The 111,745-nt window shown below is 62.8% G+C and carries 123 protein-coding genes and 1 pseudogene (2 of these 124 cut by a window edge); 69 read left to right on the plus strand and 55 right to left on the minus strand.

Annotation, left to right across the window (positions count from 1 at the left end):
• Positions 1-766, minus strand: the start of a protein-coding gene (locus K5H97_RS25710) for an acyl-CoA dehydrogenase family protein (RefSeq protein ID WP_028690410.1). The gene continues 887 nt to the left of window position 1, outside the view; 766 of the gene's 1,653 nt are visible here — the first part of the coding sequence; its start codon is at positions 764-766; its stop codon lies beyond the left edge, outside the window.
• Between the two features lie 138 nt (positions 767-904).
• Positions 905-2,896, minus strand: coding sequence for a sensor histidine kinase (locus K5H97_RS25715; protein WP_028690409.1), 1,992 nt, complete (start codon positions 2,894-2,896; stop codon positions 905-907).
• 265 nt (positions 2,897-3,161) lie between these two features.
• Here K5H97_RS25715 and K5H97_RS25720 point away from each other — a divergent pair, with 265 nt between their 5' ends.
• The 8 genes from K5H97_RS25720 to lnt all read left to right on the plus strand — a co-directional run bounded on the left by K5H97_RS25720 (position 3,162) and on the right by lnt (position 10,676).
• Complete coding sequence (locus K5H97_RS25720; RefSeq protein WP_028690408.1) at positions 3,162-3,959, plus strand: hydroxymethylpyrimidine/phosphomethylpyrimidine kinase; 798 nt, start codon at positions 3,162-3,164, stop codon at positions 3,957-3,959.
• 14 nt (positions 3,960-3,973) lie between these two features.
• Complete coding sequence (gene thiE / locus K5H97_RS25725; protein WP_028690407.1) at positions 3,974-4,597, plus strand: thiamine phosphate synthase; 624 nt, start codon at positions 3,974-3,976, stop codon at positions 4,595-4,597.
• A gap of 17 nt (positions 4,598-4,614) precedes the next feature.
• Positions 4,615-5,898, plus strand: a complete 1,284-nt coding sequence (gene hemL / locus K5H97_RS25730) for a glutamate-1-semialdehyde 2,1-aminomutase (protein ID WP_028690406.1) — start codon at positions 4,615-4,617, stop codon at positions 5,896-5,898.
• Between the two features lie 196 nt (positions 5,899-6,094).
• A complete protein-coding gene (locus K5H97_RS25735) occupies positions 6,095-6,640 on the plus strand; it encodes a tetratricopeptide repeat protein (protein ID WP_028690405.1) in 546 nt (181 codons plus the stop codon).
• A gap of 179 nt (positions 6,641-6,819) precedes the next feature.
• A complete protein-coding gene (locus K5H97_RS25740; protein WP_028690404.1) occupies positions 6,820-7,818 on the plus strand; it encodes a PhoH family protein in 999 nt (332 codons plus the stop codon).
• Complete coding sequence (gene ybeY, locus K5H97_RS25745) at positions 7,811-8,284, plus strand: rRNA maturation RNase YbeY (RefSeq protein WP_028690403.1); 474 nt, start codon at positions 7,811-7,813, stop codon at positions 8,282-8,284. The genes K5H97_RS25740 and ybeY overlap by 8 nt, the downstream gene beginning before the upstream one ends.
• Before the next feature lie 26 nt (positions 8,285-8,310).
• On the plus strand, positions 8,311-9,150 hold the full coding sequence (locus tag K5H97_RS25750; RefSeq protein ID WP_028690402.1) for an HlyC/CorC family transporter: 840 nt from the start codon (positions 8,311-8,313) through the stop codon (positions 9,148-9,150).
• Positions 9,151-9,158: 8 nt separating this feature from the next.
• On the plus strand, positions 9,159-10,676 hold the full coding sequence (lnt, locus tag K5H97_RS25755; RefSeq protein WP_028690401.1) for an apolipoprotein N-acyltransferase: 1,518 nt from the start codon (positions 9,159-9,161) through the stop codon (positions 10,674-10,676).
• A gap of 145 nt (positions 10,677-10,821) precedes the next feature.
• Here lnt and K5H97_RS25760 read toward each other — a convergent pair whose 3' ends face one another.
• Both K5H97_RS25760 and K5H97_RS25765 read right to left on the minus strand, forming a co-directional pair.
• A complete protein-coding gene (locus K5H97_RS25760; RefSeq protein ID WP_028690400.1) occupies positions 10,822-11,583 on the minus strand; it encodes a YdcF family protein in 762 nt (253 codons plus the stop codon).
• A 126-nt stretch (positions 11,584-11,709) separates the two neighbouring features.
• On the minus strand, positions 11,710-12,024 hold the full coding sequence (locus tag K5H97_RS25765; RefSeq protein WP_028690399.1) for a hypothetical protein: 315 nt from the start codon (positions 12,022-12,024) through the stop codon (positions 11,710-11,712).
• Between the two features lie 240 nt (positions 12,025-12,264).
• Between K5H97_RS25765 and leuS the strand changes: the two genes are divergently transcribed.
• The 5 genes from leuS to K5H97_RS25790 all read left to right on the plus strand — a co-directional run bounded on the left by leuS (position 12,265) and on the right by K5H97_RS25790 (position 18,256).
• Positions 12,265-14,871, plus strand: coding sequence for a leucine--tRNA ligase (leuS, locus tag K5H97_RS25770; RefSeq protein ID WP_028690398.1), 2,607 nt, complete (start codon positions 12,265-12,267; stop codon positions 14,869-14,871).
• A gap of 62 nt (positions 14,872-14,933) precedes the next feature.
• The gene (locus K5H97_RS25775; RefSeq protein ID WP_028690397.1) at positions 14,934-15,539 is read left to right on the plus strand and encodes an LPS-assembly lipoprotein LptE; all 606 of its coding nucleotides are present in this window, start codon (positions 14,934-14,936) and stop codon (positions 15,537-15,539) included.
• Positions 15,540-15,576: 37 nt separating this feature from the next.
• On the plus strand, positions 15,577-16,614 hold the full coding sequence (holA, locus tag K5H97_RS25780; protein WP_028690396.1) for a DNA polymerase III subunit delta: 1,038 nt from the start codon (positions 15,577-15,579) through the stop codon (positions 16,612-16,614).
• Positions 16,615-16,716: 102 nt separating this feature from the next.
• Entirely contained in the window at positions 16,717-16,881 is a 165-nt protein-coding gene (gene arfA, locus K5H97_RS25785; RefSeq protein WP_028690395.1) for an alternative ribosome rescue factor ArfA, read from the plus strand.
• Positions 16,882-16,942: 61 nt separating this feature from the next.
• Positions 16,943-18,256, plus strand: coding sequence for a lytic murein transglycosylase (locus K5H97_RS25790; RefSeq protein WP_028690394.1), 1,314 nt, complete (start codon positions 16,943-16,945; stop codon positions 18,254-18,256).
• Positions 18,257-18,328: 72 nt separating this feature from the next.
• On the opposite strand, the gene K5H97_RS25795 is transcribed toward K5H97_RS25790, so the two are convergent.
• The 13 genes from K5H97_RS25795 to K5H97_RS25855 form a co-directional block, all read right to left on the minus strand.
• Entirely contained in the window at positions 18,329-19,267 is a 939-nt protein-coding gene (locus tag K5H97_RS25795; protein WP_028690393.1) for a S66 peptidase family protein, read from the minus strand.
• A 102-nt stretch (positions 19,268-19,369) separates the two neighbouring features.
• Positions 19,370-20,386 (minus strand): lipoyl synthase, encoded by a 1,017-nt coding sequence (gene lipA / locus K5H97_RS25800; RefSeq protein WP_028690392.1) that lies wholly within the window; start codon positions 20,384-20,386, stop codon positions 19,370-19,372.
• A gap of 2 nt (positions 20,387-20,388) precedes the next feature.
• On the minus strand, positions 20,389-21,036 hold the full coding sequence (lipB, locus tag K5H97_RS25805; protein ID WP_028690391.1) for a lipoyl(octanoyl) transferase LipB: 648 nt from the start codon (positions 21,034-21,036) through the stop codon (positions 20,389-20,391).
• Positions 21,036-21,311 (minus strand): DUF493 domain-containing protein, encoded by a 276-nt coding sequence (locus K5H97_RS25810; RefSeq protein ID WP_011535839.1) that lies wholly within the window; start codon positions 21,309-21,311, stop codon positions 21,036-21,038. Before K5H97_RS25810 ends, lipB begins: the two co-directional genes overlap by 1 nt.
• 73 nt (positions 21,312-21,384) lie before the next feature.
• Positions 21,385-22,545 carry a D-alanyl-D-alanine carboxypeptidase family protein gene (locus K5H97_RS25815; RefSeq protein WP_028690390.1) on the minus strand — a complete coding sequence of 387 codons (1,161 nt, stop codon included), beginning with the start codon at positions 22,543-22,545 and terminating at the stop codon, positions 21,385-21,387.
• Between the two features lie 265 nt (positions 22,546-22,810).
• Positions 22,811-23,809 carry a septal ring lytic transglycosylase RlpA family protein gene (locus K5H97_RS25820; RefSeq protein WP_028690389.1) on the minus strand — a complete coding sequence of 333 codons (999 nt, stop codon included), beginning with the start codon at positions 23,807-23,809 and terminating at the stop codon, positions 22,811-22,813.
• A complete protein-coding gene (gene mltB, locus K5H97_RS25825) occupies positions 23,810-24,820 on the minus strand; it encodes a lytic murein transglycosylase B (RefSeq protein WP_028690388.1) in 1,011 nt (336 codons plus the stop codon).
• Between the two features lie 17 nt (positions 24,821-24,837).
• Positions 24,838-25,941: a rod shape-determining protein RodA gene (rodA, locus tag K5H97_RS25830; protein ID WP_051555660.1), complete on the minus strand. Its 1,104-nt coding sequence runs from the start codon at positions 25,939-25,941 to the stop codon at positions 24,838-24,840.
• Between the two features lie 38 nt (positions 25,942-25,979).
• The gene (gene mrdA, locus K5H97_RS25835) at positions 25,980-27,878 is read right to left on the minus strand and encodes a penicillin-binding protein 2 (protein ID WP_028690386.1); all 1,899 of its coding nucleotides are present in this window, start codon (positions 27,876-27,878) and stop codon (positions 25,980-25,982) included.
• Positions 27,879-27,895: 17 nt separating this feature from the next.
• A complete protein-coding gene (gene rlmH / locus K5H97_RS25840; RefSeq protein ID WP_023631106.1) occupies positions 27,896-28,363 on the minus strand; it encodes a 23S rRNA (pseudouridine(1915)-N(3))-methyltransferase RlmH in 468 nt (155 codons plus the stop codon).
• A 9-nt stretch (positions 28,364-28,372) separates the two neighbouring features.
• Positions 28,373-28,792, minus strand: a complete 420-nt coding sequence (rsfS, locus tag K5H97_RS25845) for a ribosome silencing factor (RefSeq protein WP_028690385.1) — start codon at positions 28,790-28,792, stop codon at positions 28,373-28,375.
• A 44-nt stretch (positions 28,793-28,836) separates the two neighbouring features.
• The gene (nadD, locus tag K5H97_RS25850) at positions 28,837-29,496 is read right to left on the minus strand and encodes a nicotinate-nucleotide adenylyltransferase (protein ID WP_028690384.1); all 660 of its coding nucleotides are present in this window, start codon (positions 29,494-29,496) and stop codon (positions 28,837-28,839) included.
• 1 nt (position 29,497) lies between these two features.
• Entirely contained in the window at positions 29,498-30,769 is a 1,272-nt protein-coding gene (locus K5H97_RS25855; RefSeq protein WP_028690383.1) for a glutamate-5-semialdehyde dehydrogenase, read from the minus strand.
• 295 nt (positions 30,770-31,064) lie between these two features.
• On the opposite strand from K5H97_RS25855, the gene K5H97_RS25860 reads away from it, so the two are divergent.
• Together K5H97_RS25860 and K5H97_RS25865 are read left to right on the plus strand one after the other, a co-directional pair.
• Positions 31,065-31,757, plus strand: coding sequence for a DNA-3-methyladenine glycosylase (locus K5H97_RS25860; protein WP_028690382.1), 693 nt, complete (start codon positions 31,065-31,067; stop codon positions 31,755-31,757).
• A gap of 3 nt (positions 31,758-31,760) precedes the next feature.
• On the plus strand, positions 31,761-33,077 hold the full coding sequence (locus tag K5H97_RS25865; RefSeq protein ID WP_028690381.1) for a bifunctional DedA family/phosphatase PAP2 family protein: 1,317 nt from the start codon (positions 31,761-31,763) through the stop codon (positions 33,075-33,077).
• A 35-nt stretch (positions 33,078-33,112) separates the two neighbouring features.
• On the opposite strand, the gene K5H97_RS25870 is transcribed toward K5H97_RS25865, so the two are convergent.
• From K5H97_RS25870 to K5H97_RS25880, 3 genes are read right to left on the minus strand one after another with little or no spacing between them, the layout of a single operon-like run.
• Positions 33,113-33,703 (minus strand): LON peptidase substrate-binding domain-containing protein, encoded by a 591-nt coding sequence (locus K5H97_RS25870; protein WP_028690380.1) that lies wholly within the window; start codon positions 33,701-33,703, stop codon positions 33,113-33,115.
• A 9-nt stretch (positions 33,704-33,712) separates the two neighbouring features.
• Positions 33,713-34,429: an LrgB family protein gene (locus K5H97_RS25875; protein WP_028690379.1), complete on the minus strand. Its 717-nt coding sequence runs from the start codon at positions 34,427-34,429 to the stop codon at positions 33,713-33,715.
• Positions 34,426-34,788, minus strand: a complete 363-nt coding sequence (locus K5H97_RS25880) for a CidA/LrgA family protein (protein ID WP_028690378.1) — start codon at positions 34,786-34,788, stop codon at positions 34,426-34,428. Before K5H97_RS25880 ends, K5H97_RS25875 begins: the two co-directional genes overlap by 4 nt.
• Before the next feature lie 151 nt (positions 34,789-34,939).
• Here K5H97_RS25880 and K5H97_RS25885 point away from each other — a divergent pair, with 151 nt between their 5' ends.
• The 3 genes from K5H97_RS25885 (at position 34,940) to K5H97_RS25895 (ending at position 37,889) form a co-directional block, all read left to right on the plus strand.
• Positions 34,940-35,395: a MaoC family dehydratase gene (locus tag K5H97_RS25885; protein WP_028690377.1), complete on the plus strand. Its 456-nt coding sequence runs from the start codon at positions 34,940-34,942 to the stop codon at positions 35,393-35,395.
• Between the two features lie 88 nt (positions 35,396-35,483).
• A complete protein-coding gene (locus K5H97_RS25890; protein WP_028690376.1) occupies positions 35,484-37,217 on the plus strand; it encodes a C13 family peptidase in 1,734 nt (577 codons plus the stop codon).
• A gap of 27 nt (positions 37,218-37,244) precedes the next feature.
• Positions 37,245-37,889 carry an oxidoreductase gene (locus K5H97_RS25895; protein WP_028690375.1) on the plus strand — a complete coding sequence of 215 codons (645 nt, stop codon included), beginning with the start codon at positions 37,245-37,247 and terminating at the stop codon, positions 37,887-37,889.
• Positions 37,890-37,953: 64 nt separating this feature from the next.
• On the opposite strand, the gene K5H97_RS25900 is transcribed toward K5H97_RS25895, so the two are convergent.
• From K5H97_RS25900 to K5H97_RS25915, 4 genes are all read right to left on the minus strand, one after another.
• On the minus strand, positions 37,954-38,241 hold the full coding sequence (locus K5H97_RS25900) for a YceK/YidQ family lipoprotein (RefSeq protein ID WP_028690374.1): 288 nt from the start codon (positions 38,239-38,241) through the stop codon (positions 37,954-37,956).
• Positions 38,238-38,867: a flavin prenyltransferase UbiX gene (gene ubiX / locus K5H97_RS25905; RefSeq protein WP_028690373.1), complete on the minus strand. Its 630-nt coding sequence runs from the start codon at positions 38,865-38,867 to the stop codon at positions 38,238-38,240. The genes K5H97_RS25900 and ubiX overlap by 4 nt, the downstream gene beginning before the upstream one ends.
• Entirely contained in the window at positions 38,864-40,213 is a 1,350-nt protein-coding gene (gene mpl, locus K5H97_RS25910; RefSeq protein WP_028690372.1) for a UDP-N-acetylmuramate:L-alanyl-gamma-D-glutamyl-meso-diaminopimelate ligase, read from the minus strand. The genes ubiX and mpl overlap by 4 nt, the downstream gene beginning before the upstream one ends.
• Positions 40,214-40,279: 66 nt before the next feature.
• Positions 40,280-42,244, minus strand: coding sequence for a sigma-54-dependent Fis family transcriptional regulator (locus K5H97_RS25915; protein WP_028690371.1), 1,965 nt, complete (start codon positions 42,242-42,244; stop codon positions 40,280-40,282).
• A 267-nt stretch (positions 42,245-42,511) separates the two neighbouring features.
• On the opposite strand from K5H97_RS25915, the gene exaC reads away from it, so the two are divergent.
• The 3 genes from exaC to K5H97_RS25930 all read left to right on the plus strand — a co-directional run bounded on the left by exaC (position 42,512) and on the right by K5H97_RS25930 (position 47,106).
• Positions 42,512-44,032 carry an acetaldehyde dehydrogenase ExaC gene (gene exaC / locus K5H97_RS25920; RefSeq protein WP_028690370.1) on the plus strand — a complete coding sequence of 507 codons (1,521 nt, stop codon included), beginning with the start codon at positions 42,512-42,514 and terminating at the stop codon, positions 44,030-44,032.
• 181 nt (positions 44,033-44,213) lie between these two features.
• Positions 44,214-45,662, plus strand: coding sequence for an ethanolamine permease (gene eat, locus K5H97_RS25925; protein WP_028690369.1), 1,449 nt, complete (start codon positions 44,214-44,216; stop codon positions 45,660-45,662).
• Between the two features lie 49 nt (positions 45,663-45,711).
• The gene (locus K5H97_RS25930) at positions 45,712-47,106 is read left to right on the plus strand and encodes an ethanolamine ammonia-lyase subunit EutB (protein ID WP_028690368.1); all 1,395 of its coding nucleotides are present in this window, start codon (positions 45,712-45,714) and stop codon (positions 47,104-47,106) included.
• 127 nt (positions 47,107-47,233) lie between these two features.
• Here the strand turns inward: K5H97_RS25930 and K5H97_RS25935 are convergent, their stop codons facing one another.
• The 13 genes from K5H97_RS25935 to K5H97_RS25995 form a co-directional block, all read right to left on the minus strand.
• Positions 47,234-47,566, minus strand: coding sequence for a Mor transcription activator family protein (locus K5H97_RS25935; protein WP_169740499.1), 333 nt, complete (start codon positions 47,564-47,566; stop codon positions 47,234-47,236).
• A 29-nt stretch (positions 47,567-47,595) separates the two neighbouring features.
• Positions 47,596-48,045: a gp16 family protein gene (locus K5H97_RS25940; protein ID WP_028690366.1), complete on the minus strand. Its 450-nt coding sequence runs from the start codon at positions 48,043-48,045 to the stop codon at positions 47,596-47,598.
• The gene (locus tag K5H97_RS25945; RefSeq protein WP_028690365.1) at positions 48,042-48,263 is read right to left on the minus strand and encodes a hypothetical protein; all 222 of its coding nucleotides are present in this window, start codon (positions 48,261-48,263) and stop codon (positions 48,042-48,044) included. Before K5H97_RS25945 ends, K5H97_RS25940 begins: the two co-directional genes overlap by 4 nt.
• A 2-nt stretch (positions 48,264-48,265) precedes the next feature.
• Positions 48,266-48,670, minus strand: a complete 405-nt coding sequence (locus K5H97_RS25950; protein WP_028690364.1) for a host nuclease inhibitor protein — start codon at positions 48,668-48,670, stop codon at positions 48,266-48,268.
• Position 48,671: 1 nt separating this feature from the next.
• Positions 48,672-49,307, minus strand: a complete 636-nt coding sequence (locus K5H97_RS25955; protein ID WP_036985996.1) for a DUF3164 family protein — start codon at positions 49,305-49,307, stop codon at positions 48,672-48,674.
• A 153-nt stretch (positions 49,308-49,460) separates the two neighbouring features.
• Positions 49,461-49,745, minus strand: a complete 285-nt coding sequence (locus tag K5H97_RS25960) for a hypothetical protein (protein ID WP_036985994.1) — start codon at positions 49,743-49,745, stop codon at positions 49,461-49,463.
• Positions 49,742-50,056 (minus strand): hypothetical protein, encoded by a 315-nt coding sequence (locus K5H97_RS25965; RefSeq protein ID WP_051555655.1) that lies wholly within the window; start codon positions 50,054-50,056, stop codon positions 49,742-49,744. The genes K5H97_RS25960 and K5H97_RS25965 overlap by 4 nt, the downstream gene beginning before the upstream one ends.
• A 1-nt stretch (position 50,057) precedes the next feature.
• Entirely contained in the window at positions 50,058-51,239 is a 1,182-nt protein-coding gene (locus K5H97_RS25970) for an ExeA family protein (protein WP_028690361.1), read from the minus strand.
• On the minus strand, positions 51,239-52,996 hold the full coding sequence (locus K5H97_RS25975) for a DDE-type integrase/transposase/recombinase (protein ID WP_028690360.1): 1,758 nt from the start codon (positions 52,994-52,996) through the stop codon (positions 51,239-51,241). The genes K5H97_RS25970 and K5H97_RS25975 overlap by 1 nt, the downstream gene beginning before the upstream one ends.
• A gap of 3 nt (positions 52,997-52,999) precedes the next feature.
• Positions 53,000-53,971, minus strand: coding sequence for a hypothetical protein (locus K5H97_RS25980; RefSeq protein ID WP_028690359.1), 972 nt, complete (start codon positions 53,969-53,971; stop codon positions 53,000-53,002).
• A 15-nt stretch (positions 53,972-53,986) separates the two neighbouring features.
• Positions 53,987-54,304: an IclR family transcriptional regulator gene (locus tag K5H97_RS25985; protein WP_028690358.1), complete on the minus strand. Its 318-nt coding sequence runs from the start codon at positions 54,302-54,304 to the stop codon at positions 53,987-53,989.
• A complete protein-coding gene (locus K5H97_RS25990) occupies positions 54,301-54,780 on the minus strand; it encodes a hypothetical protein (RefSeq protein WP_028690357.1) in 480 nt (159 codons plus the stop codon). The genes K5H97_RS25985 and K5H97_RS25990 overlap by 4 nt, the downstream gene beginning before the upstream one ends.
• Before the next feature lie 337 nt (positions 54,781-55,117).
• Positions 55,118-55,342, minus strand: a complete 225-nt coding sequence (locus K5H97_RS25995) for a DNA-binding protein (RefSeq protein ID WP_028690356.1) — start codon at positions 55,340-55,342, stop codon at positions 55,118-55,120.
• Between the two features lie 120 nt (positions 55,343-55,462).
• Here K5H97_RS25995 and K5H97_RS26000 point away from each other — a divergent pair, with 120 nt between their 5' ends.
• From K5H97_RS26000 to K5H97_RS26130, 27 genes are all read left to right on the plus strand, one after another.
• On the plus strand, positions 55,463-55,894 hold the full coding sequence (locus tag K5H97_RS26000; RefSeq protein ID WP_028690355.1) for a transcriptional regulator: 432 nt from the start codon (positions 55,463-55,465) through the stop codon (positions 55,892-55,894).
• A gap of 3 nt (positions 55,895-55,897) precedes the next feature.
• Positions 55,898-56,374: a hypothetical protein gene (locus tag K5H97_RS26005; protein WP_028690354.1), complete on the plus strand. Its 477-nt coding sequence runs from the start codon at positions 55,898-55,900 to the stop codon at positions 56,372-56,374.
• A 127-nt stretch (positions 56,375-56,501) separates the two neighbouring features.
• Positions 56,502-56,918: a hypothetical protein gene (locus tag K5H97_RS26010; protein WP_028690353.1), complete on the plus strand. Its 417-nt coding sequence runs from the start codon at positions 56,502-56,504 to the stop codon at positions 56,916-56,918.
• Between the two features lie 176 nt (positions 56,919-57,094).
• Positions 57,095-57,640 (plus strand): hypothetical protein, encoded by a 546-nt coding sequence (locus K5H97_RS26015; protein ID WP_248691145.1) that lies wholly within the window; start codon positions 57,095-57,097, stop codon positions 57,638-57,640.
• Between the two features lie 105 nt (positions 57,641-57,745).
• Complete coding sequence (locus tag K5H97_RS26020) at positions 57,746-58,213, plus strand: hypothetical protein (protein ID WP_028690351.1); 468 nt, start codon at positions 57,746-57,748, stop codon at positions 58,211-58,213.
• Positions 58,210-58,434, plus strand: a complete 225-nt coding sequence (locus K5H97_RS26025; protein ID WP_028690350.1) for a DUF7940 domain-containing protein — start codon at positions 58,210-58,212, stop codon at positions 58,432-58,434. Before K5H97_RS26020 ends, K5H97_RS26025 begins: the two co-directional genes overlap by 4 nt.
• 174 nt (positions 58,435-58,608) lie before the next feature.
• Complete coding sequence (locus K5H97_RS26030; RefSeq protein ID WP_028690349.1) at positions 58,609-59,214, plus strand: hypothetical protein; 606 nt, start codon at positions 58,609-58,611, stop codon at positions 59,212-59,214.
• Positions 59,215-59,220: 6 nt separating this feature from the next.
• Positions 59,221-59,439, plus strand: coding sequence for a TraR/DksA C4-type zinc finger protein (locus K5H97_RS26035; RefSeq protein ID WP_028690348.1), 219 nt, complete (start codon positions 59,221-59,223; stop codon positions 59,437-59,439).
• Positions 59,436-59,729: a DUF2730 family protein gene (locus K5H97_RS26040; protein WP_028690347.1), complete on the plus strand. Its 294-nt coding sequence runs from the start codon at positions 59,436-59,438 to the stop codon at positions 59,727-59,729. Before K5H97_RS26035 ends, K5H97_RS26040 begins: the two co-directional genes overlap by 4 nt.
• Positions 59,726-60,019 (plus strand): VpaChn25_0724 family phage protein, encoded by a 294-nt coding sequence (locus K5H97_RS26045; RefSeq protein ID WP_028690346.1) that lies wholly within the window; start codon positions 59,726-59,728, stop codon positions 60,017-60,019. The genes K5H97_RS26040 and K5H97_RS26045 overlap by 4 nt, the downstream gene beginning before the upstream one ends.
• 1 nt (position 60,020) lies before the next feature.
• Positions 60,021-60,572 (plus strand): phage protein Gp27 family protein, encoded by a 552-nt coding sequence (locus K5H97_RS26050; RefSeq protein WP_028690345.1) that lies wholly within the window; start codon positions 60,021-60,023, stop codon positions 60,570-60,572.
• Entirely contained in the window at positions 60,569-62,188 is a 1,620-nt protein-coding gene (locus K5H97_RS26055; RefSeq protein WP_028690344.1) for a hypothetical protein, read from the plus strand. Before K5H97_RS26050 ends, K5H97_RS26055 begins: the two co-directional genes overlap by 4 nt.
• The gene (locus K5H97_RS26060; protein ID WP_028690343.1) at positions 62,185-63,684 is read left to right on the plus strand and encodes a phage portal protein family protein; all 1,500 of its coding nucleotides are present in this window, start codon (positions 62,185-62,187) and stop codon (positions 63,682-63,684) included. Before K5H97_RS26055 ends, K5H97_RS26060 begins: the two co-directional genes overlap by 4 nt.
• A gap of 2 nt (positions 63,685-63,686) precedes the next feature.
• Positions 63,687-64,511: a phage head morphogenesis protein gene (locus tag K5H97_RS26065; RefSeq protein ID WP_248691144.1), complete on the plus strand. Its 825-nt coding sequence runs from the start codon at positions 63,687-63,689 to the stop codon at positions 64,509-64,511.
• The gene (locus tag K5H97_RS26070) at positions 64,508-64,990 is read left to right on the plus strand and encodes a phage virion morphogenesis protein (RefSeq protein ID WP_028690341.1); all 483 of its coding nucleotides are present in this window, start codon (positions 64,508-64,510) and stop codon (positions 64,988-64,990) included. The genes K5H97_RS26065 and K5H97_RS26070 overlap by 4 nt, the downstream gene beginning before the upstream one ends.
• A gap of 113 nt (positions 64,991-65,103) precedes the next feature.
• The gene (locus tag K5H97_RS26075) at positions 65,104-65,535 is read left to right on the plus strand and encodes a hypothetical protein (RefSeq protein ID WP_051555654.1); all 432 of its coding nucleotides are present in this window, start codon (positions 65,104-65,106) and stop codon (positions 65,533-65,535) included.
• Between the two features lie 176 nt (positions 65,536-65,711).
• A complete protein-coding gene (locus tag K5H97_RS26080; RefSeq protein ID WP_248691143.1) occupies positions 65,712-66,767 on the plus strand; it encodes a peptidase in 1,056 nt (351 codons plus the stop codon).
• Between the two features lie 15 nt (positions 66,768-66,782).
• Positions 66,783-67,706 carry a major capsid protein gene (locus tag K5H97_RS26085; protein ID WP_028690339.1) on the plus strand — a complete coding sequence of 308 codons (924 nt, stop codon included), beginning with the start codon at positions 66,783-66,785 and terminating at the stop codon, positions 67,704-67,706.
• Positions 67,707-67,714: 8 nt separating this feature from the next.
• Positions 67,715-68,044 (plus strand): hypothetical protein, encoded by a 330-nt coding sequence (locus tag K5H97_RS26090; RefSeq protein WP_028690338.1) that lies wholly within the window; start codon positions 67,715-67,717, stop codon positions 68,042-68,044.
• The gene (locus tag K5H97_RS26095; protein WP_028690337.1) at positions 68,041-68,373 is read left to right on the plus strand and encodes a DUF2190 family protein; all 333 of its coding nucleotides are present in this window, start codon (positions 68,041-68,043) and stop codon (positions 68,371-68,373) included. Before K5H97_RS26090 ends, K5H97_RS26095 begins: the two co-directional genes overlap by 4 nt.
• Before the next feature lie 2 nt (positions 68,374-68,375).
• Complete coding sequence (locus tag K5H97_RS26100; protein WP_028690336.1) at positions 68,376-68,810, plus strand: gp436 family protein; 435 nt, start codon at positions 68,376-68,378, stop codon at positions 68,808-68,810.
• Positions 68,807-69,286 (plus strand): Gp37 family protein, encoded by a 480-nt coding sequence (locus tag K5H97_RS26105; protein ID WP_028690335.1) that lies wholly within the window; start codon positions 68,807-68,809, stop codon positions 69,284-69,286. Before K5H97_RS26100 ends, K5H97_RS26105 begins: the two co-directional genes overlap by 4 nt.
• Positions 69,283-69,501 (plus strand): hypothetical protein, encoded by a 219-nt coding sequence (locus K5H97_RS26110; RefSeq protein WP_028690334.1) that lies wholly within the window; start codon positions 69,283-69,285, stop codon positions 69,499-69,501. Before K5H97_RS26105 ends, K5H97_RS26110 begins: the two co-directional genes overlap by 4 nt.
• Positions 69,498-70,925, plus strand: coding sequence for a phage tail sheath subtilisin-like domain-containing protein (locus K5H97_RS26115; protein WP_028690333.1), 1,428 nt, complete (start codon positions 69,498-69,500; stop codon positions 70,923-70,925). Before K5H97_RS26110 ends, K5H97_RS26115 begins: the two co-directional genes overlap by 4 nt.
• A complete protein-coding gene (locus K5H97_RS26120; RefSeq protein WP_028690332.1) occupies positions 70,925-71,449 on the plus strand; it encodes a phage major tail tube protein in 525 nt (174 codons plus the stop codon). Before K5H97_RS26115 ends, K5H97_RS26120 begins: the two co-directional genes overlap by 1 nt.
• Before the next feature lie 119 nt (positions 71,450-71,568).
• Complete coding sequence (locus tag K5H97_RS26125; RefSeq protein WP_028690331.1) at positions 71,569-72,147, plus strand: hypothetical protein; 579 nt, start codon at positions 71,569-71,571, stop codon at positions 72,145-72,147.
• 116 nt (positions 72,148-72,263) lie between these two features.
• Positions 72,264-72,605 carry a phage tail assembly protein gene (locus tag K5H97_RS26130; protein WP_028690330.1) on the plus strand — a complete coding sequence of 114 codons (342 nt, stop codon included), beginning with the start codon at positions 72,264-72,266 and terminating at the stop codon, positions 72,603-72,605.
• Positions 72,606-72,640: 35 nt separating this feature from the next.
• Here K5H97_RS26130 and K5H97_RS26135 read toward each other — a convergent pair whose 3' ends face one another.
• Entirely contained in the window at positions 72,641-72,901 is a 261-nt protein-coding gene (locus K5H97_RS26135) for a hypothetical protein (protein ID WP_028690329.1), read from the minus strand.
• Between the two features lie 19 nt (positions 72,902-72,920).
• Here K5H97_RS26135 and K5H97_RS26140 point away from each other — a divergent pair, with 19 nt between their 5' ends.
• Genes K5H97_RS26140 through K5H97_RS26160 form a run of 5 tightly spaced genes read left to right on the plus strand, consistent with a single transcriptional unit; the run spans position 72,921 to position 78,235 of the window.
• Complete coding sequence (locus K5H97_RS26140) at positions 72,921-75,512, plus strand: phage tail tape measure protein (RefSeq protein WP_028690328.1); 2,592 nt, start codon at positions 72,921-72,923, stop codon at positions 75,510-75,512.
• A complete protein-coding gene (locus K5H97_RS26145; RefSeq protein ID WP_028690327.1) occupies positions 75,512-76,396 on the plus strand; it encodes a phage tail protein in 885 nt (294 codons plus the stop codon). Before K5H97_RS26140 ends, K5H97_RS26145 begins: the two co-directional genes overlap by 1 nt.
• Positions 76,396-76,602: a tail protein X gene (locus tag K5H97_RS26150; protein WP_028690326.1), complete on the plus strand. Its 207-nt coding sequence runs from the start codon at positions 76,396-76,398 to the stop codon at positions 76,600-76,602. Before K5H97_RS26145 ends, K5H97_RS26150 begins: the two co-directional genes overlap by 1 nt.
• Positions 76,590-77,702, plus strand: coding sequence for a phage late control D family protein (locus tag K5H97_RS26155; RefSeq protein WP_028690325.1), 1,113 nt, complete (start codon positions 76,590-76,592; stop codon positions 77,700-77,702). The genes K5H97_RS26150 and K5H97_RS26155 overlap by 13 nt, the downstream gene beginning before the upstream one ends.
• On the plus strand, positions 77,702-78,235 hold the full coding sequence (locus tag K5H97_RS26160) for a phage baseplate assembly protein V (RefSeq protein ID WP_028690324.1): 534 nt from the start codon (positions 77,702-77,704) through the stop codon (positions 78,233-78,235). The genes K5H97_RS26155 and K5H97_RS26160 overlap by 1 nt, the downstream gene beginning before the upstream one ends.
• A 1-nt stretch (position 78,236) precedes the next feature.
• Here K5H97_RS26160 and K5H97_RS26165 read toward each other — a convergent pair whose 3' ends face one another.
• Positions 78,237-78,908: a DUF4145 domain-containing protein gene (locus K5H97_RS26165; RefSeq protein WP_081791558.1), complete on the minus strand. Its 672-nt coding sequence runs from the start codon at positions 78,906-78,908 to the stop codon at positions 78,237-78,239.
• A 104-nt stretch (positions 78,909-79,012) separates the two neighbouring features.
• Here K5H97_RS26165 and K5H97_RS26170 point away from each other — a divergent pair, with 104 nt between their 5' ends.
• The 11 genes from K5H97_RS26170 (at position 79,013) to K5H97_RS26220 (ending at position 87,241) form a co-directional block, all read left to right on the plus strand.
• A complete protein-coding gene (locus K5H97_RS26170) occupies positions 79,013-79,381 on the plus strand; it encodes a GPW/gp25 family protein (protein WP_028690322.1) in 369 nt (122 codons plus the stop codon).
• A complete protein-coding gene (locus K5H97_RS26175; RefSeq protein ID WP_028690321.1) occupies positions 79,374-80,495 on the plus strand; it encodes a baseplate assembly protein in 1,122 nt (373 codons plus the stop codon). Before K5H97_RS26170 ends, K5H97_RS26175 begins: the two co-directional genes overlap by 8 nt.
• Positions 80,488-81,069 (plus strand): phage tail protein, encoded by a 582-nt coding sequence (locus tag K5H97_RS26180; protein ID WP_028690320.1) that lies wholly within the window; start codon positions 80,488-80,490, stop codon positions 81,067-81,069. The genes K5H97_RS26175 and K5H97_RS26180 overlap by 8 nt, the downstream gene beginning before the upstream one ends.
• Positions 81,070-81,072: 3 nt before the next feature.
• The gene (locus K5H97_RS26185; protein WP_051555652.1) at positions 81,073-82,005 is read left to right on the plus strand and encodes a gp53-like domain-containing protein; all 933 of its coding nucleotides are present in this window, start codon (positions 81,073-81,075) and stop codon (positions 82,003-82,005) included.
• A gap of 12 nt (positions 82,006-82,017) precedes the next feature.
• Complete coding sequence (locus K5H97_RS26190) at positions 82,018-82,455, plus strand: phage tail assembly chaperone (protein WP_028690319.1); 438 nt, start codon at positions 82,018-82,020, stop codon at positions 82,453-82,455.
• A gap of 127 nt (positions 82,456-82,582) precedes the next feature.
• Positions 82,583-83,401 (plus strand): ethanolamine ammonia-lyase subunit EutC, encoded by an 819-nt coding sequence (eutC, locus tag K5H97_RS26195; protein ID WP_028690318.1) that lies wholly within the window; start codon positions 82,583-82,585, stop codon positions 83,399-83,401.
• Positions 83,402-83,508: 107 nt separating this feature from the next.
• Positions 83,509-83,967 carry a GNAT family N-acetyltransferase gene (locus K5H97_RS26200; protein ID WP_028690317.1) on the plus strand — a complete coding sequence of 153 codons (459 nt, stop codon included), beginning with the start codon at positions 83,509-83,511 and terminating at the stop codon, positions 83,965-83,967.
• Between the two features lie 289 nt (positions 83,968-84,256).
• Positions 84,257-84,904, plus strand: coding sequence for a DedA family protein (locus K5H97_RS26205; RefSeq protein WP_028690316.1), 648 nt, complete (start codon positions 84,257-84,259; stop codon positions 84,902-84,904).
• 7 nt (positions 84,905-84,911) lie between these two features.
• Complete coding sequence (locus tag K5H97_RS26210) at positions 84,912-85,727, plus strand: M90 family metallopeptidase (RefSeq protein ID WP_028690315.1); 816 nt, start codon at positions 84,912-84,914, stop codon at positions 85,725-85,727.
• Positions 85,728-85,819: 92 nt separating this feature from the next.
• Entirely contained in the window at positions 85,820-86,347 is a 528-nt protein-coding gene (gene ppa, locus K5H97_RS26215; RefSeq protein ID WP_028690314.1) for an inorganic diphosphatase, read from the plus strand.
• Between the two features lie 195 nt (positions 86,348-86,542).
• Positions 86,543-87,241, plus strand: coding sequence for a LexA family transcriptional regulator (locus K5H97_RS26220; protein ID WP_028690313.1), 699 nt, complete (start codon positions 86,543-86,545; stop codon positions 87,239-87,241).
• A 381-nt stretch (positions 87,242-87,622) separates the two neighbouring features.
• On the opposite strand, the pseudogene K5H97_RS26225 reads toward K5H97_RS26220, so the two are convergent.
• From K5H97_RS26225 to K5H97_RS26300, 16 genes and pseudogenes are all read right to left on the minus strand, one after another.
• A pseudogene (locus tag K5H97_RS26225) lies at positions 87,623-88,240 on the minus strand (TetR/AcrR family transcriptional regulator); the annotation flags it as partial.
• Between the two features lie 128 nt (positions 88,241-88,368).
• On the minus strand, positions 88,369-89,061 hold the full coding sequence (locus tag K5H97_RS26230) for a glutathione S-transferase family protein (RefSeq protein ID WP_028690312.1): 693 nt from the start codon (positions 89,059-89,061) through the stop codon (positions 88,369-88,371).
• A gap of 33 nt (positions 89,062-89,094) precedes the next feature.
• Positions 89,095-91,386, minus strand: coding sequence for an efflux RND transporter permease subunit (locus tag K5H97_RS26235; protein ID WP_162175255.1), 2,292 nt, complete (start codon positions 91,384-91,386; stop codon positions 89,095-89,097).
• A 51-nt stretch (positions 91,387-91,437) separates the two neighbouring features.
• On the minus strand, positions 91,438-91,872 hold the full coding sequence (locus K5H97_RS26240) for an MAPEG family protein (RefSeq protein WP_028690310.1): 435 nt from the start codon (positions 91,870-91,872) through the stop codon (positions 91,438-91,440).
• 102 nt (positions 91,873-91,974) lie between these two features.
• Positions 91,975-93,117, minus strand: a complete 1,143-nt coding sequence (locus K5H97_RS26245) for a cupin-like domain-containing protein (protein ID WP_028690309.1) — start codon at positions 93,115-93,117, stop codon at positions 91,975-91,977.
• Positions 93,118-93,139: 22 nt separating this feature from the next.
• On the minus strand, positions 93,140-94,270 hold the full coding sequence (locus tag K5H97_RS26250) for an N-acyl amino acid synthase FeeM domain-containing protein (protein WP_155952674.1): 1,131 nt from the start codon (positions 94,268-94,270) through the stop codon (positions 93,140-93,142).
• A gap of 107 nt (positions 94,271-94,377) precedes the next feature.
• Complete coding sequence (locus K5H97_RS26255; RefSeq protein WP_028690307.1) at positions 94,378-95,661, minus strand: cation:proton antiporter; 1,284 nt, start codon at positions 95,659-95,661, stop codon at positions 94,378-94,380.
• 6 nt (positions 95,662-95,667) lie between these two features.
• The gene (locus K5H97_RS26260; protein WP_051555651.1) at positions 95,668-96,624 is read right to left on the minus strand and encodes a bile acid:sodium symporter family protein; all 957 of its coding nucleotides are present in this window, start codon (positions 96,622-96,624) and stop codon (positions 95,668-95,670) included.
• On the minus strand, positions 96,612-97,451 hold the full coding sequence (locus tag K5H97_RS26265) for a dienelactone hydrolase family protein (RefSeq protein WP_028690306.1): 840 nt from the start codon (positions 97,449-97,451) through the stop codon (positions 96,612-96,614). Before K5H97_RS26265 ends, K5H97_RS26260 begins: the two co-directional genes overlap by 13 nt.
• A 111-nt stretch (positions 97,452-97,562) precedes the next feature.
• Positions 97,563-98,672: an adenine nucleotide alpha hydrolase family protein gene (locus K5H97_RS26270; RefSeq protein WP_051555650.1), complete on the minus strand. Its 1,110-nt coding sequence runs from the start codon at positions 98,670-98,672 to the stop codon at positions 97,563-97,565.
• A gap of 53 nt (positions 98,673-98,725) precedes the next feature.
• Positions 98,726-99,502, minus strand: a complete 777-nt coding sequence (locus tag K5H97_RS26275; protein ID WP_028690305.1) for a hypothetical protein — start codon at positions 99,500-99,502, stop codon at positions 98,726-98,728.
• 158 nt (positions 99,503-99,660) lie between these two features.
• Positions 99,661-100,989: a DUF1302 family protein gene (locus K5H97_RS26280; protein WP_155952673.1), complete on the minus strand. Its 1,329-nt coding sequence runs from the start codon at positions 100,987-100,989 to the stop codon at positions 99,661-99,663.
• On the minus strand, positions 100,989-101,828 hold the full coding sequence (locus tag K5H97_RS26285; RefSeq protein WP_028690303.1) for an outer membrane lipoprotein-sorting protein: 840 nt from the start codon (positions 101,826-101,828) through the stop codon (positions 100,989-100,991). Before K5H97_RS26285 ends, K5H97_RS26280 begins: the two co-directional genes overlap by 1 nt.
• Positions 101,825-103,078 carry a beta-eliminating lyase-related protein gene (locus tag K5H97_RS26290; RefSeq protein ID WP_028690302.1) on the minus strand — a complete coding sequence of 418 codons (1,254 nt, stop codon included), beginning with the start codon at positions 103,076-103,078 and terminating at the stop codon, positions 101,825-101,827. Before K5H97_RS26290 ends, K5H97_RS26285 begins: the two co-directional genes overlap by 4 nt.
• Positions 103,075-103,881, minus strand: coding sequence for a ThiF family adenylyltransferase (locus K5H97_RS26295; RefSeq protein WP_051555649.1), 807 nt, complete (start codon positions 103,879-103,881; stop codon positions 103,075-103,077). The genes K5H97_RS26290 and K5H97_RS26295 overlap by 4 nt, the downstream gene beginning before the upstream one ends.
• Before the next feature lie 965 nt (positions 103,882-104,846).
• On the minus strand, positions 104,847-107,777 hold the full coding sequence (locus K5H97_RS26300; RefSeq protein ID WP_169740498.1) for a TonB-dependent receptor: 2,931 nt from the start codon (positions 107,775-107,777) through the stop codon (positions 104,847-104,849).
• Positions 107,778-107,947: 170 nt separating this feature from the next.
• Here K5H97_RS26300 and K5H97_RS26305 point away from each other — a divergent pair, with 170 nt between their 5' ends.
• The 5 genes from K5H97_RS26305 to K5H97_RS26325 form a co-directional block, all read left to right on the plus strand.
• On the plus strand, positions 107,948-108,487 hold the full coding sequence (locus tag K5H97_RS26305) for a sigma-70 family RNA polymerase sigma factor (protein ID WP_028690300.1): 540 nt from the start codon (positions 107,948-107,950) through the stop codon (positions 108,485-108,487).
• Complete coding sequence (locus K5H97_RS26310; protein WP_028690299.1) at positions 108,480-109,412, plus strand: FecR family protein; 933 nt, start codon at positions 108,480-108,482, stop codon at positions 109,410-109,412. Before K5H97_RS26305 ends, K5H97_RS26310 begins: the two co-directional genes overlap by 8 nt.
• A gap of 116 nt (positions 109,413-109,528) precedes the next feature.
• Positions 109,529-110,221, plus strand: coding sequence for a response regulator transcription factor (locus K5H97_RS26315; protein WP_028690298.1), 693 nt, complete (start codon positions 109,529-109,531; stop codon positions 110,219-110,221).
• Positions 110,221-111,558, plus strand: a complete 1,338-nt coding sequence (locus K5H97_RS26320; RefSeq protein WP_028690297.1) for a HAMP domain-containing sensor histidine kinase — start codon at positions 110,221-110,223, stop codon at positions 111,556-111,558. Before K5H97_RS26315 ends, K5H97_RS26320 begins: the two co-directional genes overlap by 1 nt.
• Before the next feature lie 83 nt (positions 111,559-111,641).
• Positions 111,642-111,745, plus strand: the start of a protein-coding gene (locus tag K5H97_RS26325; protein WP_028690296.1) for a TonB-dependent siderophore receptor. Its footprint extends 2,125 nt past the window's final position; only the first 104 of its 2,229 coding nucleotides appear in the window; it begins with the start codon at positions 111,642-111,644; the stop codon falls past the right edge of the window.

Below are 111,745 nucleotides of genomic sequence, written 5' to 3' on the forward strand. Positions count from 1 at the left end.
GGTTGCGGTTGTCGTCGGGCCGGTGGCGCGGCAGCAGGAAGCAGCTCAGGCCCTTTTCGGTCTGGGCCAGGGTGAGGAAGGCGTCGCACATGGGCGCCGAACAGAACCACTTGTGCCCCACCAGCTCATAGGGCTGGCCCGGGCCGGGCGTGCCCACCGGGTAGGCGCGGGTGGTGTTGGCGCGAACATCGGTGCCGCCCTGTTTCTCGGTCATGGCCATGCCGATGGTGACACCGGCCTTGTGCCGGTCGCCGACGTTGCGCGGGTCGTATTCACGGGCCAGGACTTTCGGCAGCCAGTAGCCGGCAAGCTCGGGTTGCAAGCGCAGGGCCGGCACGGCGGCGAAGGTCATGGTCAGCGGACAGCCGGTACCGGCTTCGGCCTGGCTGTGCAGGTAGGTCATCGAGGCCCGCGCCACATGGGCGCCGTCCCTTGGCTCGGCCCAGGGTAGCGAGGGCAGGCCGTGCTCGACGGCGGTGCGCATCAGCTGATGATAGGCGGGATGAAACTCCACCAGGTCGATACGGTGGCCATAGCGGTCATGGCTGCTGAACTCGGGTTTGTGGGCATTGGCCAGGAAACCCGCAGCCATCAGCGGACCACCGGCCAGGGCGCCGTAGGCGTCGATCCGCGATTCGGCCCAGCCGGCGCCGAACCGGCGCGACCACTCCTGCAGGGGCTGATCGAGGCGATACAGGTTGGCGCCGTCCAGGGACGGCGGCTGGTTGGTGACTTCGTGGGTTTCAGCGAACTGGTGCAGGTTCATCGGCGGCCTCCTGGATCCGGTCATGCCTGGATAACCCAGTGAAGCACCGCAGGCCCTCGAGTCAAAGTGACAAAACGGACTACATGGGGGCGCTTCGCGCCCTCAAACCCTGCGCAGTCCCTGTAACCAACGGACTCGTCAGAAGCGCTCCATCCCCGAAACGGCACGCGTCGGCGGTATCTGCACCTGCGCCACCGCGAGGGCCAGGGTCAGCTCGAAGCGGCTGCCCAGCCCCGGCGTCGACTCATGGGACAGCTGCGCACCGATCAACTCGCCCAGTTGCCGGCAGATCGACAGGCCGATGCCCAGCCCGCCGTAACTCCGGGTCATCGAGCCGTCCACCTGCGAAAAGCGCTGGTACAGCACCGCCTGGTCCAGGTCGTCGAAGCCGATGCCGCTGTCGCTGACCGTGAGGCTCAGGACCAAGCTGTCCGGCCCGGTGCGCCGGCCACGGGCCTGCACGGTGACACCGCCCTGATGGGTGAACTTCAGCCCGTTATCCACCAGGCAGGCGAGGCAGCGGGCGAGCTTCTGCGCATCGCCGACCAGGCTGTCGGGCAGGTCGGCGGGGATGTCCAGGCTCAGGTACAGGCCCTTGGCCAGCGCCTGGCTGGCATAGCCGGCGCGCAGTTCCTGGAGCAGGCGTCGCAGGCTGAACGCCATGCCCTGGTTGCGCAGGCGCCCGGCCTGCAGTTCGGTGAGGATCAGGATGTCGTCAACCATCGCCATCATGTCCTGGGCGGAACCTGTGGCGGTGCGATGGTACTGGGCCTGCTCGGCGCTCATGGGCAAGGTATGCAGCAGCTCCAGCGATCCAATCACGCCGTTCATCGGCGTGCGCAGTTCATGGGTCACGGTGGCCAGGAACTCGTCCTTGAGCCGGTTGCTACGCGCCAGTTGCAGGTTCAGTTGTTCCAGGGTGCGCCCGGTCTCGCGCAGGGTCTGTGCCTGCTGCTCGCGCAGGCTGTTGATGCGGTCGGCCAGGGCCAGCGACAGCAGCGCTACCTCCAGTGCCGAGCCGAGCTGGCTGGCGTACATGGTAATGAACACGTTGGGCAGGTAGCCCAACACCATCAGGGTGTTGACCAACCCGCCAACGAGGAAGGCGGTCCAGGCGATGATGAACCAGCGCGCCACGCGCAAACCGCGCCACCAGGCATAGAGCCCGGCGCTGAAGATACCGACGGTGAACAGCAGCGCCAACACCGTGGCCATGCGCAGCGCCACACCGTAGCGCAAGCTCACTGCCAGCACCATGACCAGCGCGCCGCCGGCCATCAACCCCTTGAGCAGGCGGTCGAAGCCCCGGCTGAGGCTGCCAAGTTGCAGGAAGTGGCGGGCGAACTGGCAGCCGAACAGCCCGGCGGCACCGATGAACAACGGAGTGGCGGCGTTGGCCCACCACGGGCTGTCGGGCCAGAAATAGGCGATGCCAGCGCCGTTGACCGACACCTGGTAGAGACCGAACGAAGCGATATAAAGGATGTAGTACAGGTAGCTGACATCACGCACGCTGAGGTAGATGAACAGGTTGTACACCAGCATCACCAGCAGCACGCCGTAAATCATGCCCAGCACGTAAAGGCGTGTGGGCTGGTCTTCCAGGTAGGCCTCGGCCGACCACAAAGTCAGCGGCGCCTGGATCGAGCCCTGGCTGTGCAGGCGCAGGTAGGCGGTGGTCGCCTGGCCGGGCTGCAGCGGCAATTCGAACAGGTAGTTGTTCTGGCGAATCTCCCGGCTGGCATAGGGCAGCGCGTCACCGGTGCGCCGGGCCAGGCGATAGGTGCCCTGAGCATCCGGCAGGTAGAGTTCCAGGTGATCCAGCGGCGGATAGGCGAGTTCCAGCAGCCACTGGCGTGGCGCAGCCGAAGGGGCGGCGGCATAGGCAAGATCGACCCGCAGCCAGAACACCGACGTGGAGTAGCCCGCATTGAGCACGTCGTCCTGATGCGCCTGGAAGCGCCCGGCGAACGCCGCGGAACTGACCTGGGCGATGCTGGCGCTGCCATCGTGGTCTTCATAGACCTGCATGTACCGACCCAGCGGCAGGCGTCCGGTGGCGTCGTCGAATTCGACCGCTCCGGCCAGCACGGGCAAGCAGCCCAGAAGCACAATCAGCAAATAGCGCATACAGCCCCAGCATGGCCTGTCCGGTCGCGTCGCGGTTGCCTCCCATCCCTTTGAGACGACGTGATCCAGCAGAACCCATTTATCGAGTTATCCGAGCACTCTAGCATAGCCTCCAGCACTGGCAATGAGCCACCCAGATTTTGAACGCAGAGGCTCTAGAATGCATATTTCAGAATATACAGCCAGGCCAAACTGACCACATGATCAGCAATTCTCTCGCCGCGAGCGAACCGCAGAAAAAGGTTTGGTGATAAGCTCGCCGACCATGAATACCTACAGCTCCCGCCCCGTTGTCCTCTGTCTCTCCGGCCACGACCCCAGTGGTGGCGCCGGGCTGCAGGCAGATATCGAAGCCCTGATCGCCCAGGGCTGTCACGCCGCGCCCGCCGTGACAGCCCTGACCGTGCAGGATACCGTCAACGTTTCCGACTTCCGCGTGCTCGACCGCGAGTGGGTCTTGGCCCAGGCCAACGCCGTGCTGGCCGATTCCACGGTGGCCGCGGTGAAGCTGGGCATGCTCGGCTCGATCGAGATGGTCGACACCGTCGCCGAACTGCTCGGCGCCCATCCGCACCTGCCACTGGTCTGCGACCCGGTGCTGCGCGCCGGCGGCGGCGGTCGCCTGGGCAAGGACGAGGTCGGCTACGCGCTGCGCGAACGCCTGCTGCCGCTGGCCACCATTGCCACGCCGAACCTGCCGGAGGCGCGTATCCTGGCGGAACTGCCTGAAGGCACCGCGGACGAATGCGCCGAAAAGCTGCTGCCGTTCTGTAGACACCTGCTGATCACCGGCGGTCACGGCGACGAAGTGGAAATTCACAACCGCCTGTATAGCCGCGACGACCAGCAGCACACCTGGACTTGCCAGCGCCTGCCTGGCAGCTACCACGGCTCGGGCTGCACCCTGGCCAGCGCCCTGGCCGGCCGCCTGGCCCTGGGCGAAAATTTGACCAGCGCCGTGCGCAGCGCCCTGGACTACACCTGGCGGACCCTGCGCGACGCCGAACAACTGGGCAAGGGCCAGTACGTGCCGCGCCGCCTGCCCCTGGATTTCTGTTCCTGACTCGAGGCTACCCGATGACGCTCCGCGGTCTGTATGCCATCACCGACAGCCAGCTGCTCGCCGGCCGTTTTCTGAGCCATGTCGAGGCAGCACTCGAAGGCGGTGTCTGCCTGCTGCAGTACCGCGACAAGAGCGAAGACGCCGGACGTCGCCTGCGCGAAGCTGAAGCGCTGACCAAGCTTTGCGAACGCTACGGCACTCAGTTGATCATCAACGACGACGCCGAACTGGCCGCGCGCCTGGGCGTCGGCGTGCACCTGGGCCAGACCGACGGCCCGCTCACCCCGGCACGCGCCCTGCTCGGCCGCCAGGCGATCATCGGCTCGACCTGCCACGCCAGCCTCGACCTCGCGCAGCAGGCCGCCAGCGAAGGCGCCAGCTATGTCGCCTTCGGTCGCTTTTTCAATTCCGTCACCAAACCGGGCGCGCCCGCCGCCAGCGTCGAACTGCTGGAACAAGCCCGCGCCCAGGTCAAGCTGCCGATCGCCGTCATCGGCGGCATCACCCTCGACAACGCCGCCCCGCTGGTCGCCCATGGCGCCGACCTGCTGGCGGTGATCCACGGCCTGTTCGGTGCCGACAGCGCGCAGGAAGTCACCCGCCGCGCCCGCGCCTTCAACGCCCTGTTCGTTTCCTGATTTCGAGAGAAGACTCCATGTCCCGTTCCGAAGCCCTGTTCGCCCAAGCCCAGAAACACATCCCCGGCGGCGTCAACTCGCCGGTGCGCGCCTTCAAGAGCGTCGGCGGCACCCCGTTGTTCTTCAAGCACGCCGAAGGCGCCTACGTCATCGACGAGGACGACAAGCGTTATGTCGACTATGTCGGTTCCTGGGGCCCGATGATTCTCGGCCACGGCCACCCCGACGTGCTGGATGCCGTGCGCAGACAACTCGAGCACGGCCTGTCCTACGGCGCGCCGACCGCCATGGAAACCGAGATGGCCGACCTGGTCTGCTCGATCGTGCCGTCGATGGAGATGGTGCGCATGGTCAGCTCCGGCACCGAGGCGACCATGAGCGCCATCCGCCTGGCCCGTGGCTACACCGGCCGCGACGCCATCATCAAGTTCGAGGGCTGCTACCACGGTCACTCCGACAGCCTGCTGGTCAAGGCCGGTTCCGGCCTGCTGACCCAAGGCGTGCCAAGCTCGGCCGGGGTGCCGGCGGACTTCGCCAAGCACACCCTGACCCTGCCGTTCAACGACATCGCCGCCGTCGAGAAGACCCTGGCCGACGTCGGCCAGAGCGTCGCCTGCATCATCGTCGAGCCCGTGGCCGGCAACATGAACTGCGTCCCCCCGGCGCCGGGCTTCCTCGAAGGCCTGCGTACGCTGTGCGACCAGCATGGCGTGGTACTGATCTTCGATGAAGTGATGACCGGCTTCCGTGTGTCGCTGGGTGGCGCCCAGGGCCACTACGGCATCACCCCGGACCTGTCGACCTTCGGCAAGATCGTCGGCGGCGGCATGCCGGTCGGCTGCTTCGGCGGCAAGCGTGAAATCATGGGTTGCATCGCCCCGCTGGGTCCGGTCTACCAGGCCGGCACCCTGTCGGGCAACCCGCTGGCGATGGCCGCGGGCCTGACCACCCTGAAGCTGATCAGCCGCCCGGGCTTCCATGACGAGCTGAGCGCCTTCACCAGCCGCATGCTCGATGGCCTGCAACAACGCGCCGATGCCGCCGGCATCCCATTCGTCACCACCCAGGCGGGCGCCATGTTCGGCCTGTACTTCAGCGGTGCCGACGACATCGTCACCTTCGACGACGTGATGGCAAGCGATGCCGAGCGTTTCAAGCGTTTCTTCCACCTGATGCTCGACGGCGGCGTGTACCTGGCGCCAAGCGCCTTCGAGGCGGGCTTCACCTCCATCGCCCATGGCGACAAGGAACTGCAGATCACCCTGGACGCCGCCGAAAAGGCCTTCGCTGCCCTGAAGTAAATAGCTGCCCCCCTTTGTGGGAGCTGCCTTGCCGCTCCCGCAAAGGTCAGTACCATCAATAAATCCCCATGCGCAATCAGTTGGCTCCCTCAACCCAGTAGAAATCTGAGTAAAACTTTGTAAGGTAGGCGCTGCTTATCCCATAATGTGCCACCAGAGACATTGGCCGTAGCTTTGCAGAGGTAAGTCGATCCCCATGAACCGCACCGGCCGCGCCCTGACCCTGGGCTGCCTGTTGCTTCTTCAGCCTCTGCTGACCTTGGCGGAGGGCGGAAACTCGTTGCTGATTCCAACGACGGGCCGCTGCACGCTCGATACCGCACCCGAAGACCTGCAGAACGCCCTGAAGGCCTGCGAGCAGACGGCGGAATCCGGGGATGCCGAAGCGCAGTACGAGCTGGGCGAGTTCTACTACAGCGGCACGCCGCGCCATCTCGACAAGGCGCTCAAGTGGTTCGAAAAGGCCTCGCTGCAGGGCCAGGGCCAGGCCCAGTACCGCCTGGGCTCGATGTTCTTCCATGGCGAAGGGGTCAAGGCCAATAACGTGCAGGCCTACATCCTGCTCAAGATCGCCGCGGTCAACGGCGCCGAAGACGCCCTGGACATGGCCGACGAAGTTACCGAGCAGATGCCCCGCGACGAGCTCGAGCACGCCACCCAGGTGCTCGGCCAGATCTTCCGCAAATACCTGCTGGAACTGCAGAACGCCGAAGGTCGCACGCCTTTCTCGCCCCTGCCCTGAGCCGCCCCGGCCCCTGCACGGCCCACCGGCATCACCGTTTCGTCAACTTGCCCTGCCATGATCGGCACGCGGATCGGAAGCGTCGCACCGACCCTTGATCGTTTCAGTGCTTTCGCCACTGCCACTCAAGGGTTATTCTTGAGTTCACATTCATTGCCGTCGAGCGGCTAAAAACGACCTTGAACGCACCCATACAACCCCATCGTTTCATCCTCGAACCCTTCGAGGCCCATCGTTTCGCCAACCTGTGCGGCCAGTTCGACGAGCACCTGCGCCTGATCGAACAACGCCTGGCCATCGAGATCCGCAACCGCGGCAATCAATTCGAACTGATTGGCGAACCCAAGACCACCTTCGCCGCCGAACAGTTGCTGCGCCGCCTCTATCGCGAGGCCAAGGCCACCGACCTGTCGCCGGAAACGGTCCATCTCTATCTCCAGGAGTCGACGGTCGAGACCCTCGAGAACCCGGCGGTCAACGAAGTCAGCGTTTCGCTGCGCACGCGCAAGGGCAACATCCGTCCGCGCGGCGTCAACCAGCAACGCTACGTCAAAGAGATCCTGGCCAACGACATCAACTTCGGCATTGGCCCGGCCGGTACCGGCAAGACCTACCTGGCCGTGGCCTGCGCGGTCGATGCGCTGGAGCGCGAACAGGTGCGCCGCATCCTGCTGGTGCGCCCGGCGGTCGAGGCCGGCGAAAAGCTCGGCTTCCTGCCCGGCGATCTCGCCCAGAAGATCGACCCGTACCTGCGCCCTCTCTACGACGCGCTCTACGAAATGCTCGGCTTCGAGCACGTGGCCAAGCTCATCGAGCGCCAGGTGATCGAGATCGCGCCATTGGCCTACATGCGCGGCCGTACCCTGAACAACAGCTTCATCATCCTCGACGAGAGCCAGAACACTACCCTCGAGCAGATGAAGATGTTCCTCACCCGCATCGGCTTCGGCTCGACCGCGGTGATCACCGGCGACATCACCCAGGTCGACCTGCCCCGCGGCACCAAGTCGGGTCTGGCCCATGTGATCGAGGTGCTCAAGGACGTCCCGGGTATCAGCTTCACCCATTTCCAGCCCAAGGACGTGGTACGCCACCCGTTGGTGCAGCGTATCGTCGAAGCCTACGACCGCTTCGACGCCCGTCAGGCCAAGCCCGAGGCACCCGGCAAAGATGCTTGAACTCGACCTGCAACGGGCCACGGACGCCGCTACCCCCGATGACGCCGCCTTGCGCCGCTGGTGCGAACTTGCCCTGCGCCAGCGCAGCGCCGACTCGGAAATGACCATTCGCCTGGTCGACGAAGCCGAAGGCCGCGAGCTGAACCACACCTATCGGCACAAGGACTACGCAACCAACGTGCTGTCCTTCCCCGCCGACGTGCCCGACGAGCTGCTCGACATCCCGCTGCTGGGCGACCTGGTGATCTGCGTGCCGGTGGTCGAGCGCGAGGCCGCCGAACAGGGCAAGTCCCTGGAGGCGCACTGGGCGCACCTGGTCATCCACGGCTGCCTGCACCTGCTCGGCTACGACCACATCGAAGAGGATGAAGCCGAGGAAATGGAAGCGTTGGAACGGCAATTGCTGGCGGAACTGGGTCATCCGGACCCTTACGCCGACGACGAAACCGAAACAATCACACACTGATACTGCAAGGATCACGAGTAACCGCCATGAGCGAAGACCGATCGAGCAACGGGCAGAAGTCCTGGCTGGGTAAACTGACCCAGGCTTTTGCCCATGAGCCGAAAAACCGCCAGGAGCTCCTCGAGCTGCTGCGCGAAGCCCATCAGAACAAGCTGCTCGACAGCGAAGCGCTGACCATCGTCGAAGGCGCCATTCAGGTCGCCGACCTGCAGGTGCGCGACATCATGGTGCCGCGCTCGCAGATGATCAGCATCAAGGCCAGCCAGTCGCCGCGCGAGTTCCTGCCGGCGGTGATCGACGCCGCGCACTCGCGCTACCCGGTGATCGGCGAGAGCCATGACGATGTGCTCGGCATCCTGCTCGCCAAGGACCTGCTGCCGCTGATCCTCAAGGAGAACGGCGACAGCTTCAACATCAAGGACCTGCTGCGCCCGGCCACCTTCGTGCCCGAGTCCAAGCGTCTGAACGTGCTGCTGCGCGAGTTCCGCGCCAACCACAACCACATGGCCATCGTCATCGACGAGTACGGCGGCGTGGCGGGCCTGGTGACCATCGAGGACGTGCTCGAGCAGATCGTCGGTGATATCGAGGACGAGCACGATGTCGAGGAAGACAGCTACATCAAGCCGCTGCCCAGCGGCGACTTCCTGGTCAAGGCGCTGACGCCGATCGAGAACTTCAACGGGTTCTTCGACAGCGAATTCTCCGATGACGAGTTCGACACCGTCGGCGGTTTGGTGATGAGCGCTTTCGGCCATCTGCCCAAGCGCAATGAAACCACCGAGATCGGCGGCTACCGCTTCCGTATTCTCAACGCAGACAGCCGGCGGGTACACCTGCTGCGCCTGACCCCGATCAACCGTTAAGGACGAAAATGCGCTGGATCACCCGCCCCGGCTGGCCCGGTAACCTGCTGGCCATGGCGGCCGGCGCTTCCACCCTGCTGGCCCTGGCACCGTTCGACGTCTGGCCACTGGCCATCCTCTCCATCGCCCTGTTCTACGCCGGCCTGCGCGAACTGACGCCGCGCCAGGCCTTGGGCCGTGGCTGGTGCTTCGGCTTCGGCCTCTACGGCGCCGGCACCTGGTGGATCTACGTCAGCATGAACACCTACGGGGGCGCCTCGCCACTGCTGGCGATCGCCCTGCTGCTGGCGTTCTTCGCCTGCCTGGCGTTCTTCTTTGCCTTGCCCGCCTGGCTCTGGGCGCGCTGGCTGCGCCGCGACGAGGCGCCACTGGCCGATGCCCTGTGCTTCGCCGCCCTGTGGTTGCTGCAGGAGGCCTTCCGTGGCTGGTTCCTCACCGGCTTTCCCTGGCTGTACGCTGGCTACAGCCAGCTCGACGGTCCACTCGCCGGCCTCGCCCCGTTGGGCGGCGTCTGGCTGGTGTCCTTCGTCCTGGCCTTGAGCGCCGCCTTGCTGTGCAACCTGTACCGCCTGCGTGAACGCCGTTCGTTCCTGGCGGTCGGCGCGGTGTTGCTGGTGGCGCCGTGGATCCTCGGCCTGGCCCTCAAGGACCATGCCTGGACCGAGCCGGTGGGCGATCCGCTGAAGGTCGCCGCCCTGCAGGGCAATGTCGAGCAAGACTTGAAATGGGACCCGGCACACATCAATGCGCAACTGGCGCTGTACCGCGACATGAGCTTCAGCTCGAAACCCGTCGACCTGCTGGTCTGGCCGGAAACCGCCGTGCCGGTGCTCAAGGACCAGGCCCAGGGCTACATCGACATGATGGGCAGCTTTGCCGCCGAACGGCACTCGGCGCTGATCACCGGGGTACCGGTGCGGCAGATGGTCCACCATCAGCGCCGCTACTTCAACGGCGTCACCGTGACCGGCGAAGGCGACGGCACCTACCTCAAGCAGAAGCTGGTGCCGTTCGGTGAGTACGTGCCACTGCAGGACATGCTGCGCGGCCTGATCGAGTTCTTCAACCTGCCGATGTCGGACTTCGCCCGCGGCCCCGAGGACCAGCCCCTGCTGCAGGCCAAGGGTTACCAGGTCGCCCCGTACATCTGCTACGAAGTGGTCTATCCCGAGTTCGCCGCCAGCCTTGCCGCACGCAGCGACCTGTTGCTGACCATCAGCAACGACACCTGGTTCGGTACATCGATCGGCCCGCTGCAGCACCTACAGATGGCCCAGATGCGTGCCTTGGAGGCCGGTCGCTGGATGATCCGCGCCACCAACAACGGCGTGACGGCACTGATCGACCCGTTCGGCAGGATCACCGCGCAAATCCCGCAGTTCCAGCGGGGCGTGCTGTACGGCGAAGTGGTGCCGATGCAACAGCTGACGCCCTACCTGCAATGGCGCTCGTGGCCGCTGGCGATCGTCTGCGTGCTATTGCTGGGTTGGGCGCTGCTGGCCGGGCGGATTGCCAAGACAGTCTGATCGACACCCCCCTGTAGGAGCGGCCTTGTGTCGCGAAAGGGCTGCGAAGCAGCCCCAGCGGTCTTTGCGTCGACAATGAGATCCTGGGGCCGCCTTGCGGCCCTTTCGCGACACAACGCCGCTCAGAGGGTGTGTACGCTGGACATCAGTAGAACAACCGATACCCCAGCAACCCCACCGCCTCGTTCAGCAACTGCCCGCTCTGCCACATGGCCCGGCTTTCCGGCAGCAACCCGGCGAACGGTCGCGCATGATCGCGCCCGAGGAAGCCCACCGGCGCCGACACCACCTCGAACCCGGCCCGCTCGAAGCTCCAGCGCGAACGCTGCATGTGCCAGGCCTGGGTCACCACCACCACGCGCCTGATGCCCAGTGGCTGCAACACCTTGGCGCTGAACTCGGCGTTTTCCCAAGTGGTGCGGCTAGCCTCCTCCTTCCAGGTGACCTTCACAGCAAAGTCGGCCAGCAGCCGGTCAGCCATCAGCTGAGCTTCACTGGGCGGCGTGCCATAGTGCAAGCCACCGCTGGTCAGCACCGGCAACCTCGAGGCCTTGGCCAGCTGGGCGGCATAGCGCATGCGCTCCAGCGCGATGTAGGTCGGCTGGTCGGTGCCTTCCCACGCTGGATCACCGCGCTCGCGCCCGGCCCCCAGGATCACGATGGCATCGGCCCTGGTCGCCAGACTCGACCATTCATCGGCCCTCAACGCTGGCTCTGTTTCAAGAGCCCGGGCAACCTGCTCGACAGTCAACGGCAGGCTCATCAACCACAAGCCCCCCAAGCCCAGGGCAAAACAGGCCGCCGCCAGACGCGGACGGCGACGGCGCCACCACCAGGCAGCCAGCAACAGCAGGAACAGGATGCCGGGCGGCATCAGCCATTGTTTGATGAAAAAGCGCAGCGGCATCACACACCTCCATGGAAGGCGTGCAGCCTAAGAGGATCGGCACCGGGCCTCAAGGGCAACCGGCGCCGATCGATGCATGCATTGCGTAAAACCGGCGCGTCGATCCGCGCCTGCAACCCTGAACGGCTATCGGAACGGCAACGTCCTGGAGCTGGCTGGAGCGCCGGAGCGCTTGCGGTCCTTGAGCCAGACGATCCTGGCCGAGGAAGGCTCCGGTTGCGGGTAGGCACCGGCACTGGCAAAACGGCTCTCCGGAAGGGTTTCCAGATAGGCCTTGATGACCTCGAACTCGGCATGACTCAGGCCACGCAACTCCAGTTCGGCAGGCATCTCGTCGCGCAATCGCACCGAGGTCCTGGCCACTTCCAGTGCCAGGCCAAGGCGGTCGATCAGGCGTTCATATAGCTCCGGCTTGTTTGCGGTTAGTTGCGACTCTCCCATCCGTTCACCTCATTGAAGGTAAGAATATCTCCCCCCACAGATGAGCTTAGCGTCACTCGCAAAAGCGACCGGGCGCCGCGACCAACGGCCCGGGCGACGGGCAATGCAATCAGGGTTTCCCACGACGCGCGGCGCTCATGTATGCTACGGCGTTCACTCTCATAAGATACCGGAGTGCCGGACGCAGCGAGGTCGAGCTGCCTGGAACATGTCTCTTATTCCTCTCAATACAAAGTAGCCATGCACGAACAATACACGCCCCGTGATGTAGAAGCCGCCGCCCAGAATGCCTGGGACGAGCAACAATCGTTCGCTGTCACCGAACAGCCAGGCAAAGACACGTACTACTGCCTATCGATGTTCCCGTACCCGAGCGGCAAGCTACACATGGGCCACGTGCGCAACTACACCATCGGTGACGTGATCGCCCGCTACCAGCGCATGCTGGGCAAGAACGTCCTGCAACCGATGGGCTGGGACGCTTTCGGCATGCCGGCGGAAAACGCCGCGATGAAGAACAACGTCGCCCCGGCCAAGTGGACCTACGAGAACATCGACTACATGAAGACCCAGCTCAAGAGCCTGGGTCTGGCCATCGACTGGTCGCGTGAAGTCACCACCTGCAAGCCGGACTACTACCGCTGGGAGCAGTGGCTGTTCACCCGCCTGTTCGAGAAGGGCATCATCTACCGCAAGAACGGCACCGTGAACTGGGACCCGGCGGACCAGACCGTACTGGCCAACGAGCAGGTCATCGACGGCCGTGGTTGGCGTTCGGGCGCGCTGATCGAGAAGCGCGAAATCCCGATGTACTACTTCCGCATCACCGACTACGCCGACGAGTTGCTGGAAAGCCTCGATGAGCTGCCGGGCTGGCCCGAGCAGGTCAAGACCATGCAGCGCAACTGGATCGGCAAGTCCCGCGGCATGGAGGTGCAGTTCCCGTACGACCAGGCCAGCATCGGTCACCCGGGCACCCTGAAGGTCTTCACCACCCGCCCGGACACCCTGATGGGCGCGACCTACGTGGCCGTCGCCGCCGAACACCCGCTGGCCACCCAGGCCGCCCAGGGCAACCCGGCGCTGCAGGCGTTCATCGACGAGTGCAAGAGCGGCAGCGTCGCCGAGGCCGACATGGCCACGCAGGAGAAGAAAGGCATGGCCACTTCCCTGTTCGTCGAGCACCCGCTGACCGGCGAAAAACTGCCGGTGTGGGTCGCCAACTACGTATTGATGCACTACGGCGACGGCGCGGTCATGGCCGTGCCGGCCCATGACGAGCGCGACTTCGAGTTCGCCCACAAGTACAACCTGCCGGTCAAGGCAGTGGTGCGCACCAGCGTCGGCGACGAAGTCGGCAGCGAGTGGCTGGCCGCCTACGGCGAGCATGGCCAGCTGATCAACTCCGGCGAGTTCGACGGCCTGGACTTCCAGGGCGCCTTCGACGCCATCGAGGCCGCGCTGATCCGCAAGGACCTGGGCAAGTCGCGCACCCAGTTCCGCCTGCGCGACTGGGGCATCAGCCGCCAGCGCTACTGGGGCTGCCCGATCCCGATCATCCACTGCCCGTCCTGCGGCGACGTACCTGTGCCGGAAGACCAGCTGCCCGTCACCCTGCCGGAAAACGTTGTCCCAGACGGCGCCGGCTCGCCGCTGGCGCGTATGCCCGAATTCTATGAGTGCACCTGCCCGAAATGCGGCACCGCGGCCAAGCGCGAAACCGACACCATGGACACCTTCGTGGAGTCGTCCTGGTACTTCGCCCGCTACGCCTCGCCGAACTACGACAAGGGCCTGGTCGACCCCAAAGCCGCCAACCACTGGCTGCCGGTGGACCAGTATATCGGCGGTATCGAACACGCAATCCTGCACCTGCTGTACGCGCGCTTCTTCCACAAGCTGATGCGCGACGAAGGCCTGGTGACCTCCAACGAGCCGTTCAAGAACCTGCTGACCCAGGGCATGGTCGTCGCCGAAACCTACTACCGTGTCGCCAGCAACGGTGGCAAGGACTGGTTCAACCCGGCCGACGTCGAGGTCGAGCGTGACGCCAAGGCCAAGATCATCGGCGCGCGCCTGAAGACCGACGGCCTGCCGGTGGAAATCGGCGGCACCGAGAAGATGTCGAAGTCGAAGAACAACGGCGTCGACCCGCAATCGATGATCGAGCAGTACGGCGCCGATACCTGCCGCCTGTTCATGATGTTCGCCTCGCCGCCCGACATGAGCCTGGAGTGGTCCGACTCCGGCGTCGAGGGTGCCAGCCGCTTCCTGCGCCGCGTCTGGCGCCTGGCCCAGGCCCATGTGGCCCAGGGCCTGCCGGGCCCGCTGGACATCGCCGCCCTGAGCGACGAGCAGAAGGTCATCCGCCGCGCCATCCACGCCGCCATCAAGCAAGCCAGCACCGACGTGGGCCAGTACCACAAGTTCAATACCGCCATCGCCCAGGTGATGACCGTGATGAACGTGCTGGAAAAGGCCCCACAGGCCACCGCCCAGGACCGCGCGCTGCTGCACGAAGGCCTCGAGGCCGTCACCCTGCTGCTGGCACCGATCACCCCGCACATCTCCCACGAGCTGTGGAAGGCGCTGGGCCATGATCAGGCGGCGATCGACGCGGCCTGGCCGACCGTCGACGAAAGCGCCCTGGTGCAGGACACCGTGACCCTGGTGGTGCAGGTCAACGGCAAGCTGCGTGGCCAGGTCGAAATGCCGGCCGCCGCCAGCCGCGAGGACATCGAAGCCGCCGCCCGCAGCAACGAGAACGTCCTGCGCTTCACCGACGGCCTGACCATCCGCAAGGTCATCGTCGTACCGGGCAAACTGGTCAACATCGTCGCCAACTGATGGCAACGCCCGCCTGCACACCCTGCAGGCGGGCGTAATCGGTCCACGAGGGAGCTACACACATGATCAAACGCAATCTGCTGGTAATGGGCCTGGCTGTCCTGCTCAGCGCCTGCGGTTTCCAGCTGCGCGGCACAGGCACCACCGAGCTGACCATCAAGGAACTGGACCTCAGCGCACGCAACGCCTATGGCGAAACCGTCACCCAACTGCGCCGCACGCTGCAGAACAGCGGCGTGAAGGTCTACGCCGGTGCACCATACAAGCTCGTGCTTACCAATGAGCAGGAGACCCAGCGCGCTGCGACCTACACGGGCGGTAACCGCTCGGCCGAATACGAGCTGACCACCGTGCTGAACTATGTGGTCGAAGGCCAGAACGACACCGTGCTGCTGGAAGACAAGCTGCAAGTGCAAAAGTACTACGTGTATGACGGCAACAACATCAACGGCTCAGGCCAGGAGGCAGCGCAGGTCCGCCAGGAAATGCGTCGCGACCTGGTGCAGGGCATGATGGTTCGCCTGCAGCAGCTTACCCCGGCACGTCTGGACGACCTTCAGCGCAAGGCTGACGAGCGCGCCAAAGCCGAGGCACGCGCCCTGCAGGAAGCCCAGCGTATCCAGGACGAGACACCTCAGCAATCGCCACTGGAAGTCCCGGCTCCCTGAGCCTGAACGGGGCACCTGAGGTGCCCCGCCTCTCCCCATGAAGCTCGCGCCCGCCCAACTCAACAAACACCTGCAAGGCCCGTTGGCACCTGTCTATATTGTCAGCGGCGACGATCCGCTGCTGTGCCAGGAAGCCGCCGACGCCATCCGCAGCGCCGCGCGCCAGCAGGGCTATGACGAACGCCAGGTGTTCAGCGCCGACGCCAATTTCGACTGGGGCAACCTGCTGCTGGCCGGCGCCAGCCTGTCGCTCTTTGCCCAGCGCCGATTGCTGGAACTGCGCCTGCCCTCGGGCAAGCCCGGCGACAAGGGCGCCGCCGCGCTAATGGAATACTGCGCCAATCCGGCCGAAGACACACTGCTGCTGATCAGCCTGCCCAAGCTCGACGGCAGCGCGCAGAAGACCAAGTGGGGCAAGGCGCTGATCGAAGGCGCGCACTGTCAGTTCATACAGATCTGGCCGGTGGACGCCCAGCAGTTACCGCAGTGGATCAACCAGCGCCTGTCACAGGCCGGCCTGTCAGCCCAGCGTGATGCTGTCGACCTGATTGCCGCTCGGGTCGAGGGCAACCTGCTGGCGGCCGCCCAGGAGATCGAAAAGCTCAAGCTGCTGGCCGAAGGCAACCAGATCACCGTGGAGACCGTCCAGGCCGCCGTCGCCGACAGTGCCCGTTTTGATGTCTTCGGTCTGGTTGACGCCATTCTCAACGGCGAGGCGGCCCATGCCTTGCGCATGCTCGAAGGGTTGCGCGGCGAAGGCGTGGAGCCGCCGGTGATTCTCTGGGCCCTGGCCCGCGAGCTGCGCCTGCTGGCGGGGCTTGCACAGCAGTTCAGCCAGGGCGTACCGCTGGACAAGGCATTCAGCCAGGCCCGCCCGCCGGTGTGGGACAAACGTCGTCCGTTGGTGAGCAAGGCCTTGCAGCGCCTCTCCGCGCAGCGCTGGGCCATGCTGCTGCAGGATGCCCAGCGTATCGATGCGCAGATCAAGGGACAGGCCGAGGGCTCGCCGTGGACCAGCCTGGCTCGCTTGTCCCTGCTCATGGCCGGACAGCGCTTGGCACTGCCTGCCGAATAAAGCGCATCGCGGGCAGTCCGCCGCCATAAACACAATCAATTGGCTCACGTAGCGCGACAGGCCTAAAGTGCGCCCGCCATCCACCCAGACCGGGAACCCGCCATGAGCAAGAAGCCGAAAAAGCACGGCCCCAACAAGGCCAAGTCCATCGTCGCCCAACCGCTGTTCCGCTGCCGCCAGGAACGGCCGGAAAAAGGCAAAGGCAGCTACCGCCGCGAAGCCTTCCAATCGAGAGATTGGGAGGCTTCCTGCTTTATGGCGGCATGAAAGGCATGAAATGCGCAGGCATGGTATGGTCGGCACCTGACCTGCAATTCTGGATCCGTGCATGCCCTCTCGTCTCACTCTCCGCTGGCAACCCCGCCAGCTGATCGCGGCCACAAGCTTCATCCTGCTCGTCGCCTGCGCCGAGAAACCCACCGCCGCCGACGCCCTGCCGCTGGCGCCCGCCCAGCCCGCTCCCGTCGTCACCCTGCCCGGCACCGCGCCCGAGGCAAGCAGTGAAATCCAGCCCCTGCAGACCTTCGCCCAATGGCAGGCCGGCTTCCGCCAGCAAGCCCTGCAGGCCGGTATCAGTGCCAACCTGTTCGACCGCGCCTTCCTCGGCGTCACCCCGGACATGGACGTGATCAAGGCCGACCGCAGCCAGCCCGAGTTCACCCGCCCGGTCTGGGAATACCTGGACGGCGCCCTGTCGCCACTGCGCGTGCGCAACGGCAAGAAACTGCTCGAGCAAAATGCCGAGCTGCTGGCCCGCATCGAGCAGCGCTACGGTGTCGATCGCCAGGTCCTGGTCTCGGTATGGGGCATGGAAAGCAACTTCGGCCAGTTCCAGGGCAGCAAGTCGGTGATCCGCTCACTGGCCACCCTGGCCTATGAGGGCCGCCGCCCACAGTTCGCCCAGGACCAGCTGATCGCCGCCCTGCAGATCCTGCAGAACGGCGACATCCAGCCCGACGCGATGCGCGGCTCCTGGGCCGGCGCCATGGGTCAGACCCAGTTCATCCCGACCACCTATCTTACCCACGCGGTGGACTTCGACGGTGACGGCCGCCGCGACATCTGGAACAGCACCGCCGACGCCCTGGCATCCACCGCGCACTACCTGCAGGCGTCCGGCTGGAAGCGTGGCCAGCCTTGGGGCTTCGAAGTGCAGGTGCCCGCCGGCTTCGACTACTGGCTGGCCGATGGCAGCCAGCGCAAGAGTGTCAGCGAATGGCTGCAGCTGGGCGTGAAACTGCCTGCCGGTACCACGCTGCCCGCCGGCAGCAGCCAGCTGTCCGCCGCCCTGCTGCTGCCTGCGGGCGCCCGTGGGCCGGCGTTCCTGGTGCTGGACAACTTCCGCGCCATCCTCAAGTACAACAATTCGTCGTCCTACGCGCTGGCGGTCAGCCTGCTGGGAGATCGCTTCTACGGGTGGGGGTTCATTGCCGGCAGCTGGCCGAAAGAAGACCTGCCATTGAGCCGCAGCGAACGAATCGAGCTGCAGACCTTGCTCAATGCCAAGGGGCATGAAGCAGGCAATCCGGATGGGATCATCGGCGCCAATACCCGCAAGGCGATCCGCACTGCCCAGCAGGCGCAGGGTTGGCCAGCGGATGGGTATCCGACGCACAAGCTGCTAGATAGCCTGCGTCGCTAGAGGAACGCGGGGGCGCTCTGCGCCCCATTCGCGGTACAGACCGAATTGGGCTGCCAAGCAGCCCAAGCGATCTCAACCCCTGAACAGATCCTGCAACAGCACCAGACTCTGCTCTTCGGCATCCAGCCGCACTTTTGCACCCAACGGCAAGCACACATTCGGATCACAGTGCCCACTGCGCCACCCGGCCAGCACCGGCACCCCGAGCGGACCGAAGATATCCAACAGCAGCGGCGTCAACGCCGCCACCGTGATCCCGGCAAAGTCCCCCACCAGCACTCCTCGCACCCCTTCCAGCTTGCCGGCCAGGCGCAGCTGGGTCAGTAGCCGGTCGACACGGTAGAGCGGCTCGTTGACGTCCTCGATAAACAGGATGCTGTCCTGGGTATCGACTTGCGCCAGCGTCCCCAGCGTGGCACCGAGCAGCGACAGGTTGCCACCCACCAGACGCCCGCTGGCAGCCCCGGGCACCACGCTGGTGAGCGGGAACTCGACAGGATGGCCAATAGCATCGCCCGCCCCCAGACGCCCCCGCAATTGCCCGAACAGTGAGCTGACGGTCGGCTCAAGCTTGCCCCCCAGCAGGTCGGCATTGAGCATGGCGCCATGGAAGGCCAGCATCCCGGCATGTCGGTTGAGCGCCGAATGCAGGGCGGTGATGTCGCTGTAACCTACCAACGGCTTGGGATGGCGACGGATCAGTTCGAAGTCGATGCGGTCCAGCAGGCGCATGCTGCCGTAACCGCCGCGCATGCACAGGATGGCGTCGATATCCGGGGCACTGAACGCATCGTGCAGGTCGCGCAGGCGCTGCTCGTCGCCGCCGGCAAGGTAACCGTCCGCCTGCAGCACTCCAGGGTAGATGCGGCATTGCTGACCACGCTCTTCGAACCATTGACGGGCCTTGTCGGTATCCAGCCGCGCCGGCCCAGCCGGTGCGACGATGGCGAAGCAGGCGTTGTCAGGCAAGGCCTTGGGCAACAGGTATTCAGCAGTTTCCAGGCAGTTCATCGCGCCACTCCTTGCAGCTTGTCGCTTGAAACAGATCGCTCAAAAACAAAAATGCCGATGCCGCCTTCCGGCGCGCATCGGCATGTCCCGCTCAAGCCCGGTTCAGAGCTTGATCTTGGCTTCGTGGGCCTGCTGATCGGCGTGGTACGACGAGCGCACCAGCGGGCCGGAGGCGACGTTCTTGAAGCCCATCTTGTAACCTTCCTCGGCGAACCAGGCGAAGGTGTCCGGGTGCACGAAGCGCTGTACCGGCAGGTGGTTGCGCGACGGCTGCAGGTACTGGCCGAGGGTCAGCATGTCGATGTCGTGCTCGCGCATCCGGTGCATGACCTCGATCACCTCGTCGTCGGTCTCGCCCAGGCCCAGCATCAGGCCGGACTTGGTCGGCACGTGCGGGACCATCTGCTTGAACTTCTGCAGCAGGTCCAGCGACCAGTCGTAGTCCGAGCCAGGACGCGCGGCCTTGTACAGGCGCGGCACGGTCTCGAGGTTGTGGTTGAACACGTCCGGCGGGGTCTGCGCGGTGATTTCCAGCGCCACGTCCATGCGCCCACGGTAGTCCGGTACCAGGGTTTCCAGCTGGACGCCCGGCGACAGCGCACGGATTTCGCGGATGCAGTCGGCGAAGTGCTGGGCACCGCCGTCACGCAGGTCGTCGCGGTCCACCGAGGTGATCACCACGTACTTCAGACGCAAGTCGGCGATGGCGATGGCCAGGTTCTTCGGCTCGTCCAGGTCCAGGGGCTTCGGACGGCCGTGGCCAACGTCGCAGAACGGGCAGCGGCGGGTGCAGATGTCGCCCATGATCATGAAGGTCGCGGTGCCGCCGGAGAAGCACTCGCCCAGGTTCGGGCAGGAGGCCTCTTCGCACACGCTGTGCAGCTTGTGCTTGCGCAGCAGTTGCTTGATGCGGTCGACCTCCGGCGAAACCGGGATGCGTACGCGAATCCAGTCGGGCTTTTTCGGCAGCTCTTCGGTGGGGATGATTTTCACCGGGATGCGCGCCACCTTCTCGGCGCCGCGCAATTTCACGCCGGCCTCGACTTTTTTGGGCGCAGGGCGCGGAGTCACGTCTTGCGTGGGGATCAGGTTCGGCACGGCTTCTTGCACAGTTGTCATAATCAGTCGATTCCGCCCGTGAGGGTCGTCTGCTCAGCATAGTCGAGGTGCCTGACCAGCTGTCCGCGCAGCCTCGTCCTGACCTCGTCGAGTTCGATCGGGCCTGCCAGGTCACGCAGCTGGGTCATGGCCAGCCCCGCATACCCACAGGGGTTGATTCGGCGGAATGGCGCAAGGTCCATGTCCACGTTCAGGGCAAGGCCGTGGAAGGAACGACCGTTGCGAATTCGAAGGCCAAGGGACGCGATCTTCGCGCCATCGACGTAGACGCCCGGGGCATCGGGCTTGGCCGCGGCCTGCACACCGTAGCTGGCGAGCAGGTCGATGAGCGTCTGCTCGATGCGGCTGACCAGCTCGCGCACGCCGATGCTCAGGCGCCGCACATCCAACAGCAGGTAGGCCACCAGTTGGCCGGGGCCGTGGTAGGTGACCTGGCCGCCGCGGTCAGTCTGCACCACCGGGATTTCCCCCGGGATCAGCAGGTGCTCGGCCTTGCCGGCCTGGCCCTGGGTGAATACCGGCGGGTGCTCGACCAGCCAGACTTCGTCCTGACTGTCCGGGCCGCGTTGCTCGGTAAAGCGGCGCATGGCCTCCAGCACCGGTTCATAGGGCTGCAGGCCAAGATCGCGAATACCGAGCACACCGGACATCACAGCACCATTTTCACGATGCCGGTGGCACGCAGGGCACTGTTGATGTCGTGCAGCTGGTTCTCGCTCTCGGCAACGATATGCAGTTGTACCGTAGTGTACTTGCCTTCCTTGCTCTGGCGCTCGGCCAGGGTCGACAGGTCGACCTTGGCGTGCTTGCTGAGGATCTCGATCACGGTGTCGCGGAAACCGACAACGGTGTCGCCGATCACCTTGATCGGGTAGTCCTCGCAGGGGAATTCGATCTTGTGCGACTTGACGTCTTCTTCGCTCATGGCGGAAACGGCCTCGTAAGCCGTGGCAGCAACATCGCCCCCGCCTGGTTCACGGGGGCGTGCAGGTCACGTATCAGTTGAACAAACCGTAGAAGAACAGGCGGATGCTATCCCACATACGGCCGAAGAAACCAGCTTCCTCCACGCCGTCGAGGGCGATGAGGTCAGCGCTGTGAACCACTTTCTCGTCCAGTTTGACTTCCACTTTGCCGATCACGTCACCTTTGGCGATTGGAGCGGTCAGTTGCGGATTCATGGTCATCGAAGCCTGGAGGCGTTTCAATTGGCCTTTAGGCATGGTCATGGTCAGGTCGTTGGCCAGGCCGGCTTTCACCTGATTGGTCGCGCCTTTCCATACCTGGGCCTGGGTCAGCTCGGTACCTTTCTGGTAGAAGGTCTGGGTTTCGAAGAAGCGGAAACCGTAGGTCAGCAGCTTCTGGGTCTCGGCGGCGCGGGACTGCTCGCTGTTGGTGCCGAACACCACGGCGATCAGGCGCTGGCCGTCACGCACGGCCGAGGCGACCATGCAGTAGCCGGCTTCGTCGGTGTGGCCAGTCTTCAGGCCATCGACGGTCTTGTCGCGCCACAGCAGCAGGTTGCGGTTAGGCTGCTTGATGTTGTTCCAGAAGAACTCTTTCTGCGAGTAGATGGCGTAGTGCGCCGGATCTTCGTTGATGATCGCGCGCGCCAGCAGGGCCATGTCGTGGGCCGAGGAGTAGTGGTCCGGGTTCGGCAGGCCGGTCGGGTTCATGAAGTGGCTGTTGGCCATGCCCAGGTCGGCGGCGGTCTTGTTCATCATGTCGGCGAAGGCGTCTTCGCTGCCGGCGATGTGCTCGGACAGGGCGACCGAGGCATCGTTGCCAGACTGGATGATGATGCCGTGCAGCAGGTCGCTGACGGTCACCTGGCTGCCGACCTTGATGAACATGCGCGAACCGCCGGTACGCCAGGCGTTCTCGCTGACGGTCACCGGGTCGTTCTCGCCGATCTGACCGCGACGGATGTCGAGGGTGGCGATGTAGGCGGTCATCAGCTTGGTCAGGCTGGCCGGCGGCAGGCGTTCGTCACCGTTGTTCTCGACCAGCACGTTGCCGCTGGACGCGTCCATCAGTACATAGGACTTGGCGGCCAGTTGCGGTGGTGCCGGCATCATCTGCTCCGCTGCGAACGCAGCGGGCATGATCATCAGCAGAACGGGCAGGCAAAGTCGTTTGGCAAGGTTGGTGATGTTCATCCGTCTCTCGTAAATCGCTAATGGTCTGATGTTCCGTGGGCAAGTTCGTTTGCCCAGCGCCCCGTCAGTCTAGTTTTATGGCCGATGGCCTGGCCCGACAGTGCGACGTAATGCCGCTGCGGGCAAAAGCGGGCATTGTACATGTCATTGCCCGGCAATTCATGAACAAACCGACAGGTCGGCGTGTCGATTCATCGCGGGGCAAGCCCGCTCCCACGCCATCTGCAAGGCGGAACGTGGGAGCGGGCTTGCCCCGCGATTGGTCTCAATCAGTGACGACCTTGGCCTGGCCGAGATTGGCCAGGCGAATGCTGTCCTGCGCCTGCTGGATCTCACCCTGGCTGTTGATCGGCCCCAGGCGCACCCGGTGCAAGGTCTGCTGGTTGCGCACCACCGAGCTGATGAACACCGGTGCGCTGACCATGGTGCTCAGCTTCGAGCGCAGCAACTCGGCAGCATCCGGATTGGCAAACGCGCCCACTTGCAGGATGCTGCCACCGCTGGCGTTCGGCACGTTGTTGCCACCCACCTGCACCGGCACCACCGGCGCCGCGTGCTGTTGCGGCGGCGGGGTCCACTGCTCGACCCGACCGGTGCTGGCAGGAAGCGGCTGGGCCTGGGCCACCTGCGGCTCCTTGAGCACCATCGGCGGCTGCTGGCCACGCTGGGCCCACCATTGCTGCGGATCGATGCCTTCGACGCGTACATGGGCAGTGCCGATCTCGGCATAGCCGAGCTTCTTGGCCGCGGCGTAGGACAGGTCGATGATGCGGTCGGAGTAGAACGGGCCACGGTCATTGACCCGCAGGATCACGCTACGGCCGTTGGCCAGGTTGGTCACCCGCACGTAGGCAGGCAGCGGCAGGGTCTTGTGCGCCGCGCTCATGCCATACAGGTCGTACAGCTCACCGTTGGCGGTGTTCTGCCCATGGAACTTGGTGCCGTACCAGGAGGCAGTACCCTCGGCGCGGTAGTTGCGCGAGTCCTGCATCGGGTAGTAGGTCTTGCCCAGCACCGTGTAGGGGTTGGCCTTGTAGTTGCCGGTATGCACGGTCGGCGTGGCGTCGGGGATCTTGTTCACGTCCACATCCCACCAAGGCGCGCCGTCCTTGTGCGCGCGGTTGATATCCAGGCCCGGCTGCGCACGCACGGTGTTGCCGCTCTGCGGGGTGGAGGGCCGGCTCGACGAGCAACTGGCCAGTACCAGGCCGACGGCGACGCAGGTGAGCAGTTTTGCGGTATTGACGGTGAAGAGTTCGCGCATTTACTTGACGCCCCGTGCCAGAACCAGCTGTTCCGAAAGCTGATGCACCGCCATGGCATACATCACGCTGCGGTTGTAGCGAGTGATCGCGTAGAAGTTTTTCAGGCCCATCCAGTACTCGGGGCCATCCGCGCCTTCCAGGCGGAAGGCGGTGACCGGCAGATCATCGCGCAACGCATCATGACCCGACCAGCCCAGCGCCCGCAACTGCGCGACAGTCCTGGTCGGCTCGATGCCGGTGGTCAGGCCTTCGTCGGCCCGCGCGCCGGCCACGTCGGCGCGGCTGACCACAGGCTCCCCGGGCACCCAGCCGTGGCGCTTGAAGTAGCTGGCGACACTGCCGATGGCATCGTCCGGGTTGTTCCAGATATTGATGTGGCCGTCGCCGTCGAAGTCCACGGCATAGGCGCGGAAGCTACTCGGCATGAACTGCGGCAGGCCCATGGCGCCGGCGTAGGAACCCTTGAGCGTAAGCGGATCGAGCTGTTCCTCGCGGGCCAGCAGGAGGAACTCGCGTAGCTCCTTGCGGAAGAATTCGGCCCGCGGCGGGTAGTCGAAACCGAGCGTGGACAGGGCATCGATGACCCGGTAGTTGCCGGTGTTGCGGCCGAAGAAGGTCTCCACGCCGATGATCGCGACGATGTATTGCGCCGGCACACCGTATTCCTGCTCGGCGCGGGCCAGCACGGCTTCGTGCTGGCGCCAGAAGTCCACACCGCGGGCGATGCGCGCGTCGGTGATGAACATCGGGCGGTACTCCTTCCACGGTTTGACGCGCTCGGCCGGCCGCGAAATCGCGTCGAGGATCGCCTGCTTGCGTTGCACCTCGCGGAACACGCCCATCAGCTGCTCCCCGGCAAAGCCGTAGTCGCGGGTCATCTCGCCAACGAACTCGGCCACCTGCGGCGAGCCATCGTAGTCGCCGGCATTGGCCTGCTGGATTGCGCCGAACAGCCCCATCGCGCCGAACCACGGCGCCAGGCGGGCAGCCCAGCCACGCACTGCTTGCATGAAATTCTTCACCTTTTTCAAACCTGTGCAATCCACTTGCGGTGCGTATGGATCGACATGAGAACGCCAAACGCTGACAGCAGCGTCACCAACGAAGTTCCGCCATAGCTGATGAAGGGCAGCGGCACGCCCACCACGGGCAGGAGGCCGCTGACCATACCGATATTGACGAACACATAAACAAAGAAGGTCATGGTCAGGCTGCCCGCGAGCAGCTTGCCGAACAGGGTCTGGGCCTGGGCCGTGATCATCAGCCCGCGGCCAATCAGCAGGATGTAGATCAGCAGCAGCAGACAGATGCCGACCAGGCCGAACTCCTCGCCGAGCACGGCGATGATGAAGTCGGTGTGGCTTTCCGGCAGGAAGTCCAGGTGCGACTGGGTGCCCAGCAGCCAGCCCTTGCCAAACACCCCGCCCGAACCGATCGCCGCCTTGGACTGGATGATGTTCCAGCCGGTGCCCAGCGGGTCGCTTTCCGGGTCGAGAAAGGTCAGTACGCGCTGCTTCTGGTAGTCGTGCATGACGAAGAACCACATCGCCACCGCCACCGGCACCGCCGCAGCGATCACGCTGACGATCCAGCGCCAGCGCAGCCCGCCCATGAACAGCACGAAAGCGCCGGAGGCGAGGATCAACAGCGCCGTGCCCAGGTCCGGCTGGCGCACGATGAGGATGAACGGCACGCCAATCAGGACCAGGCTGATCGCCACATGCTTGAGGTGAGGCGGCAAGGTGCGCTTGGACAGGTACCAGGCGATGGTCGCCGGCATGATGATCTTCATGAATTCCGAGGGCTGGAAGCGGATCACCCCGGGAATGTTGATCCAGCGCGTCGCGCCCATGGCGTTGTGGCCCATGACGTCCACCACGACCAGCAGGAACACCCCGGCCAGGTAGGCCAGCGGCACCCAGCGCGCCATGAAGCGCGGCTCGAGCTGGGCGATGATGAACATCGACACCAGGCCGATGCCGAACGAGCTGGCCTGCTTCATCAACAGGTCCCAGTTCTTGCCGCTGGCCGAATACAGCACGAACAGGCTGCCAGCGGCGAGCGTCAGCAGGATGAGCAGCAAGGGGCCGTCGATATGAATGCGCTGCAGGAAGCTGGCGCGCCTGCGCATCACGTCCTCGCTGGAGAGCATGCGGTCGAAGTTGTTCTTCACTGGGCCGATTCCTGGGCGACTGTGGCAGGGGCGAACTCGGGCTTGAGCCGGCCGTTCTCGTCAAGCAGCCAGGCATCCATGACCTGGCGCACCACGGGGGCGGCGACGCCGGAGCCGGACTCGCCGTTCTCGACCATCACCGAGACCACGATCCGCGGATCGTCGGCCGGGGCAAAGGCGACGAACAGCGCATGGTCGCGGTGGCGTTCCTGGAGTTTGTTGCGGTCGTACTTCTCCCCCTGCTTGATCGCCACCACCTGAGCGGTACCGCTCTTGCCGGCGATGCGGTACTGCGAACCAATGGCGGCCTTGCGAGCGGTGCCGCGGGCGCCGTGCATCACCTGCTCCATGCCGTGAGTGACCCTGGCCCAGTCCGACTTGTCGCGCAGGACGATGTTTTCCATGGGGTTCTCGTCCACTGGGGGCTGGCCTTCGATGGTCTTGGCCAGGTGTGGACGGTTCCACACGCCTTTGTTGGCAATCAGCGCGGTGGCCTGGGCCAACTGCAGCGGCGTGGTCTGCATATAGCCCTGGCCGATGCCGAGGATCAGGGTTTCGCCGGGGAACCAGGCTTGGCGGCGGGTGGCGCGCTTCCATTCACGGGAAGGCATCAACCCGGGCGACTCCTCGAACATGTCCAGGGCGACCTTCTGCCCGATACCGAACTTGTTCATGTAGCTGGACAACCGATCGATCCCCATCTTGTGTGCAAGATCGTAGAAGTACGTGTCGTTTGATCGCATGATCGCCACATCCAGATCGACCCAGCCATCGCCGGTGCGGTTCCAGTTGCGGTATTTGTGATCGTAGTTGGGCAGTTGGTAGTAGCCCGGGTCGAACACCCGGCTGCCCGCCGTCACCACGCCGCTGTCCAGACCGGCGATCGCCACCGCCGGCTTGATGGTCGAGCCTGGCGGGTAGAGGCCGCGCAGCACGCGGTTGAACAGTGGCCGGTCGATCGAATCGCGTAGTTCGGCGTAAGCCTTGAAGCCGATGCCGGTGACGAACAGGTTGGGGTCGAAGCTCGGCTGGCTGACCATGGCCAGCACTTCGCCGGTGCGCGGATCGAGGGCGACGATGGCGCCACGGCGCCCGCCCAGAGCCTGCTCGGCAGCCTCCTGCAGCTTGATGTCCAGACTCAGCACGATGTCCTTGCCAGGCTTCGGGTCGGTGCGCTTGAGCACTCGCAGCACGCGGCCACGGGCGTTGGTCTCGACTTCCTCGTAGCCCACCTGGCCATGCAACTCGTCTTCGTAGAAGCGTTCGATGCCGGTCTTGCCGATGTGGTGGGTGCCGCTGTAGTTCACCGGGTCAAGGGTCTTGAGTTCCTTCTCGTTGATCCGTCCGACATAGCCCACCGAATGGGCGAAATGCGCACCCTGGGGATAATGGCGAACCAGTTGCGCCGCCACTTCCACGCCGGGCAAGCGGAACTGGTTGACCGCGATGCGGGCAATCTGCTCCTCGTTCAACTCGAACAGGATCGGCACCGGCTCGAATGGCCGACGCCCCTGTTTCATGCGCTTCTCGAACAGGGCACGGTCGTCGGGGGTGAGTTCGAGCACTTCGACGATCACATCCAGCACGTCTTGCCATTTGCCGGCATTGCCGGCGCGCTCGCGGGTCATCACCAGGCTGAAGCTGGGGCGGTTGTCCGCCACCACCACACCGTTACGGTCGAAAATCAGCCCTCGGGTCGGCGGAATCGGCTGCACATGCACCCGGTTGTTCTCCGACAGCGTCGAGTGATAGTCGTACTGGATGACCTGCAGGTAATACAGCCGGGCGATCAGCACGCAGACGAGCAGCACCACCGCCACGGCGCCCACGACAACGCGGTTGCGCACCAGGCGGGCGTCTTTCTCGTGGTCCTTGAGGCGAATCTGCTGCGGCATCGGACAGGCTTACAGGTTCATTTGTGGTAGGGATGCCCGGACAACACGGTCCAGGCGCGGTAGATCTGCTCGCCGATGAGTATCCTTACCAATGGGTGCGGCAACGTCAGCGGCGACAGCGACCAGCGCTGTTCGCTGCGCGCGCACACCTCCGGCGCCAGCCCCTCCGGGCCGCCCACCATCAGGTTGACCGTGCGCGCATCCAGGCGCCAACGGTCCAGCTCGCCCGCCAGTTGCTCGGTGCTCCAGGGCTTGCCATGGACCTCGAGGGTGACGATGCGCTCCCCAGGCTGCACCTTGCTCAGCATCGCCTCGCCCTCCTGACGGATCAGGCGGGCGACATCGGCATTCTTGCCGCGGGTGTTCAGCGGGATTTCCACCAGCTCCAGCGCAAGCTCCGGGGGCAGGCGCTTGGCATACTCATGCCAGCCTTCCTCGACCCACTTGGGCATGCGCGAGCCGACCGCGATCAGACGCAGACGCACGGCGCTTCCTTATTCCCGGTCCTTGAGCTTCTCGGAATACTCGTGGGCGTGTTCCGGGCTGTGGTGCTTGCCATCGGCGGCACGGCTTTGCTCGGCACCCTGCCACAGGCGCTCCAGGTCGTAGAACTGGCGGGCAGCGGCGGTCATCATGTGGACGATGACGTCGTTGAGGTCCAGCAGCACCCAATCACTGTCGCCCTTGCCTTCTTCGCCCAGCGGTTGAGCGCCCTTGGCCTTGACCGCCTCACGGACCTTTTCCGCCATGGCGTTGATCTGGCGGTTGGAGGTACCGGTGGCAATGATCATGTAGTCGGTCAGGCTGTGCTTTTCGCGCACGTCGATGACCTGGATGTCCTGGGCCTTGACGTCTTCCAGCGCGGCCTTGGTCACTGCGACCAGTTCTTCGCCGTAAATTTTCTGCTTGGTCATATAAAACTCGTTCAACTCATTGATTGAGGCGCCAGCGGGCGCCGTCAGTTGGACACACGATACAGGTCGTGTGCCTCGATATAGGCCAGTACTGCGTCCGGCACCAGGAACCGCGCCGACTTGCCGCTGGCCAGCAGCTGTCGGATCTGTGTGGCGGACACCGCGAGCGGGGTCTGCCAGACGAACGAAATGTGCCCCGCCGGGCCGGACATGGCGGTGGGATCGCTCTCCGAGCGCGCCGCCAGCAAGTTGCGCAGCGCGTCGGGGGGTTCGACATCGGCATCCGGGCGTTGCAGCACCAGGATGTGACAGTGTTGCAGCAGTTCTTCCCAGCGATGCCAGCTGGGCAGGCCGCAGAACGCGTCCCAACCCAGCACCAGGAACAACTGGTCGTGCGCGTGCAGCTGCGCACGGATCGATTCAAGGGTGTCGATGGTGTACGACGGCTTGTCGCGGGCCAGCTCGCGGTCATCCACGCTCAGGCGCTCGACGCCCTGCACGGCACTACGCACCATGGCCAGGCGGTCCTGGGCCGACACCTGCGGCGTGTCGCGGTGCGGCGGGCGGGCGTTGGGCAGCAGGCGCAGTTCGTCGAGGCGCATGAACTCGGCCACTTCCAGCGCGCTGCGCAGGTGGCCGATATGCACCGGGTCGAAGGTCCCGCCGAGAATGCCGATACGCCGGACTGCCACCGCGTTGCTCAACTCAGCACGACTCCTGGCCGCGCAGCTGGCCGTCACCGATCACCACGTACTTCTCGCAGGTCAGGCCTTCCAGGCCGACCGGGCCGCGGGCGTGCAGCTTGTCGGTGGAGATGCCGATCTCCGCGCCCAGGCCGTACTCGAAGCCGTCGGCGAAGCAGGTCGGGGTGTTGAGCATGACCGATGCCGAGTCGACCTCGGCGATGAAACGCCGGGACTGCCCCTGGTGCTCGGTGATGATCGAGTCGGTGTGGTGCGAACCGTAGTGGTTGATGTGCTCGATGGCCTGCTCCAGACCGTCGACAACGCGGATCGACAGGATCGCGTCGAGGTATTCGGTGTGCCAGTCGTCTTCGCTGGCCGGCTTGGCGTCGATGATCGCCCGGGTGCGCTCGCAGCCGCGCAGCTCGACGCCCTTGTCGTGAAAGCGGCGGGCCATTTCCGGCAGGAAGCGCTCAGCCACGGCCTGGTCAACCAGCAGGGTTTCCATGGCGCCGCAGATGCCGTAGCGGTAGGTCTTGGCGTTGAAAGCCACGCGCCAGGCCTTGTCCAGATCGGCGTGGGCATCGACGAAGACATGGCAGATGCCGTCCAGGTGCTTGATCACTGGCACCCGGGCATCGCGACTGATGCGCTCGATCAGGCCACGACCGCCGCGCGGGACGATCACGTCGACGAACTCCGGCATGCTGATCAGCGCGCCCACGGCCTCACGGTCGGTGGTCTCGACCACCTGCACCACGGCCGGCGGCAGGCCGGCCTCGGCCAGGCCACGCTGGATGCAGGTGGCGATGGCGCGGTTGGAGTGGATGGCCTCGGAGCCGCCACGCAGGATGGTGGCGTTGCCCGACTTCAGGCACAGGCTGGCGGCGTCGATGGTCACGTTGGGGCGCGACTCGTAGATGATGCCGATCACACCCAGCGGCACGCGCATCTTGCCGACCTGGATGCCCGACGGACGGTAGCTCATGTCGCGGATGGCGCCGACCGGGTCCGGCAGGCTGGCCACCTGGCGCAGGCCGGTGATCATGCCGTCGATGCGTGCGGGGGTGAGTGCCAGGCGGTCGAGCAGCGCCGGCTCCAGGCCGTTCTTGCGACCGTTGGCCAAGTCCTGTTCGTTGGCTGCGGTGAGCGCGTCGCGGGCCGCGTCGAGGGCGTCGGCGGCGGCCTGCAGGGCGCGGTTCTTCTGCGCGGTGCTGGCACGGCCGATCACCCGCGAGGCCTCACGGGCGGCGCGACCCAGGCGGGTCATGTAGTCAAGAACGGACTCGGTCATGGGCTCGATGTCTTGGCAAAGGGGAAATCGGCTGATTATAACTGGAGCGCTCGGGTACGCCCAGCGGCGGGTGGCGGATGGTAGAAAATGCTGGAAGGAATGTGTAGGAAAGATGTAACCACCCGTATCGAAAAACACCCCAACCCCAGCAAGGAGAAAGCCGGCGCCCACGCCCTTTGGGGCATCCAGCCCGATGGCGGAAGCGGAAATGCCCTGCCATGGCGTCAATCTGATTCAGCCTCGATTAAGCCATTCATTGCTATCATCGCCGCCTTCACAGCCACGAACCGTGCGTATGTCCGCTCCAGCCCCCTGCCCGGCCCGGGCCTTGCCCGACAGCTTCTTCGACCGCGATGCCCAGACCCTCGCCCGCGAGCTGCTGGGCAAGGTCATCCGCCATCGCCACGGCGATCTCTGGCTGGCGGCGCGGATCATCGAGACCGAGGCCTACTACCTGACCGACAAGGGCAGCCACGCCTCCCTGGGCTTCACCGAGAAGCGCAAGGCGCTGTTCCTCGACGGCGGGCACATCTACATGTACTACGCCCGTGGCGGCGACTCGCTGAACTTCAGCGCCCACGGCCCGGGCAACGCGGTGCTGATCAAGTCCGCCTACCCCTGGACCGACGCCATCTCCGACGCCAACAGCCTGGCCCGGATGCAACTGAACAATCCCGACGCCAGCGGCAACCTGCGCCCTCCCGAGCGCCTGTGCAACGGCCAGACCTTGCTGTGCCGGGCCATGGGCCTGAAGGTGCCGCACTGGGACGCCCGGCGCTTCGACCCCGAGCGCCTGTATGTCGAGGACTGCGCCATACAGGTGCCGAGGGTGATCCAGACCACCCGCCTGGGCATCCCCCACGGCCGCGATGAACACCTGCCCTACCGCTTCGTCGATGCCGACTACGCGCGCTTCTGCACCCGAAACCCGCTGCGCCGCGGCCAGGTCGAAGGGAAAGACTTCTTCATGCTCGAACAAGGAAACTGAACCATGGGCCAATGGCTGGACAGCCTGACCGCCTGGCTTGGCGCCAACCCGCAGTGGCTGGGCCTGGCCATCTTCATCGTGGCCTGCGTTGAATGCCTGGCCATCGCCGGCATCATCGTGCCCGGCACCGTGCTGCTGTTCGCCGTCGCCGTGCTGGCCGGCAGCGGCGCCTTCAGCCTCGGCGAGACGTTGCTGCTGGGCTTCCTCGGCGGCGTGCTGGGCGATGCGATCTCCTATGGCATCGGCAAGTACTTCCACCAGAACATCCGCCGCCTGCCGCTGCTGCGCAGCCACCCGCAGTGGATCGGCAGCGCCGAGGCGTACTTCCAGCGCTACGGCATCGCCAGCCTGCTGGTCGGCCGCTTCATCGGCCCGCTACGGCCGATGCTGCCGATGGTTGCCGGCATGTTCGACATGCCGCTGCCGCGCTTCATCGCCGTGAGCCTGGTGGCCGGCGCAGGCTGGTCGGTGGCCTACCTGCTGCCGGGCTGGGCCACCGGCGCGGCCATGCGCCTGCCACTGCCGGAAGGGTTCTGGCTGGACGCCGGAATCGTCGTCGGCACCCTGGCGGTACTGATCGGCCTGAGCCTGAGCACCAGCATCCGCGACCAGCGCCATGGCACCCGCCTGATCGCCGCCCTCAGCGGCCTGGCCGTGGCGGCGTTGTTCATCGGCTGGCCATACCTGAACGAGTTCGACCAGGGCGTGATGACCCTGGTCCAGGAACACCGCAGCCAGGTCATCGACGGCGCCGTGGTGCTGATCACCCGCCTGGGCGACTTCCGCACCCAGTTCTTCCTGGGCGGCCTGCTCACCGGCCTGCTGCTGCTGGCCCGGCAATGGCGCCATGCCTTATTCGCCGGGGCGACGCTGATCGGCACCGCCGCCGCCAATGGCACCTTGAAATGGCTGTTCGCTCGCGCCCGCCCCGAAGTGCTGGTCGATCCGCTGACCAGCTACAGCATGCCCAGCGGCCACAGCTCGGCGTCCTTCGCCTTCTTCCTGGTGCTGGCGGTACTGGCCGGTCGCGGGCAGCCACCGCGCATGCGCCTGACCTGGGTCATGCTGGGCTGCCTGCCAGCACTGGCGATCGCCTTGTCGCGGGTGTACCTCGGGGCGCACTGGCCGACCGACATCCTGGCCGGGGCACTGCTGGCGTGCTGCGTGTGCGCGGCGAGCCTGACCCTGGTACAGCATCGCCAACCGCTGGTGGCGCTGCCGCAACGGGTGTGGTGGCTGGTGCTGCCGGCCTGCGTCGCGTTGCTGGCGTTCTTTGCCCTGCATGCACTGCCAAAGGCGTTGTTGCGTTACCAGTACTGATGCACTCGCGAGGTGTTGGAGCGGGCTTGGGCAGCTCAGGCGAACAACTCGCCCTGGATCCGCTCGAGCAGCGCCTGGATCGCCTCCAGCCTCAGCTGTGGCGAATCGATGGCCAGCAGGTCGAGCTTGTCCTCTTCCATGAACGGAAGCAGGTACGCCAGCTGGTTGCCCAGCGACTGGCGCCCGTCCACGTCGCGTGGCATGTCCAGCGCCTCGACCATCGGGTGCTCGCCCAACGCCAGCAGCAAGGCCAGCAGGTCGTCGTCCTGCTCCACCAATGGACTGTCCGGCAGGTCCGCGAGCCATTGCACCTCGGCGAGCATCAGCTGGTCCTTCTGCACCTCGGTCTGCTCGACACGAAACCGCCGCACGCCCTCGACGCGAATACCCAGCAGGCCGTTGTCCTGCTGCACGAAATCGCGGATCAGCGCCTCGCAGCCGAGCGAGGCCACCACCGGCGGTGCCTTGCCCACCTGCTCGCCTTCAAGGATGCACACCACGCCGAAACCGGCACCCTGCTTCATGCAGCGGCCGATCATGTCCAGGTAGCGCGCCTCGAAGATCTGCAGGTCGAGCAGGCAACCGGGGAACAGCACGGTATTGAGGGGAAACAGCGGTAACGTCATCTCGACTCCTCAAGCCACCAGGCTGACCGCCAACGGCAGGAACACCGCCGTGGCCACCCCCATCAGGCTCATCGCCAGCGCGGCGAAGGCGCCGCATTCATCACTTTCCTGCAAGGCCACCGAAGTGCCCACCGCATGGGCGGTCACCCCTAGCGCCATGCCTCGCGCCTCGGGGCTGAGCACGCCGCATCGGGTCAACAGCGCCGGGCCGAAGATCGCACCGATCACCCCGGTGATCAGTACGAACACCGCGGCCAAGGCCGCCACACCGCCGATCTGCTCGGCCACCAGCATGGCGATCGGCGAAGTGACCGATTTCGGCGCCATGGTCATCAGGATCATGTGTTCGGCACCGAACCACCACCCCAGCGCCAGGCACGCCACGGTGGCGAACAGGCCTCCGACTACCAGCGTAGTAAAAGTCGGCCAGAACAGCTGCCGAATGCGCCGCAGGTTGAGGTAGAGCGGTACCGCCAGGGCCACGGTGGCCGGCCCCAGGAGGATGTTCATGATCTCGGTGCTCTTGCGGTATTCGGCGTAGTCGATGCCGCAGGCCAGGAGGATGCCGATCACTACCAGCATCGACACCAGCACCGGTTGCAGGAAGATCCAGCGGGTCTTCTCGTAGCCCGCCAGCACCAGCTGGTAGGCGGCCAACGTGATGCCGATGCCGAACAACGGATGATGGATGACCGCCTCGAGTGCGCCGTGCCAGTCGAGGATCATGGCTGCTCCTCGCGCTTGCCCTGGCGGTGGATCAGCTTCTGCATCAGCACGCCGACGAACACGAGGGTCAGCAGGCAGGAGATCAGCAAGGCCCCGACGATGGCCCAGAAGTCGGCGGCGATGTCCCTGGCATAGACCATCACCCCCACCGCCGGCGGCACCAGCAGCAGCGGCAGGTAGCGCAACAGGCTGCCAGCGGCCTCGTTGAGCGGCTCGCCAACCTCGCCACGGGTCATCAGGAAGGCCATCAACAACAACAGGCCGATGATGGGCCCGGGCAGGATGGGCAGCAACAGGTGGTTGATCGCCGTTCCCAGCAACTGGAACAGCACCAGCCAGGTCAAACCACGCAACAGCATATGGACCTCCCTCAAAGCATGGCGGCCATTATAAGCACGCTAAGCAACTGGCTATAAGGCGATATTCGGCGAAAAGCAGTCAACTTGACTGAAACGGTTCGCCGTGCTGATCTTGCACACTCGTACCAAATGACAATCTGGAGATGTCGCGATGCCCTATGTACCCGTTACAGAGCTTTCGCAGTACGTTGGCAAGGAACTGGGACGTTCCGCCTGGCTGAAGATCGATCAGCAACGCATCAACCTGTTCGCAGAGGCCACTGGCGATTTCCAGTTCATCCATGTCGATCCCGAAAAGGCGAAGAAAACGCCGTTCGGTACCACCATCGCCCATGGTTTCCTCACCCTGTCGCTGATCCCCAAGCTGATGGAAGACATCCTCGTGCTGCCCGAAGGACTGAAGATGGTGGTCAACTACGGCCTGGACAGCGTGCGCTTCATTCAACCGGTGAAGGTCGACAGCCAGGTGCGACTGAAGGTCGACCTGACCGACGCCACCGAGAAGAAACCGGGGCAGTGGCTGCTCAAGGCCACCGTCACCCTCGAGATCGAAGGCGAAGAAAAACCCGCCTACATCGCCGAACCGCTGTCGCTCTGCTTCGTTTGATACGCCCCTGGGGCCGCCACGCGGCCCCGATTCACGCCCCCGCGCATTCTGCGGCATACTCGGCGCATCGATTGCCGCGGAACCCGCCATGCGCCCCCTGCTTCCCCTGACCTTGATCCTGTTGCTTGCCGCCTGCGGCGAAGGTGAACCGTTGTCGCCTCCGGACGCCCGGTTGCCCGACGGCGGCCGCTACCGCGGCCAGGTGGTCGATGGGCTGCTGCAAGGCGAGGGACGCATCGACTACCCCAACGGCAGCTGGTATGCCGGCACCTTCAAGGACGGCCAGTGGCATGGCCAAGGCGAATGGCATGGCAGCAACGGCGAGGTCTATCGCGGCCAGTTCAGTGCAGGCCTGTTCCAGGGGCTGGGCGACCTGACCACCCCCGGAAGCCATTATGCAGGCACCTTCAAGCATGGCCGACGCGACGGCGAGGGCACGCTCAAGCAGAACGACCAGACCTACCGCGGCCAGTTCAAGGACGACCAGTACGAAGGCGCCGGCCAACTCGAACTGGCCGACGGCAGCCGCTACCAGGGGCTGTTCGCCAAGGGCAAGCCCAATGGCGCCGGAGTGCGCAGCGACGCCAGCGGCAACCAGTTCAGCGGCCACTTCATCGACGGGCAGTTGCAAGGCGCCGGCACCTATGACAGCGCCGACGGCGAGCAGTACATCGGCGAATTCAAGGACAACCGCCTCGAAGGCCGGGGGCGCTACGAGAGCGCCGACGGCGACGTCTGGATCGGCGACTTCAAGGATGGATCACTGGTCGGCCAGGGCGAACTGCTGGGCAGCGACGGCAGCCGCTACAAGGGAGGTTTTCGCGACTGGCGCTTCGCCGGCAGCGGTACCTTGCAGCTGGCCGACGGCAGCCAGTACGTCGGCGGTTTCGCCGACGACACCTACCACGGTCGCGGCAAGCTGACCCACCCGGACGGACGGATCGAGAGCGGCACCTGGGTCAACGGCGTGCGCGTGCGCGATGCCCAGGGCAAACTGCTGCCCGACCCACTGGACCTGGCCTTGCTCAACCAGGGCAAGCTGCTGGCCGATGCCCTGGCCAAGGTGCCGGCGTCGGTGCCGCCGGTGCAGCTGTACAGCCTGGTGGTAGCCGGCGACGGCCAGCAGAGCGTATTCCTGCGCGAAGCCGACTATGTCAGCAACATGCTCAAGGTGCGCTTCGGCGCCCACGGCCAGGTGACCCTGGTCAACCATCGCGACCACCTGGCCGACCGCCCGATGGCCACCCGCGAGAACCTCACCCGCGCCGCCCGCACCCTGGCCGAGCGCAGCGGCCCCGAGGACCTGGTGTTCATCTACCTGACCAGCCATGGCAGCCATGACCACCAACTGGTCCTCGACCAGCCGCGCCTGCAACTGGCCGACCTCTCCGCGGACGAGCTGGCCAGCGCCCTGGCCCCGCTGAAAGACCGCGACAAGGTAATCGTCATCTCGGCCTGCTATTCGGGTGGCTACATCGCTCCGCTCAAGGACGACCGCACCCTGGTCATGACCGCCGCGCGCCCCGACCGGGTGTCGTTCGGCTGCTCCGAAGAAGCCGACTTCACCTATTTCGGCGACGCCCTGTTCGCCCAGGCGCTGAACCAGACCGACGACTTGAAACAGGCGTTTGAACTGGCGCGTCAAAGCGTTGCCGAAAGAGAACGAAGGGAGGGCTTCGAAGCCTCGGAGCCGCAGCTCTGGGCGCCGCCAGCAGTGATCAGCCACTGGCAGCGCCTGCGCCGCCAACAGGCCGAGCAAGCCCTGCGCAATGAAGCCCAGCCAGCTTCTGGGCAACAGGCAAAAACACCTGGTGCCCACTAAGCTGTGTAGTAACGAGGGAGAGACATCATGTACCTGACGCCTCAACATGTCCTGCTTGCCGGTGCCACGGGTCTGACGGGTGAACACCTGCTCGACCGCCTGCTCAACGAGCCCACCATCAGCCGCGTTCTGGCACCGACCCGCCGCCCCCTGGCCGAGCACCCGCACCTGGAAAACCCGGTGGGCGACCCGGCTGTGTTTCTCCCGCAACTGGCCGGCCGTGTCGATATCGCCTTCTGCTGCCTGGGCACCACGCTCAAGCAGGCCGGCTCGGAAAATGCGTTCCGCGCCGTCGACCTGGACATGGTCGTGGCCTTCAGCAAGCGTGCCCGCGAGATGGGCGCCCGCCACCTGCTGGTAATCAGCGCCTTGGGCGCCGATCCGAAATCGTCGGTCTTCTACAACCGGGTCAAGGGCGAGATGGAAGAGGCGCTCAAGCAGCAGGACTGGCCGCAGTTGACCATCGTGCGGCCTTCGCTGTTGCTGGGCGAGCGGATCGAGCCGCGTCTGGGGGAACGGATGGCAGCGCCCTTCGCCCGCCTGATACCGGGCAAGTACCGGGGCATCGAGGCCTGCACCCTGGCTCGGGCGCTGTGGCGTCTGGCGCTGGAAGAGGAAGATGGGATTCGGGTGGTTGAGTCCGACGAACTGCGCAAGCTGGGGAAGAAATAGTCAGTCCTGAACCACGCCAATCGCCGGCAAGCCGGCGATTGTGCTGCAGAGCAGCCCTTGGCTATCAAAGACCACCGGTGGCGTTAAAGCCCACCCCCGCCGCCGTCAACAACGACAACGGCAGCAGCAAGGTATCCAGCAACGCACTGCCCGGCAGGTCCAGCCCCGGATAGGCCGGCGCTTCGGCGCCAAAGCGGTCCAGGGGACAACAACCGCCGTTGATCACGTACAGGTCCAGGCGCGTCCCGGCATACACCACCGGCGCCCCCGGCTTGTTGGCGTCGAGGGTGCGCACCGTGGCGCAGCCGCCGAGCTGGACCAGTATCACCAGCCCCGCCAGCACCCGCTTCAATCATCGACCCCATAGTGATGCTCGCCCCAGCGCGGCAGCATGTCCTGCGGGATGTTCAGCAGATTGAGGATGCGCGCCACGACGAAATCGACCAGGTCGTCGATGCTCTGCGGCTGGTGGTAGAACCCCGGTGCCGCCGGCAGGATCACCGCGCCCATCTGCGACAGCTTGAGCATGTTCTCCAGGTGGATGGTGGAGAACGGCGCCTCGCGCGGCACCAGGATCAATTGCCGACGCTCCTTGAGGGTCACGTCGGCGGCGCGCTCGATCAGGTTGTTGCAGGCGCCCGTGGCGATCGCCGAAAGGGTCCCGGTGGAACAGGGCACCACCACCATCGCCGCCGGCGCGCCGGAGCCCGAGGCCACCGGCGACATCCAGTCTTCCTTGCCGTACACGCGGATCTGTCCGTCGGCCGCGCCAGTGTACTCGGTGAGGAACGCCTGCATGGCCTGGGGCTTGGCCGGCAGCAGCACGTCGGTCTCGGTGGCCATCACCAGTTGCGCGGCCTTGGAGACGAGGAAGTGCACCTCACGCTCCTCACGCACCAGGCAATCGAGCAGACGCAGGCCATACTGCGCCCCGGAGGCGCCGGTCATGGCCAGGGTGATGCGTTCCGGCCCGCTCACTTCAGCGCCTCGGCCAGCTTGCCGTGCAGGCCACCGAAGCCGCCGTTGCTCATGATCACCACATGGGTGCCCGGCCGGGCCTGGCCCTTGATGCGCTCGATGATGGCTTCAAGGCTGTCGGCCACCACGCTCGGCACCTTGCACTGCGCGGCGGTGCCCGCCAGGTCCCAGCCCAGGTTGGGCGGCGCGTACCAGATCACCTGGTCGGCGTCGTTGACGCTTTCCGGCAGGCCATCGCGGTGGGCACCGAGCTTCATGGAGTTGGAGCGCGGCTCGATCACCGCAATCACCGGTGCCTCGCCGACGCGCTTGCGCAGACCGTCGAGGGTGGTGGCGATGGCGGTCGGGTGGTGAGCGAAGTCGTCATAGATGGTCACGCCCTGCACTTCGGCGACCTTCTCCATGCGCCGCTTGACGCTCTTGAACGCGCTCAGGCCTTCGATACCCATGGCCGGCGCCACGCCGACATGACGGGCGGCGGCCAAGGTAGCCAGGGCGTTGGCGACGTTGTGCTGACCGGTCAACGCCCAATCCACCACACCCTGCGCCTGACCTTCGAACAGCACCTCGAAACGCGAGCCGTCGGCGCTGAGCAGCCGCGCCTGCCATTGCCCGCCTTCGCCGGTGGTCTGCACCGGGGTCCAGCAGCCCATGCCGATGACCCGCTCCAGCGCCTGCTCGGTGGTCGGGTGGATGACCAGGCCTTCGCTGGGGATGGTGCGCACCAGATGGTGGAACTGCCGCTCGATGGACGCCAGGTCGGGGAAGATATCCGCGTGATCGAACTCCAGGTTGTTGAGGATCGCGGTGCGCGGGTGGTAGTGGACGAACTTGGAGCGTTTGTCGAAGAAGGCGCTGTCGTATTCGTCGGCCTCGACCACGAAGAACGGCGTTGCGCCCAGGCGCGCCGACACCGAGAAGTTCTGCGGCACGCCGCCGATCAGGAAGCCCGGGCTCATGCCAGCGTGTTCCAGAACCCAGGCCAGCATGCTGCTGGTGGTGGTCTTGCCGTGGGTACCGGCCACGGCCAATACCCAGCGGCCCTGCAGCACATGGTCGGCCAGCCACTGCGGGCCGGACACATAGGGCAGGCCTTTGTTCAGCACGTACTCCACCGCCGGGTTGCCCCGCGACATGGCGTTGCCGATCACCACCAGGTCAGGTGCCGGCTCCAGCTGGGCCGGGTCGTAGCCCTGGGTCAGCTCGATGCCCTGGGCCTCGAGCTGGGTGCTCATCGGGGGATAGACGTTGGCGTCGGAGCCGGTGACGCGGTGGCCCAGCTCCTTGGCCAGCACGGCCAGCGAACCCATGAAAGTGCCGCAAATACCGAGAATATGAATGTGCATGATCGACCTCGCAAAACGTCGAGGCAGGGTAGCCCAGGGCGAGGGAAATCGCACTCGCTGTTTCGCTCATCCGACCCTGGCGATGCCGTGTTTGCGCAGTTTTCGATACAAGGTATTGCGGCTGATGCCCAACTGCTCGGCGACATGGGTCAAGTGCCAGCGGTTTGCCTCCAGTACGGTGAGCAGTGCATCGCGCTCGGCGTATAGGAGCGGCCTTGTGCCGCGACAGGGCTGCGCAGCAGCCCCGGCGTTTTCGGGATCCTGGGGCCGCTCTGCGGCCCTTTCGCGACACAAGGCCGCTCCTGCGGAGGCCGCGCTATTGCGAACAATTGCCGGGAGATCGGAAAACTCGATGTGCGCGCCTTCGCACAACGCCACCAAGGTACGCAGCACATTCCTCATCTGCCGCACGTTACCCGGCCAGGTGAAGTCCAACAGCGCCTGGCGGGCGGCCGGGTCGAGGCCGATGGCCTGGCCCTCGGTCTCCTGCGCCAGCAGGAAGTCCAGCAACTGCGCCTTGTCGCTGCGCTCGCGCAGCGCCGGCAGGGCGACTTCCAGGCCATTGAGGCGGTAGTAGAGGTCTTCGCGGAAACCGCCCTGCGCCACCCGTTCCAGCAGGTCACGGTGGGTGGCGCTGACGATCCGCACATCCACCGCCTGCGGCTCGCCGCCAATGGGCACCACCTGACGCTCCTCGAGCACCCGCAACAGGCGGGTCTGCAGCGCCAGCGGCATGTCGCCGATCTCGTCCAGCAGCAAGGTGCCGCCATCGGCCTGCAACAGCTTGCCGCGCATGCCCTCCTTGCGCGCGCCGGTGAAGCTGCCGCCGCGATAGCCGAACAGCTCGCTTTCGATCAAGCTCTCGGGAATCGACGCGCAGTTGATTGCCACGAACGGCTTGTGCCGACGCGAGCTGGCCTGGTGCACGGCCTGGGCGAAGGCCTCCTTGCCGCAGCCGGTCTCGCCGCGCAGCAGCAGGGGCACATCGCGCTCGAACACCCGCACGGCACGACGAAAGTCCTCGCGCAGGGCTGGGTCGAGCAGGCAAATGCCGGGGGCACTGGCGTGGGGCAAGGCCACCGGCACCGACCACACCGGCGCACGGGCCTGGCCACGCAGGCTGGCGAACACCTGGCGGCCATCGCGGGTGTGCAGCGGCCAGGCGCTGCTGCCCTGGGGCGTGGCGCGACTGAACAGCTCGTCGTGGCTGCAGGCGAAGAACCTGTCCAGCGGCTTGCCCAGCACGCCGCCACGGATGGTGCCCAGCAGGTTCAAGGCGCTCTGGTTGGCGGCGCAGATCCGCCCGTCACCGTCAAAGGCCAGCAACCCTTCGCTGAACAGGCCGACCGACTCCGCCTGCAGGTGGAAGCGCAGCAACCACTGCTGCTCGAAATGACGCAGGAAATAGCAGCTTTCGATCATCTTCGCCGACAGGTTGACCAGGGCCATGGTGTGGAACTGGCTCTGGCGCGACACATCCGGCCGTGCCGACGATACGTCGAGCACCGCCAGCAGCTCGCCATGGGGGTCGAATACCGGGCTGGCCGAGCAGGTCAGGCCGGTGTGTCGGCCACGGAAATGTTCGTCCCGGTGAATGGTCAGGGCCTGGCGCTCGACCAGGCAGGTGCCGATGCCGTTGGTGCCCTCGCGGGCTTCGCTCCAGTCGGCGCCCAACCACAGCCCGGCGCGCTCGAAAATACGCCGCTCGCCGGGGGCGCAGACGCAGTTGAGGATCACCCCGCGGGCGTCGGTCAGCAGCACCGCGTGACCGCTGCCGGAGAGCTGCTGGTGCAGGCTGTTCATCTCGTTGTCGGCGATCTGCAGAACCTGGTGCAGACGCTCGCGGCTCTCCAGCAGGCGGCCGTGCTCGAGCACCACCGGGGCCTGGGCCCGGGCCGGATCGAGGTGGTAATCCTCGAGGCAGCGCAGCCAGGAGCGGGCGATCGACGGGTCGCTGCCCGGCCCGCTGGCCTGGCCGTGGGCGACCGTGAGCACTTGCTGGGCATGGCGACTGAACGGGTTGCTCTGCATTTGTAGTTGTTCTCCGCAGATAGAGCGTGTTGCCAGCATCCTCCAGGCGGCAACGCTTTGCAATGCTGCACTGACCCTGTGGTCACAGGTTGTGTCGTAAACGGTACAAAGTGTCACCCAGGCCGTGTCGGCCCTGGCACAGGGCGGCGCCAGCCACTGCCCGATCTTGACCCAAGTCATTGATACACAAGGCCCTCCAGGCACTGGCCCGACCTTTGCTCTACGCTAGGAAACTCCGCAACAATCACAATGACCAGGAGACACACCATGCGTTACGCACATCCCGGTACCGAGGGCGCGAAGGTTTCCTTCAAGAGCCGCTACGGCAACTACATCGGTGGTGAGTTCGTTCCTCCGGTAAAGGGTGAGTACTTCACCAACACCTCGCCAGTGAACGGCCAGCCGATCGCCGAATTCCCCCGTTCCGGCGCCGAAGACATCGAAAAGGCCCTCGACGCCGCCCATGCCGCCGCCGACGCCTGGGGCCGCACCTCGGTACAGGACCGCTCCAACGTCCTGCTGCGCATCGCCGACCGCATCGAGCAGAACCTCGAACTGCTGGCCATCACCGAGACCTGGGACAACGGCAAGCCGATCCGCGAAACCCTCAACGCCGACATCCCGCTGGCGGTCGATCACTTCCGCTACTTCGCCGGCTGCATCCGCGCCCAGGAAGGCGGCGCCGCCGAGATCAACGAAACCACCGTGGCCTACCACATCCACGAGCCACTGGGCGTGGTCGGGCAGATCATCCCGTGGAACTTCCCGCTGCTGATGGCCGCCTGGAAGCTGGCCCCGGCCCTGGCCGCCGGCAACTGCGTGGTGCTCAAGCCGGCCGAGCAGACGCCGCTGGGCATCACCGTGCTGCTGGAGCTGATCGGCGACCTGTTGCCCAAGGGCGTGCTCAACGTGGTGCAAGGCTATGGCCGCGAGGCCGGTGAAGCCCTGGCCACCAGCAAGCGCATCGCCAAGATCGCCTTCACCGGCTCCACCCCGGTCGGCGCGCACATCATGAAATGCGCGGCCGAAAACATCATCCCGTCCACCGTCGAACTGGGCGGCAAGTCGCCCAACGTCTACTTCGAGGACATCATGCAGGCCGAGCCTGCCTTCATCGACAAGGCCGCCGAAGGCATGGTGCTGGCGTTCTTCAACCAGGGCGAGGTGTGCACCTGCCCGTCGCGCGCCCTGGTGCAGGAGTCGATCTACCCGCAGTTCATGGAAGTGGTGATGAAGAAGGTCCTGCAGATCAAGCGCGGCGACCCGCTGGACACCGACACCATGGTCGGCGCCCAGGCATCCCAGCAGCAGTTCGAGAAGATCCAGTCGTACCTGAAGATTGCCCAGGAAGAAGGCGCCGAGCTGCTCACCGGCGGCAAGGTGGAGCAGCTCGAAGGCGCGCTGGCCAGCGGGTACTACATCCAGCCGACCCTGCTCAAGGGCAACAACAAGATGCGTGTGTTCCAGGAAGAGATCTTCGGCCCGGTGGTCAGCGTCACCACCTTCAAGGACGAAGCCGAGGCCCTGGCCATCGCCAACGACACCGAGTTCGGCCTCGGTGCCGGCGTGTGGACCCGCGACATCAACCGCGCCTATCGCATGGGCCGCGGTATCAAGGCCGGCCGCGTGTGGACCAACTGCTACCACCTGTACCCGGCGCATGCCGCGTTCGGTGGCTACAAGAAGTCCGGCGTCGGCCGCGAAACCCACAAGATGATGCTCGACCACTACCAGCAGACCAAGAACCTGCTGGTGAGCTACGACATCAACCCGCTGGGCTTCTTCTAACAAGAGCAGCTTCAAGTTCCAAGCTTCAAGCGACAAGAAAAAGCAGGCCGGATGCGGGCTGCTTTTTCTTGAAGCTTGCGGCTTGGGGCTTGCAGCTGCCCATTGGCCCGCTTTCTGCAAAACGAATCACCAGTGGCCGGCAGTCCCTCCGGCAACCTAAGAAAAACAACAGGTGAACCCTATGCCAAGCGATCATTCCGGCAGCGCGCCGGCGAGCTCCTCCGTCGACTTCGAAAAAGTCGGATCGGACTATTTCCAGCAACGTGAACTGAAAAAAGGCGCCGCCGGCTGGGTCCTGCTGGTGGGCCTGGGCGTGGCCTACGTGATTTCCGGCGACTACGCCGGGTGGAACTTCGGCTTGGCCCAGGGCGGCTGGGGCGGCATGTTCCTCGCCACCCTGCTGATGGCCACCATGTATTTGTGCATGTGCTTCTCCCTGGCCGAACTGTCGTCGATGATCCCCACCGCTGGCGGCGGCTATGGCTTCGCCCGCAGCGCCTTCGGTCCCTGGGGCGGGTTCCTCACCGGCACGGCGATACTCATCGAGTACGCTATTGCCCCCGCGGCCATCGCCGTGTTCATCGGCGCCTACTGCCAGTCGTTGTTCGGCATCGGCGGCTGGATGATCTACCTGGCCTTCTACATCGTGTTCATCGGCATCCATATCTTCGGGGTGGGCGAGGCGCTGAAGCTGATGTTCATCATCACCGCCGTCGCCGCCATCGCCCTGGCGGTGTTCCTGATCGGCATGGTGCCCCATTTCGATGCAGCCAACCTGTTCGACATCGCCAAGACCGACGCAGTCGGTGCCAGCAGCTTCCTGCCGTTCGGCTATGTGGGGGTGTGGGCGGCGATTCCCTACGCGATCTGGTTCTTCCTCGCGGTCGAGGGCGTGCCGCTGGCCGCTGAAGAGACCAAGAACCCGAAACGCGATCTGCCCCGCGGCCTGATCGGCGCGATGCTGGTGCTGCTGGCCTTCGCCCTGCTGATTCTGGTGGTCGGCCCCGGCGGCGCCGGCTCCGAAGCCCTCAAGGCCTCGGGCAACCCGCTGGTCGAGGCACTGTCCAAGGCCTACGGCGGCTCCACCTGGATGGGCGGCTTCGTCAACCTGGTGGGCCTGGCCGGCCTGATCGCTAGTTTCTTCTCGATCATCTACGCCTATTCGCGGCAGATCTTCGCGCTTTCCCGTGCCGGCTACCTGCCGCGCAAGCTGTCGGAAACCAACAAGAGCAAGGCCCCGGTGCTGGCCCTGGTGATCCCCGGCATCATCGGCTTCGCCCTGTCGCTGACCGGCCAGGGCGACCTGCTGATCCTGGTGGCGGTGTTCGGCGCGACGTTGTCCTACGTGCTGATGATGGCCGCGCACATCACCCTGCGCATCCGCCGCCCGAAAATGGAGCGTCCGTATCGCACGCCCGGCGGCATCTTCACCTCGGGCGTTGCCCTGGTGCTGGCCTGCATCGCCGTGGTCGCCGGGTTCCTGGTCGATCCAAGGGTGGTGATTGGCGCTGCAGTGATCTATGCAGTATTAATTGCCTACTTTGCTTTCTACAGCCGTCACCACCTGGTGGCCGGTACCCCGGAAGAGGAATTCGCCGCGATCCAGAAGGCCGAAGAGGCCCTGCACTGATTGCCGACTTGCGCCGCAGGCCAGGCCTGCGGCGCCCTGGAGATTCTGTATGGCAAGTTTCACGCATACGGTGGGCCACCAGGTCTACCGCTTCGACAGCCTCAAAGAGGTGATGGCCAAGGCCAGTCCGGCGCGCTCTGGCGACTACCTGGCAGGGGTCGCCGCCAGCAACGACGGCGAGCGGGTGGCGGCGCAGATGGCCCTGGCCAACATCCCGCTCAAGCACTTCCTCAACGAGGCGCTGATTCCCTATGAACAGGACGAAGTCACCCGCCTGATCGTCGACACCCACGACCCGCAAGCTTTCGCTGCGGTCAGCCATCTGACCGTCGGTGGGCTGCGCGACTGGCTGCTCAGCGAGCAAGCCGACGAGCACAGCTTGCGCGCCCTGGCGCCGGGCCTGACGCCGGAAATGGCGGCGGCGGTTTCGAAAATCATGCGCGTGCAGGACTTGGTGCTGGTGGCGCAGAAAATCCGCGTGGTCACCGCCTTTCGCGGCACCATGGGGCTGCGCGGACGGCTGTCGACGCGCCTGCAGCCCAACCACCCGACCGACGAGCCGGCCGGCATCGCCGCAAGCATCCTTGATGGCCTGCTGTACGGCAATGGCGATGCCATGATCGGCATCAACCCGGCCACCGACAGCATCGCCTCGATCTGCGCGCTGCTGGAGATGCTCGATGCGATCATCCAGCGCTACGACATTCCCACCCAATCCTGCGTGCTGACCCACGTCACCACCTCGATCGAGGCGATCAACCGTGGCATGCCGCTGGACCTGGTGTTCCAGTCCATCGCCGGCACCGAAGCGGCCAACGCCGGCTTCGGCATCAACCTCAACGTGCTTCAGGAAGGCTACGAGGCAGGCCTGTCGCTCAAGCGCGGCAAGGTCGGGCAGAACCTGATGTACTTCGAGACCGGCCAGGGCAGCGCGCTGTCGTCCAACGCGCACCATGGCGTCGACCAGCAGACCTGCGAGACCCGCGCCTACGCCGTGGCCCGCCACTTCAAGCCGTTCCTGGTCAACACCGTGGTTGGTTTCATCGGCCCGGAATACCTGTACAACGGCAAGCAGATCATCCGCGCCGGCCTCGAGGACCATTTCTGCGGCAAGCTGCTGGGCGTGCCGATGGGCTGCGACATCTGCTACACCAACCACGCCGAAGCCGACCAGGACGACATGGACACCCTGCTGACCCTGCTGGGCGTGGCCGGGATCAACTTCATCATGGGCATCCCCGGCTCGGACGACATCATGCTCAACTACCAGACCACCTCGTTCCACGACGCGCTCTACGCGCGCCAGACCCTGGGGCTGAAGCCCGGGCCGGAATTCGAGGCGTGGCTGGAGCGCACCGGCATCTTCACCCAGGCCGACGGCCGCATCCGCTTCGGCGACAACCTGCCGCCGGCCTTCCGCCAGGCCCTGGCGCAGCTTGCATAGGTGAATGGAAGTGAGATAAATCTAACAGAGCAGCTGAGAAAACCCTGGGATACTCCGGGCTGAGCTGGCCAATGGTGGGACAGAAGATCCAATCATGTTGTGGATTCTGCAATAGAGGGAAGCCCGGTCAATCGTGACCGACCGGGCTGAACATGTCACGTTGTCGGCTATCCAGATCAGCCTTACGCAACACCTTTATGACTCGGTAGATGAACTGAAGCGAGAACCCGTACTTGCGAGCGAGCTCTCGGTGGTTGTTGCCTCTCCACTCCTCATAGATCTGATGGTGCATGCGCGAGGCCTCGATTCGCACCCCTTTGGGCATGTACAGCTGCTGACCGCCCCACTGCTCGACCATCCGCATTGCAACGTCAGTGCCTAACGCATTCGCTGCATCGGTGGACACACCGAAGGCCTCAGCAGCAGCGGCCGATACCTGCTCAGCCAGATCGTCAAGCAAGTCCCCAGCGGGGCTCCGGTTTGCCGCCTTCATTTGGCCTCCCGCTCAATGCGAGCGACCCACTTCTTCATTTCCTCGATTACTTGGCTGGCCTGGTCAGCCGTCAGCCACTGCAGCGCCTTCGCACCGGTTCTCCCTTGTACGAAACTCACCAGTGCTTGCTCGGAGGCATCCCTGAGAGCGCCCAGATCGCGCAAGGTGAGCCAGAGCGAACGGATCTTGCGCGATGAGGGATCAGCGGCCGGCGGCCGCTTTTCCTTTCCGTTTGGACGGACCTTGAAGCCTTTGGTCTTCAGCTCTTCCAAAACGCGCTGCAAGTTTGGAACGCTGAGTTTGGCCGACGACACTGCTCCTCCAAGCCCTTTCATACCCGACAGCATCAGGCGATAGGTGTCGTCATCCATCCGCAGCTCGCGGCGGGCTACATGGATAAGCTTGATCAAACGCAGGCGATCCGGGCTAGACGATGCATTGTTCACTGGATGGTCCCCCGCCCGTTCGCCCCAGAGGCTGCGAGCCTCTCCAGCCGGCGGATGCGGCTGTGCAACTTCCTCTCGACAGTCTTCTGCAGGTTAGGCACGGCGAGCGCGGCGCGGCACTCGCCCACGTCAAAGCTCTCCAGGGCGCGCAGGCGACTTTCGGTATCCACTGCGCCGTACTCCCGACCCACTGGAATGAAGGGGTTGGCCTGCGACATGACTACTCCTCCTCGACAGGTGAGTTGTCAGTGACTTTAAGCGGGAGGTTCTCGAACCAAGACCGAGCCATGATCAGGCCGATACGGAACCCTTGCAGCTTCTCACCAGTCAGCACAACGGGGTTCGTCTCGCCCAGTCGAATCTCGGTGTCGGCTGGTGATGAAAGGACCTGTTCAATGTTCCCCATCTTCCGCTGATGCCAGGTAACCAGCATTTCGGCCACACGCTTCAAGTCAGTGTTCGAGCAGAAGGCCTCTAACATTTCGCGTAAATCGGTTTTCGCTTCTTCGGCGTTTTCCAAGGCATTGCCCTGATCGAATGGGCCATCGACCAGTGACCAAGCGCTGGCAAAGACCTGGACCTGCTCCATGATGGAGTCAATGCTGATGGTGCTTTGTTCAACCATTTCATACCCCCGCCAAGGTCAAGTTGATAGGAGCGTACTGGTCGGTGTTTCCTTGGCGTTTGTAGACGCGGATGTAAACGGCGGTGCCGTTCACCTGGATGGAGTCTTTCAGCGCATCCATGGCTGTCTTCCATGCTGGATCATTGATCTCAACTCGCAGCAGACTGAGGACATCTTTCACCATCAATTGGCCCTGGCGGTTGGCCCGAAATGCGCGGTCAACCAGTACGCGCAAATGGTCGTTGGCTCCTTCTGACCAAGCGCTGATGCACTGGTTGATCAGTTCGCGGGCGGCCTGGATCTCCTCGGTAAAGACAATACGATCTGCATAAGCGCGTTCGATCTTGTACTGCCCATCATAGGTGGTGATTGAAACGTTACCTTTCTGCCCTCCCAGCTGGACGCCGTATCGCTCGGAGGAGACGGCAATCAGGTCCGCGATGTCGGCGAGCGCCTGTTTCTTGAAGTCGGCCAGCAAAGCGCTGATCCGCTCGGCAGCATTGCCCAGGTCACGGGCAACACCGTCACGCAGCTTGTCATGCTCACGGACCTGGTGCTCAGGCACCAGGTGTCCTGCTGCATTCATCACGAAGCCAGCCGGGATCAGGACAGCCTGGGTTTGTTGGTTATTGGTCACGGGTTGGCTCCTGAGCAGGGGAAAAGGTTTTGCAGCCGCAGCGCGGACAAACGGTGTCGCTACGCCCGGACCGGCTTGGGTGCGGGCGACGATGGAGGTCAGCCAGGGGCCCCACCCAACGACAGCGGCGACACTGAAGAAGCCGATCAGTCATCAGTGCTTCCTCCGTGCAGCCTTTGCGGCGCGCTGGTCCTGCAGTCTCTCCGCGAGATACCGCAACTCACCGTGGATCTTTGCGTAGTTCCCTGCGATAAACAGGTCCAGCAGCTTTAGCAGCAGGTTGTTGTGTTGGACCTGGTACGCCTTCAACTGGTAGATCTGTTCATCCTGGCGGGACAGTTTGCTTATGGCCTCTTCCGCCAGCGCACAGAGTTCCTGGTGGCTGAGCTGGGAGAGGCTTCCCGATGCGGGAGGAGCTTGAGTAGCGGCCTTGCTCATTGATCCTGCTCCTTTCTCGGGCCGTACCACACCACATCCACGCCACGGATCGTCACGGTGGAGATCGTGAGCCGTTCGGCGCTGGAGTAGCGCATCGAGCGCAGTTCATGGCCGAAGCGGCGCGACATCAAGTCGACGCTCTCGGGCTTGATCAGGATTTGGTTGTCAGCGAGCTTCAGACCGATGATCTCGATACCGGCGCTGCGCATGTCGCGGGTCAGTTCGTTAAAAGCCGACAGCTTCACTGGGAACTCGTCTGCCAGGATGCTCAGAGGTGGCGGGTTGTGGGTAACCATGATGACTGTGACCATGTCACACCCCCTTCACAACGTCGGCCGTGACCACGGGCTCACCGATCTGCGCGGCCAGATTCATCGCCGCCTTCATCAGGTTGCCCAGTGCGAGTGGATAGAGCTGGCTGGTTTTGTCCCGTCCACTGGTTCTGAGCCGCTCGACAATGGCCCGGACACCACAATCGCTGATGACATCCTGCAGCGGCTTTTGAAGCCGACCGAACCGGAAAGCCAAGTGTTGTTCGACAGCGTCTGCTGGAATTGGCGGCACAGTCACAATCTCGATGCGTTGCGCGACCTCCCGCACTTCGCCATTGCGTGGGCTGAGCTTGATCGCCAGCTCGGGCTGGCCAATCAGGATGATCGAAACCAACTTGGTAAAGCCCCCGACTTCCAGCTCACGCAACCGCTTCAACTGCTTGAGCGTGGGGATTGGCAGCGAGTGTGCCTCTTCAATGATCAGCAGATGACGATTACCAGCGGCATGACTGGTCTTCAGCGCGTTATGCATCTGGCCGAAACGGGCCTCAGGCGAGGACTTGGTTTTCTCCAGGGGGGCCACCGCAGTCATGATCGCTTCCGCGATGTGCGTACTTTTCAGGGTTTTGCCCTTTGTGTCGTTGTCCTCCATCGCAAGGATGTAAGGCTCGATCACCAGCACAGGCGCGTTTTCAGCTTCGAGACGGTTACGCAGATCACGGCGCAGCGTGCTCTTGCCCGCGCCGGACTCCGCGATCACTGCCATGAACCCATCATGCCGTGCGACCTGGTACATGGACTCACGGACGTACCGGATATCGGGGCTTACGTACATGTCCTCGGCATCCTGCAGCTCATCGAGCGGATCGCGGAACAGACCGAACTGTTTACGGGCTGCTGGTGTAAGTACCTGTTTGGCCATTAGCATGGGCTCGCACTCCTGTTCGTTTACTTGGTCGTTTTCGGGTGGGGATGCTGGGGCCTCGGCGTTGGCGCGCCGGGGCTCCATTTCTTCGAATGCTGCACCGATGGCAACGAGGTTGGCGCCTCGCTGTGCCAGGAACGTCTCAATGCGGTCCTGCAGAGCAGCTTGGTCCAGCGACTTCGGCCACTGGTTGTGGTTGATCAGTTGCGCGATAGCGGCCTGACTGAGATCCACCGCGCGGGCCAGATCGGCCTGCGAGGCTTTGATCGAGGCAAGCACATCCTTGAGCTTCAGCATCAGGCGACACCTCCTACAATCCGCAGGCCCGGCCGGGCAGGCATCCGCAGTTGTTGAGCGATGGCGTCGAGCTGATCCTCCGGCACGCCGTTGGGGTAGTTGGATTTGAGCCAGGCCATGGAGTCGGCAGTCCACGCATTACCCAATTGGGCGCGCAGCAGCTTTGCCGCCTCCACATGCGAGAGCGGTAGGATCTCCACAGTTGGCTCAGGGATTGGCGAGGCCGTGCCACGGCGTGGCATGTAGGCCGGCAGCACCGTATCGGTGATGTGTTTGTGCGGGTCGATCTGGCCATTGAATGGCAGCACCCCGGTTTTGCGCGCCGCAGCAGCTTCATCCTGTGAGCCGGTCCCGGTAACCAGTTGCTCAATGGCTTTGCGCGCCTGTTGGGCCGGAGTCTCTGCGTGCGACTTGAAACTCTCGCCAATCATGGCCGAGGTCACCTTGAAGCCATTGGCGTCTACGCCAATCCGCTCGACCACATGGAACGTCTCGCGCCCATCCTCACCGAACAGCACCACCTGAGCGCTGTCCTCGTCGCGCCAAGGGTTACGAGTAATCAGCAAGGTGTCGCCAACCATGATGCGCGGAACGGTCGACACATCAAACTGTGCGCCGCGATAGGACACTTGCAGGAAGTCATTGACCTTCCGCGTTTGAGGTGTAGTTACCGCTAGCTCCTGGCACACCTCAGGCGATGGGGCCAGGCGTAGTTGGTCAGACTGGATGGTGAGCCACTGGCCATAACGTGTGCGGCCGTGTCGCGTGTGGATGGCGGTAGCATTGTGGTAGCGCATCCATTGGCCAGCCCAGGCGTTGATCTGCTCCAGCGTTTCGGCTTTCTGCAGCTTCAGAGCGGACTCGAACTCCCGCTCTACGATGTTATGAGCCTGCTCAACCTGCCCCTTGGCACGGGCATTGCCAACCTTGTTAATGATCAGCTCAATCCCAAGCGCCTTGCACAGGTTGCGGAAGATCGCGGAAGTCATTGCCGCGCCTGGGTCCGTCATGATGATGAACGGCACACCGTGGAACGGATCATGCTCCCCGCGCTTCTGCATGCAGCAGATCAGCACGTTGCACAGGTTTTCAGCCGACTCGGCACCCAGGACGTACTGCACATAGATAGTGCCGCTGGTGTGCTCAGTGATCACATAGCGCCAGAGACGCTTGCGCTCGATCTTCTTCATGTTGCCTGGCTTACCGTCGTAGAACTCTGCCTGGCTCATGGTCTTGGCGCCATCGTCATCCAGGTAGAACTGCGTGGAGATAGAGGCGTCGATCTGCCAAACGTGGTTAGGGTGACGGCTGGCCAACGACACTGCGGGCTCAGGCTGCAGCAGCTGATCAGGGTGCAGGCGATAAGCACGCAAGGCGCGAGTAATAGCGCTGATCGATAGCGAGGTAACCTCACCCGTTCGCTCGTCTACACGACCGGCCAGAATGAGCCCGTTGCTGCGAAGTCGTTCTACTGCCCGCTCTACGGTTGAAAGCTGTTTGTTGTTCGCACGGATCGACTCCAGGAGCAAAGCCGAGATCAAATAGGCTTCTTCCTGGCTGAGTGTCGTCTGGCCTGCGTCCGCTCGACGCTTGCGAGGGGTAGTCACAGAGACCTCCCGAAGTTTGCGATAGAGAGTTGGCAGGGACAGGCCCAGCTCAACAGCCGCTGCTCGGCATAGCTCGGTACGCTGGCCATGCGCTGCAACTTCAACTGCACGGGCCAGATCTACGAGACGTTGGGTCACAACGGCGTTCATGGGTTACGCCCCCGCCAGCGCTTTGGCGACTTGCTGTTCAGCGTCTTCACGCATCCATTCGGGGGTCGCATCTGCGTCAGGCGTGGCCGGAATGCCATACTCGTGACGGATCGAGGACACGGCTCGTTCAACCTGGGCGAGCAAGCCCGCGATAACAGCGCGATGGTCGGCGCCACTCTCATTGGCGTGCAGGACGAGGGAGTGAACTGCTGGGTGCAGTTTGCAGACGATGGCGGCCTCAGCTTCGGTGGCCAGCTTGGTAGCTTCCTCGCGGATAGCGCTGACCTTCTCGTCTGGAGTACGACCACTGACCAGACGCCGCGCCTTTTCCAGATCCAGTTTGGTGTCCTGGAGCTTGCTGGACGTATCCGCCAGTACCTGGCTCTGCGCCTCATAGTCGGCGTTCACGTTGTCCAGTTGCTGGGCCAGCGCCTCCTTTTCCTTGGCGTTCTTGGCGATGAGCTCCTCGGCAAGGTCAAGGAAGGTGTCCTTGTCACCGGCTTTGGCCGCTTCAAGCAGAGCCGTTTTTTGGTCTTCTGGCAGCCGGCGATACTGACGGAGTTCGCGGTATCCGATGCCCATGCGGGACATGGAATCGAGAGCCTCCTCGCCCAAAGCGCGAAGGTTGGAGATGTCTTCATCGACTTGCTGGCGAGAGCGTCCCAAGAGAGAACAGAAATCATCCCAAGTGCCGGAGAACTGCTGACCGTCAGCAGTTCGTTTTCCCTGCAGGCCCCGATACAGCTTGTTCTCTTTGACGAACGCCAGTTTAGAAGTGCTGACCGTCAGCGAAAATTTGCTGAATGCGTCTGCCATCTGAACTTGGCCAAGCAGTTGGTTGACCAGGTCTCGCTCCTCTTGCATGCCTTGGGCAATATCACCCAAGGCCGTCAGCGCGTTGGCGTCTTCCTGGAATGCCTGCGAGTTGATCTCGGGCATCGGGTTGATCTCCGGGGTGCTCGTTTTACGGGCCATGTACGTCTTCCTTAATCAGTTGGGGATGCGGGTGTAGCGCTGGCGGCGTTCGTTCAGCTCGTGCTGGGCTGCTCTCAAGGCTTCATCGAACGCAAAGGAAACCTGTACCAACCGAGGGCCGAGCAGCCAGCGGTGATGGTCATGTGGGCTTCGGTCTGCCAGCCCTGCGGTGCGGAGGTTTTCCAGGGCACGGAGTGCGTTGTCGTTCGTGCACTCCGCTGCCGCAGCCACCTCCTTCAGAGTCATTCCGCGAAACTCATTGCCAGCCAGGGCAAGCATCACGCGCAAAACACGCTGGACCTGCTCGGATGTGTACTTGTCCTCTTTGCTCATGACGGCTCTCCCAGCTCCAGCTGTGGATGGGCGTGCTGCTGTACGTTGCCCCGGTGCCAGGCAAGTTCCTCAAGGGCGGTCTGGATAGAAGCAAGCGCGGCACTGGCCTCGGCGTTGTCTGCGTAGAAAGCCATCAGTTGCCCGGTGGTCTCATGGAGTGCGGCCTGTAGCGACTGGATGTCATGCGCATTGGTGCTCCGACCAGATGGCACATCGATCAGCAGCTTTCCGCCGTTGCCGGCCAACCAACGGGTTACCAGATTGATGCCGCAGGCTTGCTCATAAGCGGGTATCAGCACGGCGGGCATCCGGCCGTTCGCGATCCACTTGTACAGAGCCCAGTGATCTTCCAGGCCCATCAAGGAAGCGATGCGTTCGATGCTGTAGTTGGCGCGCTCTTTGGCATGCTGCTGGCACAGCTTCAGAGCATCACGAAGGTTGGTTGGCTGTACTCGTTTCCACTGGCGAGGGCTCATTGGAAAGCCTCCGAAGTCAGCAAGAATGGGCCTTCCAAACAAAAAGCGGGTTTGACCATTGGTAATGTCATTGCGCCATGCACAATGAAATCAGGTAAATTCCCTCGAAAGGCGAAAGCGATGTGCAATGACCTGCAACGTTTGCAAGCACAAGTGGAAGCGCAAAGCGCGGTGATCGAAGCGATACTGCGTATCTGTGTACAATCCTGCGATGTAAACCCGTTGGCCTTGGCCAACGAGTGGCGAGCATTGAGGCATAGCCCTACTTTTTTCGCGGCAGACGCAGCGGCGAAGCGGCGGCTAGCTGATGAGCTGGATGCTTGGGCGGATATGATCATCATGCAACTTCCAACGCATTTGCCGGATCGGTGCAGATCTGTCCCGCCTTCAAGCCCAGCTTGATGGCAATCTCATGGGCCTGACCGCGCACGCACTTTTTGCGGCCGCCGAGCACCTCAAACACAAGGTTTGGGGAGAACTGGTTGGCGATTGCCCACTGGGTGATCGAGACGCCCTTGGCCTTCAGCTCCGCACGGACCAGGTCGGGGGTACGTAGCTTCATGAGGGAAGCTCCTTTCGAGGGGTTATGGCGCCTTTGTTGGTGCCGACTAAATGACCATTCGTGGTGGGATGGTGTGGGTTAATGATGGTATTCAAAAGAATACCTGTCAAGAGATTTGGTATGGAAATTCATATCGGAGAGCGCTTGCGAGAAGAGCGCGAGCGCCTCGGCTTTACCCAGCCGGCATTCGGTACGATTGGTGGGGTGCAAAAGCTCGCTCAGCTCAAGTATGAGAAGGGGGAGCGCTTTCCCGGCGCTGACTATCTTGCGGCCGTCGCCAAGCTAGGGGCAGACATCCAGTACATCGTGACCGGTGTGCGCGGCGCTGATGCGTTGACGGAGGAAGAGGAAGAACTGGTGACTCTTTTCCGTCGGGCGCCGCTCGCCGTCAAGGCATCGACCTTGGCCGGGCTGGCTGCTGGGGCACAGGGGCAGCCGAAGGAAAAAAGGAAGCAAGCGTTTCACGGGAGCGTAGGCCAGGTAGTGGAAGGTTCCATTACTAATGAGGCCGAGGTTTCGTTCAATTTCGGAGTCGGCAAGACCAAGGAGTGAGCCATGCGTCAAGACTTCCATGGCGATACTGGCCAAGTGGCCGGAGAGAAAATTGTTAATCGAGGGGGTAACACCCGCTTGGAGCTCAATATTCAAGGGGATAACTACGGTTCTATTTCTATGGGAGGGCAAGGCCACAGTGATGAAGGCCGGCCCTTGCACTTAGCTTCTAGACAAGAGCTGACTCACGCCCTGGCTTATTGGCGCGCACAGTGGTGGAGCGGTTTTCGGGGCTTCTGGTTTAACCTACCATGCATACTCATGCTGGTCTTGATACTGGGTATTGTTGCAGGTCTTCTCACAGGCGTTCTCGTAACCAGCGACCCTCAACAAATGTGGATGTTGGTTATCCCCATGATGGCGGCAATTCTCGGGTGCGGGTTATGGATGAACCATATTCGACGCATAGAGGAGCGTGTTATGGCAGAAAGTCGAGCGGCCATCGACGCGATAAGGACTGAGCTTCGGAAGCGACGTTAGCCTTCATGGTTGAGAGCCGAAACCTCATAGGGACGATGCCATCAGCCCTTAGCTAGGGACCATTGAAGCATGGCCCCCATCATCGGAAAAATTGACGGACGCGGCACTTTATATAGGGAGATTTAACTTGAGACTTCTAATTTTTGCTTTGGCTTCTGTCCTCTCTGTTGCTGCGAATGCAGACACCGTAGCGACCAAGCTAACCACACTGAGCTTGGATAAAGATGTGAATGAAGACTCACCCGAAGTCGCTAGGACTCAAGCTGCATTGAGCCGGGGACTGACCGTCTGCAACTTTGAAAATGAAGAGACGCTTGCCAATACCGCTTGGTTCATCACCAAAAAAATCCGTGAGAAAGGCCAGTACGCAGAAGCAACGGATATTATCGAGGGGGTGAACGCTGCCTTACTGGGGGCCAAAGCAAAGCAAGACTGCAGCGAGATCATGTCTTTGTATGCGGTCAACCGAATTGAAGGAAACACCCACTCTGATGCAGTGACCGGTGCACGCGGCCTCTATCGGGCGATGGGCTTGGTAAAATAAAAAGCGGCTTGATTTGATAGGAGGCAGCCAGATGTCGAGAGATGGGTCCAAAGACAAAGTGCGTGACGAACGCGGTCGGAGCAGTAATCAACAAGAGAAATCCTCAAACGAGAAATTCAGTGACGAAAAACGCAAGGACTACGTAGTGGATACACTCAAGCCACCACGGAGGCCAAATGGAGGGAATGGAAATGGAAATGGGGGACGTTGCTGAGCTTGCAGAGAAGTGGGATGACATGCTGTTCGGAGTGCGCCGCTCCATTCGCTACCATCAGCGCCGTCGGGCCTTTTTTGATCGCCTCGACCAGTCCTCTAACATGCTATCGGTGTTTTTCGGCTCCACTGCGATCTATGGCATTTTGAAGGATGACTATCAGGCCTTGGCTCTAGGAGCTTCTGCATTAGTCACGGCCTTAGCGTCGATCAATTTAGTCGTAGGTAGTGCTCTTCGCGCCCGGGCTCACAGTGATTTTGTTCGCCAGTATATTGATCTTGAGAAACGCATGCTTGGGCAACCTGATGAACAGACCTTGAAACAGGTCACAGAAGGTCGTTTGAGCATCGAAGCTCAAGAACCGCCAGTTTTGCACGTGCTGAACGCGATCTGTCATAACGAAATGATGCGGGCCATGGGTCACGATAAGAAAGACTTTGCCAAAATTGGACCTCTGCAAAGGCTTTTCGCGCAACTGTTCGATTTCCGCGAGCACACTATCCACTAACTCTTTAACCTCGATTAAAAGCGCCTCGCCTACACGCCGCCGATCATGGCGGCGTGTTCGTTTCCGGCGCTCGCACCCTGCGGCGCCGAACCAGCAGGAGGCACCATGCGCCCCAACTCTCCACGCGGCATCCGCAACTTCAACCCCGGCAACATTCGCCATGCCAAAGACACCCGCTGGCAGGGGATGTCTGCCAATCAAAACGACAAGGACTTCGTTCAGTTCACGGGCCCGCAATGGGGTATCCGTGCCATTGCCCGCACGCTGATCACTTACCAGGACAAGCACGGCCTGCGCACTATCCGCCAAGTCATCGGCCGCTGGGCACCGCCCAACGAGAACAACACCGAAGCATACATACGTCAGGTCGCCACACGCGTTGGCGTGTCTCCTGATGGCCGGATCGACATTTACGACTACCGCACCATGCGTGCCCTGGTCGAAGCGATCATCCGCCACGAGAACGGTGCTGGCCCGCTGCCTGATGGCAGCTGGTACGGCGAGGCGTTGATCAACGAAGGCCTGCACTTGGCAGGCGTCGTTCCCGATGCGTACCACGGGGAGCAGGCATGAAGCTGATCGACAACTGCCACTGCTGCTGGAAGCTCCACAGCGTCCAGCTGGCAATCGTCATCGCCCTGCTGGGGCTGCTGCAGGGCACCATTCTGCCCATGTGGGAGGCTCAGCTTTCCCCGGCGAACTACGCATTGGCCAACAGCGTGCTGGCCATTCTCCTTTTCATGGCCCGTCTGGTGAAACAGGGGCCAGTGCAGTCTTCGCAAGGGGGTGAGTGATGAAGCTGCTCGCCCGCTTGTTCACCCATCTGCTTTCCCTGTGGCCCAGCATTCTGCCGAAGTCAGGTGCTGCCAGCTGGCATGGTCCGCAATCCATAAGCCGTTCGGGCAAGACCGGTGTAGCTGCGATTCGCCGTGCGGCCCGTAAGGCTCGCAACCTCCGGAGACATACCCATGGGCGCGTTTGAGTCGCTGCGTCACTTCATACCCATCCTGGCGGCCTTCGCCTGGATGGTGACTGTGCTCATTGCCTTCACGGTTGGCGAGGAAGGTGCCACGACTCGCGAGCGTGCTGCAGGTAATGAAGCCCTGGCCAGGCTGAGGCAAGAGCGTGCGGACCAGCGTGCTGAGTTGACCGAGGCAAACCTGGCCAAGTTCCAGCAACAGGTTGAGCGCGTTAACCAGGTCGCCCAGCAACTGCAGCAAACTCAGCAGCAGCTCGCCAGCGCCCACCAAGAGCTCCAGGAGCGAATCCCCAATGTCACTACCGTCTACCTCCCGGAGCCCGCTGGTAAGCCTGCTTCTATCCCTCGCTGCGTGTTCACTGCTGGCTGGGTGCGCGACTTCAACCTTGCCCTCGGAGGCGCCCCTTTGCCTGCCCCCACCGCAGGCGCCAACACCACCGGCTATGACGCAGCCACCTGGCCCGCCCCCGGTACTGCGCAAGAACTACTGGAAAGCGGGGTCACCCCCGCAGACATCCTGGCCTTCGCCCAGGACTACGGACGTTGGGCCCTGGATCTCCGAGCCAAGCTCGTTGCGTTTCAACGTAAGGACTGACCGCGTATGGATGTAGCTGATCTCGCGCAAGACAACGATTTCAATGAAGCCGCGTTGCAGGCCCACACCTCGGGCCTGCAGCGCCGCTCAGGGCCTTCCGCCTACCGCTGTGAAGAGTGCGGTGACGCGATCCCCGAGGCACGCCGTCAGGCCGAACCGGGGGTTGAGCTGTGCGTGGAATGCAAGACCACCTCTGAGCACCTGAGCAAACGGGGGCTGCGATGAACCTGAACGAGCTCGACTTCGGTTTCCAGACGGTGCAATGGGTCGTGGTCACCGTGATCGGTATCTACACCTGGATGACCAATCGGCAGGCCGCCAGTGCGCAAGAGATGCTGGAGCTGCGCACTCGCATCGTTGCCCTGGAGGAACGCATTCGGCACCTGCCGGACCATGCCTCCATCACCGAGTTACTCGGTGATATGAAAGCGGTGCGCGCTGAACTGACCGCGATGCAAGGCCTGACCCGAGCAGTGGACCGCATCAACGACTATCTACTGCGAGACAAAGCATGAGCCAATACGCTGAATTCTTACGCCAGGACATGCGCCTGGTGATCCTTCGACTGCTGGCGGAAATGCCTGCGTATCGTGCCAACAGTTCCGTGCTCAATACCGCACTCGACAACTATGGGCACAGCGTCAGCCGTGACCAGGTCAGGACCGAACTGCAGTGGCTGTCGGAGCAAGGGGCGGTGTCCCTGGATGATATCGGTCCGGTGCTGGTAGCCACGTTGACCGAACGCGGCCAAGACATCGCCGCCGGGCGAGCGCGCTGCCCAGGCATCAAGCGACCGGGGGCATAGCATGGCGGGTAAATCGTCAGTCAGTCGGCTCCCGCCCGTGGTCAAGGCGTACCTGCAGAAGCTGTTGCGTGAAGATCGAATGACCCTTGATGAGATGATCGAGGACCTGCGCAGCCGCTTTCCCAATGAGAAGGTGCCCAGTCGTTCTGCCCTGGGGCGTTTCAAGGTCGGCTTCGAGCAGCTCACCGAGAAAGCCCGTCAGCATCGCGAACAGGCCGAGGCCTTTGTTGGTGCCCTGGGCGAGGATGCCAGTGACAAGACCGGTGCCTTGTTGGTGGAAGCGATCTCGACCCTGACCTACCAGGCCGCCATGGGTGCCCATGAAAAGGATGAGGTCACCATCAAGGAGGTGGCCACCCTGGCCCGTGCCGCCAAGGCGACCATGGAGGCTCGGACACTCAGCGTGAAAGAGCGCCAGGCCATCGAGAAAGTGGCACGTGATCGCCTGCTCCAGGAACAAGCCGCCGAGCTGGATAAAGAGGTCCGCAGCGGAGGTATGGACGAAGAGCAGGCCCTGTTCTGGCGCCAGAAGTTCTTGGGAGTGAAGGTATGAGCCAGCCGGCAGTCAAGCCCAGTACCAGCACGCTGCGCGTTGTCGAGTGGGACGAGCTGCCGGAGTCTGTTCGGACCATTCCACAAGGCTACAACCCCATCACCGAAGGTCTGCTGATGGCCCACCAGGCCGATTGGCTGGCCATCCAGGCACAAATCAAGCTGTGCGAGAAAGGTCGTCGTACCGGGATCACCTTCGCCGAGGCGCTGGATTCGGTGATCACTGCTGCCTCCCGCAAGATCGCGGGAGGCATGGATGTGTTCTATGTCGGCGACACCAAGGAAAAAGGCCTGGAGTTCATTGGCTACTGCGCCAAGTTCAGCCGGGTGATCGCCGAGGCCCAGGCTTCAGGCGTCAGCGAGATCGAGGAGTTTCTGTTCGAGGACCAAGACGACTCCGGCAACACCCGCCAGATCAACGCCTACCGCATTCGCTATGCCTCGGGTTTCAAGATCGTCGCACTGTCGAGCAACCCGGCCAACCTGCGCGGCCTGCAGGGCAAGGTCATCATTGACGAAGCAGCCTATCACCGGAACGTCTCCGCCGTGCTCGATGCTGCAACCGCATTGCTCATCTGGGGCGGTCGCATCGTCATCATCAGCACCCACAACGGCAAGGCCAACGCCTTTAACCAGATGATCGCCGACATCCAGGAAGGCCGGTATGGCGATGCCGCGGTGGTCTACAAGGCCACCTTCGACGATGCCGTTGCCAACGGCCTGTTCGAGCGGCGATGCATGATGCGCGGTGAGACGCCCACTGCCGAGGCCAAGGAGGCCTGGTACAAGAGCATCCGCAATGCCTACGGCCCACGCAAAGCGCAGATGCGCGAGGAACTGGACGCCATTCCGCGTGACGGTAACGGCGTATGCGTGCCAGGCGTGTGGATCGAGGACGCGATGCGTCCAGGTCGCCAGGTACTGCGCCTGGCCCTGGACGAAGGGTTCACCCTGCAGCCGCTGTACCGACGCGAGGCGTGGGCCGACACCTGGATTGAGCAACACCTGGTCGAGCTACTGCAGCAGCTTGACCCCGAGCTGCGCTGGTTCCTGGGCATGGACTACGCCCGGCACCGGGACTTTTCGATCATCTGTCCGATGTCCGTCGATCAGCAGCGCCATCGTGATGTGCCATTCGTGGTCGAGATGCACAAGGTGCCGACACGTCAGCAACAGCAGGTGCTGTTCACCATATTGCGCGGTCTGCCCAACTTCATCAGCGCCGCGTTGGACGCCTCTGGCAACGGCGAAACTCTGGCCGAGGATACCGCCGATGAGTTTGGCCGCGAGCGTATCCAGCAGGTGAAGCTCTCGCGGGCCTGGTACGGCGCCTGGATGCCGCGCTTCATTGGCCTGTTCGAGGACGCCACCCTTACGCTGCCCAAGGATGACTCGCTGCACCAGGACATCCGCGCTATCGAAACCGTGGATGGCATCCCGATGATCGTCAAAGCCCGCCAGCAAGACCTCAAAGACCCCGAGCTTTATCGCCACGGCGACTTCGCCGGCGCTGGTGCGCTGGCCACTTTCGCAACCTTGGAGGCGGCCTCTGGCCCCGTCACCGTCAAATCTCGCCGTCCCAGAGCGACGGCCCGCATCACTCAGGGGTACGCATGAGCAGCAAAGGCGTGTGGGTCAGCCCCACTGAATTCGTCACGTTCGCCGAGGCCAAGCGCGACAAGAGCCTCACGGACCATATCGCCAGTCGTGGCCGCAGCTTTGATGCCCAGGCGTTGGGCATGTACTTGCCCAACCCGGACCCGATCCTCAAGGCCCAAGGCAAGGACATCAAGGTCTATCGCGACCTCCGAAGTGCGGCCCTGGTAGGCGGGAACATCCGTCGTCGCAAGTCGTCGGTACTCGCCCTGGAGCGCGATTTGAAACGTAGCCAGGCGCCGGTACGGGTAGAGCGCTTTGTCCGCGATTGGCTGGCGGACCTTGACCTGGACCGTATCGTTCGCGAGCTGCTCGATGCTGCTCTGTTTGGCTATCAGCCCGTGGAACTGATGTGGAAGCCCGTTGGACTGCACCTGGTCCCCGAAGACTTGCTGGGCAAACCGGCCGAATGGTTCCTCTACGATCAGGACAACCAACTGCGCTTTCGCGCCCGCGATGCTGGCATCCAGGGTGAGCTGTGCGATCCGCAGCGCTTCGTTGTCGCCCGTCAGGACGCCACCTACAACAACCCCTACGGTTTCGCCGACCTTTCCATGTGTTTCTGGCCGGTCGTGTTCATGAAGGGCGGCATGAAATTCTGGGTCCAATTCACCGAGAAGTACGGCAGCCCTTGGCTGATCGGCAAGCATCCACGTGGGGCCTCGACCAAGGAAACCGACGAGCTGCTGGACGCCCTGGAACTGATGGTTCAGGACGCCGTAGCCGTGGTGCCAAACGACTCCAGCGTCGAGATCAAGGAAGCAGCGGGCAAGACCGGTAGTGCCGATGTCTACCGTGAACTGCTGATGTACTGCCGCAGCGAGATCAACGTTGCGCTGCTAGGCCAGAACCAGACGACCGAAGCGACATCCACCCGTGCCAGCGCTCAAGCTGGTTTGGACGTAACAGACGACATCCGCGACGGCGATGCTGGCATCGTTGCCGCAACGCTCAACGCCGCGATCCGCCTGGTGGTCGATCTCAACTTCGGCGAGAACATCGATGCCCCGGTGTATGAACTATGGGAACAGGAGCAGATCGACAAGACCTTGGCCGAGCGCGACAAGTCGCTGACGGATGCTGGCGTCAAGTTCACCAGTGCCTACTGGCAACGCACCTACAACCTGCAGGACGGCGATATTGACACCAGCACCGCCGTGCAACCTGGGCCGGAGTTCGCCGAAGCCACCATGCTACGTCCGGTACTGGACCAGTTGGCGTTAGACCAGGGCATCGACGGCTTGGCTTCTTCGGAACTGCAGCTGCAGGCAGAGCAAGCGTTGCTGCCGGTGATCGAGGCCTTGCAGAAAGGTCGCGACGAAACCGAGATCCTGGGGCTGCTGGCCGAGACTGCCCCGGACCTGGATGCCGAAGCGCTCCAGGCCATGCTGGCCAAGCTACTGTTCATGGCCAACCTGTGGGGCCGACTCAGTGCTGCAGCTGATCGCGAGGACTGATGATGGCCAACGCCAAGCCAGTCAACCCGGCCGATCTCAAGGCTATCTTCGGCCTGGAGCCTGCCGCCGCTATCACCTACCTCACGGGCAAGGGCTATGCGATCACCTGGGACTGGCAGGACATGCTGGACGCAGCCCACAACCAGGCATTCACCGTGGCCAAAGCCATGCGCCTCGACCTGCTGTCGGACATTCGCGAGGCCTTGGAGCGTGTCCAGAAGGAAGGCAAGACGCTGCAGCAGTTCACCAAAGAGCTACAACCCGTCCTCGAGCAGCACGGGTGGTGGGGCAAGCAGGTCCTGGTTGATAGCAAAGGTGAAGCAGAACTGGTGCAGCTGGGCAGCCCACGCCGGCTCAAGACGATCTACCAGACCAATCTCCAGAGCGCCTACATGGCGGGGCGACAAGCAACCATGGAAGAGTCGGTCGAGACCCACCCATACTGGCGCTACATCGCGGTAATGGATGGCAAGACACGGCCCAGTCATGCAGCCCTGAACGGTGTGGTGTACCGGCATGATGATCCGGTGTGGTCCAGTATTTTCCCTCCAAACGGCTTCAACTGCCGATGCCGGGTGACAGCAGTGTCCGAGGCGGCCATGAAACGCCGCAAACTGACATTGCTGTCCAGTGCGGGCAACGTGCGTACCGAGACCGTTGAGGTTGGGGCCAACAAGCGCACGGGGGAAGTGCGCACTGCCGATGTCACCATCGTCAGGGTGCCCGATGCCAACGGCAAGGTACGACAATTCCGCACCGACCCTGGCTTTAACCACAGTCCTGGCGAAGGCTTGGCCGAAGCATTGAAGCGAAAGGAGTCTGCATGATCACCATCGAGCTTGAACACGAACGGGTCCAGCAGGCGCTACGTCGTGTTGAATGGGCAGTCGGCGAGCTGACACCATTGATGCGTGGCATTGCGGCCGAGTTTGCCAGCATCACCGAAGAGAACTTTGAAGATGAGGCACAAGGTGGTGATGCCTGGCCGAAGCTGTCCGATGTCACCACTGGTCGCCGGGAGCAGTCACGAACCTGGCCAGGCAAGATGTTGCAGGTTACTGCAGGTGGGCTGTCTGCCTCGGTGACCACTCAGGCAACGGCTAGCAGCGCGCTGATCGGAAGCAACAAACCTTATGCCGCCATGATGTTCTTCGGCGGTACCCAAGATGAGTTTCCACACCTGTGGGGCGACATTCCGGCCCGACCTTACCTACCCATGGATACCGAAGGCCAGCTCCAGCCTGAAGCTGAGGAAGCCATTCTCAGTCTCGCGTTGGAGCACGTTCACCAAGCGGCTCGTGTATAAGGTCTCAACGCGATGAGCAAGGGCATGGGCTGGCGAAGGGAGAGATGTGCTGGCTAAGCGCGCCATAAAGGCTTTATAAAGCCACTTGGTAGATATTCAGACAGGAGGTTCAAATGCCAGTAGCAGGTTTTCACTCAGAGTGGGTCACCCTTGGAAGGCATCGCGTGCTGTTAGAGTGCCGAGCCAGCTACCCGGACAAGGCGGACCACTTCATCGCGGGAGTTGTTGCAGAGATCATCAATCACAATGGCAGTGGCGACGCTAGGCTGGTCCATGTGTACTACAACGACAAAGCGAGCATTCACCACGTAACGATTGCGTCTACCAACCAAGATGACCTCGCGCTCGGAGACCTCACGACCAAGGTCCTACAGTCTATCTATGGCTCTGGCAATTACGACTGTGACGTCCAGATCATTGAAAGGGGGAACGAGAGTTCCGACCATTATGAGCATATGGAACATCTCAGCGTAGGCGCTGGCTTGGCCGAGGATCGCTGGCAGCACGGCAAGGATTTGCATAACGCCATCTTCGGCGATCGGTAAACGCCCCCCGCGCGGCCTCGATTGGGCCGCGCACTCTACTCCCTCGCAACACCCTTTAAACACGATTAAAAGCCTGAGGCCTTCAGGTTTGTCAGTCTGCACGCATGTTCTCCCTCCAATGCGTGCGGCAGCCCATGAAGCCACTACATATTTTCAAGCCGGGGAAGCACACCGCGATGAGCGGTGCTGACTTCAACTTCAGCGAGTCAGATCTGGCCGCGACGGTACGGGCCTACGATCCTACATTGCACGAGGCACCTCTAGTCCTTGGCCATCCGAAACATGACGCGCCTGCTGCAGGCTGGGTGCAATCGCTCAGCGCCACCGCCGATGGGTTGATTGCCAACCCGTCGCAGGTCGATCCGGCCTTTGCCGACCTAGTGAGCAAGGGCAGCTTCAAGAAGATTTCTGCTTCCTTCTATCACCCGGACTCCCCGAGCAACCCGGCTCCAGGCGTGTACTACCTGCGCCATGTCGGCTTCCTCGGTGCCCAGCCCCCTGCTGTGAAGGGTCTTCGCCCCATCGAGCTGGGCGATGCCGACGAAGGGGTGATCGAGTTCTCCGACTTCGGCCATGAAACCAGCGCGTCACTCTGGCGCCGCCTACGCGACTGGATCATCGGTGAGCGTGGGCTAGAGGTGGCTGACCAGGTCATTCCAGATTGGCAGATCAGCAACCTGATCGAAGTGGCCCATGCCGACGAGTCACGTCCTTCCTTCAGCGAACCCACTCCACCCGCCACAACCGAGGATTCCCCCGTGAAGCCCGAAGAAATTACCGCCATGCGCGAGGAAAACGAGCGCCTCAAGAACCAGGTGCAGCAGCACCAGGAGCAAACCCGCAAGTCTCGGCAGGACGCCACCCACAAAACCAACCTTGCCTTTGCCGAAGGGCTGGTAGGCGAAGGCCGCTTGCTGCCCAAGCACGCCGCCGCCCTGGTCGCGGCCCTGGACTTTGCCGAATCGGTCGACAGCCCGCTGGAGTTCGGTGAAGGTGAAGCCCGCCAGCCCGTCGCCACCGGCTTGAAGGCGATCTTCTCCGACCTGCCCAAGCAGATCGACTTCGCCGAGAAAGCCAGCAAGGAGCGCCAGGGAGGCGGCAGTGCTGTGGTGGACCTGGAGTTCGCCGAGAAGAACACCGACCCCGACCGCCTCGATCTGCACCAGCGCGCCAATGCGCTGGCCGCCGAGAAAAACATCCCCTACGAGTCGGCCGTGCGCCAACTCATCTGATCCGCAGGAGCAACCATGGCAGATCGTTTGAAGCAACTCCGGATCGTTGACCCGGTCCTGACCAACCTGGCGCGCGGCTATCGCAACGCGCAGTTCATCGGTGAGGCGCTGTTCCCTGTTGCCCTGATGGACAAGGAGGCCGGAACCATCCCGCTGTTTGGCAAGGAGGCGTTCGAGGTGTACGACACCGAACGTGCGCTCCGCGCTCAATCCAACATCATGAACCCAGATGATGTTGATGGACTGGACGTAGTCCTGCGAGAGCATGACATCGCCTATCCGGTCGACTATCGCGAGCAGGCTGAGGCCCTGTTCGACGCCCAGGCGCGAGCCTCCCGACGCGTAGTGGATGTCATCGACCTACGGCGTGAGGTTGCCTGCGCCAAGCTTGCGCAGAATCCCAACACGTACCTGCCAGGCGCGAAGGTCACCCTGGCCGGTTCCAGTCAGTGGAGCAACGGTGGTGGTGACCCGGTGGCGGATGTCGAACGTGGCAAGGAAGTCATCCGCAGTCGGATCGGCGTACGCCCCAACACCATGACCATGGGCGCTTCGGTGTACGCCTCGTTGAAGTTCCATCCCAAGCTGCAGGAAGCCTTGGGCAGCAACGAGAGAAAGCTGATCACCTTGGAACACCTCAAGGTGCTGTTCGGTGTCTCGGACATCCACATCGGCGAAGCGCTCGCCAGCGCAGGGACGGTCGGGGATATCTGGAGCGACAGCCTGCAATTGGCCTACGTGACCAAGCCACAAGGTGGTGCTCAGACCAATTACGAAGATCCGAGCTTCGGCTACACCCTGCGTCGTAAAGGCATGCCGGAGATCGACACCTTTGATGGTGCAGGCGGCAAGCTCCATTACGTGCGCAACACGGACATCTATAAGCCCGTCGTAGTGGGCGCCGATGCCGGGTACCTGATCTCCGATATCAACAGCTGAGGTGAGTCATGGCTGCTAAACCCAAACCCGACGACAAGAACCCTGTAAGCGAGCAAAGCCCGGAGCAGAAAGACCTACAGGTGCCCGAAACCCTGCAGCCTCCTGCTACCCCAGCAGACCAACTGAGCGGGCCGACTGGTGGTGAATCAGGGACATTGACGCCTGAGCCGGAACCCGAGGCCAAGCCGGGCAAAGAGCAGTACCTGATCACCAGCCGGAGCGACGTGCTGCATAACGGCGACCTCTACACCGAGGGTGAGCCCCTGTGGCTCGACCAGGACGAAGCCTACCCACTGCTGCGAAACGGCTGCATCAAGCCGAAGGATGGTGCCCGGTGAAAACGAAACAACCTGTACTGACCACATCACTGGTCGCCTTGGTGGATCTGCCACGCCATCGTTTCGCGGGCTTGGACGGTGGCCTTTGCGCCGTTGGTGCCAAGTCCCTGGGGACGGTTGCTGCTGACACCGAAGCCGGTAATACCGCTCCCGTCGATGTCCTGGGCATCTGCCTGGTGAGTGCGGGGGGCGCAATCACTGCCGGTGCCGAAGTCGAGTCCGATGCCTCCGGGCGTGCGGTGACCCGCACCACCGGCAAAGCCAACGGCATCGCCCTGGATGCTGCAGTGGCTGCGGGCGATGTGGTCCGTATCGTGCGCGGTATCTGACCATGCGCTACTGCACCCACCAGGACATCGGGCGTGCGATCCCGGAGCTGACGCTGATCCAGCTGTCGAATGACGACCCTGCCGCCGAGCTGCCCAATGCTGAAGTGATCGAGGACGGCATCCGCCAGGCTGAGGAACTGGTCGACGGCTATCTGCGGGGGCGCTACGAGTTGCCGCTCGACCCAGTGCCGACTGTCCTGCGGGATGCAGTGGTGTATCTCACCCGGCACTGGCTGTATCAGCGCCGGCCGGAGGGCGCTATTCCCGACGCGGTCAAGGACAGCCGCAAGGACACGATCAAGCTGCTGGAGAGCATCCGCGATGGTGTGGTCACCTTGGGCATGCCCAGTGGCCAGGCCGCACCAGAGCCCGGTGAGATCCGCGCTCGCTCACGTCGACAGCAGTTCGGTGATGAGCTGTGGCGAGGTTACCGATGAGCCAGAAGACCCAGACGGCAATGCTCCAGGACGCACTGCTGGCTCGCCTGCAGGAGTCCTTCGCTCGGGAGCTGTCCGTGGAGTTGTTCCCGGAAGCGCCATTGCAGTACCGGCTCAACCATTCTCGGGGCGCGATCCTGGTGGCCTACGGTCGTAGCCGCTTCGGCGACCCCGAAGCCACCGACGCGGTGTTCCAGGAGCGCAACCTGATCTTCCGTCTGACGCTGGTGTTTAAACAGCTCAACGGTAAAGACGGTGTAACCAGCTACCTCGACCGTATCCGCGACCGACTGACGGGATGGTATCCACCGCATTGTGACACCCCGTGCCGTCCACTCACCGAGCAATTCGTGGGGCACGTTCAGGGCGTCTGGCAATACGCCCTGGACATTTCCACCCGTGCCACACAACTGCAGCAGATGGGACCGAAAAGCGGCCCACTGCTGGATCATCCAAGGTTCGAGGAGAACACATGAGTCAGACACGTTACTGCTACAAGGGACCGCCAAGCGGCATTGAGCTGCGTTTGGCTGATGGGAGCACCCTGGCGGTGCAGCTACATCCAGGAAACGCTGTCGAGCTGCCAGCTGATCATGAGTACACCCAAACACTCATCGCGCTGCGCCAGCTGGAACCACTTCCCATCGAGTCAGACACGCGCCGCGCCCGGCCGAAAAAGGAGTCCGAATGAGCGCTAACTACCTTCACGGCATCGAGACCCTTGAGGTCGAGCGCGGTCCACGAGCGATCCGGGTGGTGAAGTCCGCCGTTATCGCTCTGGTGGGCACCGCGCCGACCGGGCCACTCAACACCCTGACGCTGTCACAGACCGACCGCGACGCCGTCCAGTTTGGCCCCGAGCTGGCAGGCTTCAGCATCCCGCAAGCACTCTCGGGCATCTATGACTTCGGTGCGGGTACCGTCCTGGTCGTCAACGTGCTCGACCCTGCGACCCACCGTACCAACGTGGTAGGCCGCGAGCGCACATTTGGGAACAACGACCAGCTGAAGCTGGAACACGGCGCCCTGCAGTCGCTCACCTTGAAGAACAGCGCAGGCGATACCACCTACCAGGCCCCGGCTGACTACACGGCGGACCTGCTCACGGGCCTGGTCACGCGTGTGCCCAGCGGCACGATCCCGGCCAACGCGACGGTGAAAGCCGATTACACCCATGCCGACCCAAGCAAGGTGACACCGGCCGACATCATCGGCGCGGTCAATATAGCCGGGCTGCGCACTGGCCTGAAGGCGTTCGCGGACAGCTACAACCTGCTGGGCTTCTTCCCGAAAATATTCATCGCGCCGGGCTTCTCGTCGCTCAACAGCATCAGCGTGGAGTTGATCGCGGCGGCTGAGCAGATGGGCGGTGTCGCCTACATCGATGCGCCCCTTGGCGCGACTGTGCAGCAGGTCATCGCCGGGCGTGGCCCCAGCGGTGCTATCAACTTCAACACCAGCAGTGATCGTGCCAGGCTCTGCTATCCCCATGTACGTGTCTACGATGCCGCCACCGATGGCGAGCGCCTGGAACCACTGTCGATCCGCGCCGCAGGACTGCGCGCCAAGATCGACAATGACAACGGCTACTGGTGGTCCAGCTCCAACCAGGAGCTGATCGGCGTCATCGGCCTGGAGCGGCCGCTGACGGCGCGTATTGATGATGCTGCCAGCGAGGTCAACCTGCTGAACGAAGTCGGGATCACTACCGTGTTCAACAGCTTCGGCACCGGCTTGCGCTTGTGGGGCAATCGCACGGCGGCATGGCCGACCGTGACCCACATGCGCAACTTCGAGAATGTGCGTCGCACCAAGGATGTGGTGGACGAGTCGATCCGCTATTCGTCGCTGCAGTTCGTTGACCAGCCCATCACTCAGGGCCTGATCGACAGTGTGACCGAGAGCGTGAACCTATTCGGCCGCAAGCTGATCGGGGATAGCGCGCTGTTGGGCTTTGAGTGCTGGTATGACCCTGCGCGCAACCCTCAGACCGAAGTGGCGCTGGGGCACCTGCTGTTCAACTACAAGCTGACCGTGCCCCTGCCTTTCGAGCGCGGCACCTTCGAAACTGAAATCACCGGGGAATACCTGGCCAACTTGAGGGGGGCTGCGTAATGGCTGGCTTCGCCGCACACCGCATTACCAACGCCAACGTTTACCTGGATGGTCGGGACTTCTTCGGCAAGGCCGAGGAGATCGAGCTGGGAATCGTCAAGGCCGTCATGTCCGACCACCAGGGACTGGGCCTGGTCGGACTGATCGAGCTGCCGGACGGCCTGGACAAGCTGGAAGGCAAGATCACCTGGAACAGCTTTTACAAGGAGGCTTCTACCAAGCTGGCGAGTCCGTTCAAGACCATCCAGCTCCAGGTGCGCTCCAACGTCCAAGTGTTCAACAACGGCGGGTTGGTGGACGAATTCCCGCTGGTCACCACCATGACCATCATGCCCAAGGAGTACAGCCTGGGGACCTTCAAGCCCCGCGAGCCGGTGAAACCGGAGACCCCGTTCTCGGCGATCTACGTACGCCAGGTGCTCAACGGTGAGGAGGTCCTGCTGCTTGACTACCTGGCCAACATCTTCAAGGTGAATGGCGAGGATCAGTTGGCCAAGTTCCGGAGGAACATCGGCCAGGCCTGACGGTAGAAAACTGAGCAGGAAATTGCCTAGCCCCGCCATTGTGCGGGGCTTCTTTTTCGGGTACGTATGCTGTTTGCAGGTGAGGCCAAAGGGGCAACACCGCACGCAAGGAGCATGGGATGTTCGAAGACTTCAATACCGATACGATAAACGTCTGCAAGCAAGACGGTCAGAAAATCGAAGGGCTTCAGGCTTCCGTTCAACCTGGCAAGGTCTTCCTAGACCGGGGAGATATCGCAGTGGATGTGGGCGATCTGATTGAGCGAAAGCTGTCAAATGGGACCACAGAGACATATGAAGTCCTTGACCCTGTTTTCTACGAGGCTTTTCATGACATTCCTGCCCACTATCAGATGAGAGTTAAGAAGCTCGGCGTGCCTGAAGCAAAAGCCAGGATTCAGCGCATCACGTACAACATCAGTGGACACAATGCGCGGGTTAACCATGACTCGGTCGATAACTCAACCAACACCGTTACTATAGGTAGCGACCTGCAGGACTATCTCAGCGCCCTTAGGCAAGTGATCTCTACCCTCGAGGATTCAAAACGCAAGGATGCCTCAGAGATCGTGGACGCAGTGGAGGCCAATCTCGCCTCGCCGAAGCCAAGTAAGACTGTGATTTCGACGTTGCTGTCTGCGTTGCCTCACCTCGCTAGTATCAGCACCATCGCCTCAACAATCATCGCATCCCTCTGAGTTTGCTTGGCCCCGTCACCGCACGGGGCCTTCTCTTTAAACCCGATTAAAAGTCGAAGCCGTACCGAGGTGCGATGCTCAGGCCTCTTTTAGATGCCTTCACCACGGAGTCACATATGGCCGATGCACTCAGTTTCACTTTGCTGTTCCCCATCAACACCGCCGCTGGCAACACCCTGACTACGCTGCCCATCAAACGCCTGAAGCGCCGCGAGCTGGGCGAGGCCCAGCGACATGCTCGCGGCGATGAAGCACTGATGGAAGACCACCTGGTCGCCAAAATGCTCGGCATCACATTGGAAGACCTGGGCGAATTCGACATCGCCGACTCGAAGCGGGCCACGGAGTTATTTCGCGAAATGGTGGGCGGCGGAGACCTCGCTGCATTCCTGGGACGAGGCGCTGTTGATGGTGCTGAGGATGCAGCCGTCGGAGATCAGCCGGTTGCCCATGGATGACTACTGGCGCTGGTGCGAGGTTTGCGAGCGGGAGATCAATCGCCGCGTTGAGGCCGCCGAGCAACTGAACCGGCGATAGCCGCGAGCAGACCGGTAGCCAGCCCGATCAGCAAGGCGCCACCCGCCGCAATGGGGGTGGCCACCAGGGCGAGAACCGGCAGGGCGAGGCAGAACGTGAGCAGTGCTGCCCACAGTGGCAGGTTCACCAAGCACAGCCAGGCAAGCCAGAGCGCACCAGTGCCAATGGCCAGTGCATAGAGGGTTTTGCCGGTGCGCAGAGCTACTTTTTCAAACATTCCAGCAGCGTAGCAAACTATGGCCAATGAAGTCCTGGTTGGATTGAAGATCGGTGCCAGCGTGTCCGGCACCCTGCATGCGGCGTTCGGCTCTGCAAAATCCACCGTACAGCAGCTCGGCCGGGCAACAGACAGCTTGACCGCCAAGCAGAAGCTTATCGGCACCGAACTTTCGGCCGCGCTGGCCCGAGGCGGCACCGGTATCGAGCGTATGCGCCGTCAGTATGACCAGGTCGGGCGCAGCATCGAGCAACTGAAGGTTAAGCAAGAGCGCTTGAATGCCAGCATCGCCCGAGGGGAAACACTGAAATCCGCTCGTGGAGAGTTGCGTGGCCAGGCTATGGAAACCATTGGTACAGGGGCGGCTTTAGGTGCTCCAGTAGTCCAGTCAATGCGCACCGCCATTGACTTCAAGGATCAGACCAACGACATCGCGATCACAGGTGATTTCGACAACGCCCAGGAAAAACAACTGGGCGATGTGATGCGTGGCGCCGCCCTGAAGTGGAACCAGACGCAGACTGAAGTGGCCAAGGGGAATGCGGTACTCATTGCTGGGGGTATCTCCAATGCGAAGGAGCTAGAAGCGTATACGCCAGTGATGGCCAAGACTGCGACGGCGACCAGGGCAAGCATGGACGATCTGGGAGCAGTCGCCATTGCCCTGAAGGACAACCTGGGAATTAGTGCTGCGGGTCTTGAACGGTCAATGAACATGCTCGCGCATGCTGGCAAAAGCGGCCAATTCGAGCTGGCCGATATGGCGAAGTGGCTCCCCCAACTGACGCCCCAGTTTGCAGCTCTTGGAGTGACTGGTGAACGTGCTGTCGCAGAGATTGGGGCCTCTCTTCAGATTGCCCGTAGAGGTGCTGGAAGCAACGACGAAGCGGCCAACAACTTCAAGAACTTCCTTTCCAAGCTGACTGCGCCAGAGACGCTTAAGTCGTTTAAGAAAGCCGGCATCGATCTGCAGGGTTCTATGACCAATCTCGTCCGTCAGGGCTTTTCTCCAGCAGAGGCGATGGTCAAGATCTTGACCAAGCACCTCGGAATGAAGGCCCCTGCTGCGGCGGCTGACTACCAGAAAGCTTTGGCTATCACTGACGAGCAAGAGCGCAAGATTGCACTCTCACGCCTGGATGAAGCGTACAAGCTGGGCGAGCTGTTCGCAGATATGCAAGTGCTGTCGTTTATACGACCCGCCCTGGCAAATCAGGCTGACTTGGCGAGCATCCAGAAAGGAAGTAAGGATGCGGCAGATCAGGGCGTTCTAGATAAAGACTGGAACAGACGGATGGAAAGTCCAAAAGAGCAGCTGAAGCGAGTTGGCGTTAACCTCTCGGATATTGGTATCTCTGTTGGCGAAGCACTGTTACCGGCCCTGCTTGATGTCACCAAAGCTCTTGTTCCTGTCATGCAGTCGTTCTCTGCTTGGGCGACTGAGAACCCAGCGATAATCAAAGGTACTATCGGTCTCGTCGGTGGGCTTCTGGCCGGGAAGCTGGCTTTCATCGGCTTGGCCTATGGCATCAACTTGGCGATTTCACCGATTGTAGGGATGGGCACCGTAATCAAGGGGTTGTCCGCAAAATGGACCTTGCTGCATGCCATGTGGCAAATGGGCAAGTTCGCTCCCCTGATCACCGGGCTGACCCGCATAGGGTCGGGGCTGGCCAGTGTGCTGCGCTTCAGCGGCCTGTTCCTGCGCGGCATCGGGATGGCGCTCGGCGCTCCGCTCATGATGGCCGCACGCGGTGTATTGATGTTGGGCAAAGTCCTGGGCGGCACCTTATTGTTCGGGCTCAGGCTTGCAGGCCAGGCGGTACTCTGGCTCGGCCGCGCACTATTGATGAACCCCATCGGCTTATTGGTGACGGGCATTGCCTTGAGTGCATACCTGATCTATCGCTACTGGGAACCGATCAAGGGCTTTTTCAGCGGCTTGTGGAGTGAAATCAAAGCCGGTTTCAACGGTGGCCTGGCCGGCATCGTTGGACTGATCGTGAACTTCTCCCCATTGGGCCTTTTCTATCGTGCCTTCAGCGGTGTCATGAGCTACTTCGGGGTTGAGCTGCCAGCCAAGTTCAGCGAGTTTGGCGGCATGATCATCAGTGGCCTGGTCAACGGAATCGGCAACGCGCTTTCCAGTGCCAAGGAATCGATTGTAGCTGTCGGGACCTCGATCAAGACCTGGTTCACCGAGACACTTGGCATCCAATCGCCCAGCCGCGTCTTTATGGGCTACGGGGCCAACATCAGTGAAGGCGCGGCCATCGGTATCGCCGATCAGTCAGGCCTGGTACGCCGAGCGGCATTGGATATGGCCAATGGCTCGGCCGTAGACCTCGCAGCACCCAGGATGCGCCCCCCAAGTCCCGAGTCGGTATCGCTGGCCAGCAGGATGAGCCCATCCGCTCCAGGCCAGGCCGGTCCTGCAGGTGACTTGGTTGTCCATTATTCACCGGTTTTCCAGATGCCAGCAGGTGCTGCGGGCCAGGCGCTGGATCAAACCCTGCGCAGCAGCTACGCCGAGTTTGTACGGTTCATGGAGCGCTTCGAGCATGACCGTCGGCGCCGCAGCTACGGACCTGAAAACGGAGGAGCAGCTTAATGTTCGCGCTTCTGGGCGATATCGAATTCACCGTCTCGGGTGGCCTTACAGGCATGGAGCTCCGCACAACCGCGGACTGGGCCGAGCACGCACGGATTCAAGGCAAGCCGTTGCTGCAGTGGGTAGGTGAAGGGTTGGACGAGCTTAACCTGACTATTGAGCTGCACCCGATGTTGGGCGATCCAGATAAACGATGGCGAGCGCTGCATGACGCCAAGCGCAAGCATGAGCCGTTGGCGTTGGTGCTAGGCAACGGTGACTACCTGGGACCTCAGGTAGTCACCGAGCTCAGCCAGCAAAATCGCCGTCGATCAGCCACTGGACAACTCACCTCGGCGACTGTGCAGCTCTCACTTCGAGAGTACACCGGGGCGTTCACACGCAAGGTGCTGCCTACCCCAGGCTTGATCAGTCCAGTCTTGAGCGGGACCAATGCTGCCGGGGCCGGCTCGCCAGGGCTGCTGTCCAAGTTCATGCCTGCACCGAGCACAACTCAATTGGCCATCGGGTACGCGAAGTCGGCCGGTAATATCCTGCAGGCGGGGAAGAACCTTTATGACCAGGTGAAGAGTGGCAACGCCTCGATGGTTCTGGCCCAAGTGCCACAACTCCTGGGAGTGACCTCGCGTGCTATCGAACCCCTGCAGAGCATGACCGCTGTGGCAGGCCTGCTCCAGGATGGATCGGACTTAGCCAGGCTCGGAGAGGATGTGCTGGGTAGCGTCAACGGCGCGAGGTCCAACCTGAGCCCCGTCGACCTCGGGAACATCGTCGAACGCTTCACCGCCTCCCGGGACAACCTCGATCAGGCGCTGGTGACGATGGACGGGGCCGGCACCCGCCTGGCAGGCCTGGCCGCCCAGGTACTCACCAGGAGAGCTTGATGTTCATCCCTCACGTGACCACTGAAGGTGAGCGCTGGGACCAGCTGGCCTGGCGTTACTACGGAAACGCTCACCGCTACCTCCCGATCGTTCAGGCCAACCCACATGTTCCATTGCACGGCGCGCTACCGTCTGGCCTGACATTGGCCATTCCGGTACTTGAGCCACAACCCGCCACTGAGGACCTTCCCCCATGGATGCGTTGACACCCCAGCAGGTGCCTGAAGCGCGCTTCGTGCTGAGCTATCAGCATCGCAACATCACCCACGACATCAGCTTGCATCTGGTGTCGCTCACGTACTCGGATTATCTCACCGGCCAAGCCGACAGCCTGGAGGTCGAACTGGAGGACAGCGAGGGCAAATGGGTTGATGCTTGGTATCCAGGCCATGGGGATCTGTTGACCCTGGCGATGGGGTGGCAAGGTCGGCCTTTGCGGACTCTCGGCAACTTCGAGATCGATGAGGTGGAGCTGAATGCGCCACCCTCGACGGTGAGCATTCGCGCCTTGGGCGCTGGCATCCAGTCCGCGCTGCGCACAACGGAGCACCGTGCCTACGAGAACATGACCCTGGACGCAGTGGCCAAGCAGATTGCTGCTCGTCAGGGGCTTGAACTGGTGGGCCGCATCGAGCCGATCAAGCTGGACCGCCTCACTCAACAGGAGTCAGACCTCGCTTTCCTGCGCAACCTCGCCGGTGAGTACGACTATGCCTTCAAGGTGGTGGGGAAACGCCTTGTGTTCCATGCCATCAGCGACTTGGCTAAAGGGAGGCCGGTAGCCAGCCTGGCGCTCCGGGACCTGGCCAGCGTGCACTTGCGTGATCAGATCACTGTTGTGCCCAAGAAGGTCGAGGTGAAGCACAAGGATCCGGCCAAGAAGCAGCTGGTCTCCTATGACATCGTCAACGGTGAAACCGTGGCTGTGCCCAGCAGTTCGAGCAAGGCGACCACCAGTGCGGACACCAAGAAGCAGCGCAAGCGAGCAGCTTCTGAGGAGGTGGCCAAGGCGAAGGCCAAGGCGGACCTGGCCAGGGCCAACCGCGAGCGAACGACCGGCGGATGGACCGCGATGGGTCGACCTGAGTTGGTCAGCGGGAATGTCATCACGCTCGTGGCGGCCGGGAAGCTTGGCGGTGACTACTTGATCACCGCCGCCCACCATCGCGTCACCCGCAGTGGCGGTTACACCGTAGATCAAGAGGGATGCCGCGTAGGGGCGTCCTCGATCTCGCTGCTCAAAGACAGCATCAAACCCGACCTGGCGCTGTCGAGCTACGGTCCACAGCGTGAGGTGATCGCCTGATGAGTGTCGAACTGGAATACGGCGAGGTGAGTGCCGTGGACTACCTGACTTGCCGTATCCGCGTACGGCTGGATGACCGTGATGGCGTCGAGAGCTACTGGCTCAACGTCCCGCAGCGCAACTCCCAAGGCACCAAGCGCCGTCCGTTGATGCCGGAGATCGGTGAACAGGTTGCAGTGATCTTGGACAGAGACGGTGTTGGGGGCGTGTGCCTGGGGGGAATTTACTCAACAGCTGAACCACCGCCAGTTGTTGACCAGGACACCGACTACGTACGGTACAGCGATGGAACGGTGGTCAGCTATGACCGGGTTGCTGGGGTGATGACGCTGGATAGCGTCGGCGAGCTGAAGGTTAGGTGCTCTAGGAACATAACGCTGGAGGTTGGGCACCCTCTAGTGGTGAAGGCGCCAGCGGCAACCTTGGAGATTCTGCAGGTTACGTTGAAGGGCAACCTGCAGGTAGACGGCAACATCAACGCCACTGGGACCATTCTGGACGTTGGTGGGAACTCAAACCACCATACCCATTAGTTCAGGACTTAGGCTGGTCTCGCTTCGCGATGGCTTTTAATGCTCCCGCCGGTAGGTTTTGGAAGCGCTCAGCTATTACCTTAGGCCGATGGATACGCTCCTCAACAATCAGGTTGATCATGTCGAACATGACACCTACATGCTCGGGGCTCTCCTCCAAAGATATCTCCCCAGGATGGACTGCGTTGTTGCCCGTTATTCTCACATAGTCCAGTGCTTGCTGGATCTGCTGGTCCAGGCCCGCCTTTACGAGCACCGCGATGTCGTCATTGATGTTCTTGCCGCTTCCACCAAGATGAACACAAAGCTTCTGAAGGCATAAACGTAGCAGTGCTGCTGCTCCCCTTGGGGATTGGCCGGCAATCTCCCGTGCCTCTACATAATCGCTTTTACACTCATCGGGCATGTCCTGATGAGCTGTAGGTGCTGTGACGGAGGACGGCTCGATCATACGACCTCTCGGCGATTCGTCGTCATCCGCATCGGCATCAGCCAGATTGCACCAGAGGCTGCTCTGTCCACAGTGGTGACAAATGCCAAACCAGAGCGAGTGCGGTACAAAGCCTCGTTGACCATGCGTATAGAGTTGACTCCAATGAACAGGTGCAAGGACCTCACAAAACATGCAGGTAAACGCCTTCAGTTTAAACGCAGGTGACACATACTTGGCCATGTGCTGATGCCTCCATGTAGTTCGAGAAACGGAGCATATCTCAGTGGTGATGTCTTTAAACCCGATTAAAAGTCTCCGCGCTCAGGGTTCTACATTATGAGTGCATGACGACACCCAATTCCTATACCGAGATCACAGCCGCTCACTGGCAACCCACCCTTGGCAAAGCTGGTGAGGTCGTCGCAGGTCTGCGAGACATCGACCAGGCCATCCGCATCATCCTGACCACTCCAAAGGGAAGCGATGCCCACCGACCGGAGTTTGGTAGCGACCTCCACCTCTATATCGACTGGCCCCATAACCGCGTCACTCCTTACCTGGTACGTGAAACCGTCGAGGCAATCCGTCGATGGGAGGTGCGCGTATCGGTCGTCCAAGTGCAAGTATTGATCGACGGTGCGCATATCACCCTGCGCGTGATCTGGCGGGTCGCTGACGGGGTGGCACAGATCACCGAGGTGCCGTATGCGTAGTCTACCGAGACCCGAGTTCGTCAAGATCGACCCGGCGGGAGTCGAAGCCGATCTGATCGCACGCTACGAAGAGAAGTCGGGCAAGACGCTCTATCCAGCCCAGGTGGAACGGCTATTCATCGACCTGATCGCTTACGCCAAGTCGCGCCTGGATATGTCGATTCAGCACGCTGGGGAGCAGCTCCTGGTGCGCTTCGCTACTGGGCCGATTCTGGACTACCTCGGCGAGCTGGTCGCAACACCCAGGCTTCTCGCACAGCCAGCTCGATGCCAACTGCGCTTCAGCATTCCCGCCGCCCGGACGCAAGCGCTGCCCGTACCAGCTGGGACACGGGTGAGCACCCAGGATGGCAAGTTGACCTTCACGTCCGATGAACCTGTGTCGATTGCCCCAGGTCAGCTTCAAATCACCGTGTCCGCCACCTGCCTGACTGCAGGAGTTCAGGGCAATGGCTGGATGCCTGGCCAGATCAATGTAATCAGCAACAGCCCGCTGGCCAGTCTGGTCGCCAGCAATATCTCGGAAGCGGCAGAAGGTGCCGAGGATGAAGATGATGGCCGCTATCGCGAACGGATCATCTTGGCACCAGAAGCCTTCAGTAACGCGGGCAGCCGTGGCGCCTATCGCTACCATGCGCTCGCGGTTCATCAGTCGATCATTGATGTAGCAGTACATGGACCTGACGACGGCCAACAAGACGGCCATGTAGCACTGTACCCATTGACCAACGCAGGCCTTCCGTCAGTCGAGCTGCTGGAGCAGGTGAAGAGCCGCGTGAGTGGAGAGAAGGTTCGGCCGCTCTGTGACACAGTCCACGCTCTTGCCCCGGTGGAAGTCGGCTACACAATCAAAGCCCGGTTGACCTTCTACGATACCGCCGAACAGGGCGAGGCTCTGGCAGCGGCGCAACTAGCGGCGGAACGTTTCGCCGCCGACCGACGAGCCAAACTCGGCCAGGACCTTGTACGCGAGCAGCTGATCGCCACCCTGCAGGTCGAAGGAGTGTATCGCGCAGACCTGGAGCTGCCTGCTGCTTTTCGCGAGCTGCTGGGCAACGAATGGGCCAACTGCACAGCTATCCAGCTGATTCCGGCGGGGGTGGCCATTGGCTAAACAGCAGTTGCCGCCCGCACTTGCTGGCGATGAACGCTTCGCCATGCTGTGCGAACTCCTAGACGAAAGCCTGGCTGAGGTCGGCCTGGACGCGATGTTGGTTTATCTGGTTGACCTAGTTAGACCCAACCTGCTGCCAGTGCTGGCAGATCAGTTCTCGATGCTCGACGAAGCTGCATGGTTGCTGGCTGAGTCGGTGGATGCCCGCCGCAACCTCATCAAGAACGCTGCAGAACTGCATCGCTACAAAGGCACGCCTTGGGCAATCCGAGAGGTCATTCGCTTGCTTGGTTTCGGCGAGGTCCGGCTGCAGGAGGGCCTTGGCAGCCAAGTGCACGACGGCACGATCCTTCGAGATGGATCGCATGTGCACGGCGACCCCAGCTCCTGGCCACTCTATCGGGTGTTCCTGGAGCGCTCGATCACCAACGACCAAGCTGCCCTGGTGCGGCGCTTACTTCTCTCCGTCGCCCCGGCACGCTGTCGTCTGGTGTCGCTCGACTACTCCGCTGTCGCGATACGGCACAACGGCTTTGCCAGGCGCGATGGCAGTTACAACCATGGGAGCACCTGATAAATGGCTGACTTGCCAGAAACCGCCGAGTGGACACCCGGCATCTATCAATTCGAGACCTCTGACCCCGTACTAGGAGGGCCTGAAGGGATCGACAACCGTCCCAGCAAGCAGCTGGCCAACCGCACAGTCTGGCTCAAGCAGCGCATTGCCAGTATGGAATCGGGTGAAATCGTCGCAGGCAAAGCGAGTGTACTCGCAGTGGCACGCACGATTGCCATTACGGGAGACGCCAGCTGGTCTGTGTCATTCAATGGTGGTGGAAACGTCACGGCAGCTCTTACCTTGGCCAACAGTGGAGTCGCTGCGGGGACCTACGGGAAGGTCTCGGTCAACGCAAAAGGCCTGGTGGTGGCGGGATCAGCGTTGGGCGCAGCCGACATCCCGAACCTCGACTGGTCAAAGATCACCTCTGGCAAGCCAGATACCCTCGCTGGATACGGGGTCACCATAGCCGACCAGGCGCTCGCTGAGGCAGGTACCGATAACATCCGGCCAATGACCGCTCTGCGGGTATTTCAGGCTATTGCCAAGGTCGTGGCTCAAGCCAGCGAGTCGACGTTTGGCTGGGCGAAGGTGGCGACGCAGGCTGAAGTCCTGGTTGGAGCGGATGATTCACGGTTTGTCACGCCGAAGAAACTACGCTGGGGATTCGCAACCAGCCTTACCCCTAATGGCTACATTGTCTTCCCCTCATGGCTTGGAGGACTGATTTTTCAGTGGGTGACGAACAACCAGGTCGGGGAAAATATCTCAGCGCCACTGCCTATAGCCTTTCCAAATGCATGCCTGTTCGCAGTGGTGAACATGCAGAGTGACAACGGCGCAGCCGTAGTTCTGATAAGAACAAAAACTGAGTTGGCCGGCAGTGCTCTTCTTGGATCCACCAACGCAACGGGCACCAACACATACAACTGGTTTTCCATTGGATACTGACGAGGTGATCGAGTGAAACGCTTCTACAGCCCTACGACGGGGTGCACATACCTTGAGAGTATCCACACGGAGATCCCTGATGATGCTGTCTACATCACTGAAGAGCGCTTTACGACAGTGATCGCAAACCCTGCGTTGGGGAAGGTGCGCGACCATGACAACCAAGGCCTTCCTGTCCTACGCGACCCTCTCCCGGCTACGGGTACGGACCTGGCAGAAGAGGAGCGTAGGTGGAGGGACAGTGAGCTGATCTCGGTTGCTTGGCTACGTGATCGCCACCGGGACCAGCTTGACGTCGGCGTGAAACCGACGCTTTCGGCAGAACAGTTCACGGAACTGTTGTCGTACATGCAGATACTACGCGACTGGCCAACGGCACCGGGGTTCCCGGCTAGGGAGCACCGCCCGCAGCCGCTGGCGTGGGTTGCCGAGCAGTTGCAACAAAAATGACAGGGTGGTTCGAGCGCCAGGTAACGTAGGGGATACAATTCTTTTGCATGGATTGCAAAGAGCGAGGATCGTGGTTTTCTCAGTTTCTAGGCCGCGTTTTCTCGCGCGGCATCACATAGGGATGACCATGGACCGACACACCCCCACCCCAGAGAACCCCTGGCTGGCCCTGCGCAACCTCACCCCGGCGCGCATCGCCCTCGGCCGCACCGGCATCAGCCTGCCCACCGGCGCCCAGCTGGACTTCCAGTTCGCCCATGCCCAGGCCCGCGATGCCGTGCATCTGCCATTCGACCATGTCGGCCTGCGCCAGCAACTCGGCGAGCGCGGCCGCGACAGCCTGCTGCTGCACAGCGCCGCCAGCGACCGCCACCAGTACCTGCAACGCCCGGATCTTGGCCGGCGCCTGCATGAGGACTCGGCCCAGCGCCTGCGCGAGCACGCCCAGGCCAACCCCGGCGGCGTCGACCTGGCGATCGTCGTCGCCGATGGGCTGTCGGCGCTGGCCGTGCACCGCCACACCCTGCCCTTCCTGAGCCGTTTCGAGGAGCAGGCCGCCGCCGATGGCTGGAGCAGCGCTCCGGTGATCCTGGTGGAGCAAGGCCGGGTCGCGGTGGCCGACGAAGTGGGCGAACTGCTTGGCGCGCGCATGACCGTCATGTTGATCGGCGAACGCCCAGGCCTGAGTTCACCCGACAGCCTGGGGCTGTACTTCACCTACGCGCCCAAGGTCGGCCTGACCGATGCCTACCGCAACTGCATCTCCAACGTGCGCCTGGAAGGGCTGAGCTACGGCCTGGCCGCCCACCGCCTGCTGTACCTGATGCGCGAGGCGTGCAGGCGTCAGCTGTCGGGGGTGAATCTGAAGGACGAAGCGGAGGTCCACAGCATCGACAGTGAAGAATCCGCCGGCAAAAACGGAAACTTCCTACTCGGCGAAGGGTAAAAAACATGTCACGGAAGGCGGATTGCGCTTCTAGCCTGCTTTAGGCAGCATGCCAGAGGACGCTGCAGGCAATCCGCCGTATCCCCAATGGACTCAGAGGCCCGCCCATGCGCATCATCCAGGCAACCTTGGAACACCTCGACCTGCTCACCCCTTTGTTCGTGAAATACCGCGAGTTCTATGGGCAACTGCCTTACCCGGACAGTTCGCGGGCCTTTCTCGAGAAGCGCCTCAAGCGCAAGGAGTCGATCATCTACCTGGCGCTGCCGGATGACGGCGACGACCGCCTGCTGGGCTTCTGCCAGCTGTATCCGAGCTTCTCCTCGCTGTCGCTCAAGCGCGTGTGGATCCTCAACGACATCTACGTGGCCGAGGACTCACGCCGCATGCTGGTCGCCGACAACCTGATGCGCGAGGCCAAGAAGATGGCCAAGCAATCCAACGCCGTGCGAATGCGCGTGTCCACCAGCAGCGACAACGAGGTGGCGCGCAAGACCTATGAATCCATGGGCTTTCGCAAGGACACCGAGTTCGAGAACTACATCCTGCCGATCAGTCAGGATTGATGCCTGGCGCTCTTGTGCTCGCTGTGGGAGCGGTCGTGTGTCGCGATGGGTCGCGACACACGACCGCTCCTAAAGGAACCGCGTTACAGCAAACGCTCCCCCACGACGCCCAGTGACTCTGTCGTAACGCTCCGCTACAAACTCTCCGGGCACAATCCGGACTTCGCCGTATAATCCCCCTCCTGTCATGTGCGAAAAGTTACCCGCCTAGCCGGTAAACCGTCCCCAACCATGGCACTGTCCGTCATCGCGCGCCCGTAGAAGCGGGTCAAGAACACAGGTGCTGTACATGGATTTCAACCCGCTGGACCTCATCCTGCATCTCGATGCCTACCTCGACCTGCTGGTCAACAACTACGGTCCCTGGATCTACGCCATCCTTTTCGCCGTGATCTTCTGCGAGACCGGCCTGGTGGTCATGCCGTTCCTGCCGGGCGACTCGCTGCTGTTCATCGCCGGCGCCGTGGCCGCCGGTGGCGGCATGGATCCGGTGCTGCTGGCCGGCCTGCTGATGGCCGCGGCGATCCTCGGCGACAGCACCAACTACGTGATCGGGCGCACCGCAGGCGAACGCCTGTTCCGCAACCCCAACTCGAAGATCTTCCGCCGGGACTACCTGCAGCGCACCCACGAGTTCTACGAACGCCACGGCGGCAAGACCGTCACCCTGGCGCGCTTCCTGCCGATCCTGCGCACGTTCGCGCCGTTCGTCGCCGGCATCGCCCACATGCACTACCCGCGTTTCCTGGCGTTCAGCGTGGCCGGCTCGCTGCTATGGGTCGGCGGCCTGGTGACCCTGGGCTACTTCTTCGGCAACGTGCCGTTCATCAAGCAGCACCTGTCGCTGATGGTGGTCGGCATCATCATCCTGTCGCTGGTGCCGATGATCCTCGGCCTGCTGCGCGGTCGCTTCGGCCGCACGGCCAAGGCCCACTGACCGGCGCATGTGGTCGTTCAGCGCCTGGCGCCGCCGGCGCACCCTGGCCCGCTATCCAGTCGATCCGCACATGTGGCAGGTGATCCGCGATCGCCTGCCGCTGCTGGACGGCATCAGCGACGATGAAGACCGCTGGCTGCGTGAAGCCAGCGTGCTGTTCCTGCACGACAAACACCTGACCACCCTGCCGGGCGTCGAGCTGGACGACGAGCAGCGCCTGTTCCTCGCCGCCCAGGCCCAGCTGCCGCTGCTGCACCTGGGCGAGTTGAACTGGTACCAGGGCTTCCACGAGATCATCCTCTACCCCGACGATTTCAAGAGCCCCCAGCGCCATCGCGATGCCAGCGGCGTCGAACATGTCTGGGACGCCGAGCACAGCGGCGAGGCCTGGCAGCAGGGCCCGGTGATCCTGGCCTGGCCCGGCGTGCTGGCCAGCGGCGGCTGGGAAGCCTACAACCTGGTGATCCACGAACTGGCGCACAAGCTGGACATGCTCAACGGCGATGCCAACGGCCTGCCGCCGCTGCACCACGGCATGCGTGTCGAAGACTGGGCCCAGGCCATGCAACAGGCCTATGACGCGATGAATCGCCAGCTCGATGCCGACCCGGACGCCGAAACGGCCATCGACCCCTACGCCGCGGAAAACCCGGCCGAATTCTTCGCCGTTACCAGCGAATACTTCTTCAGCGCCCCCGACCTGCTGCACCAGGCCTGGCCGCAGGTCTACCAGCAGCTGACGCTGTTCTACCGCCAGGACCCGCTCGAGCGCCTGACGCGACTGCAGGCCGAACACCCGGACTACCGGGAACGCCACGCCTGAACGCCCGCACATCAGGCCGGGCGTGGCACCCACCGTGGGAATATGCCTATAATCGCCGCCACTTTTTTGATCAAACACGGGGGCATTGCCCAATGAGCTACAGCAAGATTCCAGCCGGCAAAGACCTGCCGAACGACATCTACGTCGCCATCGAAATCCCGGCCAACCACGCGCCGATCAAGTACGAGATCGACAAGGACAGCGATGCCCTGTTCGTCGACCGTTTCATGGCCACCCCGATGTTCTACCCGGCCAACTACGGCTACATCCCCAACACCCTGGCCGACGACGGTGATCCGCTGGACGTGCTGGTCGTGACCCCGTACCCGGTCGCTCCAGGCTCGGTGATCCGCGCCCGTCCGGTCGGCGTGCTGAACATGACCGACGACGGCGGCGGCGACGCCAAGGTCATCGCCGTACCGCACGACAAGCTGAGCCAGCTGTACGTCGACGTGAAGGAATACACCGACCTGCCAGCCCTGCTGATCCAGCAGATCGAACACTTCTTCGCGAACTACAAGGATCTCGAGAAGGGCAAGTGGGTCAAGATCGAAGGTTGGGAAGGCGCCGACGCCGCCCGCGCCGCGATCACCAAATCGGTCGCTGCCTACAAGGGCTGAGCCTGAAACACGAAAAGCCCTGCTTCTGCAGGGTTTTTTGTGGGCGCTCGCCAAGAGAATCAACCATCACCCAGACATAAAGCGAAACTTCTCACCTAGTCCTAGGCACCACCCTACAAACCACCATTTTTCCTACAAATTCCCTCGACATCGGGTTGATTCCCACACCGTTCGAGTGCCTATAGACTCGGCACCATGAAAACATCCGGTGACCGTCTCAAAGCCCTCCTGCTGGAGTGCAACCTGACCCCCTCCGACTTTGCCGCACAGCGCAAAGTTACACCGCAACACGTCAACAACTGGTTCAAGCGCGGCGTGCCCCAGGCCCGGCTCGATGAAATCGCCGACCTGTTTTGCGTACGCAGGCGCTGGCTGCGCAGTGGCGAGGGAGCGAAACATCCGACGCCACTGGCCCCCGCATCACCGGCAACGCCAAACCTGGCCCTGCCGCCGCCGCTGCAAGCCCTTGACACAGATCTGCTCCACCTGCCATTGCACCAGGTACGGGAAGGCAAACTGATAGCCGTGCCAGGGCACTACCAGCCAATACCCCGGCGAGCCCTGGAGTGCGTGCAGGTCAGCGCCGAAATGGCCATCTGCCTCGGCATGCCGGGCAACAACATGACACCGCTGCTGCCCCAGGGCGCCCTGTTGGCCATCGACCGCGACTGCACCCGGGTGGTCGACGGCGAATGCTACGCCCTGCTGCACAACGGCCGCCTGCGGGTACAGCACCTCACCCTTGGCCACAACGGCACGCTGTGCCTGCACAGCCATGACCGCCTCAACCACCCCAGCGAACGCTATACGGCCTATCAGCGCCGGGTGCAGAGCGTGGAAATCCTCGGCTGGGTGTTCTGGTGGTCAAGCCTGCGCCCGGCACGCCCCGCCTGAAGCACCTCACTTTTTGCTGGGCATGTGTCGCACACACGGGTATGCTACGCCGCACATCATGCCCCCTGATGGTGCAAGCCGCATTCCAGAGGGCCTGGCGACGCCTCACACAGCCGTCCGCCATCTTTTTCAGGCCATGTTGCCAACCGTTTAAGGCGGTTGCGGCTTATCAAAAATGAGCCAAGACCGTCCCCGAGAAGCCGGCCACAAGCCGGCTTTTTAATTCCTGTCGATTTCTCCAAGATGGCTCGCCCCGACGCCGGCGATCTGCTGTGGCAGGCTGGCCAACACCGGCCTCAAAAGCATACGTGGCCGGTTCTCGCTACCCCGATAGCGCTCAGCCATGCCTTCGGCACTTGGCATCGCGCCGCCATGCAAAGCCATGAACATCGCCACGACCTCACGCACATGCGCTTCGGCGTACTCCCCCTGCAACGGTGCGCACAGGCCGATCAGTACGCGAAAATAGTCGTCCCCCTTGAGCAGACAGAAGAAGCGCTTCGCCGACGCCTGCGCATCCTCGACACGCAGACGGCCAGCAAGCGACGCACGCATCAGCAACTTGGTCATCTCCTTGAGCATATGCTGTGCGCCTGCCTCGTAGAACATGCAGGCCAGTTTTGGCTCCTGACGGGCCATCGCCACGATAATGCGTTGCAGCGACACCGCCTCGCTGCTGCAAATGAGGTCCAGGTACTTGCCCCCGATCTTGAGCAGAACCGACTCGATACTGGCATGTGGCGAAAACTCGAACAGCCGCTCAGGCAGTTGTTCGTCACACTTGGCCGTGATGGCTGCCGAAAACAACGTCGCCTTGTCACTGTAATGGTTGTACACCGTCAGCTTCGAGACCCCCGCCTCGGCGGCGATCGCATCCATGCTGCTACCCTCGTAGCCTTTGCTCAGAAAGAGGCGCTTCGCCGCTTCAAGGACCGCCTTGCGCTTCGCTTGATCCTTGGGACGACCTGATCTACTCACCATCACCGGTTGTTTGGACATCTGATTTCCATACCATTCTTGTTTAGTTTTAAGATGACTGGCCCCCTCCAGCCCGCATTGCTGCGAGCCGGCCAGTCATGTGTTGCAGGCTATGACGGCCAGGTCGGTGACCAGGCAGCCGGCAAGGCTCAGTGCACGAACAATCGCTGCCCTTGCTGTGCATAGGTTTCGGCGGCCACGGCCGTGCGGCCGGCACCGAAGACATCGCTGATATCGAACGGCACTTTCACGCCACGTTGCGCTGCGGGACGCTGCTCAATCGCCGCGAGCCAGCGCCGCAGGTTCGGCAGGTCCTGTACCTCGACACCCGCCCACTCGTGACCACGGGCCCAGCACCAGTTGGCGATATCGGCAATGCTGTAGTCACCAGCCAGGAACTCATGCTCCGCCAGTCGTCTGTCGAGCACAGCCAACAGTCGCTTGCTCTCGGCCTGATAGCGAGCGATCACGCTGGGAATGCGTTCTGGAAAGTACCGGTTGAAGACGTTGGCTTGGCCCATCATCGGGCCGACACCGCCCATCTGGAACATCAACCACTGCATTACCGTCGAACGTGCCTTGGTTTCCTCGGGCAGAAGAGCACCGTGCTTCTGGGCCAGATAGACCAAGATCGCGCCAGACTCGAAGACGCAGAAGTCCTCTGCATCATGATCGACGATCACCGGAATACGGCCGTTGGGGTTCAACGCCTTGAATGCTTCGCTCTCCTGCTCCCGTGCGGCAAGGTCCACCAGAATGGTCCGGTAGGGGGCGGCGAGCTCTTCCAGCATCACCGAGACCTTCCAACCGTTTGGCGTGGCGTAGGTGTAAAAGTCAATCATCGGTCAAGTCCTCGAACAGATCGTCTGGCTAAGTCAGCGTTCGGAAAGCGCAAAGCCGGGCACATCGGCGCTGGGTTCGGCGCGCCTGGCGAAATGGTGGATGAGGTAGGGTATGCCCACGGCGTTGCAGAACAGCGAGACGAAGATCGCCAAGGCACAGAAGAGCCCGAACAAGCGGGTGAAATAGGACTCACCCAGTCCGAGCACGAGGAACCCCGCACACAGCACCAGCGCGCCGGTCCACAGGGCTTCACCGATGTCCTCGAAGATCATCACGACCAGTTGCTGGGCCGACAGGTGCGCCGGGGCGTGTCGTGCGTGGTAGAAGCAATGCAGGGTCGAATCCACCACCAGGCCGAACATGATGCAGCCGATCATCGACGTCCCCACATTGATCGACAAGCCCAAGGCGCCCATCACACCGAACACCACCACCAGCGGCATGACGTTCACAACAACCGCGATTGCGGCGACCTTCCACGAACGAATCAGCAGGTAGAACGCGACCAGCATGCAGGCGACCGCGAACAGGATGCTCCATAGCATGCCGTCGAGTAGCAGTTTGACCATCGCCGACTGCATCACCGAGTAGGATGTCAGATTGTGCTCGAACACGCTCGGCTGCCGATCAAGGTACTTGTTCACCTGATCAAGCACCTGCTGCAACTGGGCGTGAGGCATTTGCTGCAACCGCACGCGCACCCGAGTGGACTGGTTGTCGTAGTCGATGAAACGCGTCAGTTCGTGATCCGGCCCCGCCAGCGAGTAGGTGAAGACGTATTGCTCGGCCGCCTCCCGACTGTCAGGCAACACTTGGAAACGCGGATCGCCTCCATTCATCTCGCGATGGATATCACGCAGGAAGTCGACCACAGACAGGGTCTTGTCCACCCCCGGGATCCGCCCGAGGTAATCCTGCAAAGCGGCGATCTCGCGCAACGCAGCGGGCTCAAGCACTCCGCCCTTGGCCTGCGTCCGGAGGCTGATCTCGAGGTTGGACACACCACCGAGCTCACGCTCGACGAAGTCCGTGGACACCTTGACCGGTGCTGACCGATCGAGGAAGTTGAGGAACGAGGCTTCCACATGCAGGCGACCAATCGGCAACAGTGCCAGGACCACTACCGCGACCGTCAGCCACGGCAGCGTGCGCGGCGAACGGTACAATGGCGCGAGGCGCTGTACCCACCTGGCATGGTGCTTGTGCTCGGACCGGCGCATGCGCCTGGCCGACGCGCACTCGAGCAGGAACGGCATCACCAGGTAGGACAGTACATAGGCTAGGATTGCCGCGAGCGCGGCAATCACGCCGAACGAGCGGATGGGCGCCACCTCGCTGACCGCCAGGGTGAGAAAGCCGATGGCCGTGGTGAAGGAGGTCAGGAAACACGGCACGAAGTTCTGTCGCAGCGAGCGACGTGCCGCCTCGAGGACCGGCAGGCCGTCGTTCAGCCCCTGCCGGTGGGTATCCAGCAAGTGCAGGCAGTCCAGCACGGCGACACACATCATGATCGACGGCAGGCCGACCGTGACCGCGTTCATTGGCAACCCCAGGCGCCCCATGCTGCCCAGCAGCAGCGCCGTGCACAGGGTCACAACGGCCATCACCACCCAGACATCGCCCAGGTTGCGCAGGAATGCCAACAGCAACACCAGCAGCACCAGCGAGGTCAGGGGAATAAAGACCTTGAGATCCTTCCACATGTCGCTGGTCACCTGTTGCTCGACCACCGGCTCGCCGGCGACGTGGTACAGCGTGAAGCCGCTGTCTTGCATGATTGGCGCCACGCTCGCCAGGATCCGCTCGAACTTGCCTTCGCCAGCTGCCGAGCGGATCTCAATCAGAATCGCCGCCACCTGTCCATCCGGTGAGATCAGGTCACGCTGGTACAAGGGGCTGGCGCGCAGCTTGTCGAGCACCCGTTGGCGATCGTACTGCATTGGCTGGGCCAGCGCCTCGGCCACCGGCAGGATATCCAGCGCCTGCTCCTGGCCATGAATGATGTTGACCGAAGCGATACTGGTCGCCTTGGCCACCTCGGGCAACCGCTCGAAGCGCTCGGTGACCGCCTCGAGCCTGGCCATCGCCTGGTCGCTGAACAACGCCTGGGGTGGCAGGGCAATCACCACCATGCGGTCTTCACCGAAGCGCTGCTTGAACGCTTCGTACTGCTGGCGCTCGGTGTTGCCTTCAGGCAGGAAGGCGTCAATTGACGCATCGAACCGCAGCTCCAGCGCACCGGGCGCGATTGCCACCACGGCAATCAACACCCACAACGCATTCAACCTGCGCCAGTTGATCAAAAATCGAACAATTGCATCCATGCCCATGGGTGTACCTCGCGCGATGGCGATCCTTTCATTGTCGTCGGAGCATCAGCCGGCCCTGGCGGCCAGCTGAGCGATGATTAACCCAGCAATACCAAACAAGCAGACGACACCCACGGCATAAGCGAGGGTCCGCCATGGCTGCCAGCGAGCCAAGTAGGTCACGGTGTGCACGATGCGTGCAGCGGTGAACAGTGAGAACAGCCATACCGCAGGCCCTGCCGGCCCCTCGAGCAGCACGTAGATGCCACCGAGCACGAAGAACAATGGAATGTTCTCGAGGTCGTTCATCCACGCCTGGGAGGCGCGGGAGACCTGCGGCAATTCCTCGGCACTGGCGGGGCGGCCGACGAACCCGGCATCTTCGGCGTTCTTGAAGGTCAGGCGACCAATCCGGTATGCGCCCTGGTAGAGCGAGATCGCGAACATCTTGGCGAACAGCACCAGGACACACAGGGTGTAGCTGTACAGAACAACGCTCATATCTACTCCTTTAGATAACTTCCGGTGTTTTAGTCGATGCCCCGGCGGTTCAGGCCTCCGGGGCAACTCCAGTGTAACAGCCGGGCTCTTTTCAACCGGAGCTCAAAGCGATACGCGCCGCACGAATTCCTCGGTGTCGAACTCGAACGCAAGCTTTGCGCCGGTCGCCTTGTCCGAGCCCCAACCTTCCTTGAGCACGGTCATCACGGTCTGGCGGAAGCGTGGCGAGGTGACCCACATCAGCGAGAACATCTTGTTGCCCATGATCATCTTGTTGATTGCCCGCGAGGCAATAGCCAGCGATGGCACCGGGGTCTCGACGCAGTGCCACCACCAGTGCGGCGAGAACAGCACGTCACCCGCCTCCAGGGTGGTGGTGTACTTGGGAATGTAGCGATACAACGGATAGCCGTCGGCCTCGATCTCATCGTGACTCTTGCGCCAGTCGAGCATGGTTGCGGCGTAGAACATGTCCTTGCGGGTAATCGGGTGCATCCACATCGAGTGCTTGGGATGCACGAAGGTCCACTTCTTGACACCGCTGATCATGGTGAAGAGATTCGGCCCCCCGGTGCAGTGCCAGCCCGAAATCACCCCGCCGGCAGACAGGAACATCTGCGTCGACATGATCCGCTTGTCGCGGGTGCTCAGATAGCGGCCCAGGGTCGGTAGGTCGAGTTCCTGGCGTAGCTCGGGGTGCTTGTTGAACAGATCCTCGGTGTGGCCCGGGTAGTAGGTACCTCCGCCAAGGATGTTCTCCACCACTTCGGAGATCGGCAGGTCGATGTACTGAAGCGCCTTCTCGTTCAGTTCGTTACCCCGCACGCGGGTCGCGACCTTGACATCACCGTAGTGTTCGGCAAGGTATTGCGGGGTCCATTTGCGCACTGACTCCCAGTCCTTGGCGGCGCCGCGGAATACCACCGGGGTGTTGGGTTCCAGGTAGATCTTGTGGAAGTTCTCCGGCGACAGGTCCTTGAGCTCGACCTCCGGCACTGGCAGCGTCGGAGCGTCGCCGTAAGCCCTGGACTGCTCCTGGATGCGCGCCTCGATGCGCCGGGTGCGCTCAATGCATGCCTGCGAGCCATAAGGGCCGTGTTCCTTGCGCCCGACAAAATAGTAGCGACGAAGGAAATCCGCCCAGTACTGGCTACGGGTCAACCAGTCGATTTTCGGGTCGTGGGTCAGGTCGATGGTCGGAAAATCCATGTGGGCGAAACTGCCGGTATTCATCACTTTGTCCATTGCTATCACTTTCCCTGTTGTCTTATTGGATTTCACTGTTGAAATGCGCTGCGACGTCCTGCGGCGCACCTTGCACCGCGCCGCTGCCGAACAACCGTGCCAGGGCCTGTACAGACCACTCGGTCAAGCCGATATCCTTGAGCTGCGCCATGGGGTTGCCGAACAGGAACTGCCGCACATGCGGGCGCAGTTCGAGCGACAGCAGGTCGATACGAATCGCCACGGCCGGTGTGTTGTAGTTGCTGTAATAGCGCACCTCGGAGATCGCGCTCACCCCCATGAAGCGGTACAAGGCCTGGTGCTTGGGCGGCACGGCGAACACCACGTCGGTACAGCCGCGAGTGAACTTGGCGTGCTGCAGGGCGATGCGAAACAGCGAGTACACGCACAACATGCGCTCGGGGTCATGGATGCTGTAGTTCATCGCCCCGAAGTGCTCGGTGCTCACCGCCAGCATGCCGAACTCGACCAGACGGCGCCCCTGATTGCGCAAGGGCGCCAGGCAATCCTCAAACACCGCGTCCATCGGCAGGGCCGCCGCCGAGTCGGGGATAGAGGTCAGGGTCATCGCCACCTCATCCTCCACCTTGCCGACAAAAGTCACGGTTTGCGGATTGAGCAGGAAGCCATTGGTGTACAGCCCATTCTGCGCTGGCGCGGCCAGCCCCTTGCGGAAGTAGGCGCCATAGACCAGGCGATAGGCGGCCTCACGGTCGTCGATCGATTTAGCCTGCCCCAACAACACCGGTGCGCTGGGGTGCAGTTCGCTGGCCGGACAGTGTGGTTGGTAACCAGCCTGTTCACCTGCCACGGCGATCGCCTGGTCGACCCGCAGGCGCTGGCACAGGTGCTTCACCTCGCGCGGCCATTGCCCGCCACTGCGGTTATCGCAAGGCTGGCAATACACGCGCGCGACCGCGCCGGCTGCCTCCACCTGCGCGACCTGTGCCTCGAAGGCCAGCTCGCGCCGGGCGATGTCGTCCCGCCCCTGCAGTGTCAGCACCTCACCCACGCGTACTGCCAGCGTCGTCTCCAGCACCACGGCCGCCTCGCTCAGCGAGCAAAGCCGCGCCGTGCCCTGGACATCGTCGAGGTTCAGGACCCAGGTACCACCTGCCTCGTCAACACATCGTTTTTCTACGTCTGTACTCAACAAAGGTCTCATCAGCTTCACTTCCTATCGATTGAACGAGAACATCCCTATCGCTATCTTTCGAAGCCCATGCGTGTCGTGCTCCTCCCTGTCGGTTGCGTCGTTGCTCAAGGGTTTTCCAGCACTGGCCGCTCTCGGCCTTCCCGCGTCGCCACGCCCCGCATGCTCGAGGCGGCAGGTGCTGACACGCGCGGCGGAACCAGGCGGACGATCGGCAGGGTGATGATCGTCGCCGCGAGCGCGACGACCATCAGGATCGCGTAGAGGTCGGCCGTGATGACGCCGATTTCAAGCCCGACCGTCAGCAGGATGATTTCCATCACCCCCTTGGTGTGCATCAGCGTCGCCACGACAATTGCATCGGGACGGCAAAGCCCGATGCAGCGCGCTACCAGGTACGAGATCCCGGCCTTGCCCAACGCGCCAACCAGCAAGAACAAGCCGCCCCACGCCATCAGGCCCGCCCAGTTGCCAGCCTCGATGTTCACGTTCATTGCCGCCGTACCGAAGAACAGTGGCGCGAAAAACAGGTTGACCAAGGCCTGTGGTCCCTTCTCCCAGAACTCGCGCAGGCCTTGGTGACGACGGAAGGCGATCCCGGCAATGAACGCGCCGATGGTCACGTGGGCGTTGGCCAGGTCGGTGATGACACAGAAGGTGAACAGCACGATCAGCGCCGCGACCAGTGGCCGTGACGGATCGCTGCTGGTGATGGTGGACGAAGGCGCGACCAGGCGGCGGCTGACCACGAACTCGGCCACCGCCACCAGCACGATCAGGGTGATGCCGGAATACAGAATGCTCACCGATCCGGTGCTCGATAGCAGCACCAGCACCAGGGACAGGGCGAACCAGGCGAGGATGTCGGTAATCACCGCTGCGTTCATCACCAGCGGCGCCAGCCGGTGGTGGAGAAAACGCGGATCGTCGAGGATGCCGGCCAGCACCGGGACGGCGGTGGCCGCCATCGCGACACCGAAGAACAGCATGTAGGGCAGCCGCTCGACATGGCCAGAGAACACACCGTGGCTGGCATAGCCCAGCAGCACCCCCGCCAGCCCCGCGCCGATGAAGCCGGACACCGCGATCGGCAGCGCCCCGCCAGCCTTGGCCTGCGATCCGCCATGGCGCCCCGAGCCGGTTTCCAGCCCCAGGCCGAACATGATGAAGATCAGGCCGATCTTGCCCAGCGCCATCAGGCCGGTGACGTTAGCGAACAGCGCGCCGGTGAGGCCGGGATCGATCGCGCCCAGGACCATCGGCCCGACGATCACGCCGGTCAGCAGATACCCGATGACTGCGGGCTGACCCAGCCAGAAACTGACGCGGCCCAGACAGTGGGAGACCCCGAGGATCACCAGCAATTGCATGAAGATGTTTGCCGAGTTCATGGTCGATCAATCCTTGCGCGCCGCGGCGCCTGAGTGTTGTCCGATGAGTCGTCCATCGCCGAAGGGGTCGACCGGCCGCTGTCCAGGGTTGGTCGGGCGCACGCGCCAGCGAGCAGCAATGGCGTGCAACGTGACCACCAGCAATGCGGCAAGGCAGACGAGGACGCTGTAGAGAATCGCCGGGATCGCCATGTCGACACTGCCCAGCAGGCTGGCGATGACCAGCGCCAGGGCACTGTTCTGGATGCCGATCTCGACAGTGATCGAACGGGTCTGGGCACTGCCGAGCCCCGCCGCTTTGGCTGCAAGCCAGGCAAGGCCCATGGTGGTGCAGAACAGTGCCACCAGGCTGAAGCCCAGGCGCGCGGCATACACCTTCAACAGTGGGTACTCCTTCACCACCACCACCAGGATCATCAGCATGAGGAACGCGAAGCCAAGCATCCGCAGCAGCGGCTCCAGACGTTTGCAAGCGGTCGGCCAGAGCCGCGCCAACCCCATGCCCAGGGCCAAGGGCAGCAAGGTGAGCAGGAACAGGCGCACGACGGTGTCGGCCATCGGCAGTTGCACGGTCTGGCCAAGAACGCCGTAGTGGGCCAGCGCCAACGCCACCAGCAACGGCACGCTGATGAAGGCGATGCAACTGGAGATCACGGTCAGCGAGATCGATAGCGCCACATCGCCCTTGAGCAGGTAGGTGATGGTGTTTGAGGCCACTCCGCCCGGACACAGGCACAGCACGATCACCCCCAGGGCCAATGCGCCATCTAGCGCGAACACCCAGTTCACCCAGAGCCCCATCAATGGCAGCAGCAGTACCTGCCCCAAGGTCCCGATGGCGACCCCGATCGGCGCCTGCAGCAGGTCGACGAAATCCTTGCGGCGCAGGCCGAGCCCCATGCCGATCATCATCACGAACAGCAATACCGGGGCGATCAGCCTGGCCAGTTCTATGGTTTGCATGCTTGCTCTCCTGGCTGGCCCAGGCCTAACTGGGCCTGGAGGAATGCCACCACCGCTTCTTGAGCCAGGTATGTGGGGTGGTCCTGCTCGTCGACATAGCTCACGCCCAGCACCGAATGAGCCCAGCGCCCGATGCCATGGGGGTTGTCCACCGACGAATCTATTTCACAAGCGACGAAACGCTCACCGAATGCCCGCTTCAGATTTTCGAAACGGGCGCCAGGAACCGCCGGATCGCCGGTGAAGCGCAGGCCAAATACAGGGATAGCCTGCTCGGCCGAGCGCCGCACGGCGGCATCCAGTGTGTCCTGCTCGATGCCCAGCGCACCGGCCCTGGCAGGCGACAGCGCGAATGGCAGCGAGGGGTTTGCCAACACCGGAGCAATCACCGAGGGATCCGCCATCATGGCCAAGCCAAAGCCACCGGTAAGGCACATGCCGATCACTCCCACTCCTGGGCCTGGGCTGACCGCGTGCGCCGCCCGGGCCAACGCCCGCAACCAGTCGGTGATTGGGCTGCTGCGCCTGCTGGCCAGGACTCGGAACTCCCGCGAGATGCAGACCTTGCCCATGCAGCCGACTACCGACAACGCCGAGACCCGCACGCCTGGCTTGCCAAACAACACCGGCATCCACACGCCAAGGCCCGCATCAGCCAGCCGCCTGGCCAGGCGTACCACGCCATCGTGCAGTCCGGGGACTTCGTGCATGAGCACCACCGCGGGCCCCTCGCCCAGGCGAAAGACCTGACGGGTCATGCCCTCGTGGGAAAACTGGAAATCCGAACAACCTGCAAAAAGGTCGTCAGCGAGCGCTAGATCGTTCATTCAACCATCCGTGGTAAGCCATCCGCGGCAAGTGGTCGGCCAGCAGCCGGCCACTCGTGCATGCCGCCCGCGCCTTGGTGACCAAGGCGCGTGGCGGCGTCGGTCAAGCCGTCAGGCGCAGTCTCGTGCCTGGCCAGCAACACGCCTTGCCTCCCTGGACGAGGGCGGCGCTTTGAGCGGTGCCATCTTCAGATCCTCCAGACGTAGGTCGAGCTCGCGCAGCGAGCGGTCGATGTGCCGTCCCATGAAGACCCGCCGACGGACCATGAAGTCCATGAGCGCGAAGATCAGCAGCCACTTGCGACGCCCAGCCTTGCCTTCGCGTACCAGCTTGGCGAACTCGGGCTTGTAGGGGTTGTAGCCAAGCAGCTTGAGGTCCGAATACATCAGTAGCCAATTCAGGGTGAAGTTGCTCAGCACCGGATTGGCATGCACTTTGTTTTGCACCAGCCCCAGTTCGATGACCGTGCTGGTGACGCGTGCCTGGTCATAGTCCCAGGCATGGAACGGCGCCAGGATGCGCGGCAGCTTGACACCCTCGCCATGGCGTTGCGGATTCCAGAACAGCGCTCGCTCGTGCTCCTTGAAAACGCCGTTGGCAAACAGTTCATGAGGCGTCCAATCCTGGGCGATACGCTCCGCCGGCATCTCGTAGAGCATGCGCTCGGGCTCCGGCTGGCCGGGTGAGTAGCCGGTGAAGATCAGCGGAATATCCTTCTCCACGGCAAATCGCAGCAGGTCCCCTTCGCGAATGTCCAGCCAGAAGTAGCAAACCGTGTGCACTGCCCCTTTGGGGCCCTGATTCATCAGCAGGTGGCGGATGAAACGCCGGTAGACGCTCTGGACCGGACGGTGCACATGATGGTCCACCCCAAGTGCCTTGACCGTCCGCCGGATGTTGTCCCAGGTCCTGGCCGGTATGTCGAAATCGCTGGTATACGCCAGCACCTTCAGGCCGTAGTCCACCACCAGCCTGTAAAGCAGGTAGCAACTGTCCTTGCCGCCACTGAAAGAGACAATGCAGTCGTACTTCCTGCCACTGCCCTTGGCGGCGCGCAAAGTTGCCTCAAGGTCCTGCTGGAAGCGCATGCGCTGCGCGTCCTGACGCAACCGCCCCCCCGCCTGCGAGATGCGGCACAGATTGCAGGTACCGTCCGAATCCAGCGCCACGCCTTCGACGTCGTCGGTCAGCAGGCAGCTGACACATACTTTCTTGAACATACCGACCAGCTCCTTTCTATCCTTGTCGTGCTCCGATAACGGTCCGTGTCGGCTCAGGCGTCGGCTGCCACCTGGGCGTGTGGCAGGCGGGCGTATGCTTGCCGGGCCAGTTGCAGGGCCTCGCCAAGAAAATCGCCGTAAGCGGTCAGGGCCTGCTCACCGATGGCGACCAGATGCTGGGTGTACTCAGGCTTGGCTTCGATCAACTCGGCGACCACGCGGAAGTTGGTATCGGTATGGCCAAAGTCGAATCTCACATGTTCGGCCAAGAAAGAAATACTTTTCTGGCCCTCTTCACACAGTGCTGCCGCGCAGGCCTTCAACAGCGCTGGGCCGTATTGGGTGGTAATAAGTTCAATCTCCACGTCGATGGCAAGTTCGGCCCATGGCGCATCTCCGGCTACCACGTCCTTGTGTAACTGGTGATAACGGCGCACCGAAGGCGTCAGATTGGAAACCAGCAAGTCTTCGGTATTGATCGGCATTCCCGGATACTTCGCATTCCACAGACTCACTAACTTGTGGACATCCGCCGCTGCCCACTCGTGGTGACCGTCTTCTTCTTCGGTGTGCTCCTTGAAGAACTCGGCCAGTCGGCTAAGGCCCAGGGCCTCGCAACGCACGCCGGCCGTGGCCAGGTACTCCGGAATAGGCGTCGTCAGTGCCGCGCTCATGGCGCTCCAGTAGATCATGAAGAGGTTCACCAACGGCGCGTCCATCGGCGCCTTGAACAACGCCTGGACTTCTTCACGGGCGGCAAACTTCTCACGTGCCGCCGTGATGCGAATCTGGTACTCGTTCATCATGATCGGATCATTGCCAACATTCATTTTTCACGCTCCTTTGTAGGATGAATAAAACCTTTGAAGTCCATGTAACAGGCAATCGTGATCAAGGGGAGTACAGTTATTTCCTCCCGTTTCAACCGATCGCGTTTACTGCAAATGGCCCGCATGAACATGCGCGCGCAACTACATTGCCCAGTCAATCAGAAGTAATAGTGAACCCCTGCGTACAATTGATCGTTATCCCTGAACTGGCCGAAGATACCTTCGTCATGTCCGGCAAAATGCATTCCGCCAGTGCGCAGTTCCCAGTCGTCGGTGACCCGCCAGCGCAATTGCAGGCGCCAGAAGCGGTCGGTCATGTTCATGAACTCGCGCCCCTGGAACTCCAGCCACAGGTCCTCGCCCTTGAGCGGCACGTTCACCCGCCATGTCACGCTTGGCCGGTACTTGTCCGGCTGCATGTTGCCGTTGTGGTTACGGATGTAGTCGAAGGTGTACTGCAGGTTGATGTAGGTCCGCGAGGCAAAGGTGTAGTCCATGCCGGCCACTCCCCTGAGCGTGTCACGGCGCTCGACCAGCCCCGGCACAGCCATGTCGTAGCTGACATAGCCAGCATCGGTGACGTAAGCCAGTTCGCCACGCACACCAATCCCGTCACGCCCCGACTCGAACGCCATCGAGGTGGTGTGCTGGCGTGCGTGGTAGGGCTGCACGGTACCGAGTGCCCTGCCGCTGGCGTCAAATCCCTGGATGTCAGCTCGAAATGCCGCCATCTGCTCGAACTGGTAGGCATAGTTGAATGACAGGTCGTAGTTGTCGCGCCGCAGCACTCGCCGCGCGGCAAACACGCTGTCGCCCAGCGGGCCACCTTCAACCTTGGTCGAGCGCTCGCTCAAGCCCAGTCCGCGCACGTAGTTGTTCTCCACGAACAGGCTCCATTCCTCGCCTGGCTGGGCCAGAAGGTCCTGACGGAACTGAGGCTGCCAAAGCACCTCGAAGAAATCGCCGCCATCAAGAAAGTAGCGACCGCTCACCGCTGTCACCGGCCACTTGCGCTCAAAGCGGGTATGGATCAGGAAGCTGCGAAAATCCTGGGGGGTGAAGCTGTCGATCACACTGACTTCGTCCGCCACCCCCCACTGGATAACCTGCCGCCCAATGCGCCAGCTGGTTGTTTCGCCTTCCCATTCGACGAACCCCTCCCACAACCTGGCAGTGCTTTCGTTTTCATCGGGAGCCGAACGCATGCGTTTGTGCTCCAGCTCCAGGTCCGCCGAAACCACCGTGCGCAGGCCTTCACCCTGGTGATCCAGCTCGACCCGGCCCCGTCCTCGCAGGCCATTGTCCAGGCTCGATTTCAAGGCGCTCGAGCCCACCTCCCCACCGCTGCCCAGGCCAACCGCCGAGCGCAGGTCGAGAAAACCCGTCACCGTGTTCTGCCCACTCAGGGCCGCCAGCGGCTGAGCGCTCGCGTAAGACGCGCCAGCCAGCGACAAGACGGCTGCAAGTGTTCGAACAATTCCGGCCATCACTCCACCATCCTGCTGGTTTCATCACTGACCAGACGTTGCACATCTGCAGGATCGGCAAAGTGCTCGATACCCTTCTCCATCTGCCGCACCGTCACCAGTGACGCAGGCAGTCCGGTATCGACTCGGACCCAACGCCGCTCCATCAACGTCTGATGCCCGTTGCGCAGGTCATTCACCTGCACGAAACGCTCGTACAGGGCAGAGCCGTATGCCTGCACGTCGGTGCGCCGGACCTGCTTGATCAACTGGCCGGCAGCATCGAAAAAGTCGATCCGACTGGGGAAGTAACTGCCGTCCGCACGGATGTAGTAGCGCCGCTTGGCATACGCCGAGTTCGACGAGGGCTTGGCCTGGCAATCCACCACGTGCACCGCGAAACCTTCCTCGCTGGCCTGCTCCACATAACTGAATGTCCAATCCTCGAGGTTGATCTTCTGAAGGTCCTCGTAGATCAGATCGGACCCGACCCAGGTCTGGTGCTTGGAGGAAACTCGCCGAACCCGGCTGGCGGCCGGCAGGTACAGGTACTGCAAGTCTTCCGCGCCACGCACCTCCTCGTTGAAGGTGGCGATGTTGCGGATGCTGCGGGGATAAAAGAACTTCTGCAGGTCGAGGTCACCCTGCTCGCCTGCCAGGTGATACCAAAGCAATCCGCGTTGACGCTTGGTTCCGGCCTTGTCGGTCAGGGTGACCAACAACATCGAGACCGAATCCTTGCCGGTTGGGCGCTCCTCGGAACGCTCGATGATATCCCTTGGTACCAGGTTGCCCGTCGGCATGCCGGCGAAAGCCAGCAGCGGACAGAGCACGCCGACGATCATCAGCAAACGCTTCATGGCTGCACGCTCCGGGCCTTGCGATAAGTGGCAAGCATGCCGCCGGCGAGGCCTGCGGGGCGGTGGACCTCTTCCAGGGCGATGTGCTGGTCGGCTTCGCGCAGTGCCTCTCGGATGCATATCGCAGCCGTTTCCAGGACACGCTCGTCCTTGCCGGGAACGCCAAGGGCGAAGCGCACCAGGGCATCGCCATGGCCGGCTGAGCCCCCTGGATTGAGCGCACCACGCACACCGTAGCCAACATACAAATGATTGAGGAAGGCGCGTGCATGCATAGGTGTCATCGGCGCGCCCCCCACCAGGAACACGCCATGGGCACCCACCCGTGACTCGCCGCCCAACTGCAACCGAGCATGGAAGCGGCGCACCTGGTCAATCCGCGAACGTACCTGCTTCACCAGTCCATTCGGCTCGTGCATCGCCGTCAGCAGACGGCGCTTGCCCAGCAGATCCAGGCCCGTGCCAAAGATCAGCGCCTGGTCGCGGCAACGCTCGAACAGGCTACGGTCACGTAGTGCGAGGAAACCACCGATTGTCGTGGGCATTTCCTTCGTAGCACTCAGCAACACACCGTCTACCAGTGCGCACAGGGCCTGAACGATGCCCAGTTCGTCATGACCACGCCATTCACTGGCGTGCTCGCGGATCAGGCAGGCATTGCTGAAGACCCGCGTCGCGTCGAGCATCAGCGGGATGCCGTAGCGGCCAGCCACCGCCTTCACCGCGCGCAGGTTGTCCACTGACACAGGCGCACCGCCATTGGCGTTGGTGCAGGCTTCGACCAGCAGGAAAGGTATGCGGTGGCGGCCCACGCGCTTGATCGCCTGCTCCAATGCCACACAATCCAGGTCAGCGCGAAAATCACCGTTGGCATCTGTCGTCGATACCGTAACGTATGTGGCGCCCCTGAGCTGCAGGTGCGCCTGCAGCGTGGGGAATGGCGCACTGCCAAGCACGCACTCGCCTGACGTGATCAGTGCGTTGACCAGCAACGCCTCCGCCAGTCGCCCCTGGGCCACTGACAGCACCTGCGAAATACCGAACAAGGCCTGGAACGCAGCAGCCAGTCGCTCGTCCAGCTCACCGTCGCCGTCCTGCTGCACGAGAGGAAAGCCCGTGCAGTCGCCGTGCATCAGGCTGTCGGTCTGGTAGTCATCCAGGACCAGCCGCGACGGGATCAGGTCGAGATTGAAACCATGTTGAGCCAGGACCCGGGCGCGGGCCTCGACGGTGTCAGCCAGCAACCTCATGCCAAGGCTCCCTCGGACACGTCGATGATCCGGTGGTTCATGCGATTGAGGTCGAAGAACATCACCTTTGGCAGTACGATCGGTTCACGGAAACCCGGCACCAGGTCATGCAGCAAGTGGTTCACGCACTCAGTGGCCAACAGCGATGTCGCGATCAGAGGCCCCACAGCCACCGTTGGCACCTTGCCAATCTCGAGGCTGCGGACAATCGCCTGCATGTGCTGGGGCACGAAGATTTCGTCGAAAATCCGCGGCAAGGTGCCCTGCTCCTTGGCCATCTTGAGTGTCTGCGTCCAATACTCCATTCCCAAGCCTTGCGGTGAGGAGCACAAGGCAAAGCAGCCGAAGCCCATGATCGGTCCAACGACGCTGAACACCCCACGCTCGCGTGCCTGGCGGTGGATGGACTCACGCAACGAGTGGGGCACATTGGCATCCAGGCAGTCGACCAGGATGTCAGCGCCTGACAGAAACTCGTCCTGGTTGTGGTCGGTGATGCCTTCGACAAAGATCTCGACCTTGGCCCGGGGGTTGAGGTCGAGAATCAGCTCGCGATACACCAAGGCCTTGTTTCGGCCCAGCGAAGCGCCCGTCGCGGCCCATTGGCGGTTCATGTCGGGCGGATCGAAAGCGCCCGGATCAGCCAGCTTGAACGACTGTACGCCCATCCGGCACAGCGTGAGTGCCATGGCGCCCCCCACGCCGCCACAACCGGCGACCACCACCCGGCTGGACGCAAGCTTGTCGATGCCCGCCTCGGTCAACAGAGGTAGCGAGCGGTTCAGCATATCGTCGTTGCTCATCCTGAAACTCCTTTTCTCACGTGTGTGGATCCTTGCCTTGGCAATGCTGCCAGAGGCCGCCATGCCTCCTGCGAGGCGCAGGAAAGACACGTTGCCAATACTTCCTTCGGCAAAATGTCACTAACAATTTCAAGCCTGCCCTATAGCACCGGCTAACTAATTAAACCGACGAGTAAATAAACAACGACAAATCTCAGGCACAACGAGACACCACGCCTTAATTGCGCAACACCGCCAATTAATAAAACCCTCAGTACAATATTGGCACTTTTAAACCGTAAAGTTTAATTTGTCAGTCGCTTGCACGAACAAATTAAACTCGTAAGTTTAATTGTCAGACCACCGAGCGCAGCCAGGCAAAGCAACCTTGAAAGCAGAATCAAGAACCCGGCTCAAGCCAAAGCATAAAACATTTAAAATCAAAGAGTTGCGAGCATATAGCCAGACAGACTGACGCAGCAGCGCACAACAAAACCCGAGAATTGCGGCCGCCTGCATACCACGCACCAACCGTTTGAGCGTGGCCAATACGGACGCGTGCCGACAGAAGAAATAGTTATTAACTTAGAATATTCGCGGATACTAAACGTAGCGCCAAGACAATTCAAGCCACTCTTTAGCCATTATCGACAACCCTGTCCCGCGAGGCGACTATCGCACGCAGGAGATGCGCGAGATAAAGCTCAATCTATTATTCGGCACGGCTGCATTCAGCAGGCCCAGCGAAACATATATGGCAACGCCTGGGCAGCGCTGCTCGATATCAGGGGGGACAACGCTCGCACCCGGGCCATTCGGCATTGCAGTTGGCTACCAGCGATGCGGGGTGTCAGAGGTAAGCGTTGCAGCGCACTTGAGATCGAACGCCGTGCGGGCGGCGCTCGATCTGATAGACGTTGCAAGGGGGGCGGCGGACTCCAGCCACCCCGACGATCGGGCCAAGGCACTGGATAAAGCAGGCGCTCTCAGAAACGCGCCACCATCCCCACCCGCCAGGTCCGCCCCGGTGCAGGCATGAAGCTCTGCGCCAGCGGGTCCAGGTAGTAACGATCCGTCAGGTTCTGCACCGACACATTCAGCTCGGTGTGCTCCAGCAGCTTGTACTTGAGGAACAGGTCGAACAACGCCACCGAGCGGTAGTCGATCTGCGGCGTGGTCGCGCCGGTCTGCCAGGGCTTATCCATCTGCGCGGTGGGCCCCGAGCTGTAGGTCATGCGCCCGCCCACGGTCAGTGCCTCGTCGAAGAAACGCATCCCGCCGAGCAGGTTGGCCGAGAAGCGCGGCGGGTTCTGGGTGTTGGTGTACGAACCCATGTAGCTGCCCGACGTGCAGTCCGGGGTGTCGTGGGTGCGCTGATACCGATTGGCGCTGGCGCGTAGCTTGGCGGCGAAGGCCGCGTCGCAGGTCTCGGTCATCAGGTAGTAGGTGGCCGAAAGGTCGGCGAACACGCGCCCGGCATCGTAGTGCGACTGCAGTTCCAGGCCACGGGTATGGAAGCTGTCGGTGTTGCTGAAGGTCATCTGGCCCCACAGGCCTGGGCTCGGGTCGTAGTAACGAGTGATGTAGTTCTTGATGTCGTTGTCGAACCAGGCCAGCTTGGCCGACGCCTCGTCGCCGGCGATCAGCAGGTCGCTGCGCAAGGCGCTCCCCCCCACTTCCCAGCTGCGCGAGCGCTCGGGCTTGAGGTGCTTGCCCGGGGTGACCTGCTGGGTGCCCTGGCTGGTCTCGAACAGCGACGGCAGGCGCAGGCCTTCGGTGTAGGAGGCATAGACGAAGGTGTCCGGGAGGAACTCGACATTGATACCGAAGGCCGGTGCGAAGCCACCGCCGCGGCTTTTGCCCTGCGGGGTATAGTCGTAGCCGGTGACCACGTTGCTGATGCCTTCGGGGTGGACCTCCACGTTGGTCGCGCCGGACTCGTTGAACGGCACGCCATTGAACGGCTCGTTGCTGTTCTCGAAGACGATGCCGTTGTTCAGGCGTGGATCGGTGGCGTCGGTGTACTGGCCGTTCTGGTCGGGGAACCACATCATGCTGCCCCAGTGCCCCGGGCTGCTGGCGGTGATCCAGCGCATTTCCCGCTCCTCGCGGCGCGCCTTGGCCAGCACGGTGTTGTCCTTGGTCTGGTAGTGGGCATAGCGACCGCCGCCCCACAGCGTCAGCGTTTCAGTGGGCTTGAATTCCAGGTTGCCGTTGAAGCTGAACTCCTGGCGCGACGCGTCACGCAGCATGCGGTTGGCGTTGATGTCATGCTGGGTGGAGACCACGCTCTTCTGCGGCTGCAGGTCTTCGAGCTGGAAGGCGCCGCCCAGGTCGAGCTTGAAATCGCCATGGGCCGTGGTGAAGCGCGAAACGTTGTTCAGGTCGCCGCCGATGCGGCGATTGTCCTGGCGGGACCAGGCGCGGTCGGTACGGTACAGCTGCGACTTGGGCGCCATCCAGGCCGCGCTCAAGGTACTGGTCTTCGAGTCGGTCAGCCACAGCCTGCTGGTGAGGTCTACCCACGGATTGCCTTCGGGCAGGTAGTGATAGCGGGCGGTGTAGGTGTCGATCCGGATTTCGCTGGTGGGGTACTGGTAGATGCCAGCGGTACCGTAGCGGAAGATGTCCGACGGCATGATCTCGCCCATGTGTCCGTCGAACCGGCGGTAGCCCAGGTCCAGGGTATGGTCGTCGGCCAGCCGCCAAGTGGTCTTGAGCAGGTAGGAGTCGGTCTCGGACGACGAATTGAGCACCTCCTCGCCGGCGTTGTAGGTGTTGGCGACGCTCGGCTGTTCGTCACCGTCGCGGTCGTAGAGCCGGTAGCGGTCCTGGCCCTTCTTGCCGGAAAAGTAGTTGCCCTGGTTGCGGTGCGCATAGGCCGCCACCAGGTCGAAGCGTTCATGGGAGTAGCCGAAGGCGGCGCTGCCGGACTCGGCCTTGGAGCCGAACAGGCTGCCGCGTTGGTCGCGCGGTACCGCGCTCAGGTCCTCGTCCCTGGCGTTGCGGTTGCGGTGCTCGGGCTCCACGCCGTTGTTCCACAAGTTGCCGGTCAGGCGCACGCCGACATCCTTGCCATCGACCAGGATGTCCTCGACGCCGATGGTCTTCATCTCCACAGAGCCGCCGATCGCTCCCGAGCGGGTGCTGGGGCCCTTGTTCACGGTGACGCTGCTGATCAGGTCGGGGTCGATGTAGCTGCGCTGCTGGGTACCGCCGTAGCCCCGGTAGACATCCACCGCCTGCTCCGAGCCATCGACCCTGACCGCCACCCGGCTCTGCCCCTGGATGCCGCGGATGTTGACGTCCAGCGCGCCACCGTTGCGGCTGTCGCCCACCTGCACGCCGGCAACGCCCTTGAGCATGTCGCCCACCGAAACGGTGCTAAAGCGGTCGAGGTCTTCGCGCGACAGGTGCACCGTAGAGCGCGGCGCGCGGTAGGTGTCGCGCTGCGGGTCAACCAGCTCGCTGGCCGCGACCATGGTCGGCGTCAATTCCGTCGCTGTCGCCGATGCCTGGGCCTGTGGGATGAGGATGTACGCGCCCCGCGCGTTCGGCAGCAGTTGCAGGCCGCTGTTGGCCAGCAGCCGCCGGGCCCCTTCCTGCACGGTATAGCGCCCCTTGAGCGCCGGAGCCGCGCGGCCGCGGGTCAGCTCGGGGTCATAGGACAACAGCAGGCCCGATTGGCTGGCGAACACGCCCAGCGCGGTGCCCAGCGGCCCCTGGGCGATGTCGTAGTCGCGCGGCGTGGCATCGTCGAGCCGGGTGGACGCCACGGCCGGGGACTCGGCGGCCTGGGCCAGGGTCGAAGCCGTGCCCATCAGGCAGCCGAGCATCGCGCAACGCACGGCGAAGCTGATCGGGGACAAGTGTTGCGAAGGACGCGAAACAGGGGAAAGCCGACGAATTGCGGGCATGCTTTTCTCGCTCGTGAGGTCAGTGCCCGGCACTCGATGCGGGCTTGCACCCCTTCTGTCGCATGACGGCGAAAAAGGTATATGCGTGCGATTCGCATTTTCACTTGATCTTGTGATTTAACCAAATCTAGTGATAATTGTTTGCATTTGCGCCCTGACGCCTCCCAGCCATGACCCTTTTCAAGTCCCCGCCGCGGCCCGCCAAGCACTGCGCCGTCACCACGCTGTATATCGAGCACCACGCCTGGTTGCGCGGCTGGCTGGCGTACCGGTTGCGCTCCTGGGGGCGCGGCGTGGCCGACGATCTGGCCCAGGACATCTTCGTGCGCTTGCTCGCCAGCCGCGACAGCAACCAGCCCGACACCCTGCGCCAGCCGCGCGCCTACCTGACACGCATCGCCAACTGCGTGCTGGTCAGCTGGCGCCGCCGCCATTCGCTGGAGCAGGCCTGGCTCGAAGCGCTGGCGCTGGTGCCCGAGGCGCTGCAGCCGTCGCCCGAGCAGCAGAGCGTCATCCTCGAGACCCTGCATGAGATCGACGCGGTGCTCGACAGCCTGCGCCCACGGGTCAGGCAGGCGTTCCTGATGGCCAGCCTGGACGGCATGAAACAGAAAGACATTGCCCAGGCCCTGAACATCGCGCTGCCAACGGTGAAGAAGTACATCCACGAGGGCTACATGGCCTGCCTGAGCCAGATGCCCGATGAGTGACCAACCCGCCATTGCCCAGGCCGTGCTCGCCAAGGCCGCCGCCTGGCTGCTGCTGATGCAGGAAGGCCCGCTGACGCCAGCGCAACAGCTCGAGCTGGAACGCTGGCGGCGCCGCGACCCGGACCACGAACGCGCCTGGAAGCGCGCCGAGCGTCTGCTGACGCGCCTCGGCACCCTGCCACCGACCCTTGCCCGGCAGACACTCGTTCGCCCGCAGGACAGCAGCCGTCGCACCGTGCTGCGTGGCCTGCTGGTGCTGATCGGCGCGGCCCCGCTGGGCTGGTGGGTATGGCGGCAGACCCAGGAGGGTATCGACTACCAGACCGCAGTGGGCGAGCGCCGCGAACTGCTGCTGAGCGATGGCACCCAGGTCACTCTAAACAGCCACAGCGAGCTGCGAGTGGCGTATTCGGCCGAGGAGCGCCTGCTGCACCTGCGCCGTGGCGAGGCGTACATCGTCACCGCCGCGGACCCGTCGCGGCCGTTGCAGGTGCGGAGCGAACATGGCCTGATGCAGGCGCTGGGCACCCGCTTCAGCGTGCGCCAACGCCCTCGCGAGACTCAGCTCGCGGTCTATGAAGGCGCCGTGCGCGTCACCCCCGAGGCCGGCAGTGCCACCGTCATCCACGCAGGCTCGCAGGTGCGCTTCGACCGCGACCGGCTCGGCCTGGTGGAAATCGCCCGCGACACCCAGCTGGCCTGGCGCAATGGCTTGCTGGTGGTCGACGACATGCCGCTGTTGCAGTGGGCCCAGGAATTGATGCGCTACAGCGACCAGCGTCTGGTCTGCGACCCGGCCGTGGCCGAGTTGCGGGTCTCCGGCAGCTTCCCGGTCGATGACCTGCCTCTGGCCTTGGCCATGCTGAGCGAGAGCCATGGCCTGCGCGCGCGCGGCGAAGCTGGCGGGATGTTCATCAGTCGCTGAAACAGGGGCCAAAGGCCTCAACCACGCGACGAAATGCCAGCATCCGGCCATTGCCCCGGCACCATCGCCAATGGGATGATTCGTATTTGCAACGAATTCTCATCAAGGTCATGCCCGTGCCCCCCAAGCTCCTCCTCGCCGAAGACGACCCGCGCCTGCGCCAGGACCTGGAACAGCACTTCATGCGCCGTGGCTTCAGCGTCCGGACCTGCGAGAACGGCACCCAGGCATTGAACACGATGCAGCAGGCCCCCTTCGACCTGCTACTGCTGGACATCATGCTTCCCGGCATCGATGGCCTGAGCCTGCTCGACGAACTGCGCCGGCACCAGGCGGTACCGGTAATGCTGATGTCGGCCCTGGGCGCCGAGCAGGACCGCATCAGCGGCTTCACCCGCGGCGCCGACGACTACCTGCCCAAGCCCTTCAGCCTGGCCGAACTGGATGCCCGGATCGATGCGCTGCTGCGCCGGGTGGCGCTGGACCGGCGCCCGTCCATGCCACGCAATGCCTGCACGCTGACCTTCGATACCGCCAACCATGATGTCGCCCAGCATGGCCAGAGTGCCGGGCTGACCGGTTCCGAATACCGCTTGCTGGTGACCCTGCAAGCCCATCCCGGCGAGGCGCTGAGCAAGGCATTTCTGTACCAGAGCGTCCTGCACCGGGCCTATACCCGCCTCGACCGCGGCCTGGATGTGCATGTGTGCAACCTGCGCCGCAAGCTCGCCGCCATCGGCGCCAGCCACCTGGAAATCCAGGCCGTGCGCGGCCAGGGCTATATCCTGGTCGATGCGGGCAACACCTGATGCGCCGTCATCCGCTGCTGTGGAAACTGGCGCTGTTGCAGGTGTGCTTCTGCCTGCTGCTGACCTGGCTGATCTGGACCTGGGGCCTGTCGGTCGAACGCAGCACCTACTTCCTGGCCCCCGCCGACCGGGTGTTCCTCGCCGGCTTCGCCGAACAGGCCGAGCAGGCCTGGCGCGCGGAAGGTGCCGATGGCGTGGAACGCTTGCGCCGTCGGCTCGAAGCCGATGAGAACACCTGGGTCGCCATCATCGGCCCTCATCTGCAAAGCCTAGGCACTACCGCGCTGAGCGCCGATGAAGCCAGCCGCCTGACCTTCATGCGCAAACTCGACTGGCCGATGAGCCGGCGCCTGCAGGACGAGCTGCCATACGTGAGCATTGCCTTCCCCGAACACCCCGAGGACGGCCGCCTGGTCATCCAGCTCCCCGAACACCTGCTGCCCACCGGCCTGACACCCTGGACCCACGTAGTCACCCACGGCGTGGCCCCCGCCCTGCTCGCCCTGTTGCTGGGCCTGGCGCTGTACCGCCATCTGGTCGTGCCACTCAATCGCCTTCGCGACCGCGCCGACGCCCTGCGGGCTGATGAACTGGATGGCCCCAGGCTGCCCCTGCAGGAACGCCGCGACGAACTGGGCGAGCTGGCCCAGGCCTTCGAGCACATGGCCGTGCGCCTGCGCAAAAGCCTCGACCAGCAACGCCTGCTGCTACGTACCCTGTCCCACGAACTGCGCACGCCGCTGGCGCGCCTGCGCATCGCCCACGACAGCGAATTGCCGGCGGAGCAACTGCGACAGCGCCTGGACCGCGAGGTGGACGACATGCAGAAACTGCTGGAGGACACCCTCGATCTGGCCTGGCTGGACACCGAGCAACCGCAACTGGCGACCGAGCCGGTACTGGTGCTCTCGGTCTGGGAGGCGCTGGTCCAGGACAGCTGCTTCGAAAGCGGCTGGCCGGTCGAACGGCTGCCCTGCTCACTCGGCCTCGACTGCCAGGTGCAGGCGCACCTGGACAGCCTGGCCCAGGCCTTGGAAAACCTGCTGCTCAACGCCATCCGCCATTCGCCCGCCATTGGCCGAGTCGGCCTGGACGGTTGGCGCGAGGGCGCCTTCTGGCACCTGTGCCTGCGCGACCAAGGGCCCGGAGTACCAGAGGATGAACTCGAGCAGATCTTCCAGCCCTACCGCCGCCTGCCCGGCAGCGGCGCCGGCTTCGGCCTGGGCCTGGCCATCGCCCGGCGCGCCATCGAGCTGCAGGGCGGGCGCCTGTGGGCGAGCAATGGGCATCCTGGCCTGTGCCTGCACCTACTGTTGCCGGCAAGCGAAAGTGTTTAGAAAGTTAATGCGCTTTACTCTCAAATAGGATTTATTAGCATCTGTGATTTCTTGAATTCAGCCCGCCGTGCCGGAGATCACACATGTCGCCCCGCCCGCTTCCTCTCGCCCCCTTCCTGCTGCTGTCCAGCTGCCTGCTGAGCAGCGCCGTGCAGGCCGCCAACCAGCCAGAACCGATCGTGCTGGA

This window comes from Pseudomonas mosselii (assembly GCF_019823065.1).
GTDB classification, from domain to species: Bacteria; Pseudomonadota; Gammaproteobacteria; order Pseudomonadales; family Pseudomonadaceae; genus Aquipseudomonas; species Aquipseudomonas mosselii.

Coding starts and splice junctions, on each gene's coding strand:
- K5H97_RS25715 (WP_028690409.1), bottom strand. CDS start 2,896: ATGCGCTATTTGCTGATTGTGCTTCTGGGCTGCTTGCCCGTGCTGGCC.
- K5H97_RS25720 (WP_028690408.1), top strand. CDS start 3,162: ATGAATACCTACAGCTCCCGCCCCGTTGTCCTCTGTCTCTCCGGCCAC.
- thiE (WP_028690407.1), top strand. CDS start 3,974: ATGACGCTCCGCGGTCTGTATGCCATCACCGACAGCCAGCTGCTCGCC.
- hemL (WP_028690406.1), top strand. CDS start 4,615: ATGTCCCGTTCCGAAGCCCTGTTCGCCCAAGCCCAGAAACACATCCCC.
- K5H97_RS25735 (WP_028690405.1), top strand. CDS start 6,095: ATGAACCGCACCGGCCGCGCCCTGACCCTGGGCTGCCTGTTGCTTCTT.
- ybeY (WP_028690403.1), top strand. CDS start 7,811: ATGCTTGAACTCGACCTGCAACGGGCCACGGACGCCGCTACCCCCGAT.
- K5H97_RS25750 (WP_028690402.1), top strand. CDS start 8,311: ATGAGCGAAGACCGATCGAGCAACGGGCAGAAGTCCTGGCTGGGTAAA.
- lnt (WP_028690401.1), top strand. CDS start 9,159: ATGCGCTGGATCACCCGCCCCGGCTGGCCCGGTAACCTGCTGGCCATG.
- K5H97_RS25760 (WP_028690400.1), bottom strand. CDS start 11,583: ATGCCGCTGCGCTTTTTCATCAAACAATGGCTGATGCCGCCCGGCATC.
- K5H97_RS25765 (WP_028690399.1), bottom strand. CDS start 12,024: ATGGGAGAGTCGCAACTAACCGCAAACAAGCCGGAGCTATATGAACGC.
- leuS (WP_028690398.1), top strand. CDS start 12,265: ATGCACGAACAATACACGCCCCGTGATGTAGAAGCCGCCGCCCAGAAT.
- K5H97_RS25775 (WP_028690397.1), top strand. CDS start 14,934: ATGATCAAACGCAATCTGCTGGTAATGGGCCTGGCTGTCCTGCTCAGC.
- holA (WP_028690396.1), top strand. CDS start 15,577: ATGAAGCTCGCGCCCGCCCAACTCAACAAACACCTGCAAGGCCCGTTG.
- arfA (WP_028690395.1), top strand. CDS start 16,717: ATGAGCAAGAAGCCGAAAAAGCACGGCCCCAACAAGGCCAAGTCCATC.
- K5H97_RS25790 (WP_028690394.1), top strand. CDS start 16,943: ATGCCCTCTCGTCTCACTCTCCGCTGGCAACCCCGCCAGCTGATCGCG.
- K5H97_RS25795 (WP_028690393.1), bottom strand. CDS start 19,267: ATGAACTGCCTGGAAACTGCTGAATACCTGTTGCCCAAGGCCTTGCCT.
- lipA (WP_028690392.1), bottom strand. CDS start 20,386: ATGACAACTGTGCAAGAAGCCGTGCCGAACCTGATCCCCACGCAAGAC.
- lipB (WP_028690391.1), bottom strand. CDS start 21,036: ATGTCCGGTGTGCTCGGTATTCGCGATCTTGGCCTGCAGCCCTATGAA.
- K5H97_RS25810 (WP_011535839.1), bottom strand. CDS start 21,311: ATGAGCGAAGAAGACGTCAAGTCGCACAAGATCGAATTCCCCTGCGAG.
- K5H97_RS25815 (WP_028690390.1), bottom strand. CDS start 22,545: ATGAACATCACCAACCTTGCCAAACGACTTTGCCTGCCCGTTCTGCTG.
- K5H97_RS25820 (WP_028690389.1), bottom strand. CDS start 23,809: ATGCGCGAACTCTTCACCGTCAATACCGCAAAACTGCTCACCTGCGTC.
- mltB (WP_028690388.1), bottom strand. CDS start 24,820: ATGCAAGCAGTGCGTGGCTGGGCTGCCCGCCTGGCGCCGTGGTTCGGC.
- rodA (WP_051555660.1), bottom strand. CDS start 25,941: ATGCGCAGGCGCGCCAGCTTCCTGCAGCGCATTCATATCGACGGCCCC.
- mrdA (WP_028690386.1), bottom strand. CDS start 27,878: ATGCCGCAGCAGATTCGCCTCAAGGACCACGAGAAAGACGCCCGCCTG.
- rsfS (WP_028690385.1), bottom strand. CDS start 28,792: ATGACCAAGCAGAAAATTTACGGCGAAGAACTGGTCGCAGTGACCAAG.
- K5H97_RS25855 (WP_028690383.1), bottom strand. CDS start 30,769: ATGACCGAGTCCGTTCTTGACTACATGACCCGCCTGGGTCGCGCCGCC.
- K5H97_RS25860 (WP_028690382.1), top strand. CDS start 31,065: ATGTCCGCTCCAGCCCCCTGCCCGGCCCGGGCCTTGCCCGACAGCTTC.
- K5H97_RS25865 (WP_028690381.1), top strand. CDS start 31,761: ATGGGCCAATGGCTGGACAGCCTGACCGCCTGGCTTGGCGCCAACCCG.
- K5H97_RS25870 (WP_028690380.1), bottom strand. CDS start 33,703: ATGACGTTACCGCTGTTTCCCCTCAATACCGTGCTGTTCCCCGGTTGC.
- K5H97_RS25875 (WP_028690379.1), bottom strand. CDS start 34,429: ATGATCCTCGACTGGCACGGCGCACTCGAGGCGGTCATCCATCATCCG.
- K5H97_RS25880 (WP_028690378.1), bottom strand. CDS start 34,788: ATGCTGTTGCGTGGTTTGACCTGGCTGGTGCTGTTCCAGTTGCTGGGA.
- K5H97_RS25885 (WP_028690377.1), top strand. CDS start 34,940: ATGCCCTATGTACCCGTTACAGAGCTTTCGCAGTACGTTGGCAAGGAA.
- K5H97_RS25890 (WP_028690376.1), top strand. CDS start 35,484: ATGCGCCCCCTGCTTCCCCTGACCTTGATCCTGTTGCTTGCCGCCTGC.
- K5H97_RS25895 (WP_028690375.1), top strand. CDS start 37,245: ATGTACCTGACGCCTCAACATGTCCTGCTTGCCGGTGCCACGGGTCTG.
- mpl (WP_028690372.1), bottom strand. CDS start 40,213: ATGCACATTCATATTCTCGGTATTTGCGGCACTTTCATGGGTTCGCTG.
- K5H97_RS25915 (WP_028690371.1), bottom strand. CDS start 42,244: ATGCAGAGCAACCCGTTCAGTCGCCATGCCCAGCAAGTGCTCACGGTC.
- exaC (WP_028690370.1), top strand. CDS start 42,512: ATGCGTTACGCACATCCCGGTACCGAGGGCGCGAAGGTTTCCTTCAAG.
- eat (WP_028690369.1), top strand. CDS start 44,214: ATGCCAAGCGATCATTCCGGCAGCGCGCCGGCGAGCTCCTCCGTCGAC.
- K5H97_RS25930 (WP_028690368.1), top strand. CDS start 45,712: ATGGCAAGTTTCACGCATACGGTGGGCCACCAGGTCTACCGCTTCGAC.
- K5H97_RS25945 (WP_028690365.1), bottom strand. CDS start 48,263: ATGTCGCAGGCCAACCCCTTCATTCCAGTGGGTCGGGAGTACGGCGCA.
- K5H97_RS25950 (WP_028690364.1), bottom strand. CDS start 48,670: ATGGTTGAACAAAGCACCATCAGCATTGACTCCATCATGGAGCAGGTC.
- K5H97_RS25960 (WP_036985994.1), bottom strand. CDS start 49,745: ATGAGCAAGGCCGCTACTCAAGCTCCTCCCGCATCGGGAAGCCTCTCC.
- K5H97_RS25965 (WP_051555655.1), bottom strand. CDS start 50,056: ATGGTCACAGTCATCATGGTTACCCACAACCCGCCACCTCTGAGCATC.
- K5H97_RS25970 (WP_028690361.1), bottom strand. CDS start 51,239: ATGCTGAAGCTCAAGGATGTGCTTGCCTCGATCAAAGCCTCGCAGGCC.
- K5H97_RS25975 (WP_028690360.1), bottom strand. CDS start 52,996: ATGAACGCCGTTGTGACCCAACGTCTCGTAGATCTGGCCCGTGCAGTT.
- K5H97_RS25980 (WP_028690359.1), bottom strand. CDS start 53,971: ATGGCCCGTAAAACGAGCACCCCGGAGATCAACCCGATGCCCGAGATC.
- K5H97_RS25985 (WP_028690358.1), bottom strand. CDS start 54,304: ATGAGCAAAGAGGACAAGTACACATCCGAGCAGGTCCAGCGTGTTTTG.
- K5H97_RS25990 (WP_028690357.1), bottom strand. CDS start 54,780: ATGAGCCCTCGCCAGTGGAAACGAGTACAGCCAACCAACCTTCGTGAT.
- K5H97_RS25995 (WP_028690356.1), bottom strand. CDS start 55,342: ATGAAGCTACGTACCCCCGACCTGGTCCGTGCGGAGCTGAAGGCCAAG.
- K5H97_RS26000 (WP_028690355.1), top strand. CDS start 55,463: ATGGAAATTCATATCGGAGAGCGCTTGCGAGAAGAGCGCGAGCGCCTC.
- K5H97_RS26005 (WP_028690354.1), top strand. CDS start 55,898: ATGCGTCAAGACTTCCATGGCGATACTGGCCAAGTGGCCGGAGAGAAA.
- K5H97_RS26015 (WP_248691145.1), top strand. CDS start 57,095: ATGGAGGGAATGGAAATGGAAATGGGGGACGTTGCTGAGCTTGCAGAG.
- K5H97_RS26020 (WP_028690351.1), top strand. CDS start 57,746: ATGCGCCCCAACTCTCCACGCGGCATCCGCAACTTCAACCCCGGCAAC.
- K5H97_RS26025 (WP_028690350.1), top strand. CDS start 58,210: ATGAAGCTGATCGACAACTGCCACTGCTGCTGGAAGCTCCACAGCGTC.
- K5H97_RS26030 (WP_028690349.1), top strand. CDS start 58,609: ATGGGCGCGTTTGAGTCGCTGCGTCACTTCATACCCATCCTGGCGGCC.
- K5H97_RS26035 (WP_028690348.1), top strand. CDS start 59,221: ATGGATGTAGCTGATCTCGCGCAAGACAACGATTTCAATGAAGCCGCG.
- K5H97_RS26040 (WP_028690347.1), top strand. CDS start 59,436: ATGAACCTGAACGAGCTCGACTTCGGTTTCCAGACGGTGCAATGGGTC.
- K5H97_RS26045 (WP_028690346.1), top strand. CDS start 59,726: ATGAGCCAATACGCTGAATTCTTACGCCAGGACATGCGCCTGGTGATC.
- K5H97_RS26050 (WP_028690345.1), top strand. CDS start 60,021: ATGGCGGGTAAATCGTCAGTCAGTCGGCTCCCGCCCGTGGTCAAGGCG.
- K5H97_RS26055 (WP_028690344.1), top strand. CDS start 60,569: ATGAGCCAGCCGGCAGTCAAGCCCAGTACCAGCACGCTGCGCGTTGTC.
- K5H97_RS26060 (WP_028690343.1), top strand. CDS start 62,185: ATGAGCAGCAAAGGCGTGTGGGTCAGCCCCACTGAATTCGTCACGTTC.
- K5H97_RS26065 (WP_248691144.1), top strand. CDS start 63,687: ATGGCCAACGCCAAGCCAGTCAACCCGGCCGATCTCAAGGCTATCTTC.
- K5H97_RS26070 (WP_028690341.1), top strand. CDS start 64,508: ATGATCACCATCGAGCTTGAACACGAACGGGTCCAGCAGGCGCTACGT.
- K5H97_RS26075 (WP_051555654.1), top strand. CDS start 65,104: ATGCCAGTAGCAGGTTTTCACTCAGAGTGGGTCACCCTTGGAAGGCAT.
- K5H97_RS26080 (WP_248691143.1), top strand. CDS start 65,712: ATGAGCGGTGCTGACTTCAACTTCAGCGAGTCAGATCTGGCCGCGACG.
- K5H97_RS26085 (WP_028690339.1), top strand. CDS start 66,783: ATGGCAGATCGTTTGAAGCAACTCCGGATCGTTGACCCGGTCCTGACC.
- K5H97_RS26090 (WP_028690338.1), top strand. CDS start 67,715: ATGGCTGCTAAACCCAAACCCGACGACAAGAACCCTGTAAGCGAGCAA.
- K5H97_RS26100 (WP_028690336.1), top strand. CDS start 68,376: ATGCGCTACTGCACCCACCAGGACATCGGGCGTGCGATCCCGGAGCTG.
- K5H97_RS26105 (WP_028690335.1), top strand. CDS start 68,807: ATGAGCCAGAAGACCCAGACGGCAATGCTCCAGGACGCACTGCTGGCT.
- K5H97_RS26110 (WP_028690334.1), top strand. CDS start 69,283: ATGAGTCAGACACGTTACTGCTACAAGGGACCGCCAAGCGGCATTGAG.
- K5H97_RS26115 (WP_028690333.1), top strand. CDS start 69,498: ATGAGCGCTAACTACCTTCACGGCATCGAGACCCTTGAGGTCGAGCGC.
- K5H97_RS26120 (WP_028690332.1), top strand. CDS start 70,925: ATGGCTGGCTTCGCCGCACACCGCATTACCAACGCCAACGTTTACCTG.
- K5H97_RS26125 (WP_028690331.1), top strand. CDS start 71,569: ATGTTCGAAGACTTCAATACCGATACGATAAACGTCTGCAAGCAAGAC.
- K5H97_RS26130 (WP_028690330.1), top strand. CDS start 72,264: ATGGCCGATGCACTCAGTTTCACTTTGCTGTTCCCCATCAACACCGCC.
- K5H97_RS26135 (WP_028690329.1), bottom strand. CDS start 72,901: ATGTTTGAAAAAGTAGCTCTGCGCACCGGCAAAACCCTCTATGCACTG.
- K5H97_RS26140 (WP_028690328.1), top strand. CDS start 72,921: ATGGCCAATGAAGTCCTGGTTGGATTGAAGATCGGTGCCAGCGTGTCC.
- K5H97_RS26145 (WP_028690327.1), top strand. CDS start 75,512: ATGTTCGCGCTTCTGGGCGATATCGAATTCACCGTCTCGGGTGGCCTT.
- K5H97_RS26150 (WP_028690326.1), top strand. CDS start 76,396: ATGTTCATCCCTCACGTGACCACTGAAGGTGAGCGCTGGGACCAGCTG.
- K5H97_RS26155 (WP_028690325.1), top strand. CDS start 76,590: ATGGATGCGTTGACACCCCAGCAGGTGCCTGAAGCGCGCTTCGTGCTG.
- K5H97_RS26160 (WP_028690324.1), top strand. CDS start 77,702: ATGAGTGTCGAACTGGAATACGGCGAGGTGAGTGCCGTGGACTACCTG.
- K5H97_RS26165 (WP_081791558.1), bottom strand. CDS start 78,908: ATGGCCAAGTATGTGTCACCTGCGTTTAAACTGAAGGCGTTTACCTGC.
- K5H97_RS26170 (WP_028690322.1), top strand. CDS start 79,013: ATGACGACACCCAATTCCTATACCGAGATCACAGCCGCTCACTGGCAA.
- K5H97_RS26175 (WP_028690321.1), top strand. CDS start 79,374: ATGCGTAGTCTACCGAGACCCGAGTTCGTCAAGATCGACCCGGCGGGA.
- K5H97_RS26185 (WP_051555652.1), top strand. CDS start 81,073: ATGGCTGACTTGCCAGAAACCGCCGAGTGGACACCCGGCATCTATCAA.
- eutC (WP_028690318.1), top strand. CDS start 82,583: ATGGACCGACACACCCCCACCCCAGAGAACCCCTGGCTGGCCCTGCGC.
- K5H97_RS26200 (WP_028690317.1), top strand. CDS start 83,509: ATGCGCATCATCCAGGCAACCTTGGAACACCTCGACCTGCTCACCCCT.
- K5H97_RS26205 (WP_028690316.1), top strand. CDS start 84,257: ATGGATTTCAACCCGCTGGACCTCATCCTGCATCTCGATGCCTACCTC.
- K5H97_RS26210 (WP_028690315.1), top strand. CDS start 84,912: ATGTGGTCGTTCAGCGCCTGGCGCCGCCGGCGCACCCTGGCCCGCTAT.
- ppa (WP_028690314.1), top strand. CDS start 85,820: ATGAGCTACAGCAAGATTCCAGCCGGCAAAGACCTGCCGAACGACATC.
- K5H97_RS26220 (WP_028690313.1), top strand. CDS start 86,543: ATGAAAACATCCGGTGACCGTCTCAAAGCCCTCCTGCTGGAGTGCAAC.
- K5H97_RS26230 (WP_028690312.1), bottom strand. CDS start 89,061: ATGATTGACTTTTACACCTACGCCACGCCAAACGGTTGGAAGGTCTCG.
- K5H97_RS26235 (WP_162175255.1), bottom strand. CDS start 91,386: ATGGATGCAATTGTTCGATTTTTGATCAACTGGCGCAGGTTGAATGCG.
- K5H97_RS26240 (WP_028690310.1), bottom strand. CDS start 91,872: ATGAGCGTTGTTCTGTACAGCTACACCCTGTGTGTCCTGGTGCTGTTC.
- K5H97_RS26245 (WP_028690309.1), bottom strand. CDS start 93,117: ATGGACAAAGTGATGAATACCGGCAGTTTCGCCCACATGGATTTTCCG.
- K5H97_RS26255 (WP_028690307.1), bottom strand. CDS start 95,661: ATGAACTCGGCAAACATCTTCATGCAATTGCTGGTGATCCTCGGGGTC.
- K5H97_RS26260 (WP_051555651.1), bottom strand. CDS start 96,624: ATGCAAACCATAGAACTGGCCAGGCTGATCGCCCCGGTATTGCTGTTC.
- K5H97_RS26265 (WP_028690306.1), bottom strand. CDS start 97,451: ATGAACGATCTAGCGCTCGCTGACGACCTTTTTGCAGGTTGTTCGGAT.
- K5H97_RS26270 (WP_051555650.1), bottom strand. CDS start 98,672: ATGTTCAAGAAAGTATGTGTCAGCTGCCTGCTGACCGACGACGTCGAA.
- K5H97_RS26275 (WP_028690305.1), bottom strand. CDS start 99,502: ATGAATGTTGGCAATGATCCGATCATGATGAACGAGTACCAGATTCGC.
- K5H97_RS26280 (WP_155952673.1), bottom strand. CDS start 100,989: ATGGCCGGAATTGTTCGAACACTTGCAGCCGTCTTGTCGCTGGCTGGC.
- K5H97_RS26285 (WP_028690303.1), bottom strand. CDS start 101,828: ATGAAGCGTTTGCTGATGATCGTCGGCGTGCTCTGTCCGCTGCTGGCT.
- K5H97_RS26290 (WP_028690302.1), bottom strand. CDS start 103,078: ATGAGGTTGCTGGCTGACACCGTCGAGGCCCGCGCCCGGGTCCTGGCT.
- K5H97_RS26295 (WP_051555649.1), bottom strand. CDS start 103,881: ATGAGCAACGACGATATGCTGAACCGCTCGCTACCTCTGTTGACCGAG.
- K5H97_RS26300 (WP_169740498.1), bottom strand. CDS start 107,777: ATGCCCGCAATTCGTCGGCTTTCCCCTGTTTCGCGTCCTTCGCAACAC.
- K5H97_RS26305 (WP_028690300.1), top strand. CDS start 107,948: ATGACCCTTTTCAAGTCCCCGCCGCGGCCCGCCAAGCACTGCGCCGTC.
- K5H97_RS26310 (WP_028690299.1), top strand. CDS start 108,480: ATGAGTGACCAACCCGCCATTGCCCAGGCCGTGCTCGCCAAGGCCGCC.
- K5H97_RS26320 (WP_028690297.1), top strand. CDS start 110,221: ATGCGCCGTCATCCGCTGCTGTGGAAACTGGCGCTGTTGCAGGTGTGC.